General features: G+C 55.4%; 108 protein-coding genes and 1 other RNA gene (2 of these 109 running past the window's edge). 79 read left to right on the top strand and 30 right to left on the bottom strand.

Annotated features, from left to right (window positions below):
- Positions 1 to 940, bottom strand: partial view of a small ribosomal subunit biogenesis GTPase RsgA gene (gene rsgA / locus ELY38_RS17400; RefSeq protein ID WP_127063431.1) — the 5' portion only. Its footprint begins 80 nt before the window's first position; only the first 940 of its 1020 coding nucleotides appear in the window; it begins with the start codon at positions 938 to 940; its stop codon lies off the left edge, out of view.
- A gap of 87 nt (positions 941 to 1027) precedes the next feature.
- On the opposite strand from rsgA, the gene orn reads away from it, so the two are divergent.
- Complete coding sequence (gene orn / locus ELY38_RS17405; protein WP_127063432.1) at positions 1028 to 1609, top strand: oligoribonuclease; 582 nt, start codon at positions 1028 to 1030, stop codon at positions 1607 to 1609.
- 26 nt (positions 1610 to 1635) lie between these two features.
- On the opposite strand, the gene queG is transcribed toward orn, so the two are convergent.
- A complete protein-coding gene (gene queG / locus ELY38_RS17410) occupies positions 1636 to 2751 on the bottom strand; it encodes a tRNA epoxyqueuosine(34) reductase QueG (protein ID WP_422822348.1) in 1116 nt (371 codons plus the stop codon).
- 88 nt (positions 2752 to 2839) lie between these two features.
- Here queG and ELY38_RS17415 point away from each other — a divergent pair, with 88 nt between their 5' ends.
- The 11 genes from ELY38_RS17415 to ELY38_RS17465 all read left to right on the top strand — a co-directional run bounded on the left by ELY38_RS17415 (position 2840) and on the right by ELY38_RS17465 (position 16019).
- The gene (locus ELY38_RS17415) at positions 2840 to 4333 is read left to right on the top strand and encodes an NAD(P)H-hydrate dehydratase (RefSeq protein WP_127063433.1); all 1494 of its coding nucleotides are present in this window, start codon (positions 2840 to 2842) and stop codon (positions 4331 to 4333) included.
- Between the two features lie 11 nt (positions 4334 to 4344).
- Positions 4345 to 4845 carry a tRNA (adenosine(37)-N6)-threonylcarbamoyltransferase complex ATPase subunit type 1 TsaE gene (gene tsaE / locus ELY38_RS17420; RefSeq protein ID WP_127063434.1) on the top strand — a complete coding sequence of 167 codons (501 nt, stop codon included), beginning with the start codon at positions 4345 to 4347 and terminating at the stop codon, positions 4843 to 4845.
- Between the two features lie 16 nt (positions 4846 to 4861).
- Positions 4862 to 6313, top strand: a complete 1452-nt coding sequence (locus ELY38_RS17425) for an N-acetylmuramoyl-L-alanine amidase (protein WP_246009187.1) — start codon at positions 4862 to 4864, stop codon at positions 6311 to 6313.
- Between the two features lie 8 nt (positions 6314 to 6321).
- Positions 6322 to 8274, top strand: a complete 1953-nt coding sequence (gene mutL, locus ELY38_RS17430) for a DNA mismatch repair endonuclease MutL (RefSeq protein ID WP_127063436.1) — start codon at positions 6322 to 6324, stop codon at positions 8272 to 8274.
- 67 nt (positions 8275 to 8341) lie between these two features.
- Complete coding sequence (gene miaA / locus ELY38_RS17435) at positions 8342 to 9280, top strand: tRNA (adenosine(37)-N6)-dimethylallyltransferase MiaA (RefSeq protein WP_127063437.1); 939 nt, start codon at positions 8342 to 8344, stop codon at positions 9278 to 9280.
- Between the two features lie 137 nt (positions 9281 to 9417).
- Complete coding sequence (gene hfq / locus ELY38_RS17440) at positions 9418 to 9666, top strand: RNA chaperone Hfq (protein ID WP_126949454.1); 249 nt, start codon at positions 9418 to 9420, stop codon at positions 9664 to 9666.
- A 37-nt stretch (positions 9667 to 9703) separates the two neighbouring features.
- Positions 9704 to 11014 carry a ribosome rescue GTPase HflX gene (gene hflX / locus ELY38_RS17445; protein ID WP_127063438.1) on the top strand — a complete coding sequence of 437 codons (1311 nt, stop codon included), beginning with the start codon at positions 9704 to 9706 and terminating at the stop codon, positions 11012 to 11014.
- Between the two features lie 139 nt (positions 11015 to 11153).
- Positions 11154 to 12422 (top strand): FtsH protease activity modulator HflK, encoded by a 1269-nt coding sequence (gene hflK, locus ELY38_RS17450; protein WP_127063439.1) that lies wholly within the window; start codon positions 11154 to 11156, stop codon positions 12420 to 12422.
- Positions 12423 to 13343 carry a protease modulator HflC gene (hflC, locus tag ELY38_RS17455; RefSeq protein ID WP_127063440.1) on the top strand — a complete coding sequence of 307 codons (921 nt, stop codon included), beginning with the start codon at positions 12423 to 12425 and terminating at the stop codon, positions 13341 to 13343.
- Between the two features lie 184 nt (positions 13344 to 13527).
- On the top strand, positions 13528 to 14721 hold the full coding sequence (locus tag ELY38_RS17460) for an ATP phosphoribosyltransferase regulatory subunit (RefSeq protein WP_127063441.1): 1194 nt from the start codon (positions 13528 to 13530) through the stop codon (positions 14719 to 14721).
- On the top strand, positions 14721 to 16019 hold the full coding sequence (locus tag ELY38_RS17465; RefSeq protein WP_127063442.1) for an adenylosuccinate synthase: 1299 nt from the start codon (positions 14721 to 14723) through the stop codon (positions 16017 to 16019). The genes ELY38_RS17460 and ELY38_RS17465 overlap by 1 nt, the downstream gene beginning before the upstream one ends.
- A 100-nt stretch (positions 16020 to 16119) precedes the next feature.
- Here ELY38_RS17465 and cobO read toward each other — a convergent pair whose 3' ends face one another.
- The gene (gene cobO / locus ELY38_RS17470; protein ID WP_127063443.1) at positions 16120 to 16719 is read right to left on the bottom strand and encodes a cob(I)yrinic acid a,c-diamide adenosyltransferase; all 600 of its coding nucleotides are present in this window, start codon (positions 16717 to 16719) and stop codon (positions 16120 to 16122) included.
- A gap of 206 nt (positions 16720 to 16925) precedes the next feature.
- Between cobO and ELY38_RS17475 the strand changes: the two genes are divergently transcribed.
- The 4 genes from ELY38_RS17475 (at position 16926) to ELY38_RS17490 (ending at position 21942) form a co-directional block, all read left to right on the top strand.
- Positions 16926 to 17411 (top strand): YajQ family cyclic di-GMP-binding protein, encoded by a 486-nt coding sequence (locus ELY38_RS17475; RefSeq protein ID WP_127063444.1) that lies wholly within the window; start codon positions 16926 to 16928, stop codon positions 17409 to 17411.
- A gap of 85 nt (positions 17412 to 17496) precedes the next feature.
- Entirely contained in the window at positions 17497 to 20127 is a 2631-nt protein-coding gene (gene pepN, locus ELY38_RS17480; RefSeq protein WP_127063445.1) for an aminopeptidase N, read from the top strand.
- Between the two features lie 37 nt (positions 20128 to 20164).
- Positions 20165 to 21124 carry a lipid kinase YegS gene (yegS, locus tag ELY38_RS17485; protein WP_127063446.1) on the top strand — a complete coding sequence of 320 codons (960 nt, stop codon included), beginning with the start codon at positions 20165 to 20167 and terminating at the stop codon, positions 21122 to 21124.
- Between the two features lie 44 nt (positions 21125 to 21168).
- Positions 21169 to 21942 (top strand): hypothetical protein, encoded by a 774-nt coding sequence (locus tag ELY38_RS17490; protein ID WP_127063447.1) that lies wholly within the window; start codon positions 21169 to 21171, stop codon positions 21940 to 21942.
- A 61-nt stretch (positions 21943 to 22003) separates the two neighbouring features.
- On the opposite strand, the gene ELY38_RS17495 is transcribed toward ELY38_RS17490, so the two are convergent.
- Positions 22004 to 22207, bottom strand: coding sequence for a cold-shock protein (locus ELY38_RS17495; protein WP_007114660.1), 204 nt, complete (start codon positions 22205 to 22207; stop codon positions 22004 to 22006).
- A gap of 136 nt (positions 22208 to 22343) precedes the next feature.
- On the opposite strand from ELY38_RS17495, the gene ELY38_RS17500 reads away from it, so the two are divergent.
- Entirely contained in the window at positions 22344 to 23000 is a 657-nt protein-coding gene (locus ELY38_RS17500) for a LysE family translocator (protein ID WP_127063448.1), read from the top strand.
- Between the two features lie 32 nt (positions 23001 to 23032).
- On the opposite strand, the gene ELY38_RS17505 is transcribed toward ELY38_RS17500, so the two are convergent.
- Positions 23033 to 24982 carry a transglycosylase SLT domain-containing protein gene (locus ELY38_RS17505; RefSeq protein ID WP_127063449.1) on the bottom strand — a complete coding sequence of 650 codons (1950 nt, stop codon included), beginning with the start codon at positions 24980 to 24982 and terminating at the stop codon, positions 23033 to 23035.
- Positions 24983 to 25082: 100 nt separating this feature from the next.
- On the opposite strand from ELY38_RS17505, the gene ELY38_RS17510 reads away from it, so the two are divergent.
- From ELY38_RS17510 to sixA, 4 genes are all read left to right on the top strand, one after another.
- A complete protein-coding gene (locus ELY38_RS17510; protein WP_127063450.1) occupies positions 25083 to 25430 on the top strand; it encodes a YkvA family protein in 348 nt (115 codons plus the stop codon).
- A 98-nt stretch (positions 25431 to 25528) separates the two neighbouring features.
- Positions 25529 to 27433, top strand: coding sequence for a molecular chaperone HtpG (htpG, locus tag ELY38_RS17515; RefSeq protein ID WP_127063451.1), 1905 nt, complete (start codon positions 25529 to 25531; stop codon positions 27431 to 27433).
- Between the two features lie 101 nt (positions 27434 to 27534).
- Complete coding sequence (locus tag ELY38_RS17520; RefSeq protein WP_127063452.1) at positions 27535 to 28602, top strand: NAD(P)H-dependent glycerol-3-phosphate dehydrogenase; 1068 nt, start codon at positions 27535 to 27537, stop codon at positions 28600 to 28602.
- Positions 28595 to 29074, top strand: a complete 480-nt coding sequence (gene sixA, locus ELY38_RS17525) for a phosphohistidine phosphatase SixA (protein WP_127063453.1) — start codon at positions 28595 to 28597, stop codon at positions 29072 to 29074. Before ELY38_RS17520 ends, sixA begins: the two co-directional genes overlap by 8 nt.
- Before the next feature lie 71 nt (positions 29075 to 29145).
- On the opposite strand, the gene gatB is transcribed toward sixA, so the two are convergent.
- The 3 genes from gatB to gatC all read right to left on the bottom strand — a co-directional run bounded on the left by gatB (position 29146) and on the right by gatC (position 32428).
- Positions 29146 to 30600, bottom strand: coding sequence for an Asp-tRNA(Asn)/Glu-tRNA(Gln) amidotransferase subunit GatB (gatB, locus tag ELY38_RS17530; protein ID WP_127063454.1), 1455 nt, complete (start codon positions 30598 to 30600; stop codon positions 29146 to 29148).
- Positions 30600 to 32060 (bottom strand): Asp-tRNA(Asn)/Glu-tRNA(Gln) amidotransferase subunit GatA, encoded by a 1461-nt coding sequence (gene gatA, locus ELY38_RS17535; protein WP_127063455.1) that lies wholly within the window; start codon positions 32058 to 32060, stop codon positions 30600 to 30602. Before gatA ends, gatB begins: the two co-directional genes overlap by 1 nt.
- Positions 32061 to 32140: 80 nt before the next feature.
- Positions 32141 to 32428 carry an Asp-tRNA(Asn)/Glu-tRNA(Gln) amidotransferase subunit GatC gene (gene gatC, locus ELY38_RS17540; RefSeq protein WP_127063456.1) on the bottom strand — a complete coding sequence of 96 codons (288 nt, stop codon included), beginning with the start codon at positions 32426 to 32428 and terminating at the stop codon, positions 32141 to 32143.
- 232 nt (positions 32429 to 32660) lie between these two features.
- On the opposite strand from gatC, the gene ELY38_RS17545 reads away from it, so the two are divergent.
- Genes ELY38_RS17545 through tldD form a run of 7 tightly spaced genes read left to right on the top strand, consistent with a single transcriptional unit; the run spans position 32661 to position 42593 of the window.
- Positions 32661 to 33698 carry a rod shape-determining protein gene (locus ELY38_RS17545; RefSeq protein WP_018915723.1) on the top strand — a complete coding sequence of 346 codons (1038 nt, stop codon included), beginning with the start codon at positions 32661 to 32663 and terminating at the stop codon, positions 33696 to 33698.
- 24 nt (positions 33699 to 33722) lie between these two features.
- Entirely contained in the window at positions 33723 to 34664 is a 942-nt protein-coding gene (gene mreC / locus ELY38_RS17550; protein ID WP_127063457.1) for a rod shape-determining protein MreC, read from the top strand.
- Positions 34664 to 35152, top strand: a complete 489-nt coding sequence (gene mreD, locus ELY38_RS17555) for a rod shape-determining protein MreD (protein ID WP_127063458.1) — start codon at positions 34664 to 34666, stop codon at positions 35150 to 35152. The genes mreC and mreD overlap by 1 nt, the downstream gene beginning before the upstream one ends.
- Positions 35153 to 35154: 2 nt before the next feature.
- Complete coding sequence (locus ELY38_RS17560) at positions 35155 to 35760, top strand: Maf family protein (RefSeq protein ID WP_127063542.1); 606 nt, start codon at positions 35155 to 35157, stop codon at positions 35758 to 35760.
- 59 nt (positions 35761 to 35819) lie between these two features.
- Positions 35820 to 37283, top strand: coding sequence for a ribonuclease G (gene rng / locus ELY38_RS17565; protein WP_127063459.1), 1464 nt, complete (start codon positions 35820 to 35822; stop codon positions 37281 to 37283).
- A gap of 4 nt (positions 37284 to 37287) precedes the next feature.
- Positions 37288 to 41145 carry a YhdP family phospholipid transporter gene (locus tag ELY38_RS17570; RefSeq protein ID WP_127063460.1) on the top strand — a complete coding sequence of 1286 codons (3858 nt, stop codon included), beginning with the start codon at positions 37288 to 37290 and terminating at the stop codon, positions 41143 to 41145.
- Positions 41142 to 42593: a metalloprotease TldD gene (gene tldD / locus ELY38_RS17575; RefSeq protein WP_127063461.1), complete on the top strand. Its 1452-nt coding sequence runs from the start codon at positions 41142 to 41144 to the stop codon at positions 42591 to 42593. Before ELY38_RS17570 ends, tldD begins: the two co-directional genes overlap by 4 nt.
- 4 nt (positions 42594 to 42597) lie before the next feature.
- Here tldD and yjgA read toward each other — a convergent pair whose 3' ends face one another.
- Complete coding sequence (gene yjgA, locus ELY38_RS17580; protein WP_127063462.1) at positions 42598 to 43119, bottom strand: ribosome biogenesis factor YjgA; 522 nt, start codon at positions 43117 to 43119, stop codon at positions 42598 to 42600.
- Between the two features lie 132 nt (positions 43120 to 43251).
- On the opposite strand from yjgA, the gene pmbA reads away from it, so the two are divergent.
- Complete coding sequence (gene pmbA / locus ELY38_RS17585) at positions 43252 to 44592, top strand: metalloprotease PmbA (protein ID WP_127063463.1); 1341 nt, start codon at positions 43252 to 43254, stop codon at positions 44590 to 44592.
- 2 nt (positions 44593 to 44594) lie between these two features.
- On the opposite strand, the gene ELY38_RS17590 is transcribed toward pmbA, so the two are convergent.
- The 10 genes from ELY38_RS17590 to ELY38_RS17635 all read right to left on the bottom strand — a co-directional run bounded on the left by ELY38_RS17590 (position 44595) and on the right by ELY38_RS17635 (position 51697).
- The gene (locus ELY38_RS17590; RefSeq protein ID WP_127063464.1) at positions 44595 to 44864 is read right to left on the bottom strand and encodes an HPr family phosphocarrier protein; all 270 of its coding nucleotides are present in this window, start codon (positions 44862 to 44864) and stop codon (positions 44595 to 44597) included.
- A gap of 32 nt (positions 44865 to 44896) precedes the next feature.
- Positions 44897 to 45817, bottom strand: a complete 921-nt coding sequence (gene rapZ / locus ELY38_RS17595; RefSeq protein ID WP_127063465.1) for an RNase adapter RapZ — start codon at positions 45815 to 45817, stop codon at positions 44897 to 44899.
- 53 nt (positions 45818 to 45870) lie between these two features.
- Complete coding sequence (locus ELY38_RS17600; RefSeq protein WP_127063466.1) at positions 45871 to 46341, bottom strand: PTS sugar transporter subunit IIA; 471 nt, start codon at positions 46339 to 46341, stop codon at positions 45871 to 45873.
- Positions 46342 to 46345: 4 nt separating this feature from the next.
- A complete protein-coding gene (gene hpf, locus ELY38_RS17605) occupies positions 46346 to 46654 on the bottom strand; it encodes a ribosome hibernation-promoting factor, HPF/YfiA family (RefSeq protein WP_127063467.1) in 309 nt (102 codons plus the stop codon).
- Between the two features lie 124 nt (positions 46655 to 46778).
- Entirely contained in the window at positions 46779 to 48194 is a 1416-nt protein-coding gene (locus ELY38_RS17610; protein ID WP_127063468.1) for an RNA polymerase factor sigma-54, read from the bottom strand.
- A gap of 105 nt (positions 48195 to 48299) precedes the next feature.
- Positions 48300 to 49049, bottom strand: a complete 750-nt coding sequence (lptB, locus tag ELY38_RS17615) for an LPS export ABC transporter ATP-binding protein (RefSeq protein ID WP_222845168.1) — start codon at positions 49047 to 49049, stop codon at positions 48300 to 48302.
- Positions 49050 to 49058: 9 nt separating this feature from the next.
- Positions 49059 to 49550 (bottom strand): lipopolysaccharide transport periplasmic protein LptA, encoded by a 492-nt coding sequence (lptA, locus tag ELY38_RS17620; protein WP_127063469.1) that lies wholly within the window; start codon positions 49548 to 49550, stop codon positions 49059 to 49061.
- Positions 49551 to 49558: 8 nt separating this feature from the next.
- On the bottom strand, positions 49559 to 50131 hold the full coding sequence (gene lptC / locus ELY38_RS17625) for an LPS export ABC transporter periplasmic protein LptC (RefSeq protein ID WP_127063470.1): 573 nt from the start codon (positions 50129 to 50131) through the stop codon (positions 49559 to 49561).
- On the bottom strand, positions 50131 to 50673 hold the full coding sequence (locus ELY38_RS17630) for a KdsC family phosphatase (RefSeq protein ID WP_127063471.1): 543 nt from the start codon (positions 50671 to 50673) through the stop codon (positions 50131 to 50133). The genes lptC and ELY38_RS17630 overlap by 1 nt, the downstream gene beginning before the upstream one ends.
- 37 nt (positions 50674 to 50710) lie before the next feature.
- Positions 50711 to 51697 (bottom strand): KpsF/GutQ family sugar-phosphate isomerase, encoded by a 987-nt coding sequence (locus tag ELY38_RS17635; protein WP_127063472.1) that lies wholly within the window; start codon positions 51695 to 51697, stop codon positions 50711 to 50713.
- Between the two features lie 246 nt (positions 51698 to 51943).
- On the opposite strand from ELY38_RS17635, the gene ELY38_RS17640 reads away from it, so the two are divergent.
- The 9 genes from ELY38_RS17640 to hisD all read left to right on the top strand — a co-directional run bounded on the left by ELY38_RS17640 (position 51944) and on the right by hisD (position 58715).
- Positions 51944 to 52765 carry an ABC transporter ATP-binding protein gene (locus ELY38_RS17640; protein WP_127063473.1) on the top strand — a complete coding sequence of 274 codons (822 nt, stop codon included), beginning with the start codon at positions 51944 to 51946 and terminating at the stop codon, positions 52763 to 52765.
- Entirely contained in the window at positions 52765 to 53565 is an 801-nt protein-coding gene (gene mlaE / locus ELY38_RS17645; RefSeq protein ID WP_127063474.1) for a lipid asymmetry maintenance ABC transporter permease subunit MlaE, read from the top strand. Before ELY38_RS17640 ends, mlaE begins: the two co-directional genes overlap by 1 nt.
- 16 nt (positions 53566 to 53581) lie before the next feature.
- A complete protein-coding gene (mlaD, locus tag ELY38_RS17650) occupies positions 53582 to 54046 on the top strand; it encodes an outer membrane lipid asymmetry maintenance protein MlaD (RefSeq protein ID WP_127063475.1) in 465 nt (154 codons plus the stop codon).
- A gap of 23 nt (positions 54047 to 54069) precedes the next feature.
- Positions 54070 to 54726, top strand: a complete 657-nt coding sequence (locus ELY38_RS17655; RefSeq protein WP_127063544.1) for an MlaC/ttg2D family ABC transporter substrate-binding protein — start codon at positions 54070 to 54072, stop codon at positions 54724 to 54726.
- Positions 54723 to 55055, top strand: a complete 333-nt coding sequence (locus ELY38_RS17660) for an STAS domain-containing protein (protein ID WP_127063476.1) — start codon at positions 54723 to 54725, stop codon at positions 55053 to 55055. The genes ELY38_RS17655 and ELY38_RS17660 overlap by 4 nt, the downstream gene beginning before the upstream one ends.
- A gap of 108 nt (positions 55056 to 55163) precedes the next feature.
- Positions 55164 to 55415, top strand: coding sequence for a BolA family protein (locus ELY38_RS17665; protein ID WP_127063477.1), 252 nt, complete (start codon positions 55164 to 55166; stop codon positions 55413 to 55415).
- A gap of 10 nt (positions 55416 to 55425) precedes the next feature.
- Complete coding sequence (gene murA / locus ELY38_RS17670; RefSeq protein WP_127063478.1) at positions 55426 to 56688, top strand: UDP-N-acetylglucosamine 1-carboxyvinyltransferase; 1263 nt, start codon at positions 55426 to 55428, stop codon at positions 56686 to 56688.
- A 28-nt stretch (positions 56689 to 56716) separates the two neighbouring features.
- A complete protein-coding gene (gene hisG, locus ELY38_RS17675; protein ID WP_127063479.1) occupies positions 56717 to 57370 on the top strand; it encodes an ATP phosphoribosyltransferase in 654 nt (217 codons plus the stop codon).
- 13 nt (positions 57371 to 57383) lie between these two features.
- On the top strand, positions 57384 to 58715 hold the full coding sequence (gene hisD, locus ELY38_RS17680) for a histidinol dehydrogenase (RefSeq protein WP_185859014.1): 1332 nt from the start codon (positions 57384 to 57386) through the stop codon (positions 58713 to 58715).
- A gap of 16 nt (positions 58716 to 58731) precedes the next feature.
- Here hisD and ELY38_RS17685 read toward each other — a convergent pair whose 3' ends face one another.
- Complete coding sequence (locus tag ELY38_RS17685) at positions 58732 to 59976, bottom strand: Do family serine endopeptidase (protein WP_127063480.1); 1245 nt, start codon at positions 59974 to 59976, stop codon at positions 58732 to 58734.
- 136 nt (positions 59977 to 60112) lie between these two features.
- On the opposite strand from ELY38_RS17685, the gene ELY38_RS17690 reads away from it, so the two are divergent.
- On the top strand, positions 60113 to 60874 hold the full coding sequence (locus ELY38_RS17690; RefSeq protein ID WP_127063481.1) for a Nif3-like dinuclear metal center hexameric protein: 762 nt from the start codon (positions 60113 to 60115) through the stop codon (positions 60872 to 60874).
- Between the two features lie 65 nt (positions 60875 to 60939).
- On the opposite strand, the gene ELY38_RS17695 is transcribed toward ELY38_RS17690, so the two are convergent.
- Entirely contained in the window at positions 60940 to 61401 is a 462-nt protein-coding gene (locus tag ELY38_RS17695; protein WP_127063482.1) for a ZapG family protein, read from the bottom strand.
- A 201-nt stretch (positions 61402 to 61602) separates the two neighbouring features.
- Between ELY38_RS17695 and zapE the strand changes: the two genes are divergently transcribed.
- From zapE to ELY38_RS17735, 8 genes are all read left to right on the top strand, one after another.
- Complete coding sequence (gene zapE, locus ELY38_RS17700) at positions 61603 to 62784, top strand: cell division protein ZapE (RefSeq protein WP_127063483.1); 1182 nt, start codon at positions 61603 to 61605, stop codon at positions 62782 to 62784.
- Positions 62785 to 62969: 185 nt separating this feature from the next.
- Positions 62970 to 63398: a 50S ribosomal protein L13 gene (gene rplM, locus ELY38_RS17705; RefSeq protein WP_127063484.1), complete on the top strand. Its 429-nt coding sequence runs from the start codon at positions 62970 to 62972 to the stop codon at positions 63396 to 63398.
- Between the two features lie 13 nt (positions 63399 to 63411).
- Positions 63412 to 63801 carry a 30S ribosomal protein S9 gene (gene rpsI / locus ELY38_RS17710; protein WP_106373124.1) on the top strand — a complete coding sequence of 130 codons (390 nt, stop codon included), beginning with the start codon at positions 63412 to 63414 and terminating at the stop codon, positions 63799 to 63801.
- A gap of 204 nt (positions 63802 to 64005) precedes the next feature.
- Positions 64006 to 64605, top strand: coding sequence for a ubiquinol-cytochrome c reductase iron-sulfur subunit (petA, locus tag ELY38_RS17715; protein ID WP_127063485.1), 600 nt, complete (start codon positions 64006 to 64008; stop codon positions 64603 to 64605).
- Complete coding sequence (locus ELY38_RS17720) at positions 64605 to 65852, top strand: cytochrome b (protein ID WP_127063486.1); 1248 nt, start codon at positions 64605 to 64607, stop codon at positions 65850 to 65852. The genes petA and ELY38_RS17720 overlap by 1 nt, the downstream gene beginning before the upstream one ends.
- A complete protein-coding gene (locus ELY38_RS17725) occupies positions 65852 to 66607 on the top strand; it encodes a cytochrome c1 (protein ID WP_127063487.1) in 756 nt (251 codons plus the stop codon). Before ELY38_RS17720 ends, ELY38_RS17725 begins: the two co-directional genes overlap by 1 nt.
- Positions 66608 to 66734: 127 nt before the next feature.
- Positions 66735 to 67361 (top strand): stringent starvation protein SspA, encoded by a 627-nt coding sequence (gene sspA / locus ELY38_RS17730; protein WP_126949505.1) that lies wholly within the window; start codon positions 66735 to 66737, stop codon positions 67359 to 67361.
- 61 nt (positions 67362 to 67422) lie between these two features.
- Positions 67423 to 67902, top strand: a complete 480-nt coding sequence (locus ELY38_RS17735) for a ClpXP protease specificity-enhancing factor (RefSeq protein ID WP_127063488.1) — start codon at positions 67423 to 67425, stop codon at positions 67900 to 67902.
- A gap of 80 nt (positions 67903 to 67982) precedes the next feature.
- Here ELY38_RS17735 and ELY38_RS17740 read toward each other — a convergent pair whose 3' ends face one another.
- The 4 genes from ELY38_RS17740 to ELY38_RS17755 are packed head-to-tail and all read right to left on the bottom strand — an operon-like array spanning position 67983 to position 71093.
- Positions 67983 to 68555 (bottom strand): BON domain-containing protein, encoded by a 573-nt coding sequence (locus ELY38_RS17740; RefSeq protein WP_127063489.1) that lies wholly within the window; start codon positions 68553 to 68555, stop codon positions 67983 to 67985.
- 53 nt (positions 68556 to 68608) lie between these two features.
- A complete protein-coding gene (locus ELY38_RS17745) occupies positions 68609 to 69202 on the bottom strand; it encodes a phosphoheptose isomerase (protein WP_127063490.1) in 594 nt (197 codons plus the stop codon).
- A gap of 24 nt (positions 69203 to 69226) precedes the next feature.
- Positions 69227 to 69598 carry a YraN family protein gene (locus ELY38_RS17750; RefSeq protein ID WP_127063491.1) on the bottom strand — a complete coding sequence of 124 codons (372 nt, stop codon included), beginning with the start codon at positions 69596 to 69598 and terminating at the stop codon, positions 69227 to 69229.
- Entirely contained in the window at positions 69588 to 71093 is a 1506-nt protein-coding gene (locus tag ELY38_RS17755) for a penicillin-binding protein activator (protein ID WP_127063492.1), read from the bottom strand. The genes ELY38_RS17750 and ELY38_RS17755 overlap by 11 nt, the downstream gene beginning before the upstream one ends.
- A gap of 110 nt (positions 71094 to 71203) precedes the next feature.
- On the opposite strand from ELY38_RS17755, the gene rsmI reads away from it, so the two are divergent.
- From rsmI to lpxC, 17 genes are all read left to right on the top strand, one after another.
- On the top strand, positions 71204 to 72061 hold the full coding sequence (gene rsmI, locus ELY38_RS17760) for a 16S rRNA (cytidine(1402)-2'-O)-methyltransferase (RefSeq protein ID WP_127063493.1): 858 nt from the start codon (positions 71204 to 71206) through the stop codon (positions 72059 to 72061).
- A gap of 32 nt (positions 72062 to 72093) precedes the next feature.
- Positions 72094 to 72467, top strand: an RNA gene (gene rnpB / locus ELY38_RS17765) — RNase P RNA component class A.
- 54 nt (positions 72468 to 72521) lie between these two features.
- Entirely contained in the window at positions 72522 to 73478 is a 957-nt protein-coding gene (gene rsmH, locus ELY38_RS17770; RefSeq protein WP_127063494.1) for a 16S rRNA (cytosine(1402)-N(4))-methyltransferase RsmH, read from the top strand.
- 2 nt (positions 73479 to 73480) lie between these two features.
- Entirely contained in the window at positions 73481 to 73816 is a 336-nt protein-coding gene (gene ftsL / locus ELY38_RS17775; protein WP_126949513.1) for a cell division protein FtsL, read from the top strand.
- Positions 73813 to 75525: a peptidoglycan D,D-transpeptidase FtsI family protein gene (locus tag ELY38_RS17780; RefSeq protein ID WP_127063495.1), complete on the top strand. Its 1713-nt coding sequence runs from the start codon at positions 73813 to 73815 to the stop codon at positions 75523 to 75525. Before ftsL ends, ELY38_RS17780 begins: the two co-directional genes overlap by 4 nt.
- 18 nt (positions 75526 to 75543) lie before the next feature.
- Entirely contained in the window at positions 75544 to 77037 is a 1494-nt protein-coding gene (locus ELY38_RS17785; RefSeq protein WP_127063496.1) for a UDP-N-acetylmuramoyl-L-alanyl-D-glutamate--2,6-diaminopimelate ligase, read from the top strand.
- Positions 77034 to 78392 (top strand): UDP-N-acetylmuramoyl-tripeptide--D-alanyl-D-alanine ligase, encoded by a 1359-nt coding sequence (locus ELY38_RS17790; RefSeq protein WP_127063497.1) that lies wholly within the window; start codon positions 77034 to 77036, stop codon positions 78390 to 78392. The genes ELY38_RS17785 and ELY38_RS17790 overlap by 4 nt, the downstream gene beginning before the upstream one ends.
- 9 nt (positions 78393 to 78401) lie before the next feature.
- On the top strand, positions 78402 to 79484 hold the full coding sequence (gene mraY / locus ELY38_RS17795) for a phospho-N-acetylmuramoyl-pentapeptide-transferase (protein WP_127063498.1): 1083 nt from the start codon (positions 78402 to 78404) through the stop codon (positions 79482 to 79484).
- A gap of 57 nt (positions 79485 to 79541) precedes the next feature.
- Positions 79542 to 80921 (top strand): UDP-N-acetylmuramoyl-L-alanine--D-glutamate ligase, encoded by a 1380-nt coding sequence (murD, locus tag ELY38_RS17800; protein ID WP_127063499.1) that lies wholly within the window; start codon positions 79542 to 79544, stop codon positions 80919 to 80921.
- A complete protein-coding gene (gene ftsW / locus ELY38_RS17805; protein WP_127063500.1) occupies positions 80918 to 82099 on the top strand; it encodes a putative lipid II flippase FtsW in 1182 nt (393 codons plus the stop codon). The genes murD and ftsW overlap by 4 nt, the downstream gene beginning before the upstream one ends.
- Before the next feature lie 25 nt (positions 82100 to 82124).
- Entirely contained in the window at positions 82125 to 83216 is a 1092-nt protein-coding gene (murG, locus tag ELY38_RS17810) for an undecaprenyldiphospho-muramoylpentapeptide beta-N-acetylglucosaminyltransferase (protein ID WP_127063546.1), read from the top strand.
- 53 nt (positions 83217 to 83269) lie between these two features.
- The gene (gene murC / locus ELY38_RS17815; RefSeq protein ID WP_127063547.1) at positions 83270 to 84682 is read left to right on the top strand and encodes a UDP-N-acetylmuramate--L-alanine ligase; all 1413 of its coding nucleotides are present in this window, start codon (positions 83270 to 83272) and stop codon (positions 84680 to 84682) included.
- Entirely contained in the window at positions 84679 to 85617 is a 939-nt protein-coding gene (locus ELY38_RS17820) for a D-alanine--D-alanine ligase (protein WP_127063501.1), read from the top strand. Before murC ends, ELY38_RS17820 begins: the two co-directional genes overlap by 4 nt.
- A 9-nt stretch (positions 85618 to 85626) precedes the next feature.
- Positions 85627 to 86340: a cell division protein FtsQ/DivIB gene (locus ELY38_RS17825; protein WP_127063502.1), complete on the top strand. Its 714-nt coding sequence runs from the start codon at positions 85627 to 85629 to the stop codon at positions 86338 to 86340.
- A gap of 304 nt (positions 86341 to 86644) precedes the next feature.
- Positions 86645 to 87934, top strand: a complete 1290-nt coding sequence (gene ftsA, locus ELY38_RS17830) for a cell division protein FtsA (RefSeq protein WP_127063503.1) — start codon at positions 86645 to 86647, stop codon at positions 87932 to 87934.
- Positions 87935 to 87968: 34 nt separating this feature from the next.
- Positions 87969 to 89150, top strand: coding sequence for a cell division protein FtsZ (ftsZ, locus tag ELY38_RS17835; protein ID WP_127063504.1), 1182 nt, complete (start codon positions 87969 to 87971; stop codon positions 89148 to 89150).
- 135 nt (positions 89151 to 89285) lie between these two features.
- Positions 89286 to 90197: a UDP-3-O-acyl-N-acetylglucosamine deacetylase gene (lpxC, locus tag ELY38_RS17840; protein ID WP_127063505.1), complete on the top strand. Its 912-nt coding sequence runs from the start codon at positions 89286 to 89288 to the stop codon at positions 90195 to 90197.
- 176 nt (positions 90198 to 90373) lie between these two features.
- Here the strand turns inward: lpxC and ELY38_RS17845 are convergent, their stop codons facing one another.
- Complete coding sequence (locus ELY38_RS17845; RefSeq protein ID WP_127063506.1) at positions 90374 to 90832, bottom strand: DUF721 domain-containing protein; 459 nt, start codon at positions 90830 to 90832, stop codon at positions 90374 to 90376.
- A gap of 544 nt (positions 90833 to 91376) precedes the next feature.
- Here ELY38_RS17845 and secA point away from each other — a divergent pair.
- From secA to ELY38_RS17865, 3 genes are all read left to right on the top strand, one after another.
- Positions 91377 to 94121, top strand: coding sequence for a preprotein translocase subunit SecA (secA, locus tag ELY38_RS17855; protein ID WP_127063508.1), 2745 nt, complete (start codon positions 91377 to 91379; stop codon positions 94119 to 94121).
- Positions 94122 to 94155: 34 nt separating this feature from the next.
- Positions 94156 to 95385, top strand: a complete 1230-nt coding sequence (gene argJ / locus ELY38_RS17860; protein WP_127063509.1) for a bifunctional glutamate N-acetyltransferase/amino-acid acetyltransferase ArgJ — start codon at positions 94156 to 94158, stop codon at positions 95383 to 95385.
- A gap of 99 nt (positions 95386 to 95484) precedes the next feature.
- Positions 95485 to 96441: a Nudix family hydrolase gene (locus ELY38_RS17865; RefSeq protein WP_246009182.1), complete on the top strand. Its 957-nt coding sequence runs from the start codon at positions 95485 to 95487 to the stop codon at positions 96439 to 96441.
- Between the two features lie 94 nt (positions 96442 to 96535).
- Here ELY38_RS17865 and ELY38_RS17870 read toward each other — a convergent pair whose 3' ends face one another.
- Both ELY38_RS17870 and ELY38_RS17875 read right to left on the bottom strand, forming a co-directional pair.
- Positions 96536 to 97450, bottom strand: coding sequence for a carbon-nitrogen hydrolase (locus ELY38_RS17870; protein ID WP_185859015.1), 915 nt, complete (start codon positions 97448 to 97450; stop codon positions 96536 to 96538).
- 9 nt (positions 97451 to 97459) lie between these two features.
- Positions 97460 to 98530 (bottom strand): agmatine deiminase family protein, encoded by a 1071-nt coding sequence (locus ELY38_RS17875; RefSeq protein ID WP_127063510.1) that lies wholly within the window; start codon positions 98528 to 98530, stop codon positions 97460 to 97462.
- A 197-nt stretch (positions 98531 to 98727) separates the two neighbouring features.
- On the opposite strand from ELY38_RS17875, the gene ELY38_RS17880 reads away from it, so the two are divergent.
- On the top strand, positions 98728 to 99969 hold the full coding sequence (locus ELY38_RS17880) for a lipoprotein-releasing ABC transporter permease subunit (protein WP_127063511.1): 1242 nt from the start codon (positions 98728 to 98730) through the stop codon (positions 99967 to 99969).
- A 91-nt stretch (positions 99970 to 100060) separates the two neighbouring features.
- A complete protein-coding gene (locus tag ELY38_RS17885) occupies positions 100061 to 100780 on the top strand; it encodes an ABC transporter ATP-binding protein (RefSeq protein WP_246009183.1) in 720 nt (239 codons plus the stop codon).
- Here ELY38_RS17885 and ELY38_RS17890 read toward each other — a convergent pair.
- On the bottom strand, positions 100777 to 101328 hold the full coding sequence (locus ELY38_RS17890) for a DUF2062 domain-containing protein (RefSeq protein WP_127063512.1): 552 nt from the start codon (positions 101326 to 101328) through the stop codon (positions 100777 to 100779). The two genes, ELY38_RS17885 and ELY38_RS17890, sit on opposite strands and share 4 nt — an antisense overlap.
- Positions 101329 to 101426: 98 nt before the next feature.
- Here ELY38_RS17890 and ELY38_RS17895 point away from each other — a divergent pair, with 98 nt between their 5' ends.
- The 7 genes from ELY38_RS17895 to murB all read left to right on the top strand — a co-directional run bounded on the left by ELY38_RS17895 (position 101427) and on the right by murB (position 109093).
- Positions 101427 to 103694, top strand: a complete 2268-nt coding sequence (locus tag ELY38_RS17895) for a DNA internalization-related competence protein ComEC/Rec2 (protein ID WP_127063513.1) — start codon at positions 101427 to 101429, stop codon at positions 103692 to 103694.
- 56 nt (positions 103695 to 103750) lie between these two features.
- A complete protein-coding gene (msbA, locus tag ELY38_RS17900; RefSeq protein ID WP_127063514.1) occupies positions 103751 to 105487 on the top strand; it encodes a lipid A export permease/ATP-binding protein MsbA in 1737 nt (578 codons plus the stop codon).
- Complete coding sequence (gene lpxK / locus ELY38_RS17905) at positions 105484 to 106479, top strand: tetraacyldisaccharide 4'-kinase (protein ID WP_127063515.1); 996 nt, start codon at positions 105484 to 105486, stop codon at positions 106477 to 106479. The genes msbA and lpxK overlap by 4 nt, the downstream gene beginning before the upstream one ends.
- Before the next feature lie 13 nt (positions 106480 to 106492).
- Positions 106493 to 106702 carry a Trm112 family protein gene (locus ELY38_RS17910; RefSeq protein WP_127063516.1) on the top strand — a complete coding sequence of 70 codons (210 nt, stop codon included), beginning with the start codon at positions 106493 to 106495 and terminating at the stop codon, positions 106700 to 106702.
- Positions 106702 to 107472, top strand: a complete 771-nt coding sequence (gene kdsB / locus ELY38_RS17915; protein WP_127063517.1) for a 3-deoxy-manno-octulosonate cytidylyltransferase — start codon at positions 106702 to 106704, stop codon at positions 107470 to 107472. Before ELY38_RS17910 ends, kdsB begins: the two co-directional genes overlap by 1 nt.
- A gap of 126 nt (positions 107473 to 107598) precedes the next feature.
- Positions 107599 to 108072, top strand: coding sequence for a low molecular weight protein-tyrosine-phosphatase (locus ELY38_RS17920; RefSeq protein WP_127063518.1), 474 nt, complete (start codon positions 107599 to 107601; stop codon positions 108070 to 108072).
- The gene (gene murB, locus ELY38_RS17925; protein ID WP_246009184.1) at positions 108065 to 109093 is read left to right on the top strand and encodes a UDP-N-acetylmuramate dehydrogenase; all 1029 of its coding nucleotides are present in this window, start codon (positions 108065 to 108067) and stop codon (positions 109091 to 109093) included. The genes ELY38_RS17920 and murB overlap by 8 nt, the downstream gene beginning before the upstream one ends.
- 68 nt (positions 109094 to 109161) lie before the next feature.
- Here murB and rne read toward each other — a convergent pair whose 3' ends face one another.
- Positions 109162 to 112473, bottom strand: a complete 3312-nt coding sequence (rne, locus tag ELY38_RS17930; RefSeq protein WP_127063520.1) for a ribonuclease E — start codon at positions 112471 to 112473, stop codon at positions 109162 to 109164.
- A 674-nt stretch (positions 112474 to 113147) separates the two neighbouring features.
- Between rne and ELY38_RS17935 the strand changes: the two genes are divergently transcribed.
- The 3 genes from ELY38_RS17935 to sppA form a co-directional block, all read left to right on the top strand.
- A complete protein-coding gene (locus ELY38_RS17935) occupies positions 113148 to 114089 on the top strand; it encodes an RluA family pseudouridine synthase (protein ID WP_127063521.1) in 942 nt (313 codons plus the stop codon).
- A 29-nt stretch (positions 114090 to 114118) separates the two neighbouring features.
- Complete coding sequence (locus ELY38_RS17940; RefSeq protein WP_127063522.1) at positions 114119 to 114769, top strand: HAD family hydrolase; 651 nt, start codon at positions 114119 to 114121, stop codon at positions 114767 to 114769.
- Positions 114770 to 114831: 62 nt separating this feature from the next.
- Positions 114832 to 115069: the 5' end (the start) of a signal peptide peptidase SppA gene (sppA, locus tag ELY38_RS17945; RefSeq protein WP_127063523.1), read on the top strand. It continues 875 nt past the right edge of the window; 238 of the gene's 1113 nt are visible here — the first part of the coding sequence; the start codon lies at positions 114832 to 114834; the stop codon falls past the right edge of the window.

A 115069-nucleotide genomic window follows, 5' to 3' on the forward strand; every position in this document is an offset into this window, starting at 1 on the left:
GTAAAGCACAGCCCGGCTCTTCACGATGGCGACAGTCGCGAAAGCGGCAGTAGCCAATGAACGGTCGAAACTCGATAAAGCCATCGGTCACTTCCTGCTCGGTCAAGTGGACCAGGCCAAACTCGCGGATGCCGGGGGAGTCGATCAGCTCGCCATCGGTGACTTCGTCACGGTTCATGGTGTAGAGCCGGGCGGTAGTGGTGGTATGGGTGCCCTTGCGCGAATCTTCGGAAAGCGCGCCGATACGTAGTGACTCATCGGGCAGTAGCAGGTCAATCAGGGAGGATTTGCCTACGCCACTTTGGCCCACAAAAACCGAGGTGCGGCCCTCAAGCTGCTGGCGCAAGGGGGTAAGCCCTTCTTCATTGGCTGTGGTGGTACGCACCACAGGGTAGCCCAGCGCACGGTAGCGCTCAAGTAGCTTGCCAAGCTCCCCGCCATCTTCTGGCAGCAGGTCGATTTTATTGAGCACCAATACTGGCGCAATACCGGTGGCCTCGGCAGCGACCAGATAACGGTCAATCAGATTGGGGTGCGGCGCCGGCTCAACGGCAAATACAATCAAAATCTGGTCTATATTGGCGGCTACCGGCTTGAGTTGACCGCGCGCATCGGGGCGCTTGAGTACGCTGTCACGCTCTTCGCGGGCCACTACAACGCCCGAGCCCTCCTGGCCTGCCCGCCAGATCACCCGGTCGCCGGTGACCATACCCTCTAGATTGGCGCGCAGGTGACAGCGCACCGGGCTGCCCTCGGTATTGCGCACTTCGAGCGTACGCCCGAAATGGGCCATCACCCGGCCTGGTTGTTCGGCGCCGTATTCGCCAGCGGCAAGTTTTTCAGCGTCACGTACGTCACGCTTTTCAGCGCGGCTTGCACGCTCTGCCTGGACCTTGTCGACTCGCCATTGCTGTTGGCGACTTAATTTACGTTTGCTCATGACCACCCGATGCTCGGTACAATGGGGGTAGTGTACCTGTTAACTGACGCCGGGTAACTCGACCCGCTGGCTATCCTGGAGAAAAACATGAGCAATAGTAACGAACCACGCAGCGATCTGCTGGTATGGATTGATCTGGAAATGACCGGTCTGGATCCTGAAAAAGAGCGCATTATCGAAGTGGCAACGCTCGTTACCGATGCGGATTTAAACGTGGTGGCCGAAGGCCCGGTAATCGCCGTCAAGCAGCCCGATAGCCTGTTGGCGCAGATGGACGAATGGAATCAGAAAACGCATAGCGAGTCCGGGTTGGTTGCACGGGTGAAGGCAAGTCAGGCGGATACTGCCAGTGCCGAGCAGCAGACGCTGGATTTCCTGCGTCAGTACGTGGTGCCCGGCTCGTCGCCCATGTGCGGTAACAGCATCCACCAGGATCGCCGCTTTCTGGAGCGTGAAATGCCTGCGCTGTGGAGGTTTTTTCACTACCGCAACCTTGATGTTTCAAGCGTTAAAGAGCTTGCCAAGCGCTGGAATCCAGGTGCTTTGGCGGGATTTAGCAAGCGTAACGTGCATCTGGCGATGGACGATATCAAAGAATCGATTGCCGAACTTGCCCACTACCGCAACACCTTTTTGCGCGTGGCAGGTGGGCAGGATGAGGAGGAGTAAAATTAAGTGTCGCTTGCCTTTGAGCGTCAATGCACAGCAGTGGCAATCCGCGCGCGGCGCTTGAGAAGCTGCTCATCAAGCGCCCAGGCGACGTGCTCGCGTACCAGAGCGCTTGGGTAGGCGCGGCGCGCCCACAGCGCGGCCTCAACCGCCTCGCTCCAGGGCGCGTTGCCCAGGCCAATGGCAAGGTTTCTAAGCCAGCGCTCGTAACCGATACGCCGGATAGGGCTGCCGGCCGTCTTGTCCAGAAACTCCTCTTCGCCCCAGGCAAACAGGCTGATTAGCGTGGCGCGGTCCAGGTCGTGACGAGGAGCAAAATCCTGCTCGCGGCTGATGCGGGTAAAGCGCGTAAACGGACACACCAGCTGGCAGTCATCGCAGCCGTAAACCCGGTTGCCCATGGCACGGCGAAACTCCACCGGAATGACGCCGTGTAGCTCGATGGTTAGATAAGAAATACACCGACGCGAGTCAACTACCTTGTCATCCACAATGGCGCCTGTCGGGCACGCACTCCGGCACGCGCTACAGCTGCCGCAGTGCTCCTGTTCAAAAGGTGGGTCAACGGGCAGGGGCAGGTCGGTATAAAGCTCACCCAGAAAGAACAGCGAACCCGCCTTGGGGTTGAGAAGCATGGCATTCTTGCCAAACCAGCCAAGTCCCGATTTTTGCGCCAGAGCGCGTTCCATTACCGGGGCTGAATCAACAAAGGCGCGGTAGCCAAAGGTGCCCACTTCTTGCTCGATCTTTTTGGCAAGCTGGGCAAGCCGCTTGCGCATCAGCTTGTGATAGTCGCGGCCTAGCGCATAGCGTGAAACATAGGCGTGGTTCGGCTGACCCAGTACCTTGGTAGTTTCTACCTCTGGCGGGAGGTAATCCATCCGCACGCTGATCACCCGCTGCGTGTCGGGCTCAAGGTCGGCCGGGCGGGTGCGCTTGGTGCCATGTTTGGCCATAAAGCCCATTTCACCGTGGTACTCTTTATCCAGCCAAGTATCGAGATGCTGTTCATGGGCACCCAGCTGCGTATCGGTAATACCCACCTGCTGAAAGCCCAGCTCGCGGCCCCAGGTCTTCACCAGGTCGGCCAGGCGGTTCAGCTCTTCATGGGTCATGGCTTGGCTTGAAAGTGCAGAAATCATGGAGCTGGGCATCATCAGTCTACGGTAAAACGGTTGGCACGCTATGCTAACGCATTGGCCGCCATCACAACATGCGAAAGGAGAGATCGTGTTCACTTTAAGTGCTTCCACGCTACGCCCGCTATTCAAAGCCGAGCAGGTTCGTGAACTTGACCGCCGAACCATTGCCGGGGGAATTGAAGGGTTTGCCCTCATGCAGCGGGCCGCCTCCAGCGCCTGGCACAGCTTTCGGGCGCGCTGGCCACAGGCGCGTAGCGTTACGGTGGTGTGTGGTGGCGGTAACAACGGTGGCGATGGGCATGTGCTGGCTGCACTGGCCATCCAGTCGGGGCTTAAGGTGCAGCGTATTTCGCTTAAACCTCTCGCGACTCTCAACGGGGATGCTGCCCGAGCGGCCGAGCTTGCCACTTCCGCCGGAGTAGGTTGCGAAGAATGGCATGCTGAGTGTGTGTTTACCGGCGATGTGATTGTCGATGCCATGCTGGGAACGGGGCTACGTGATGAAGTATCCGGACCAGCACGCCAGGCAATTAGCGCGATCAACGCCGCCAAGCGCCCCGTGCTGGCGATCGATATTCCCTCAGGGCTGGCGGCCGATACCGGCGCGGTGCTGGGTGAGGCGGTGCAGGCTGATGGGACAGTAACGTTTATCGGCGACAAAATTGGCCTGCATACGGGCGATGCACCTGACTATACCGGGGAGATCGATTTTCGACCGTTGGGTGTTAAGGCACAGGCCTTTTTTGATATCCCTCCCTTCGCCTGGCGCCTTGATGAAGCATGGCTGAATGAGGCTTTTGCGCCACGTTCGCGCACCAGTCATAAGGGCGATATGGGCCACGTGCTGGTATTGGGCGGGGCGCCGGGCTTTGGCGGCGCAGCACTTCTGGCTTCTCAGGCCGCCGCCCGGTTGGGTGCGGGAAAAGTGAGTCTGGCAACGGCCCCGGAGCATATCACGGCAAGCCTGGTGCGTTGCCCTGAGGTCATGGCCCATGGCGTGCGCGGCGGGGCGGACCTTGATGAGCTGCCCCAAAAAGCGGATGTGATAGTGGTTGGCCCCGGCACGGGGCAGGCGGCCTGGGGGCAGGCAGTACTCCAGCATGCTCTGGCATCTACCGCGCCGCTTGTTGTGGATGCCGATGCGCTTAACTTGCTTGCCAGCCATTGGCCTAATGAGCGGCGCGATAACTGGATATTGACCCCACACCCCGGTGAGGCTGCTCGCTTGCTAGGCTGCTCAACCGCTGAGGTGCAAAAAGATCGTCCAGCCGCTGCCCGCGCCTTGCAGCAAGCCTTGGGTGGTATAGTGATTTTAAAGGGTTCGGGCAGTTTGATTGCCGGGCCCGGCGGGCTTGCAGTATGCCCTTATGGAAACCCCGGCATGGCCAGCGGCGGTATGGGCGACGTGCTGAGCGGCATGCTGGGCGCCCTGGTTGCCCAGCGCAGCGAGATCGAGCAGAGTGCTCGGCTTGGGACGCTGGTGCACGCGCTTGCCGCTGATCGAGCTGCAAAGGGTGCAGGAGAACGTGGCTTGCTGGCAAGCGATCTGGCATCCTATGCGCGAGAATTGATCAACCCGTAAAGGCAGCCCGCATGCAGGTGCAATTGGATAATGAAGAAGCTCAGGTCGCTTTTGGTGAAGCGCTGGGGCGCGCATTGCAGGGGCGTGGGCGCATTTATCTGGAAGGTGATTTAGGCGCCGGTAAAACGACCTTAACGCGCGGTATTTTGAGGGCCTATGGATATGAGGGGGCAGTGAAAAGCCCGACTTATACGTTGGTAGAGCCCTATGAGCTGGATAATCAGCGCCTCTATCATCTGGATTTATATCGCTTGGCCGACCCTGAAGAGCTCGAGTTTATCGGAGGGCGCGACGTGCTGTCAGATGATGCCGTGTGCATTATTGAGTGGCCAAGCCGGGGCGAAGGGTGGCTGCCTGCTCCTGATCTGCGCCTCTCGCTTGTGGTCGCCGAGATAGGACGTCAGTTGACGTTAAGCCCGCACAGCGAGCGTGGCGAATGCATCCTTAATGAGCTGTCATCCGCGATGCCTTTTATGCAGTCACAAGACGGTACCCTTCATGGCAACAAGTAGCAAAATGATCGCCTTGATGCGTTTATTAGCGCCAGGGCTAATTGCGCTGATGACAGGCGTCTCGTCTGCTCATGCCGCGACCGTTGAAAGCATGCGCCTGTGGGCGGCGCCCGATCACGCACGGTTGGTATTTGATCTTTCCGGAGCTACCCACGCCAATGTTTTTCCTCTTTCGAACCCTGATCGGCTGGTGATCGACCTGGAAGAGAGTCATCTGGATACCGATGCCTCAACGTTGCCGTTAGAAGGTAGCGCCATTGAAGCTGTGCGTACCGGCGTACGCGACGGTGGTGGGCTACGCGTGGTGCTTGAGCTAAACCGTGTGGTTGAACCACGGCATTTTGTGCTACCCCCCAACGATCAGTATGGTCATCGCCTGGTGGTCGACCTTGAGTACCCGGGCGAAAGCGCGGTTGAAAACCCCATCGACCCCATTGAAGCGATGATTCGCGACCAAGAGATGCTGGCCCAGCGCAGTAATGCTCAAGCCCAGGCACAAGTGCCGGGCGGTGAAGCATCGTCTGCGCCCTCAAGTCCTGCGCCTGTTGAAGTGCAGCCCGCTCAGCCTCATCCCCAGCGCGATATCATTATTGCCATCGATGCAGGGCACGGCGGTGAGGACCCGGGCGCCATTGGGCCCGGCGGCACGCGCGAGAAGGATGTGGTGCTGGATATCGCCCGCAAGCTGGCCGCGGATGTCAACGGCACGCCGGGCTTCAAGGCCGTATTGATTCGAGATGGTGATTACTATATCGGGCTGCGGCAGCGTACCCAGCTGGCCCGTGAGCAAAAAGCCGACTTTTTTGTCTCTGTACATGCCGATGCCTTCAGTAGCCCGCGTCCTGAGGGAAGCTCGGTGTACGCGCTTTCCCAGCGGGGTGCGACGTCTGAAACTGCTCAATGGCTTGCTGACAGCGAAAACCGCGCCGATCTGATCGGCGGGGTTGATGGCAACCTGTCACTGCGCGATAAGGATCAAGTGCTGCGTGGCGTTCTGCTTGATTTGACCATGACCGCCACGTTGAACGACTCGCTATCAATTGGCGGGCAGGTGCTTGAGCAGTTAGGGCGTATCAACCGGCTGCACAAGTCTCGCGTGGAGCAGGCGGGTTTCATGGTGCTCAAGTCGCCGGATATTCCTTCTCTGCTGGTGGAGGTCGGCTTTATCTCCAATCCGTCAGAGGAGCGGCGGTTGCGCGACCCTGTCCATCAACAAGGGCTTGCCAATGCCATCTTTAGCGGGCTGCGTGCGCACTTTGAGCGTAACCCGCCTCCGGCTAGTCTGCTTGCGTGGCAGCGCGATCATCAGCGCCGGCCAACCGGTAACGAATATCGCATTCAGTCAGGCGACACGCTCTCCTCGATTGCAGTGCGTCATGGGGTGCCGGTAGGCCAGCTTCGCCAGGCGAATGACTTGAGTGGCGATGTTATTCGCGTTGGCCAGGTCTTACGTATTCCCAATTCTTGAGGTGTCAGGTGTCCGAGTCGAGTTCTTTGCCACCGCGTATTCATGTTCTTGATCCTCGGCTGGCGAACCAGATAGCCGCAGGGGAGGTGGTCGAGCGCCCATCGTCGGTCACTAAGGAGCTAATTGAGAACGCCATTGATGCGGGTAGTCAGCGCATTGACGTGGAAATCGAGCAGGGCGGCGCCCGGCTGATCAGGGTCCGTGATGACGGTATCGGTATTGGTGAACAGGATTTGCCGCTGGCGCTGGCGCGTCACGCTACCAGCAAGATCGGCAGCCTGGAAGATCTGGAAGGCGTCAGCTCGTTGGGGTTCCGCGGTGAAGCGCTGGCCTCCATCAGCTCGGTGTCGCGGCTTGAGCTGGTTTCCAACGCTGAAGAAGACCCGCGTGGCGGCTGGCGCGTGGTGGCCGAAGGGCGAGGCATGGAGGCAAGAGTAACGCCTGCCCCGCACCCGCGCGGTACCAGTGTCGCGGTTCGCGATCTGTTTTTTAATACCCCTGCAAGGCGCAAGTTCCTACGCACTGAAAAAACCGAATTTGCCCATGTAGAGGAGGCATTCCGGCGTCAGGCGCTGTCACGCTATGATATTACCTGGGTGCTTCGCCATAATCAGAAGGTGGTGCATCAACTGCCTTCCGGTCTCTCGGCGTCTGCTCAGGAGCGGCGCATTGCTTCGCTGCTGGGTAAAAACTTTATCGAGCATGCGCGCTATATCGAGCGTGAAGCGGGCGGGCTACGCCTGAGTGGCTGGGTGGGTCTGCCCACCCATTCACGCTCACAGGCGGATCAACAGTATTTTTTTGTCAATGGCCGCGTGGTGCGTGACCGGCTGGTAGCTCATGCAGTTCGTCAGGCTTACCGGGATGTGTTGTATAACGGCCGCCACCCGGTGTTTGTGCTCTATCTGACGCTTGACCCCGATGTGGTTGATGTCAATGTGCACCCCACCAAGCACGAAGTGCGCTTTCGTGATGGTCGCATGGTTCATGATTTTCTCTACTCGAGCCTGCATCATTGCCTGGCATCATCCAGGCCTTCTGAGGACGATGAAGCAACAGCTAGCGCCTCAGAGCAACCGGTGGCCAGCCCGGCTTTAACCGAGATGAAGGGTGGCTCGTCGTTACAGGCCAGCCAATCTGAATCAGCGCAATGGCAGCAGCAGGGAATAGCACTTGCCCCACCACAAACGTCCGCTCGCCATCCTGGAGCTGAGAAAGTGCGCCGCTTTATGCAAGGCTACCAGGCACTGCATCCTGATCACGAAGAGATGTTATTGACGCCCCAGGCACCGGGCGCATGGGCAAATGAAACACGGCCCGTCAATGAAGTGCGTGAAGCGCCGCTTGTCATGCCGGAAAGCGACCCTGCCAGCGCACCTCCATTAGGGTTTGCGCTGGGTCAGCTGCATGGGATCTATATTCTGGCGCAAAACGCTCAGGGGCTAGTGCTCGTTGATATGCACGCTGCCCACGAGCGGATTGTGTATGAACGCATGAAAAACCAACTGGCGGATGCCGAAGGTATTGATACGCAGCCGCTGCTGGTGCCTGTCTCATTGGCGGCTAGCCGTGCAGAAGTTGCCACGGCGGAGAGTGAGCAGGAGGCCATCTCCAAGCTAGGAATTGAGTTGGATGTGGCCGGACCGGAAACCTTGTTGGTGCGTCAGCTGCCAGCGCTGCTTGCCCACGCCGACCCCGAAGCGTTGGTGCGTGAAATGCTAGAAGAGCTTGCCCGCTTTGGGCGCACTCATCAGGTAGAGGCGCGTATTCATGCGCTGCTTTCGACCATGGCCTGCCATGGCAGCGTGCGTGCCAACCGTCGTCTGACCGTTGCTGAGATGAATGCGCTGTTGCGTGACATGGAGCGTACAGAGCGTAGTGACCAATGTAATCATGGGCGGCCGACCTGGACTCAAATGAGCCTGAAAGCGCTGGATAAATTGTTCTTGCGCGGCCAGTAGTTTCTAGTTTCTTACCCTTTTTTTCTTATAACGTTTTATTGGAACGTTCGGCGGAGTTTGCCTATCTATGGCTGATACGCGTCCTTGGGCGATTTTTTTAATGGGGCCAACCGCGGCCGGAAAAACAGATACGGCGATAGCGCTTCATGAGCAGCTAGGCCATGAACTGATCAGTGTGGACTCGGCCATGGTCTATCGCGGAATGAATATTGGTAGTGCCAAACCCAGCGCCGAAGAGCTTGCCCGCGCGCCTCACCGGTTAATCGATCTGCGCGACCCCTCCGAGCCCTATTCGGCTGCCGAATTTCGTGCAGATGCGCTGGCCGAGATGCGACAAATTAGCGCGGCAGGAAAAGTGCCTCTGTTGGTGGGCGGCACTATGTTGTATTACAAATGCCTAGTGGAAGGTGTGGCTAACATGCCCGCTGCTACCCCGGCTATTCGCGAACAGCTGGCTTTAAAGCGCGAGGCGGAGGGCCTTGAAGCCCTGCACAGAGCACTGGCGGAGGTCGATCCTGTCTCGGCGCGGCGCATTCACCCCAATGACCCGCAGCGCTTGATGCGAGCGCTTGAGGTCTATTACGCCAGTGGAAAATCCATGAGTACGCTATGGGACGAGCAGCAACCTGAAACCTTTCCCTGGCGGGTGTTGTCGATAGCTCTGTCACCTGCCGATCGGGGCGTTTTACACGCCCGAATTGAAAAACGTTTTACCGCCATGCTGTCAGAAGGCTTGATAGATGAAGTGGCCGCCCTCAAAAAACGTGATGATCTTCATCTGGGGCTTCCATCAATGAAAAGCGTCGGCTATCGGCAGGTATGGGAATACCTTGATGGCAAGTACGATTATCCTACGCTGAAAGAGCGTGGTGTAATTGCCACTCGCCAGCTCGCCAAGCGTCAGCTAACGTGGTTAAGAAGCTGGTCTAATCTTAACTGGATTGATTCACAGCAGACGGACGTGGTGGATAAGACGCTGAAATTCGTGCGTGAAAGCGGTGCTTAGCGTAAGATAGTGATTTCGTAAGTGTGTGTTTTCGAGTGGCCGGGCGACCAGGCCTTTCGGGCAAACAGATTGCGGCGTAGCACCAGTAGGGCACGCCATAAATAACCAACCCCAACGACAGTTTTAGGGAGAGCAACATGTCCAAAGGGCAGTCCCTTCAAGACCCGTACTTGAATATTTTGCGCAAAGAGCGCATTCCGGTCTCAATCTTTTTGGTCAACGGCATTAAGCTGCAAGGCCAGATTGAATCCTTTGACCAGTTTGTCATCCTGCTGCGTAACACCGTTAGTCAGATGGTTTATAAACATGCTATTTCCACGGTGGTGCCGTCACGCAATGTGCGTTTACCGGCACAAGATCCAGCCGCACCTGATGCGGATATGTAACACCGCTGGATGAGCAACAGAATCCTCGAGGTATTGATTGTTTTTTGAGCGCCCAGATGCCGGTGAAACGGCAGTACTTGTTCACGTAGATTTCCACGACGAACAGGCACGTGAAGACCCGGGTGAGTTTTTAGAACTCGTGCGCTCTGCTGGTGCAGAGCCCGCGACGCTACTCACTGCCAGTCGACAGCGCCCTGATTCCCGAACCTTTGTGGGTTCAGGGAAACTGGAAGAGTTGCGAGCCATGCTCGCAGCTCATCAGGCCGAGCTGGTGATCTTCAATCATAGTTTAAGCCCTTCCCAGCAGCGCAACCTTGAGAAAGAGCTCAAGTGTCGTGTTCTCGACCGTACCGGTTTGATTCTCGATATTTTTGCGCAACGGGCACGGACCCATGAAGGTAAGCTGCAGGTTGAGCTTGCCCAGTTAGAATATATGTCCACGCGCCTTGTACGCGGGTGGACGCACCTTGAGCGTCAGAAAGGCGGGATTGGCCTGCGCGGCCCCGGTGAAACCCAGCTGGAAACCGACCGCCGCCTGTTGAGGGCGCGTATCAAGTCCATCAATAAGCGGCTAGATAAAGTGCGTAGTCAGCGCGAGCAGAATCGCCGCGCCCGCGCCCGTGCTGAAATTCACAGCGTATCGCTGGTGGGCTATACCAACGCGGGGAAATCAACGCTGTTTAATGCGTTAACCAATGCAGAAGTGTACGCTGCCGATCAGCTGTTTGCCACGCTGGATCCCACCTTGAGGCGGCTTGAGATAGAAGATGTGGGCCCGGTGGTGATGGCAGATACGGTGGGCTTTATTCGTCATTTGCCTCACAAGCTTGTCGAGGCGTTTCAGGCCACCCTCCAAGAGGCTGCCGAAGCCACGCTGCTTGTGCATGTTATTGATGCTGCCGACCCGGATCGTGAGCTAAATGTTGATCAGGTTGAGTATGTGCTAAAAGAAATTGGCGCGGACAGCGTGCCGGTGCTCAAGGTCATGAACAAGATTGACAAGCTTGATAGCGCGCCGCGTATCGAGCGTGATAGTCACGGCGTGCCAGAAGTCGTTTGGCTGTCAGCCCAGCAGGGGCAAGGGCTGGATCTGCTTCATGAGGCGCTGACTGAACGGCTGGCCGGTGACGTTATTGGCTTTTCGCTAACGCTGACGCCTGAGCAGGGTAAGCTGCGCGCCGGCCTTCATGCGCTTAATGCCGTGCGTGAAGAAGCTTTCGATGAGCATGGGCATTCGGTGCTGGATGTTCGGCTTCCAAGGCGCGACTTTAACCAGCTGATGGCCCAGCTTGGCGAGCGCGCCAACACCTATTTGCCTGCAGCGCTACGTGAAGCGGATGAGTGGTAAGTTGATTAATTGCCCGGTCGTGTAGCGTCCGATTCTGTAAAATGGTAATAACACGTTGATATAGAAATAATTTCAAAAAAGCGCATGGGTCTAGCCCCGGCAGGCCCAGCGCAGGTGAGCACCTTAGTGGAGAAGAAGTATGGCCTGGAATGAGCCTGGTGGTGGCAACCAGCACGACCCATGGAGTGGTGGTGGCCGACGCGGTGGCAACGACGGTGGAAACCGTGGTGGCAATGATGGTGGCGACCGAGGGGGGAACAACGGCGGTAATAATCAAGGACCTCCTGACCTTGATGAGGCGCTTAAAAAATTTCAAGACAAGCTCAATGGCATGTTGGGCAGTGGCGGCAAGAAAGGCAATGGTGGCAAGAAGGGTGGCGGCAGTGGTAAACCCCGTAACTCATTCGCTCTGCCAGGCCTTTTGGTGGTCGTGGCGCTGGCCATTTGGGCCGCGTCAGGTTTCTATCTTGTCGATCAGTCAGAACGTGGCGTCGTACTTCGATTTGGCGAGTATCAAGGCATCGTCAATCCAGGCCTGCAGTGGAACCCACCGCTGATTGATGACGTGCGCATGGTCAACGTGACGCGCGTGCGCTCGGTATCTCAGACCCAATCGATGCTGACTCGCGACGAAAATATTGTTGAAGTGGAAATTTCTGCGCAGTATCAGGTCGCTAATCCTCGTGATTTTGTACTCAACGTGCGTGATCCGGCGCTTTCAATTGAAAATGCGCTCGACTCCGCCCTGCGCCACGTTGTAGGCGGTACGGATATGATCGATATCCTGACCTCTGGTCGTGAAATTCTAGGTAGCTCGGTCGCCAGCCGTTTACAGACGTATCTTGACGCCTATGGTGCGGGTATTAATCTGCAGACCATTAACATCGAGTCTACCTCAGCACCGGCACCGGTAATTGATGCCTTTGATGATGTTATTCGTGCCCGTGAAGACCGTCAGCGCACGATCAACGAAGGTATGGCCTATGCCAATGCGATCATTCCCGCTGCGCAAGGTCAGGCTCAGCGTGTGGTTGAGCAGGGGCAAGGCTACCGTGAATCTGTCGTGGCTGAAGCACAAGGTCAGGCGAACCGCTTCAATGCCTTGTTGACCGAATACCGTAATGCGCCGGAAGTCATGCGTGAGCGTATGTACCTGGATGCCATCGAAGAAGTGTTTGGCAATACGCCCAAGGTGCTTCTGGATGTAAGCGAAAATGCGCCGCTGATGTACCTGCCGCTTGATCAGATGCGCGGTGGTAACGAGCGCAGTGGTTCTGCAGGTGGCAACAGCAGCAGTAGTGCCGGTGGGGAAGAGCTTGACCCGCGCGTTATCGAGAACCTGCGTAGTGGGCAAAGCAGCAGCACTTTATCCTCAGGCAACAGCTCTATCCGCAGGGAGGGCCGGTAAATGGTTAACAATCGATCCCTGCTAATTGTAGGTACCCTGGCCGCTGTCGCTTGGCTTGCCAGCAACACGCTATACGTTGTCGATGAAACTGAGCGTGCGGTCAAATTGCGTTTTGGTGAGGTGGTTGAAGAGAATATTCAGCCGGGCCTGCATGTCAAGGTGCCGATCGCGCAAACGGTACGTAAGTTTGATACGCGCCTTTTGACGCTGGACACTGACACCAGCCGCTATCTGACGCTTGAGCAGAAGGCCGTGATCGTTGACTCCTACGTAAAATGGCAGGTGGTTAATCCCACGCGCTACTACGAAGCAACGGCGGGCGATGAAATGATGGCGATTCGCCTCATTCAGCCACGAGTCGACGAGAGTCTGCGTAACGAGTTTGGCCGCTTGAATCTTCAGGAAATCATCGCCGAGCGCCGGGACGACCTGATGATTGGTCCCACGGAAGAGCTTGATAACCTGATGCGCGATGAATTGGGTGTCGCTATACGCGATATTCGCATTAAGCGTATTGACTTGCCTGAAGACGTGTCGGCGGCGGTATTTGAGCGGATGCGTTCAGAGCGTGAGCGTGAAGCCCGTGAATGGCGTGCCCAAGGTCAGGAAGAGGCCGAGCGTATTCGCGCCAATGCGGACCGTCGCCGTCAGGTGCTTATCGCCCAAGCCAATGAGCGCGCCGAAACGCTGCGTGGTGAAGGTGACGCTGAAGCAGCCGGAATCTTCTCTGAAGCGTATGGCCAGGACCAGGAATTCTTCGCCTTCTGGCGTAGCCTGAACGCCTACCGTAACAGCTTCTCCGGTGATGGAAATATGCTCGTGCTGGAGCCTGATAGCGATTTCTTCCGCTATTTGCGTAGCGCTTCTCCCAGTAACGGAGAAGGTGGCGGCCAGAGCGGCACTGGCAACTCCGAAGAGTAATACCGCGTAGGGATGAACTTGTCAGCATTGCGTAACGCTTGGCGGGGTTCATCCCTTCGATAAACGTGGTAGACTTAATTGAACCGGGCGTTCGCCCGGTTTTTTTGTGGCCCTTATTTAAGGTTGATGCGCGATTGGCGTAGTAACCGAGTTCGGGCCTTCATCGTCTTGCAGGATTGTTCACATGACCATCGCTGACCGCTGGCTGCTGCCCGACGGCATGGATGAGGTGCTACCGCCTCAGGCAAGCCGCATGGAAGAGCTGCGCCGTGCGCTGCTCGATCTTTACCATTGCTGGGGCTACGACCAGGTAATGCCACCTCCGGTGGAGTTTCTGGACTCCTTGCTGACTGGCACTGGCACCGACCTTGACCTACAAACCTTTAAGTTAACCGATCAATTGACCGGCCGCATGATGGGTGCCTCGGCAGATGTGACCCCTCAGGTAGCGCGTATGGACGCCCATTCGCTCAAGCGCCAAGGCCCGGTGCGTCTGTGTTACTGCACCAATGTGCTGCGTGCCAAGGCGGACCAGCACCAGGGGGGGCGCAGCCCGGTTCAAGTAGGCGTTGAGCTATTTGGTCATGCGGGGCTGGAAGCCGATAGTGAAATCATTCACCTGGCACTGGCCAGTTTAAAGGCAGCGGGTGCTGAAGAAATACATTTGGCACTTGGCCACATCGGCATTTACCGTAGCTTGGTAGAAGCAGCCGAGCTTAATGACGAACAAGAAAGTGCCTTGTTTGAAGCGCTGGCACTGAAGTCACCCGGCCAGTTAGCGCAGCAGGTAAACGCCAGTGTCAGCGACCCGGTGTTGGCTGATATGTTCATGGCACTGGGCGAGCTGCACGGCAATGCGAGCATACTAGGGCAGGCGCGCGAGCGTTTTGCTGGCGCGCCAGTCTCGGTAACAGCAGCGCTTGATCAACTGGATGCACTTTACCAAGGTGTATTGGCACGCTTTGATGTGTCGCTTTATTTCGATCTTGCTGAGCTGCGCGGCTATCAATACCACACAGGTATGATGTTTGCGGCTTATGTGCCGGGTTACGGCCATGCGCTGGTCAAAGGCGGCCGCTATGATGATACAGGGCGTGCATTTGGTCGTGCTCGGCCTGCTACCGGCTTTTCGATGGATTTAAAGCAGCTGGCATCATTAGCGCTGGCATCAAAAGCCCGCGGCGCCATCTGGGCGCCTGCGCAAGAAGATGAATCTCTCAACGCTGCCATTGTTGCACTGCGAGAGCAGGGAGAACGCGTGATTCAAGCGCTGCCTGGGCAGCGTACTGGGCCGGCGGAGCACGACTGTGACCGCCGTCTTGAGTTTATCGATGGCTGTTGGCAGACAACGGCCCTGACACAAGAGACGAGTGCATAATGGGTAAGAATGTCGTAGTCCTGGGTACCCAATGGGGTGATGAAGGTAAAGGCAAGATCGTCGACCTGCTCACCGAGTCAGCCGCGGCGGTAGTGCGTTTCCAAGGGGGGCACAATGCGGGCCATACCTTGGTGATTGATGGTGAAAAGACCGTTCTTCATCTCATTCCCTCGGGCGTTCTGCGTCCAGGCAAAACCTGTGTAATTGGCAACGGGGTGGTACTGTCGCCCGAGGCGCTGATTAAAGAGATTCGCGAACTTGAAGACAAGGGCGTACCGGTGCGCGAGCGCCTGCGCCTGTCGCCAGCCTGCCCGCTGATTCTGCCGTACCACGTCCGTCTTGATCAGGCGCGTGAAAAGGCCCGTGGTGTTGCTAAGATTGGTACCACCGGGCGCGGTATCGGACCAGCCTACGAAGATAAAGTAGCTCGTCGTGGCCTGCGCCTGGGCGATATGCTCCACCGTGAGCGCTTTGCTTCTAAACTGGGCGAAGTACTGGACTACCACAACTTCGTATTGGTCAACTACCACGGCGAACCGGCGGTAGACTTCCAGGAAGTGCTGGATAGTGCGATGCAGATGGCCGACGAGCTACGCCCCATGGTGTGCGACACGGTCAGCATGGTGCACGATCTACGCAAGGCCAATGAGAATATCCTGTTCGAGGGCGCCCAAGGCTCGCTGCTAGATATCGACCACGGTACCTACCCTTACGTCACCAGCTCCAATACCACGGCAGGCGGTACGGCCACAGGGTCAGGCGTAGGTCCGCTTTACCTGGACTACGTGCTGGGTATCACCAAGGCATATACCACCCGCGTGGGTTCCGGTCCGTTCCCCACCGAGCTATTTGACGACCATGGCCGCCACCTGGCCGAGCGGGGCCACGAGTTTGGTGCGACCACCGGTCGTCCGCGTCGCTGTGGCTGGTTTGACGCTGTCGCGCTGCGTCATGCTGTGCAGATCAACTCGGTATCTGGCATCTGCCTGACCAAGCTTGATGTGCTCGATGGCTTAGAAAATATTCGTGTCTGCGTAGGCTATCGCAGTAAAGATGGCGAAGTACTGGATAACCCGGTGGATTCTGAAGGCTACGAGGCCGTTGAGCCGGTTTATCATGACCTGCCGGGCTGGAATGAGTCGACTCTGGGTGCCAAGAAGGTAGAAGACCTGCCGGCAAACGCACGCTCTTATATTAGTTTCCTGGAAGAGCAGGTAGGCACTAGTATTGACATTATTTCGACAGGTCCTGACCGCGTTGAAACCATCGTACTGCGTAACCCGTTTGACAGCGAGTAATCGTTTCGTAATGTAAGGCTGGGATGTAAACCGTCTCGGCAATATAAAAGGGGCGCCCAAGCGCCCCTTTTGCGTACTTAAGTGTTGAAAGATTTGGCGTTTAAAAATCGATACCCCGTCGTGCCTGTAAGCCGTTGTTGAATGCGTGGCGCACTTCCTGCATTTCCGTCACAGTGTCGGCCATGGCGACAAGTTCGCGGTGCGCATTGCGTCCGGTAATGATGACCGTCTGTTCGCTCGGGCGGTTCTCAAGGGCTGCCTTGACGGTGGCAATATCCAGGTAACCAAATTTAAGCATGTAGGTAAGTTCATCCAGTACGACAAGGTACGTGTCGGGGTCGGCCAGCATGCACTCGGCGTCTTTCCATACGGCCTGGCAGGCCTGGGTGTCGGCGTCACGATTTTGCGTTTCCCAAGTAAAACCAGTAGCCATAATGACCACTTCAAGGTTCGGGTCGTCTTCCAGGCGATTTCGCTCACCGCACTCCCAGAGGCCCTTGATAAACTGCACCACGCCCACTTTATAGCCGTAGCCCAGTGATCGGGTAACGGTGCCCCAGGCGGCTGTCGTTTTGCCCTTGCCATTGCCAGTATTGATCAGCAGCAACCCGCGCTGTTCGGTCGCGCTGGCTACCTTTTCGTCTACGCGGGCTTTCAGTTTTTCCATTGATGCCTTGTGGCGCGTGTTGCGATCAGTCATGGTCACTCCTGTACCACATCATTCGATTGAAATTCGCATAGCGTACGGTATATGGCATTCAATGCGTACAGCGGCGAATAAAATTTGTACGTCTGCTGGTTGTCGCTAATACGTAAGGAAATTTTTACGATAATCGGCAACAGGATTGGCCGGTAGGGGGCTTGCTGCTCTAAAATGATGAGTCATGTCTTGCTAGGATAAATGTCATGCCCTCATTTGATATCGTGTCGGAATTCGATCAGCACGAAGCCACGAACGCTGTCGATCAGGCCAATCGTGAAGTGCAGTCGCGCTTTGATTTTAAAGGCGTTGATGCAAGCTTTGCCCTTGAAGGTGAAAAAGTGCAGCTGGAAGCTGAGGTCGATTTCCAGCTTAAGCAGATGCTGGATGTACTGCGCAATCGGCTCATTGCCCGGGGAATCGATGCACGCTGCATGGATATCAAAGACCCTGAGCTTTCTGGTGTGAAGGCACGCCAGGATGTCATTTTAAAGCAGGGCCTGGATCAGGCAGAAGCCAAGGATGTGGTTAAGCGCATTAAAGCCAGTAAGCTTAAGGTGCAGGCCCAGATTCAAGGTGAAAAAGTCCGGGTGACCGGTAAAAAACGCGACGATTTACAAAGCGTAATGGCGTTGCTGCGCGGCGAAGAAGGGCCTGAATTACCTTTGCAATTCGATAACTTCCGAGACTAAACCCTAACGCAACAAGGGCAGTACAACGCTACTGCCCTGATATCGCCGATCATCAAGAAATCGTTTATCAATGGAGCTACGCACTATGTCTGATCCGCAGCCGGTTTATTTAAGCGACTACCAGCCGCCCGCCTATCGTGTTATCCATACCGAGCTGACGTTTGATCTTGACCCTGCAGCTACCCATGTAAAAGCGCGATTATTGTTTGAACGCAATGACCAAGCAGATGATAAAGCGCCGTTGGTGCTTGATGGCGAGCAGCTGACACTGATTTCTCTGGCCATTGATGGAACCGCCCTGACGGAAGCTGACTATCAGCTCGACGATCACGGTTTGAAAATCCACACCGTACCGGCAAGCTTCAGTTTGGAAAGCGAAGTGAAGATTGCTCCCAGTACCAATACGGCGCTGGAAGGCCTTTACCAGTCAAGCGGCATGTATTGTACTCAATGCGAGGCTGAGGGGTTTCGGCGCATTACTTTCTACCCTGACCGACCAGATGTCATGGCTACTTTTACCGTAACGGTCATTGGGGATGTACAGAAAGAACCCATCTTGTTGGCTAATGGCAACCCGGTTGCTAGAGGGGAGATGGAGGGCGGCCGGCACTTCGTCAAGTGGGAAGATCCATTCCCCAAGCCCTGTTATCTGTTCGCCTTGGTCGCGGGAAATCTTCATAAAGTAGAAGATCACTTCACGACCATGAGCGGGCGCGATGTCACGCTTCAGATTTGGGTCGAAGAGGAGAACCTAGATAAAACAGAACATGCCATGGCGTCACTCAAACGCTCCATGGAATGGGATGAACAGACGTACGGGCGTGAGTACGATCTGGACCTCTTCATGATTGTGGCCGTTAACGACTTCAACATGGGTGCCATGGAGAACAAGGGGCTGAATATTTTCAACTCCGCTGCCGTGTTGACGCACCCCCAGACTGCCACCGACGCCACTTTCCAGAATGTCGAAGGCATTGTAGCTCATGAATATTTTCATAACTGGTCGGGCAATCGTGTTACCTGCCGTGACTGGTTTCAGTTATCCCTGAAAGAAGGCTTCACGGTTTTTCGTGACCAATGTTTCTCGGCAGATACCAACTCAGCGCCCGTCAAGCGGATCCAGGATGTCTCCTTTTTCCGCACGGCGCAGTTTGCCGAAGATGCAGGCCCTACGGCGCACCCCGTCCGTCCGGACCATTTCATAGAGATTACCAACTTCTATACCCTGACGATTTATGAAAAGGGAGCCGAAGTGGTGCGTATGCTGTGTAATCTGGTCGGGTGGGAAAATTTCCGGCGCGGCTCAGATGCCTACTTCGAGCGCTTTGATGGCCAGGCGGTTACGATCGAAGACTTTGTAGAGTGCATGGCTCAAGCATCTGGGGAAGACCTTAGTCAGTTTATGCGCTGGTACTCTCAAGCCGGTACGCCCGAAATTGATGCCTATGGCGAGTATGACTATGTCCATAGCGAGTATCGTCTCACGCTACGTCAGCGCACACCGGCAACACCTGGGCAGCCGGAAAAGCTGCCAATGCACATTCCAATACGCATGGGGCTGGTAGGGACCAAATCGGGCCAGGATTTAACACTGACCCTGGCAGGTGAAAAGCTGGGTAAAGACGCCGTCATTCACCTGCGCGACGAAGAGCAGACCTTTGTGTTCACTGATGTGGCCGAAGCTCCGGTACCTTCGCTACTGCGCGATTTCTCTGCGCCGGTAAAGCTGAACTTTCCTTATTCCCGCGAGGAATTGGCGTTTTTGCTGACTCACGATAGCGATGGATTCAACCGTTGGGATGCCGGGCAGCGCTTGGCAATGCTGGCATTGGATGACCTGATTGCCGCGCATCGTAATGGTGTTGAAAAAGTCATGGATAGCCGCGTCACGGAAGCATTTAGAACCCTTCTGACAGGTTCGACCGTCGATAAGGCCGTTTTATCAGAGATGCTGACCCTGCCTTCTGAAGCTTACATTGCCGAGCAGCAGCCCATTGTCGATGTGGACGCTATTCACGCGGCGCGTGAATTTGTGCGCCAATCGCTGGCTCTGGTGCTTCGTGACGAGTTCATGGCGATCTTTGAAGCAAACCGTACCGATGAGCCTTATGCGCCAACGCCTGAACAGATAGCCCAGCGCAGTCTTAAAAATACAGCGCTAAGCTATCTGATGTCGATTGAGGATGAAAAAGCCGTCGCGCTTTGCGAAGAGCAGGTGGCCGTCGATCATAACATGACCGATGTGCGCCATGCGCTGACGCTGCTGGTGCATAGCGATCGTGACGACCTGTCTGCCCCGGCATTGAAAGCGTTTGGCGAGAAGTGGGCGCATGACCCGCTGGTAATGGATCAGTGGTTCACCATTCAGGTAACGCGCCCCCAGCCTGACGTGCTTGAGCGGGTACAATTCTTGATGCAACATCCGGCGTTTTCAATCAAGAACCCCAATAAAGTGCGTGCTTTGATTGGGGCTTTTGCCCAGAATCGAGTCAACTTTCATCGCCTGGACGGAAAGGGCTATGCGCTGTTAGCTGATGTGGTTATCGAGCTTAACCGTCTGAACCCGGAAATTGCCGCACGCTTGGTCACTCCGCTAACCCGTTGGCAGCGGTTTGATGAAAACCGGCAGTCGTTGATGCGCGCTCAGTTGAAGCGTATCAAAGAAGAGCCGCTATCTTCTAATGTATATGAGGTAGTCGAAAAAGCGCTGGCATGAGCAACACCAGCCATTCAACCATGAAAGGGATAACTTGGTGACAGACTCACAGCAGCGGTTTTTACTTATTATAAATGGTAAATCTGCCGGCAATCCGGAATTGCGCGAAGCCGTTGAGGAGCAGCGAAAGGCAGGGATGCTGATTACCGTGCGCTCAACATGGGAAGGTGGCGATGCCGCTCTCTTTGCCGAGGAGGCGGCTGATGCGGGTATTACGCATGTGATTGCCTGCGGTGGGGATGGTACGGTCAACGAAGTGGTAAACGGGCTGATGCGCGTTGCCTATGACAGGCGCCCAGCGCTGGGCATTGTTCCACTGGGTAGCGCCAATGACTTTGCGACCTCGACAGGGCTACCGCTAGAGCCAGGCCCTGCGCTGGCTGAGGCAATGACATTAACGTCTTACCCGATTGATGTGGTGCGTGTCACGGCCGAGGGCAATGATAAAAGCTCGACCCAGTACTACGTCAACATGACTACCGGCGGGTTTGGTGCTGAAATTACATCTTCGACCCCCAAAACGCTTAAACGCATGCTCGGAGGAGGTGCATACTCCGTCATGGGCGCGCTGAAAGCCTGGAGGCATCGCAGTTATCGCGGCACATTGCACTGGGGAGGTCAGGAGCAAAACGCTTCCTTGCTTTTGTTGGCGCTAGGCAATGGGCGACAATCCGGGGGCGGCCAGGTGCTTGCGCCCCGGGCAAAGCTCGATGATGGCCGTTTGGATGTACTGCTGGTCAAGGATTTCAGTTCAGTGAAAGAGTTGCCCACGCTGATTAACGAGTTGCAGAGCTTCCCAGCTGATGGTGAGTATGTGCGCTATTTTACGACAAACAAATTTACCGTCACGACCCAGCGCGACGATCCTGCCTGGCCATTAACACTGGATGGCGAAGCGTGTCAGTATGACCGTTTTTGTGCCGAAGTAGTGCCATTGGCTCTACGTGTATTATTACCAGAAGGCTGTGCGCTGCTATCGACCAACGATCGTCATTAGTTATGCGAAGTCTTTGAAGAGAGTTGTTTAAGGAGAAGGAGCTAATGATTAGTCGTTTATGGATGCCTGCTATTGCCACACTGGCACTGTTACTTAGTGCCTGTGGGGATTCTCAGGAAGAGGCTAGCCTGGCGCCTGATGAGCCCTCATCGGTAGCCGAAGATGAGGTGGTTCAAGAACAAGAGGCGCCGGCAGCTGCTGAAAATGCAGCACAAATGCCAAGTCCTGAAGAAGTGGAAGATGACGTTGAGGCGCGCCAGGCGGCTGAAGAGCTTGAGCGTGCTGAAGCCCTGCGTGGTGACATGGAAAGCGAAGTATCCGCTCCCGAAGCGTCAGTAGGTGAAGAAGTTGAAGCCGATGAATCAACCCTGGCTGCCGACCCGGATGACGTTTTGGAAGAGGGCGGCGCCATGCCGGGTGAAGCGACTCGCTCTGATGTAGACCAGATGATCGAGGAAACGGAGCAGCGCTTTCAGGAGGCGCAGCGACGCCTAGAAGAACAGTTCCAAGAGGTCGAGCAGCAGGGCGCCACCCAGGAGTCTTTTGACGAGGAAACGTTCTCCACGGAGTGGGAGGTGCAGAGCAGCCTGCCTGATAACTCACGCCTTGACGATAATCTGGAAGCTACGGATGTTGATGCGCTGCTTGAGGATACCGAGCGCCGTTTTGAAGAAGCACAACAGCGTCTGGAAGAGCAATTTAAAGAGATTGAGCGAGAGCATAACGATAGTCACAGCCGTGGGGCTATTCTAAATGAAGGCGCAGACGTAGAAACCAGTGAATCAACTGAAGCCGATGAAACGGCGCCTAATCAATAGAAATGGATAAGCGTGCAATAAAAAGGCCCGCCAGAGCGGGCCTTGCTACATTCGGCAATGCTTAGGCAGGGCGAATGTTGGAAGCCTGAAGGCCCTTTTTACCCTGAGTCACTTCAAAGCTGACTTTTTGACCATCCTGCAGGGTCTTGAAACCTTCAGCTTGAATTTCGGAGAAGTGGGCAAACAGATCGTCTCCGCCGTCATCGGGAGAGATGAAGCCGAAGCCTTTCGTGTCGTTGAACCACTTAACAGTACCAGTTGCCATTATGCGTTTCCTTAACTTGCTTATAATGTTCAAGCAAACAACCGTTGTGCTTGCCCGCTAAAACACTTTAGATGTAAAAAAAAGGATCGTCCAGTGATGATCTAAAGTTTCTTTGACCCCGTTTGAGTGCGCTTTTATGACGCTAATAAGTTTAGTGGACTCGCAGTTTGTGGCCTTTCTGATTGCGATTACGCTTTTATCAATTACGCCTGGCGTGGATACACTGCTGGTCATTCGCAACACCGCGCGGGGAGGTATTAGCGATGGTGTCATCACCAGTATTGCCATCTGCTGTGGCCTGTTTGTGCATGCCACCATCTCGGCGTTGGGCATTTCACTGATTCTGCTTCAGTCTGCCTGGGCCTTTCATCTCCTGAAGCTTGCTGGGGCGGGGTACCTGGTATGGTTGGGTATAACGAGCTTGCTTGCCGCGCGGCGTGGTCAGCCGCTGCCCGTTAAAAGCATGACGGGTGTGGCGAACGCTGTTCCGCTTTGGCAGCCGGTTAAAGAGGGATTGCTTTCCAATGTACTCAACCCCAAGACTATTGTGTTCTACATGGCGTTTTTGCCACAATTCATCGCCCCCGATGACCCGGCACTTTTGAAGTCGCTCTGGCTTGCGGGCGTGCATTTCGTGATCGCTAATATCTGGCAAATTGGGGTGGTACTAATGATTGGCAGTGCTGGCAAGTGGCTTGCCAGCCTGCGCTTTGCGCAAGTCTTGAATGCGGCTACGGGTGCGGTTCTGGTGGCGTTGGGTCTTCGCCTGGCCATGGAACAGCGCCCGGTATAGCCGGGCGCTGGCAAGGAGTAGAGAGACGTGTGTTAACGGCGGGCTAAGAGAGCACGGTCATAGCGTACTTGCTGCTCGTTTTCACTGAGTAGCGAGACGCCCTCGCTGCTGCCGCCGTTGGCAAGGCTTTCAAAAATGACCCGGTAGCTAAGCACCGCCTGCACATAATCCCGCGTTTCTCGGAAGGGAATACTCTCCACAAACAGGTCGAACGACTCCATTCCGCTGCCTAACCACTGATCAACGCGCCCCGGCCCTGCGTTATAGGCAGCCGCTGCGGCTAAACGATTCCCCTGATAGCGATTCAACTTGTCACGCAGATAGGTGCTGCCCAGGCGGATATTAAGCTCAGGTTCCAGAATGCCGTACGGGCCAGGGTCGGCAATACCCAACTGGCGGCTGACCAGACTTGCAGTCCCAGGCATTAGTTGCATCAAGCCACGCGCCCCTGCAGGTGAAAGAGCTACTGGGTTGTAGGCGCTTTCGCGGCGCGTAATTGCCATCAAGAGGTAAGGATCTACACCGGTCTGACGGCCCCAGTGCATAAAGCTGTCCCGGTACGCCTGCGGGAACCGCCAGTCAAGGGCATCCCACATACCGCCTGCAATGGTGGTTTGTACCAGGCGTGCGTGCCACTGTTGGTGATCGGCATAATCAGCCAGCGCCCGGGCCTGCTGAGGTGAGCTATTCTGTACGGCATACAGCCATTCGCTATTGGCAAGTCCGTCTTCACCAATACGTAGCAAGGCTTCCGTGCGCTGGACGACGGGAAGCTGAGCCGTGTACTCACGGGATGCTTCATCAAAATGGTTGCGCTCAAGATTCAGCTGGTAGGGCTGGCCTATTTTTTCAGCGGCCGCAAACCCATAGAAACTGCGGTCGGTTGCGGCCTGACGGTAGCGGGCCGTGGCGGCTTCCTGGTTGCCCAGCTGTTCATTGGCGCGGGCCAACCAGTACTGCCAGCGGCTGTTGCCCTGCTGATCGGCGGGCATTTCTGCAATCCAGTGTATTACATCCTGCCAGCGGCGTTCGGCCAGCGCACGGCGCACGCGAAGTTCCAGTACACGCTCGCTTTCAAGCGAAGGAAGAACGTGGTCCACCCAGCCTAGCGCACCCGGCACATCGCGTACCAGCGCATAAAACGCCAGCTCTTCTTCGATTTGCTGCTGGTCACTGGGTCGCAGGTTCAAGCGCGGGTTCATGGTTTGCCAGGCTGCCAGGGCTGCGGGTGTGTCTTCCCGTGTAAAGCGCTGCATGGCCGCTTTATAGAAGCTTGCGGTTGCCGCACACTCAGGCCCGAGGCAAGCAGGGGCTGATACAATCGCCTGGGTGTGGCTATCAACGTTTTCAGCCGTTTCAATGGCGGTTTGCCACTGATCGCTGAGCTGCTCGCTCAGATACGTTGATAAACGGCTTTCACCAGCCTGCCAGGCGAGCATCTTGCGCTCCCAAATGGCCGTTTCATCAATAGTTCCGTTAGCGCGCAGGCGGTTAAAAAGCGGGTCGCAGGCATCTGGTTGGGAGCTGCCCTGAAGCCATAACTCAAGTCCGGCTTCCGCGGCCACCTGAGGCTGTGAATCCATTAGGGCGGCATAGTAGTAGCATTGTCGAGAGGTGCCAGCAGGTTCGCCATCCGCTACCAAGAGCAAATCACTGTAGCGGCCTGCATTGCCGTATTTGGCAATGGCTTGGCCACGTAGCCACTCAGAAAGCGGCGAGTCGCTATGCTGGCTGACAAAATGTTGTACCTGCCCAGGCGATAAGTTGGGCAACTGATTGCGTAGCCGATGATATTCAACGTAACCACTTAAGATATGGCCTTCAATGGCGCGCTCGTCTATGCGATTCCACTGTTGTTGACGAGCCGCTTCTAGCGCGTCGCGCATGGCGGTATCGGAAACGGCCCACGATGTTGTAGGCAAGCCCACCAGAAGAGCTGCACATAGAGCACGAAAAGGGGATCGAAATGGCGATGCCTGCATAACACTCTCTCTTGATTGCTAGCGGGTTAACAGCCGCTATAGTGAACTAAATGGTCAAATGATGTTCAGACAATCGTGACACTTGGAGGATTCAATTACGATGGCTCGATTATCCGCTTTGTGGTTATTTCGTCGACTTAAATCTCGCGTGTGGGCGATTAAACGTATTGGCCGTGCGTTGACGCTGTTTGTGCCCATGACACGCGATGTTATCAGCGGCCGTTTTCGTCCCGTGCCCTGGTCCGCCTTTGGCATGATGGCACTGGCACTCGCTTATCTTGTCATGCCGTTTGATTTAATCCCGGATTTTCTCCTGCTTATAGGCCTTGTTGATGACGTCATTATTGTTGGCTGGCTTTTAAATCGTATTGACCAGCGCTTGGCGGATTACCACGCCTGGAAGCAAGGCAATATCGATATTGCTTCTTCTGCGCATTCAGCTTCTTGAAATCTCTTCGCTTATCCCCATATTCAGTTCACACATTTTTCGCTCCTGCTCATAAAACAGGAGCATTAAGCACAACGTGATTGATGAGGGCTAGGCGTATGACGACTGCGACCCACGAAGAAACTTTAGGCTTTCAAACAGAAGTTAAACAACTTCTTAATCTGATGATTCACTCCCTGTATTCGAACCGGGAGATTTTCTTACGCGAGCTTATCTCCAACGCTGCTGACGCCTGTGACAAATTACGCTATGCAGCGCTGGATAACGATGCCCTGTACGAAGGCGATAGCGAGCTGCGCGTTGAAATTGAACACGACAAAGAAGCCAATACCATTACGTTGCGCGACAACGGTATTGGCATGAACCGTGAAGACGTCATCGCGAACCTAGGTACTATTGCACGCTCGGGCACTGCGGAGTTTCTCAAGCAAATGTCGGGCGAGCAGCAGAAGGATGCCAAGCTGATCGGTCAGTTTGGTGTGGGCTTCTACTCAGGATTCATTGTCGCTGATGAAGTTGCCGTGCGTACCCGTAAAGCCGGCACACAAGCATCCGAGGGCGTGGAGTGGCGTTCCAAGGGTGAGGGCGAGTTTACCGTTGCTGATATTGAGCGTGAGATTCACGGCACCGAAATTATCCTTTACTTGAAAGAAGACGCCAAGGAATTTGCCGACGATTACCGTCTGCAAAGCCTGGTGCGCAAGTACTCCGATCATATTGAAGTACCCGTACGCATGCCCAAGACGGAAACTGCCAAGGATGATGAAGGTAACGACATCGAAGGCAGTGAAGTGACCACTTGGGAGACCGTTAACGAAGCCACTGCGCTCTGGGCACGTCCTAAAAGCGAGGTTTCAGACGACGAGTACAAGGCGTTCTACAAGCACGTTGCCCACGACTTCAGCGACCCGCTGGCCTGGAGCCATAACAAGGTAGAAGGCAAGCTTGAATACACCAGCCTGCTTTATGTGCCGGGTCGTGCGCCGTTTGACATGTATGAACGCGACGGTGCTCGTGGCGTTAAGCTTTATGTCCAGCGTGTGTTCATTATGGACGACGCTGAGCAGTTCCTGCCGCTTTACCTGCGTTTTATCAAGGGCGTGTTGGATACCCGTGATCTGTCACTCAACGTTTCTCGCGAGCTTTTACAGCAGGACCCGCAGGTCGACAAGATCAAAGGCGCGCTGACCAAGCGTGCGCTGGACATGCTGAAGAAGCTTTCCAAAGACAGCGAACAGTACCAGACGTTCTGGAACACCTTCGGTAGCGTGTTGAAAGAAGGGCCTGGGGAAGACTTCGCCAACCGCGAAAAAGTGGCTGGGCTGCTGCGCTTTGCGTCTACCCATACCGATACGGCCACGCAAGACCAGTCGCTTGCCGATTACGTCGAGCGCATGAAGGAAGGCCAGAAGAAAATCTACTACGTGGTCGCCGACAGCTTTAACGCGGCCAAGAATAGCCCGCACCTGGAGATCTTCCGCAAGAAAGGCATCGAAGTGCTGCTGCTGTCTGACCGTATTGATGAATGGCTGATGAGCCACCTCACCGAGTTTGACGGCAAGTCGTTTGCGGACGTGGCAAAAGGCGAGCTGGACCTTGGCGACGTGGAAGATGAAGCCGAGAAAAAGGCCCAGGAAGAGACCGCTAAGGCCAAGGAAGATTTAGTCAAGCGCGTAAAAGAAGCACTCAATGACGGTGTGCAGGAGGTCAAGGTTACCCATCGCTTAACCGACTCCCCGGCCTGTGTCGTGTTACCTGAACACGAAATGGGTTACCAGATGCGCCGCATCATGGAAGCCGCCGGGCAGAAGATGCCTGAGGTAAAGCCGATCCTTGAGCTTAACCCGGAGCACCCGCTGGTTGCGCGTTTGGAAGGCGCCGAAGGTGAGCTGTTTACCCATCTTGCGCATATTCTGCTTGATCAGGCGATTATCGCTGAAGGGGGCCACCTGGATGACCCAGCCGCCTATGTGAAGCGTCTGAATAGTGTACTGACGGCGTAAGCGCAGCCGCTTGACATATAACGGCCCGTTTGGATTCCCAGACGGGCCGTTTGTTTTGATAAAGTAGCCAGACTTTCTTGCAAGACTCTTAGGACATCCCTATGGCTGAGCAGCAAATCAAGGTCGCGGTGCTGGGCGGCGGCAGTTTTGGCACTGCCCTGGCAAGCATCGCCGCGGATAACGGCGCTGACGTGCGTCAATGGATGCGTGATGAGGCGCTGGTCGCACAGATCAATCAGGAGCACCGTAACGGCCGCTACCTGCCGCACTATGCCATCAACTCCGCTGTCCAGGCCTCAACTGATCTACAGGAAGTGTTGGATGACGCGGAGCTAGTGCTGATCGCGATACCTTCTAAGGCTTTTCGAAGCGTGGTGCAGGCGGCCAAGCCCTGGCTTAAGCCCAGCCAGATTCTGGTAAGCACCACCAAGGGAATCGAACAGGACAGCTTTTTTTTGATGAGTCAGGTGCTGGAGCAGGAAACCGGATTTACCCATATTGGGGTGATTGCAGGTCCTAACCTGGCCTCTGAAATAGCGGATAAACAGCTAACGGCAACCGTCATTGCCAGCGCCGATGCGCTCACCCGCACGCGTATCCAGCAGGCGTTGGGCTGCCGCTATTTTCGTGTTTACGCCAGCAACGACCGCCACGGGGTAGAGCTTGGCGGCGCGCTAAAAAATATTTACGCCATTGCGGCAGGCATGGCCGCTGCCTTAGGCATGGGAGAAAATACTCGCAGCATGCTGATGACCCGGGCGCTGGCGGAAATGAGCCGCTTTGCTGTGGCCCAAGGCGCCAACCCTATGACATTTTTGGGGCTGGCGGGCGTAGGCGATTTGATCGTCACCTGCTCGTCCAACCTTTCGCGCAATTACCGTGTGGGGCATGCTATGGGTGAAGGGCGTAGCCTGGATGAGGCCGTTTCCGCGTTGGGGCAAGTGGCGGAAGGGGTTAATACGGTCAAGCTTGTGTGTGCCAAGGCTCAAGAAATGGGCGTTTATATGCCCCTGGCCGAAGGGCTTTATCATGTGCTGTTTGACGGCGTACCGGCTCAGGACATGGCGCGCACACTGATGATGGGTGAGCAGAGCAGCGATGTAGAATTCATTCTGCCCCGTGAATCAGTGCAACAAGCGCACCTGGAAAATAGAGGCTGGCATGAATAACCTCCTGATCATGCGTCACGGTGAGGCCGTACCTGGGTTCCCGGATAACCAGCGGCTGTTGACCACTCGCGGTGAGCGCGAAGTGGCTGCCATGGCGCGCTGGCTAGCTGCACGTATGGAAAAAGGCGAGGCTCGGCCCATCCTTTATGCAAGCCCCTATGCCCGCGCTCAACAAACCGCTGAGCTGGTCGCCAAGACGCTGGGTTGCTCGCTTGAAACGCTTGAGTTTATTACCCCTGAGGACGACCCGGCAGCAGTCGCCGAGTGGCTGTTAACCCAGCCGGAAGGCGCGCCCATCATGCTGGTTAGCCATATGCCGTTAGTGGGTAACCTGACAGGGTTGTTGGTAGAGGGCAGGCCGGAGCAGGGAATAGGATTTGCCACCGCCGCCATTGCCGAGCTGGAGGCGGATATATGGGCCGCCGGCTGTGCCCGGTTAAAGCGCTTTACCCAGCCCAGTCAACTGGTCTAATTTCATACAGGCGATTCATGGAAACGGCGGCTCAAAGGCCGCCGCTTTTTATACCAGCCAACAACTTGCGCTTAGAGCAACGCGTCGAGCTTGGCTTTCAGTACGCCGTTAACCTGTTGCGGGTTAGCGGTTCCCCGTGAGGCTTTCATGACCTGGCCCACAAAGTAGCCAATCATCTTGCCGCGCTTGTCCGGCTCTGCATCGCGGTACTGTGCCACCTGGGCCGGGCTTTCGGCGATGGCCTGATCAATCATCGCTTCAATGGCACCGGTATCAGTTACCTGCTTGAGGCCTTTAGTTTCAATGATCTCGTCGGCATTTTCGCCCTGGCCGTTCCACAGCGCCTGGAAGACCTGCTTTGCCGCCTTGCCGTTGATAGTGTCATCCAGCACCCGGCTTAACAGCTCACCCAGCTGACGCGCCGAGATGGGGCTGTTGGTGATGCTCAGATTCTCGCGGTTAAGAGCGCCGGAAAGCTCGCCCTGTACCCAGTTGGCGGCCTGTTTAGCATCGCCACATACGTGATGCACTTCCTCGAAGAACTCGGCCATTTCGCGGCTTGCTGACAGTACGCTGGCATCGTAAGCGGAAAGGCCCAGCTCGCTCTGGAAGCGCTCACGTTTATCAGCAGGAAGTTCAGGCAGCTGGCTGCGCAGGTGGTCAAGATACGCCTCATCAAGAACCACGGGCAGCAGGTCCGGGCAGGGGAAGTAACGATAGTCGTTGGCTTCTTCCTTTGTGCGCATGCTCCGGGTTTCATCGCGCTCCGGGTCAAACAGGCGCGTCTCCTGAACCACCGTACCGCCATCTTCAATCAGCTCGATTTGACGCTCAACTTCAAAGGCAATGGCGCGCTCGACAAAACGGAACGAGTTAACGTTCTTGATTTCAGCTCGAGTGCCAAACGCTTCCTGCCCTTTGGGGCGCACTGAGACGTTGACGTCGCAGCGCATGGAGCCTTCGGCCATATTGCCATCTGAAATACCCAGATAGGTAACGATCGAGTGGATCGCCTTGAGGTACGCGGCCGCTTCCTTGGCATTACGCATATCCGGCTCGGAAACGATTTCAAGAAGCGGCGTGCCTGCGCGGTTCAGGTCGATGCCGGTCATGCCCATGAAATCTTCGTGCAGCGACTTGCCAGCGTCTTCTTCCAGGTGAGCGTGGTGGATACGAATGCGCTTGCTGGTGCCATCTTCAAGCGTAATTTCCACCTCGCCTGGGCCGACGATGGGATGATACATCTGGCTGGTTTGATAGCCCTTGGGCAGGTCCGCGTAGAAGTAGTTCTTACGGTCAAATACCGATACTTCTGCAATATCGGAATGAACCGCCAAGCCAAACTGCACGGCCATGGCCACGGCCTGCTCGTTGAGTACGGGCAATGTGCCAGGAAGGCCTAAATCAACGGCACACGCCTGGGTGTTGGGCTCTGCACCAAACGCGGTGGAGGCGCCGGAAAAAATCTTGGAGCGGGTCGCGAGCTGAACGTGGACTTCAAGCCCAATTACGGTTTCCCATTGCATTAGGCGTTCTCCTCGGCGATGGCGGGAAGTTGAAGATGCCAGTCCGTTGCTTGCTGATACTGATGCGCCACATTAAGAAGCTGCGCTTCGGCAAAGTGAGTGCCCAGAATCTGCAGCCCGATCGGGCGGCCGCCTGCTAAGCCAGCCGGTACGCTGATGCCGGGGATGCCCGCCAGGTTGACGGCGATGGTATAGATATCTTGCAGATACATGGATACGGGGTCTTTTTTTGCGCCCAGGTCAAAAGCGGGCGTAGGCGCCGCCGGGCCCATCAGTACGTCAACCTCTTCAAAAGCGTCGAGGAAGTCCTGGCGAATCAGGCGGCGTACTTTTTGCGCCTTGGTGTAGTAGGCATCAAAAAAGCCTTCCGAAAGCGTATGCGTGCCAATCAGAATACGCCGTTTGACCTCCTCACCGAAACCTTCTGCACGGCTGCGCTTATAAAGATCCATCAGATCGACCGGGTCCTGACAGCGATGACCAAAGCGCACGCCGTCGAACCGTGACAGATTGGAGGATGCCTCGGCCGGCGCAATGACGTAGTAGGCCGGAATCGCGTAGTGAGTGTGTGGCAGGCTCACTTCGCGCACGGTCGCGCCCATGGACTCATACACTTTCACCGCATCGCGTACGGATTTTTCCACTTCAGGCGCTAGCCCGTCGCCAAAATACTCTTTTGGCAGGCCAATTTTCAAACCCGAGAGGGGCGCGTTCAGGCTTTCCGTGTAATCTGGCACGCCACGGGCAACGCTAGTGGAGTCGCGCACATCGTGTCCGGCAATCACGTTCATGAGATGCGCGCAGTCTTCGGCGCTGCGCGCCATGGGGCCTGCCTGGTCAAGGCTTGAGGCGTAGGCAATCATACCGTAACGCGAAACGCGCCCGTAGGTAGGCTTCAAACCGGTAATACCGCAAAACGCGGCCGGCTGACGGATCGAGCCGCCCGTGTCGGTACCCATGGCAGCAGGGGCCAGGCCAGCGGCCACTGCCGCAGCACTGCCGCCGGAGCTGCCGCCTGGTACCGCTTTCAGGTCCCAAGGATTTTTAACCGCGCCGTAATGGCTGTTTTCATTGGAGGAGCCCATGGCGAACTCATCCATATTGGTCTTACCCAGGCTGATGGTGCCCGCTGCACTCAGCTTTTCCACTACCGTAGCATTGTAAGGGGCGATGAAGTTATCCAGCATTTTGGAGCCGCAGCTGGTTTTTACATCGCGGGTACAAAAAATATCTTTCAGGGCGAGCGGGATGCCGGTAAGTAAGCCGGTATCTCCGGCCGCGCGCGCTTTATCGGCCGCTTCTGCCTGATTAAGTGCCTGCTCGCCGGTCACGGTAATAAAACTATTGAGCGTGCCGTCGGCTTTCTCAATTTTTCGCAAATAGTGCGAGGTCAGCTCGCGGCTGGAAAACTCGCCACTTTTTAGGGAGGCCGCAAGTTGCGTTAAGGTTTTATCATGCATAACCCAAATGCTCCGATTGGGAACGAAAGAAAAATATGAAAACAGCGGCTTGGAAACCCTGGGAATGTTTGTTGAACCTGTTATTCAACAACGCGGGGAACCAGATACAAGCCGTTTTCCACAGCCGGAGCACAGCGCTGAAACGTATCGCGCTGGTTGGTTTCCGTTACTTCGTCTGCACGCAGACGCTGGGTGGCGTCCAAAGGATGGGCGAGCGGTGAAACGCCTTCTGTATCAATGCTTTGGAGCTGATCGACCATGTCCAGAATGCGGCTTAGATCGTCTACAAAGCCTCTGGCTTGGTCATCGCTGACGGCGAGTCGGGCCAGGTGCGCTGCCCGGCGCACATGAGATTCTTCAAGCGCCATGATCGAAATTTCCTCGCTAAAACGTGATGGAACATATCCCGCATTGTGCGGTATACAGTCAGTCATCGAAAAAAACGTCTTATGTATCAGACGTGGAAAATAGCCGCAAAAGGTACCACATTTTGGCCTCCACGGGCAGTATTCAGAGCGACTCGTGCTTGCTGCCAGGGGGTTGCGGTGATACCGTTTGCATCCGCACAGGGTTCCCGGTCTGCACTAGGTAACAACATCCATGTTCAAACGTTTGAGGGGGCTGTTTTCCAGCGATCTGTCGATCGATCTGGGTACGGCCAATACACTGATTTATGTACGCGGTCGTGGCATCGTGCTTGATGAACCGTCCGTAGTCGCCATCCGTCAATCCGGCAATATGCGTAGCGTGGCATCGGTAGGTGCTGACGCTAAGCGCATGCTGGGGCGCACGCCTGGCAATATTACTGCCATCCGACCGATGAAGGATGGCGTGATTGCCGACTTTACCGTCACCGAGCAGATGCTTCAGCACTTTATCCGTAAGGTGCATCAGAGTACGTTTTTGACGCCGAGTCCGCGCGTGCTGGTATGCGTACCTTGCATGTCCACCCAGGTAGAGCGTCGCGCTATTCGTGAATCTGCCGAAGGCGCTGGTGCCCGTGAAGTATTTCTGATTGAAGAGCCTATGGCAGCTGCCATTGGCGCAGGACTGCCGGTTGAAGAAGCGCAGGGTTCAATGGTGGTCGATATCGGTGGTGGTACCACTGAAATTGCCATTATTTCGCTCAACGGCGTAGTTTATTCAGAATCGATCCGCGTAGGCGGTGACCGTTTTGATGAGGCGATCACCGCGTACGTGCGACGCCACTACGGCAGTTTGATTGGCGAGGCGACCGCCGAGCGAATCAAGGAAGAGATCGGCTGCGCCTATCCAGGCGGCGAACTGCGCGAAATTGATGTGCGCGGGCGTAATCTGGCCGAGGGGATTCCACGTAGCTTTACGCTGAATTCGCACGAAATTCTGGAAGCTCTGCAGGAAACACTGGGTTCAATTGTTGCTGCCGTTAAAAGTGCACTTGAGCAGTCCCCCCCAGAGCTTGCTTCCGATATCGCGGAGCGCGGCTTGGTGCTGACAGGTGGCGGCGCACTATTACGCGACCTGGACAAGCTGATTGCCGAAGAGACGGGCTTGCCGGTTATTGTAGCTGAAGACCCGCTTACCTGCGTGGCACGAGGCGGTGGCAAAGCACTTGAAATGATTGATCAGCACACGTTTGAGCTGCTCTCAAGCGACTAATTTGTAGCGGTTTATCGCGGGGGATTGCCTATTAAACCGCTATTTTCACACGGGTCGCTGCCGGGCTACCGGTTGTTTTTCTGCGTGCTGGCGGCAAGTGCACTAATGTTTGTCGACCACCGGTTTACACGCATGGAAGACGTGCGCGCTCAAATGACAATGGTTGTTGCGCCTATTCAATGGGTCGTTAGCGTGCCTAGCGATCTGTTGAATTGGGGAGCACTCGCGCTGTCTGACCAACAGGCGCTGGTCGATGAAAACCGTCGACTGCGCGAACAAATTCTTACGCTGTCTCATCGTGGGCAGCGCATGGCGAACCTGACCGCTGAAAATGCCGAGCTGCGTGATTTGCTGAAAGCAGCTGAACGGCGCCAGATTCCTTACATTACCGCTGAACTGCTCTCTCTGGATAATGACCCGTTTAGCCATCAAATGGTGGTCGACCGTGGGCATCGTAACGGGGCGTATGTGGGGCAACCGGTAATTGATGCATCAGGCCTGGTGGGACAGGTAACCGCCGTGTCAGCGTACTCCAGTCGTGTACTGCTGCTCGCCGATGCAAGTCACGCCCTTCCCGTACAGGTTAACCGTAACGGCCTGCGCTTTATTGTGCAGGGCGCCGGACGTTATGGCAGCGTTAACGTGCTGCACGTGCCTGACACGGCAGATATCAGGGAAGGCGATCTGCTAACCACATCCGGTCTTGCCGGGCGCTTCCCTCCGGGCTATCCCGTGGCCCGGGTGACTGAGGTCTATCACGACCCCGGGCAGCCGTTTGCGCGGGTAACGGCCGAACCTACTGCCCAGCTCCAGCGTGCCCGTCATTTCCTGCTGCTATTTCCGCCGCCGCGTGAAGAAGTGGACGACTCTATCTGGGATGAGTCCATGGCCATTTCAGCAAAAGCGATGCACGCCGCCCAGCGGCTCGCCCCGGTAGAGCCACCTGACGCTGAGGAGGATCGCTGATGGCCCGTGTTCCCGTAATACCGCTGGTAGTGGTGTGGTTTAGCCTGGTTTTGGCGCTCTGCCTGCAAGTAATGCCTCTGGCTGAAGGGTGGCAGGTATTTCGTCCGGAATGGATCGGACTAATGCTGATTTACTGGTGCATGCGTGCGCCTGATCGCGTGGGCGTCTTTCATGCCTTTGTGCTCGGGGTATTGCTGGATTTGATAGAGGGTACATCGCTTGGGCAGCATGCACTGACTCTGTCGCTGTTAGCCTTTCTGTGTGCCTTGGTGTACCCGCGTTTTCGAGCCTACTCGCTTGTCCAACAATCGGTGCTGGTACTGGTACTGCTTGGCTTGGTACAGCTGGTCGAGCAGTGGCTGCGCACGTTAACTGGCGAGTTTTCGATACACCTCTCCTTTTTGATACCGTCATTAATCAGCGCTTTTTTATGGCCGTGGCTGGCGACCATGTTTAAAGCGCTGGAAAGACGCTTGCTTGGGTCTTGATGATGGAAAACGGCTCTTTACCCGTGCTTTGCCTGGCGTCAGCATCACCCCGGCGGCGAGATTTACTGGCTTCTATTGGTGTTACGGCCAGTATCCTGCCAAGCCATGTCGATGAAACACCGACGCCGGGCGAAGCGGCCAGCGCCTATGTAGAGCGTCTGGCGGTTGCTAAGGCAACCGCCGCCATGTCCAAAACGTCGTTACCCACACTGGGGTCTGATACCGCGGTAGTGGTAGATGGCGCTATATTAGGTAAGCCCGCTGATGCGCAAGAGGGGGCAGCCATGTTGAAACGTCTTTCCGGCAGGGCGCATCAAGTAATGACCGCAGTTGCCGTGACCGGGCCGCAAGGTGTGCTGTGCAGCATTGTGACAACTGATGTCATAATGCGTGAGATCTCCGCGCAGGAAATCGCTGACTATTGGCTGACTGGCGAGCCTGAGGATAAGGCGGGCGGGTACGCAATTCAGGGGCTGGCCGCCATTTTTGTAAAAGAGATCAAGGGAAGCCACTCCGCTGTGGTTGGCCTGCCGCTTTATGAAACGGCGCAGTTACTGCAACAACAGGGGGTGCCTATCTGGATGGGGCACTATTGCTCGCACACCTAGTCGACGTCTCACTGCCTGCATGAGCGGCGTGGAATACGTGAACCAAGAAGGAATTTTGCATGAGCGGTGAAGTCCTCATCAATTTGACGCCAATGGAAACCCGCGTTGCGCTCGTCGAAAATGGCGTTTTACAAGAGGCGCTTATTGAGCGTTCTCGGCGGCGTGGAATTGTAGGCAATATCTACAAAGGCAGAGTGGTTCGCGTGTTGCCTGGTATGCAGGCTGCCTTTGTTGATATTGGCCTTGAACGCGCTGCGTTCATACACGCCCACGAGGTCATGCCTTCGGGTACGCCAAGTGATGAGCAGCAAACCATTGGGCAGCTGCTTCACGAGGGGCAGTCGCTGGTGGTTCAGGTCACCAAGGATCCAATCGGTACTAAAGGGGCGCGTCTTACCACTCATCTTTCGATTCCTTCACGCTACCTGGTATATATGCCGGACTCACCGCATCATGGTGTGTCACAGCGTATTGAAGATGAGGGGGAGCGCGAGCGTCTGAAAACGCTGCTGGATAGCAGTATTGCCGAGCAAACTCTCGAGGTTAGCGGTGGGTTTATTGTGCGTACGGCAGCAGAGGGCGTTGGCGATGAGGAGCTTGCTGGCGATATGCACTTTTTGCTGCGCATATGGCGCAAGGTGGCTGAGCGGAAAATAACCGCCGCGCCGCCCAGTGTCATCTATGATGATCTGCCGCTTTTCATGCGCACCCTGCGAGATGTCATGCGTGACGATATCGAAAAAGTACGTATCGATTCTCGCGAAAACTTCATCAAGCTGGTCGAGTTTGCCGAAGAGTTCATGCCCTACGCGGTAGATAGAATCGAGTATTATCCTGGCGAGCGGCCCATCTTTGATCTTTACAGTGTTGAAGATGAAATCCAGAAGGCACTAGGGCGTAAAGTCCAACTTAAGTCAGGCGGGTACCTGGTGATTGATCCCACCGAAGCGATGACCACCATCGATGTTAATACCGGTGGCTATGTCGGACATCGCAATCTTGAAGAGACCATTTTCAAGACCAATCTGGAGGCGGCCACCGCCATCGCCCGTCAGCTACGGTTACGCAACCTTGGTGGTATCATCATTATCGATTTTATCGATATGATTGAAGTGGAGCATCAGCGCCAAGTGCTGCGTGTGCTTGAGAAAGCCTTGGAGCGTGATCACGCCAAAACCAAGTGTACCGGCGTTACCGAGCTTGGCCTGGTGCAGCTGACTCGCAAACGAACCCGTGAGAGCCTTGAACAAACGCTTTGCGAAGCGTGTTCCACCTGCGGCGGGCGCGGAACGCTGAAAACGCCTGAAACCGTCTGCTATGAGATTTTTCGCGAGATACTGCGTGAAGAGCGCGCCTATAGCCCGGAAACCTATATGGTACTTGCTTCTCAGCCGGTGGTTGACCGGCTTCTTGATGAAGAGTCGGCCGCCGTGGCTGACCTGGAAACGTTTATCAATAAAACCATTCGTTTTCAGGTAGAGCAGCACTACTCGCAAGAGCAGTACGATATTGTGTTGATGTAACCCCATGATCATCCGCTCGCTGACACGTTGGGGCTTTCTTCTGCTGGCCTGTATTCTGGGCTTCCTTGCCGTTGCTACTCTGCTTTTAAGACTTGTGTGTAGCCAGGTAGATGCGTTCACGCCGAGGATTGAGGCTTGGCTGGAAGAGCAGGTGGGCGTGCCGGTACAGATTGAAGTTCTTTCGCTATCTATGGCGCGTAGTGAGCTTATCCTCGAACTTGAAGGCCTTACGGCTGACATGCCGGACGGGCAGCGGCTATTTTCACTGGACCAGGCCGAGCTTCGTCTGGATGTACTGGCTTCCTTAGGTAACTTCCTGCCCATTTTCAGCGATGTCAGGTTACACCAAACCGAATTTCACCTATACCAGGGGCCAGAAGGCGAATGGCAGTGGCCGGATCCTGCTCGCTTGCCGCTTTATATGGCCCCTGAGCCTGAGGTCGACCTGGCAAGCATTGACGCCTGGACGGAATGGTTGCTGCGCCAGCGTATCTGGATCGATGATACCCGGCTCGTACTGCATGGCCAACAGGACAATGTAACACTCTATGCTAAAACGCTGCTGCTAACCGGGAATGAGCAGGGCGCTTATCTACAAGGGGCGGTGAATGTTCTTGAGGCGCGCCCTGAGCAGGAAGAGACAGTGTTGCCAGCGGCCCAGCTGTTGGCAGAAATGCAACCTGGGCGCCGCGGTTTCGAGGATTTTTCGGCCACCTTGAAACTCGAAATGCAGTTTGATCAGTTGCTCAAGCTGGCTGACATGTTTCGTCCGGAACACGTTCCTTTTCTGGAGCAAGCCGGCGGCAATGCCCGGCTATGGGGACGCTGGTATGGGGGCAAGCTTCAGGAGTCGCGGCTGGCCGTTGACGTTCCTCAATTAGTGCTGCGCCAAGACATCCAGTACGCGGTGCTGCGCAATATTGAAGCGCACGGGGAGTGGCAGCGCGATGGTGAAGGTGGCGAGGCTTGGCTGAGTGGCGATGCGCAAAGCGTCGAGTGGGCAGAGCCTGAAGGTACGGTTGAAGGACCCGCTTTGCCGCGTCACTGGTATCTTTCCCACCAGCCCGGGCGATGGGAGGTGCGTACCAGTGCGTTTGAACTGGCCTCACTCACGGCCTGGCGTGACTATATCTTTCTTCCTGAATCGGTTACTCGCGTATTGCAGACGCTGGCACCTCGTGGGCGGGTGCGAGGGCTACGTCTAGGCCAGCATGAAGGCCGTTGGGGAGTGGATGCTGCCTTAACCGATGTTGAGGTCTCGCCCTGGGAGCAGGCGCCGGGCGGCGGGCCACTGGATGCCTGGGTGCAAGCAAGGGATTTTCGCGGTCGAGTAACGTTCAGCAGTGCAGGCGATAGCACGCTCTATTTTCCTGATCTGTTCACGGCGCCCATGCAGCTCCAGCAGGCAGAAGGGGTCGTGGAGTGGGTCTACGATGGTCCCAGAACGATGATAAGTGGCCGCCAGCTCAATGTGGCTTGGGATGGTGCTCAGGTAAGTGGCGGCTTTGGGCTAATTGCAAGCGACTATACGGGCCATTTTGGGCTGGATATCGACTTTGTTAATGTGGATGCATTGGAGCGGCCCTTGGCGCAGTGGCTGCCTCTGAAGGCGTTTGATGAAGAGCTGCGTACCTGGTTACTTGATGACATTGGCGGCCAGGTCCCCAACGGCTCATTAAAGCTCAGCATGCCGCTTGGCGATGGTGTTACAGCTGATGACATATCGGCAACGCTGGCGCTGGCAATTACCCAGGGGCACCTGCCAATTGCACCAGGTTGGCCACGGCTTGAAGAGGTAGAGGGGCGCCTGAAATGGCAAAATAAGGTACTCGAGGCGCAGATTGATCATGCGCAAAGCCATGGGGTTACGGCTTCCCAGGGTGAATTGGTCATGCAGGATGAAACACTTAACGTGGCAGGCGACCTGCATAGCGATGGGGATTCGTTAATTGCATTTCTGCAGGCGATGCCGGATATCGATATGAGTCTTCTTGATAATCTGCAGGCGGAAGGTCAGGTGAAAGGCGCTCTCAACCTGTCACTACCTCTGGAGGCGCCTGAAGCGCTGCAGCTGGAAATCAATGCGACTCCAGATTTCACACGCATCGTTTATACGCCGCTGGATCTTGCCTTGCAAGCCGTCAAAGGACAGCTGACCTGGCAACAGTACGCTGACAGCATGGCGCTGATAGGCGAGGTCGACGGCCGGTTATTGGGGGGCGCGATCAACGCAAAAATGCATACCCAGCGCGAAGGAGTTGCTTTAAAGGGTCAGGCTCAGATCGCTTCCCTGTTGCCCCTGGCAGGCATATCGGCTGCCCAAGGTAGTCAGGTGCTTGATGGGGAGCTGCAGTGGCAGGGGCGATTGACACTTGAGCCCACGTCTTCCTTATCTCTGGAAAGCCGCTTGCTGGGTGTGAGGAGCCACTTGCCTGAACCGTTTGCCAAAGCGGTCGGACAGCCATGGCCCTGGACGCTTAACGCCAATTTTGAAAATGGCCAGGTGGAAAGCCGTCTGGCAGATATTGCCCACTTGCGCCTGCTTAATCGCCCACAGGCGTTGGCTGGCAGCCTACGGTTGGCAGGGGCTGAAGTAAGTTCGCCTGAATGGCCTTCACAGCCTGGGTTTAATATTGAAGCAGGCCTGCCGCGTATTGATCCAATGGCGTGGCAGCAGGCCCTAGGCCCTCTATTTACTGGCGAAGCAGGCGTGCAAGAAGGCGCGAAGGAGGGGCATGCGCCGCTGAATATTACGCTTAATACGGATTGCCTTGTCTATCAGCAAACGTGTGCTGGCGCGCTAGGGCTTGATGGTAGTGTGCACAACGGAGCAACGAGCGCTACCGTGCAGGGTGATCTGGTAACCGGGCGTTTCCAGTATCAGCCTGAATCCCGCTATCCGCTGGATATTGCCATAGAGCAGTTGGCATTGGATCAGTTATTGGCACTATCTAGTACTGATAATGGCGAAGAAGCCGCTTTACCTGATTCATGGCTACATGAAGTAAATACGCACCAGGCGGCGCCAGCGGCGATTCCCGATTGGCTTGCCAACGTGCCCGATGGGCGCCTAAGGCTTGCAGAAATAGGCATGGGCGCGCGTCGTCTTGGTCCGTTGTCGGCCTATTGGCAAACAGATGAGCAGCGTTTTTCGTTGTCGCCGGTTGGGCTTACCTTGGGTCAACTCTCCGCGCGTGGTGAACTCTATTGGGAAGGCGATGCCTCACATAGTCGTACCCGCGCGAATATCTCGGTTCAAGGTGGAGATGTGGGTACTGCGCTTGAGCGCTTGGACCAGCCGGTCGCATTACGCAGTCGCCAGACCGATGCGTCTGCCAAATTGAGCTGGGCAGGTGCGCCCTGGCAGTTTGATTTGAGCCAGGCTGAGGGTGAGATTGGTGTTGATGTCCGCGATGGGCGTTTTGTCACGCTGGAATCGGCGCCGGTACGTCTGGTAGGGTTACTAAATTTCGACAATATTCTACGCCGCCTGCGCCTGGATTTTTCCGATATGACAGGCCAGGGAACTGCCTATGACAGGGTCTATGGTTCGGCGGATGTCGCTAATGGCCAGCTTACCCTGCGTGGCCCATTGCAAATTGAAGCGCCTGCCGCCAATTTGACCTTAACGGGCAGCGTTGACCTGCTTCGTCAAGAGTTGGATCAGCGCCTTGGTGTCGTGCTGCCTGTCACGCAAAGCCTGCCCATTGCAGCCGTGGCGGTAGGCGCGCCTATCGTAGGCGGTGCACTGTTTATTGCCGATCAGCTATTTGGTGATGCGCTGGATCGTGCAACGACTATCCATTATCGCGTGCGAGGTCCTTGGACGTCGCCGCAGGTTACCTTAGAAGGCCCCCAATGACCGCACATAAAAGCGATATAGAATCCGCTGTTTCCATCCTGCTCACGCCGGGTGGCCTGGATCTTGATGGTCTGGATAAAGGCCTGGAGTACGCTATGGGCGTCGGCGTAGATTACGCCGACCTCTATTTCCAGCGGACGTGGCAGGAAGGCTGGGTACTGGAAGATGGCGAAGTAAAAGAGGCCAGCTACAACATTGATGGTGGTGTCGGCGTACGTGCCCTTGCCGGTGAAAAAACCGGCTTTGCCTACTCCAACCAGATTAGTGCCGATGCATTGATGGATACTGGAAGAACGGCTTCGGGGATCGTGCGTAGCGGTAAGCGTCTGCTGAGCCAAGCGGTTCAGCCCGTTGCTGCGGCGTCATTTTATGCCGGTATAGATCCTCTGGCAGGCCTGAGTGCTGAAGAGAAGGTCGCCATGCTGAAGGATGCCGACCGAGCGGCCCGCGCCGCCGACCCAAGCGTTACGCAAGTCAGTGCATCGCTTTCCGGCACCTATGAAGTGGTCCTGGTGCGCGCAAGCGATGGGACGCTGGCGGCAGATATTCGCCCGTTAGTGCGCTTTAACGTCAGCGTTATCGCCGTCAAAAACGGCCGTCGTGAGCGTGGCGGTGCCGGCGGTGGCGGGCGCTACTCCATGGCCAGGCTGCGCGATGAAGGGGTCGCCGAGCGTTACGCCAAGGAAGCCGTGCGTCAGGCCTTAGTGAATCTGGAGGCCGTTGATGCGCCTGCCGGGCAAATGCCGGTAGTGCTTGCCTCGGGCTGGCCGGGCATCCTGCTTCATGAAGCGGTTGGTCATGGACTTGAAGGTGACTTTAACCGTAAAGGCAGCTCCGCATTTGCCGGGCGTATGGGGCAGCGGGTGGCGGCTAAAGGGGTTACCGTGGTGGATGATGCCACGATTGCCGATGGACGCGGTTCGCTCAGTATCGATGATGAAGGCACACCTGGCCAGAATACGCCGTTGATTGAAGACGGCATTCTTACCGGCTATATGCAGGACAAGCTGAATGCGCGGCTAATGAATATGGCGCCCACCGGTAATGCGCGCCGTGAATCCTTTGCTCACCTGCCCATGCCGCGTATGACCAACACGGTAATGCTGGCAGGACAGGATGAGCCGGAAGATATTATTAAAAGCGTCAAGCGCGGCATTTACGCGGTAAGCTTTGGCGGCGGTCAGGTAGATATCACCTCGGGCAAGTTCGTGTTCTCCGCCAGCGAAGCGTATCTAATCGAAGATGGACGTATTACAGCGCCTGTAAAAGGCGCCACGCTGATTGGTAACGGCCCCGAGGCAATGGGGCGCGTTTCCATGATTGGTCATGATATGGCACTCGATACCGGCGTGGGCGTATGTGGTAAAGAGGGCCAGGGTGTACCGGTAGGTGTGGGTCAGCCCACGCTGAAACTGGATGAGCTGACCGTGGGCGGTACGCAGTCCTAAGGTATTAGAGTGCCAGCGTTTCGCGCAAATGTTTGAACAGCTTGCGCGAGCTGGTGGGCGGCTTGCCCTGGTCGCGCTCGCGCTGGGCATTGCGTATTAGCTGGCGCAGTGCTTGGCGGTCGGCATCGGGGTATTCCGCCATAAACAGGTCAACGGCAGGATCGCCTTCTTCCACGAGCCGGTCCCGCCATTTTTCAAGCCGATGAAAGGCGTGATCGCGCTGCTCTTTTTCCTGCTCGATGGCGTCAAAAACGCCTTGTATGGCGGCCAGGTCCTCCTTGCGGATCAGCTTGCCGACATACTGCATATGACGGCGGCGCCCTTCATGGGAGCGGATGCGAGACGTTTCTTCAATGGCACGCAGCATATCGTCGGAGAGAGGAAAGCGGGCGCGCTCGGCAGGCCGCATGGCGATTAATGTTTCGCCAAGAGCCTGAAGTGCATGCATTTCGCGTTTGAGCTGCGATTTACTGGGCCGCTCTTCAGGTTCCTGAGTATCAAAGGGCTCGGGGCGTTGCTTCGGCATAATAGGACTCACTGACTAAATTGGGCTCACTAACTAAGTAGGGCTCGCTGACAAGATTCGTTGGCAGCATTATATCAGGCTGCGACCATAACATTGATTCGCCGAGGTGATTCAGGCGAAAAAGGAGGCCATATGGCACAGGCATTTGATGCATCCTCGCAGCAGGCTCTATTGACGGCGCGTGCAGAAGAGGCGCTGTCCCTGGCCAAACGGCTGGGTGCAGATGCCGCCGAGGTGGGCGCGAGCATCGATCAGGGCATAGGTATAAGCGTGCGCTTGGGTGAGGTGGAAACGGTAGAGCTTTCCCGCGATCAGGGGATAGCGGTTACCCTTTATGTGGGAAAACGCAAGGGCAGCGCGTCCTCCAGCGATGCAAGCTCCGCCTCTATTCAGGCGGCTGTTGAGAAAGCCCTGGCGATTGCTCGCTACACCGGTGAAGACCCGGCGGCAGGCCTGGCCGATGCTGACCAGATGGCAACCGAATTGCCTGATCTCAAGGTGCATTACCCTTGGACGCTGACCACCGACCAGGCCATTGAGATAGCGCTTGCCTGTGAGCAGGCGGGGCGCGATGTTGAAGGCATTAGCCAGTCGGAAGGCGCGTCGCTTTCAAGCGGTGAAGGTGTGCGGGTATATGCCAATAGTCATGGTTTTTTGGGCACTCAGAAGGGCAGCAGCCATTCGCTCTCCTGCATGTTAATTGCCCAAGACGCAAACGGCATGCAGCGCGACTACGACTACACCTCCTCGCGCAATCCTCAGGCGCTGCGTGACCCAGCAGACGTAGGGCGTGAAGCCGCTGCCCGCACGCTGAGAAGATTAGGCGCAAAGCGGCCGCCTACGGGAACGTTTCCCATTCTGTTTGACCCATCGCTGTCTGCTGGACTGGTCGGCCATCTGCTAAGCGCGCTGGCCGGTGGTGCTTTGTACCGCCAGTCCTCTTTCCTGTGTGATCGCTTGGGAACGCCCCTCTTTCCCGAGTGGTTCAGCCTGGAAGAGCGCCCCATGGAGGTAGGTGCCATGGCAAGTACGCCGTTTGATGGCGAGGGCGTTCAAACCCGTAATAACCGCTTTATTGATCGGGGAAGTATCGCAAGCTACATGCTCTCTTCCTACAGCGCCCGTCGCCTGGGTATGCAGACGACGGGTAATGCGGGTGGCGCGCGAAATGTGCGCCTTGACGCTCCACTGAAAACGCGCGAAGCGCTGCTCAAGGAAATGGGCCGGGGTATCTGGGTAACGGAGCTGATGGGGCAAGGGGTCAACGGGGTAACCGGCGATTACTCTCGCGGAGCAGCCGGTTTCTGGGTCGAAAATGGCGAGATTCAGTACCCTATCGAGGAATTTACCATTGCCGGAAACCTGGAGCGCATGTTTTCAGGGCTAGTGGGTATCGGCAGTGATATAGATACACGGGGAAGCATTCATACGGGCAGTTGGCTGATTGATGCAATGACGGTAGCGGGCAGTTAACGCTACTGATCTTCGTCAAAACGGGCATCGAACAGCGCTTGTATCGCTTCAAGCGCCTGTTCGGCGTCCTCGCCTTCGGCATGAATACGCAGTTGGGTGCCGCAGGGGGCTGCCAGCATCAGAAGCGACATGATATTGGCGGCATCGGCCATCTGCTGTTGCTTGTATACGTGAATCCTGGCAGCGTACTGCTGACCGCACTTGACCAGTTTGGTCGCGGCACGGGCATGTAGACCGCGTTGATTGCTAAGCGTTAAGGTTCTTTCTGGCACCCTGGTTCCCTTTCTCCGAGTGGTGTCATCAACTATTTGTGTTCGTCTAGCAGGCTGATATCAAGCGGCTCTGGCTGCGGTTCACTTAACGTGTATTGTAGCCCCAGCTCACGATGGCGCAGCTGAACTTCGCCTATCTGAGGAGCCAACTTCTGAGCCAGCTGTTCGGCTATATACACGGAGCGGTGCTGACCACCCGTACAGCCAATCGCGACCGTCATATAGCTACGCTGACTGTTTCGATAAGCAGGCAGCCAGCGTTCAAGCAATGCCTGAATGTCGTTGATCATGTCTTTGACGATAGGATAGCCGCGCAGAAAGGCGATTATCGTGGCATCTCGGCCCGTATACTGACGTAACGTGGGGTCCCAGTAAGGGTTGGGCAGGCAACGCACATCAAATACCAGATCGGCATCCATAGGTACGCCCCGCTTGTAACCAAATGACTCGAAGGTAAGCGTGAGCTGATCTTTACGCTGGTGGGCAACCTGGTCGGTAATGCGGCGGCGCAGGTCATGTACCGAGAGGCGTGAAGTGTCTATCAGCAGATCGGCTAGATCACGTATCTCGTTAAGCGTTTCTTCCTCTTTGCTGATCGCTTCTTCAAGCGTCATATTGCTATCGCGCGTTAAAGGATGGCGGCGGCGCGTGGCAGAGTAGCGCTCAAGCAGAATGCGCGCATCGGTGGTCAGATAGATAACCTGAAACTCGATGGGGCGCTGACGCAGCTCTTCCAAAAGCGTGGGCAGCCGTTCAAGCGCTGCGGGAAGGTTGCGCGCATCGATACTCACTGCCAGATGCGTGCGACCACCTTCTTCGCGAAGCTCATCTACCAGTGACCCCAGCAGCATGGCAGGAAGGTTGTCGATAGCGTAGTAGCCAACATCTTCCAATGCTTGCAGCGCAATAGACTTGCCAGACCCTGAACGGCCGCTAATGATCACCAGTTGCATAGTGGGTCTCTTTGCATGAAGGTAAAGCGAGAAAATACGTAAGCTGCAAAGAATTAAGACGCAGCCTGTTCACGGATCTTGTTGGAAAGCAGGTCAAGCAGTTCACGCTGACTGCTGGTTTTTCGAAGCGCTTGACGCGTGCCTGCATCATTCATAATGGTGGCTACCTGGCCAAGTAATGACAGGTGCGTATCATCCGCCTCTTCAGGAACGAGCAGCACAAAGACCAGATCCACCGGATCGCCATCAATGGCGTCAAAATCGACGGGTTCTGACAGCTTGAGAAAGCCCGCAATAGGTGTTGCACAATGTGGGCTTCGCGCATGGGGAATGGCAACGCCGTTGCCAATTCCTGTACTGCCAAGACGTTCCCGGCCAATCAAGCGGCTGAAAACTTCCTGGCTATCCAGGCTAGGTGTGTTTTGAGCGATAAAGGTGCTGAAAAATTCCAGCACCCGTTTTTTGCTGCCCCCAGGCACGTCGTAAAGCACGCGCTCCGGGGGGAGGATGGTTTCCAACGTCATTGAATTAACGCACGCCTGCGCCTTGGGCGCGGGCTTGTGCTTTTTCCTTATGCTTAACGAGTTGACGATCGATTTTGTCTGCTAATGCGTCAATGGCGGCATACATGTCGTTATCAAGCGCATCGGCATATAAGTCGGCTCCTGCCGCATGAAGGTTGCACGCCGCCTGCTGGCGCTCCTTCTCAATGGATAAGGTTACTTGTACCGTAGTGATGTTGTCGTAATGACGTTCGACGCGTTCAAGCTTTTCATTAACATAGTCACGCAAGGCGTCAGTCAGTTCTACATGATGACCAGTGATGTTTACTTGCATTGACGTGCTCCTTATCCATCGGACTGTATTTCGATTGTAACCCTTTTTACGGTATTGCAAAGCCCTTGAGACGAGTTTTGCCTTTTCAGTCTGAAAAGTGATTGTAAAAGACTGCGTTAAACAACTATCTCAAGCGGCGACGTTCACTCGAAGACGGAATGCCCAGCGACTCGCGATATTTGGCAACAGTACGCCGAGCCACCGTAATGCCGCCTTCCTCCAGTAGCGTCACTAAGCGGCTGTCAGACAGTGGCTTGCCGGGTGGCTCGTCCTGAATCAGCTTTTTAAGTCGGGCACGAATAGCCGTACTTGAGTGGCTGTCGCCACCGTCCTGACCGCTAATCTGACTGGAGAAAAAGTATTTAAGTTCGAAAACGCCGCGCGGCGTATGAATATATTTTTGCGTCGTCACCCGCGAAATGGTGGATTCATGCATTTCCACGGCTTCGGCAATGTCAGCAAGAATCAGTGGCTTCATAGCTTCTTCACCCTGCTCTAGGAAACCGATCTGACGGGTGATAATCTCGCGGCCCACGCGTAGCAGCGTATCGTTACGACTGGAAAGACTCTTGATCAGCCAGCGCGCTTCCTGCAGGTGCTCTTTGAGAAACTGGTTATCCTGACTCTTGTCCGCCCGCTTGATCAGGCTTGCATAGTCGGGCTGGATGCGCAGACGGGGCAGAGCCTCGGGGTTAAGCTCAAGATGCCAGCCTTCGTTATCGTGACGCACCACCAGGTCCGGTGTAATGTAGCTATCGTCGGTAATTCCATAAGCACTGCCGGGGCGCGGGTCAAGGTTGCGGATCAGACTTACCACATCCTCCAGTTGCTCGTCATCAAGCCCCAGACGCCGCTTTAGTAGCCGCATGTCGTTCTTGCCCAGCGCTTCTAGAAACTGACGAACCAGACGGCGTGCGGGTACCAGTAGGGGCGTGTCGTCGGGTAGGGTAGCCAACTGAAGCATCAGGCATTCGCGCAGATCACGGGCGAAAACGCCGGTAGGTTCAAACTGCTGCAGGCGCAGCAAAATGGTTTCCATCTCACGCAGGTTGAGTCCTTCAAGACCCTGAGCGCGCAACCCGTCACGAATATCGTTGAGCGGCTGCATTAAATAGCCGTTGGCATCCAGCGCATCAATCAGGCTTTCGGCTACCAGCTGTTCGCGGGCATTGAAATCGGTCATGGCCAGCTGCCAGAGCAAGTGCCCGTGCAGGCTTTGTCCGGCAGCCTGACGTTCAAAGTCCGGGCCATCGCTGCCTCCGGCTGAGCTTGCCATGTCTTGGTAAGTATCAGACCAGTCGCTATCCACCGAGAGTTCGTTTGGAATGCTTTCTGACCACTCCGCTTCCTGGGGCTCAACGGTGGCTTGTTCGCCGAATTCGTCTTCCTGTTCCAGCATTGGGTTGGCATCCAATGCCTGCTGAATTTCCTGGCGCAGATCCAATGTGGATAGCTGTAACAGGGCAATTGCCTGCTGCAGCTGAGGTGTCATGGTCAGCTGCGTACCGATACGCAATTGGAGAGAAGCTTTCATGACCATCTGAGAACCACTCGTTAATCGGAAAGCTTCACACTAGTGCGAGTCATGCCCATGTGCAAGTGCAATAAGCATGCCAGTGGTAATAATTTTGCTGCAGGTCACTGTTTAGAGACGAAAATCAGCGCCCAAATAGACCTCTCTTACTTTTTGATTATTGAGGATGGTTTCGGGACTGCCGCCAGCAATGATATGGCCGTCGCCCACGATGTAGGCAATATCGCAGATATCCAGCGTTTCCCGCACGTTATGGTCGGTAATCAGTACGCCAATATGACGTTTTTTAAGGGCGCGAATAATGCTTTTGATTTCACCCACCGAAATAGGGTCTACCCCGGCAAACGGCTCATCAAGCAAGATAAAGGCAGGCTCTGTGGCCAACGAGCGGGCAATTTCTACCCGGCGTCGCTCGCCTCCTGAAAGGCTCATGCCCAGGTTGTCGCGGATATGGGTGATATGGAAATCTTCCAGAAGGCTTTCCAGGCGCTGCTCGCGTCCAGCGCTATCCAGCTCCTTGCGAGTCTCCAAGATGGCCATGATGTTATCCGCGACCGACAGCTTGCGAAAAATGGACGCTTCCTGGGGAAGATAGCCAATGCCCGCCATAGCACGTTCATGCATGGGGGCGCGGGTGAGGTCCAGCTCATCAATACTCACCGTGCCAGCGTCTGATTTAACAAGGCCCACAATCATGTAAAACGATGTGGTTTTACCTGCACCGTTTGGGCCCAGCAGACCTACCACGCTCCCTTGAGCAATTTCCAGGCTGATATCCTGAACCACCCGGCGACGCTTGTAGCTTTTAGCTAAGTGGTTGGCGTAAAGCGTTTTTATCGGCGCTGATTCCGCAGTAGCCATCGGCTGCTCCTATTGCGCTGGCTGAAGTGTCATACGAATACGCTGCGGCTCACTGCCACTAACATCCGAACGTGCCTGCACGACCTCGCGGTCGATAAAGTACTCAAGACGGCCGCCGTTAAACTGGTCACCACCCTGGGTAAGCTCAGCCTGATCGATAAGCTCAACACGGCGTTCTGCTACATGATAAATCACTCGGCGCCCCCAGCCTTCCATGGGCGTTTCTTCATTTTCTAGCTGATTACGTAGGTAAGCGCGTTCCCCTGTTGCTGTTATCAGGGAGAGTTCGCCGGCTTCATTACGCTGGATTTCAACGCGCTCGCCGCGCAGTTGCATATTGCCCTGGCGAATATCGACATTGCCGGAGTAAACCGCTGTGCCGGCGCGCTGATCAAGGTCTAGCCGGTCGGCCTCAACTTCAACCGGTGCCTGGCTGTTCTGGGCCGCTGCCGATAGCGGCACCGCGAGAGCGAAAAGCGCGGTACGAACAAAAGCTTTCATAGCGACTCCTAAGGGATCTGTGTTGCGGGCGGATGGTGACCGCGTACATTATCAGTTAACCGGACCTGGCTGTCGTCAAGCCAGACATCCATACGTGTTGCACTCATCTGCTGGGGCGGCTGCTGAAGCAGAGCGGGCGCTTCGCTCCAGGCGTGACGCGTCAAGCCATCATAGTGCAACTCTTCAGTATCCAGCTGCCAGCCTTCGGCCGGGGCAAGCAGTCTTGCCTCACCTGAAAGGGTAAGTGCCTGAGTATCTGTATTCAGCGTGCCCTGATTGGCGTTGGCAAGCCACTCGCGATTCTCGTTGTCATACAGGGTGGCTTCAGGTTGGGTTGCTTCGGCCACCGCGCGTTGAGGTATATATATCAACAGAGGCGAGGCCAACGACTGTTCAACCCGGCCGGATTCGCCGAATAGGGTGATTTTCGCATTTTCCAGCACGTGACCGGGTTCTTCAGCCTGAGCGGCCGGGTCGATTGGCCGCTCATTCGGGCTGCGTGGGTCAAGCCAGACCAGCAGCGCCCCCAGGGTGATGATCAGCCCTGCCAGCCAGACGCGTTTTCTGATCTGTTTAAACATTACGGGCGACCGTGCAAGTATGTGTCAAGTACCGAACTCCAATGACCCTGAGCTTCCAGGAGCGTGTCGCATATTTCGCGTACCGCACCATGCCCGCCCAGACGGTCGGTAATCCAGTCCGCGTGGCCATGCATGTAGTCTGGCGCGTTGGGCACCGTTATACCGACGCCTGATCGCTTGATTGGCGCAAGGTCGGGTAGGTCATCACCGCAGTAGGCGACCTGGCTTAAATCCAGGTCCAGGCGCTGGGCGAGCGCTTTCAGCGTGGTGAGTTTATCCTCGCAACCCTGATGGACATGGACGATTCCTAGCGCTTTAGCACGCTGAAGCACCATGGGAGAGTCGCGGCCGGTAATCAACGCCACATGAATGCCGACCCGTTTGAGCAATTTCAGGCCATGGCCATCCTGGGTGTGGAACGCCTTGATCTCGACGCCATCGGTCTGAAAATAAAGCCGCCCATCGGTGAGAACGCCGTCAACATCAAGCGCTAACAAGCGTACGTGGCGAATACGGTCGAGCAAGGCAGTGGGGAGGGCCATCAAAGACTCCTTGTCAGTCAATATTGGGTTAGATTAGCTAAATAACGCCGCTGGCGAGTAAATCATGCATATGCAGCGCACCAATGGGACGCTGATCTTCATCGACTACCGCCAGCGCGGTAATGCGGCTATCTTCCATGATGCGGACGGCTTCGGCGGCCAGAATATCAGGCCCGATGCGCTTGCCTGGACGCGTCATTACCTCATCCACCGTTACTTCTCGTAGGTCATGGAACTGATCCAGTGTACGGCGTAAATCACCATCGGTGTAAACCCCGGCCAGACGCCCTTCACTATCTATCACGCAGGTAAAACCGAGCCCTTGGCGGGTAATTTCAAGTAGCGCATCACGCAGCGGGCTGCCTAGCGCTACCTGGGGCAGGCGTGAGCCATCGTGCATTAAATCCCTGACACGCAGTAGCAGGCGCTTACCCAGGCTGCCGCCGGGGTGGGATAAAGCAAAATCATCGGCTGTAAAGCCGCGGGCTTCGAGCAGGGCAACGGCAAGGGCATCCCCCAAAGCGAGTGCCGCCGTGGTAGAGCTGGTGGGGGCCAGATCAAGCGGGCATGCTTCGCGCTCAACGCCGCTATCCAGGTGCGCATCGGCATGTTTGGCAAGCGTTGATCCAGGCTTGCCTGTCATGCTGATCAGTGGTGTACCCAGGCGTTTTAACAAGGGCAGTAGCGCTGTCACTTCAGCGGTTTCACCCGAGTTGGAAAGCGCCAGCACCACGTCGGTACGTGTAACCATACCAAGATCGCCGTGGCTCGCTTCACCCGGGTGAACAAAAAAGGCAGGGGTGCCGGTGCTGGCAAGTGTGGCAGCCAGCTTTCCTGCAATATGCCCTGATTTGCCCATCCCGGTTACCACCACGCGACCTTGGCAGGCCAGCATTAGCTCACAGGCACGGTCAAAGTTCTCATCAAGCTTGCCTTGAAGGCCGCCAATGGCCGCTTGTTCAATTTGCAGCGTGCGTAAAGCGCTTTCACGCAGTCGGCTAAGAGTGGAAGAGGGCTGGTGCATGAAAATCTCATTTTGGTAAAAACATGATGCGATTAACGAACAAGAATACCATTTTGTGGGCATCTATAAGCATAGCGCTTTAAAGGGTTTTTATGCCGCATTGGAACGCCTGCTCGTCTGTTAGTGCCGTTGGGATTAAGATACGATGTTCGATAATTATTCGAAAACACTGTTTTTAAACTGTAGAATAGGCTTAAAGAATCACAGGCCCGCTCGAATCAAGCGACAATGGGAGTCGAACAACCCATGACAGATGTCCCCTTTATTGAGATTGAAGATGTGCACTTCTCACGTGGGAGTCACGAGATCTTTCGCGGCATTAACATGATTATCCCCCAGGGTAAGGTGACGGCGATCATGGGGCCTAGCGGTACCGGCAAAACAACGCTTTTGAAGTTAATCGGCGGGCAGTTAACGCCCGATCAAGGGAGGATTCTGGTAGATGGGCAGGACGTTCATCGGCTGTCGCGAAAGGCGTTATTTACGTTACGCAAGCGTATGGGCATGCTGTTTCAAAGCGGAGCACTATTTTCTGACTTGGATGTGTTTGAAAATGTGGCGTTTCCGCTGCGAGTACATACCGATTTACCCGACGCAATGATCCGGGATCTGGTGCTGCTCAAACTTGAGGCGGTCGGCTTGCGCGGCGCGCGCCATTTGTCACCTGCCGAGCTTTCTGGCGGGATGGCTAGGCGGGTGGCGCTTGCCAGGGCCATTGCGCTAGACCCAGAGTTGATCCTCTACGATGAGCCCTTTGTCGGACAAGACCCCATTTCCATGGGCGTGCTGGTGCAACTGATCAAGCGGCTTAATGAAGCGCTGGCGCTAACCTCCGTGGTGGTTTCTCACGATATCAAGGAGACCTTGAGCATTGCCGACTATCTTTATTTGCTTGCCGATGGCCAAGTGGTGGCCGAGGGAACGCCACACACTTTGAACGCCAATCAGGACCCACGTGTGAGCCAGTTTGTGCACGGTGAGCCCGATGGCCCTGTGCCGTTCCACTATCCCGCTGAGACGCTTTATAGCGATATTCTTGGCCAAGTTACCGCGACAAGGGCAGGGTAATGCAGTCAAGATTTGAACAAGGCGTTAACCGTATCGTCCGATTGGGGCGTAAAGGGTGTGACGTAATGGAAGCGCTGGGCCGTGCCGGGTTGTTTCTTGGCCAGTCAGCAGTGGGCGTACCTTCCCGGGAGGGATGGTATCTATGGCTTCGCCAAATGCATTTTGTCGGTGTCTTATCACTTGCCATTGTAGTTGTGTCGGGCCTGTTTATTGGCATGGTGCTGGCGCTTCAGGGCTACACCATCTTGGTCGACTTTGGTGCTGAGCAGGCATTGGGGCAAATGGTGGCGCTCTCGCTGCTGCGTGAGCTGGCGCCGGTGGTGGCTGCTTTGCTGTTTGCCGGACGAGCAGGATCGGCGCTGACGGCTGAAATTGGCCTGATGAAAGCGACCGAACAATTGACCAGTATGGAAATGATCGGCGTTGACCCTCTGCGCCGGGTTATCGCGCCAAGGCTTTGGGCCGGGTTCGTGGCCCTGCCGATTCTAACCGTGGGCTTTGGCGTGGTCGGTATCTGGGGTGGCTACCTGGTTGGCGTGCAGTGGTTGGGCGTTTTTGAAGGATCCTATTGGAGTAATATGCAGGCCAGTGTTTCCTTTGTCAGCGATGTCGGTAACGGCATGATCAAGAGCTTGGTCTTTGCGATCGTCGTGACCTGGATTGCGGTTTTCCAAGGCTATGATCTGGTGCCTACATCGGAAGGCATTTCGCGTGCTACCACGCGCACTGTAGTGTATTCGTCGCTTGCGGTACTGGGGCTTGATTTTGTACTGACCGCTGTGATGTTCGGCGGTCTTTGATGGGTGGAGTGATTTCATGAAGCGCAGTAAAACCATGGAGTTTGGCGTAGGTCTGTTCATGCTGGCGGGTATTATAGGGCTGGTGTTTCTGGGTCTACGTGTGAGCGGCCTAAGCCTTGCCGCTCCTTCTGAAACGTTTCGCCTGGATGCCAACTTTGCCAATATCGGCGGTCTTAAACCCCGTGCCCGTGTGACCATGGCAGGTGTCACGGTTGGCCGTGTGGAGTCGATTGATCTGGACACCGAATGGTATGACGCCAAAGTTACTCTACGCTTGGATAGTGGCCTGGAAGGCCAACTCTCCCGAGATACCACTGCGGCAATATTAACTGCCGGTTTATTGGGGGAGCAGTATATTGGTTTAAGCGTGGGTGGCGACCCGGATATGCTGGCGGATGGCGATACCATTCGAGATACCCAGTCAGCGCTGGTGCTTGAAGAACTTATCCAGCAATTTGTATCCAATATGGCAAGTAACTAAGTGTTCTTTACGAGGTGAATATGATGCGTAAAACTACCGTTCCTCTACTTCGCTGGCTGGTCGCCCTGATGGTGCTGGCGCTGGTCTTACCGCTGCAGGCACAGGCACAATCCCAGACGCCTGAAGCGATGATTCGAGAAAATGTTGATGCCCTGATGGGTGAAATCGAGGGTAAAAAGGACTACTACGCCAACAACATAGGCGAACTTAAAGCCTTGGTTGACGATAGCCTTGAAGATGTGGCGGACTTCCGTTATATCGGCGCAAGCGTGATGGGAAACTACTTTCGTAACGCTTCCCCTGAGCAGCGCAGCCGGTTTGCCGATGTCTTTCGTCAGACCCTGATTGATACCTATGCGCGTGGCCTGGTGACGTTTGACTATAAGGATTTGCGCGTGCTGGATACGCAGCGCAGCCAGCGTTATGAAGACCAGGCCAGTGTGGATATGGAAGTTGTCGCCACCAATGGCCAGGTTTACCCGGTAAGCTATAGCCTGCGTCTTTCAAACAACCAGTGGCGGGTTGTTAACGTGATTGTTAACGGCATCAACCTGGGGCTTACCTTCCGCAATCAGTTTGACCAGGCCATGCGCGAAAACAACCGCGACTATGACGCCGTGATTCGCGGCTGGGCACCTGAAATCGGTGTCGAAGAGCTGGAGCAGGGGGGCAATGCGTGACACGCCTGTTGCCACACTCCCTGATCGATCTTGAGGCCGAGCAGAACACATTGCGTGTCGTCGGTGATGTGGGAATGACAGCAGCGGCTGAACTGGCCGCTGCTGGCAAGAAGTGGCTTGAAGCCACGGACGAAAAGAGCGTTGTATTTGATTTCAGCGGCGTTCAAAAGGCCAGCAGTGCCATTATCAGCGTGCTGTTTGAGTGGTTGCGTACCTGTAAGGCACAGAAAATTGCCGTAAGCACAATCATGCTTTCCGCGCCGCTTGAGCGTTTAGCGTCCCTTTCTGAACTTGATGCACTGATTCACTCGCTAGCCCTACCTCTCTAGGGTTGGCACCCTTGGCATCGCCAAGCGTGTCGCTTTTCTTTATTATGTTGCCTCATTGCTTTTATTTGCCAAACTGTTCACCACAACTTCGAAGGAGTTTCCTGTCTCATGCAACCCAATGAGGTAAAAGCACTGCTTGAATCCCGTATCGGTGGATGTGAGTTCCATATTCAGGGCGAGGGCTGTAATTTTCAGGTGATTGCGGTTGGTGAAGCCTTTGAAGGTCTCTCTCCGGTTAAGCGTCAGCAATTGGTCTACTCCGCGTTGAGTGATGAAATTGCCTCGGGCGCGCTGCACGCCATTAGCATTAAAACCTTTACCCCGGCGCAGTGGTCTTCTGCGCCGGAAAACGCCCAGTAATGGCGGCTCCATGGATAAGTTAATCATTACCGGCAACGGGTCGGTCGACGGTGAAGTGTGGGTGAGCGGTGCCAAGAATGCCGCACTGCCTATTTTGTGTGCCAGCCTTTTGGCCGATGGCCCGGTCGTTATCGGCAACCTGCCACACTTGCAGGACATCACCACCACGCTTGAGCTATTGGGCCGTATGGGTGTGGAGCCGGTGATGGGCGAAAAACTCAGCATTCAGTTGGATGGCTCACAGGTAACCCGCTGTCACGCGCCTTATGAGCTGGTCAAGAAAATGCGCGCTTCTATTCTGGTTCTGGGGCCGCTGCTTGCTCACTTTGGTGAGGCCGATGTGTCGCTGCCGGGTGGGTGTGCCATTGGTTCCCGGCCGGTTGATCTGCATATTCGTGGTCTGGAAGCCATGGGCGCTGAGATTCGGGTTGAAAGCGGCTATATTCGTGCCCGTGTGGATGGTCGCCTGAAGGGGGCGACGATCTTCTTCGATACAGTGACGGTAACGGGTACCGAGAACCTGCTGATGGCGGCGACTCTGGCCGACGGTAAAACCATTCTTGAGAACGCGGCGCGTGAACCTGAAATCGTTGATCTGGCCGAGTGCTTGATCAAGATGGGCGCCAATATTCGCGGTCATGGTACTGACACCATCGTGGTTGAAGGCGTTGAGAAGCTTCATGGCTGCCATCACGATGTCATGCCGGATCGTATCGAGACCGGGACGTTTCTGGTGGCGGCGGCAATGACTGGCGGCCGGGTGAAGGTCAAGCGTACGCGGGCTGATATTCTGGAAGCAGTGCTTGCCAAGCTTGAAGAGGCTGGCGCCGAAATTACCACCGGCGATGACTGGATTGCTCTGGACATGAACGGTAAAAGGCCCAAAGCCGTTAATATTCGAACCGCGCCTTATCCGGCTTTCCCGACCGACATGCAGGCCCAGTTTGTTGCCATGAACGCGGTAGCGGTCGGTCATTCTCGGGTGGTGGAAACCATCTTTGAAAACCGCTTCATGCATGTGCAGGAACTCAATCGCATGGGGGCGGACATTGCGCTGGAAGGTAACACCGCTTTAATCAACGGTGTGGAAAAGCTTTCCGGTGCGCCGGTAATGGCCACTGACCTTCGTGCCTCGGCATCGCTAGTCATTGCGGCGATGATGGCGGAGGGCGAAACGCTGGTTGACCGTATCTACCATATTGACCGCGGCTACGAGTGTATTGAAGAGAAACTGCAGTTGCTGGGTGCGCGTATTCGCCGAATTCCCGGCTAAGCCATGCTATTAACCATTGGCCACTACAATGAGTAAGCAACTAATTTTAGCCCTTTCCAAAGGGCGTATTCTGGACGAAACGCTACCTCTGCTCGCTGACGCCGGTATTACGCCAGCGGAAGATCTGGGTAAAAGCCGCAAGCTGTTGTTTGATACCAATTTGGCGGACGTAAAGCTGGTGGTCATTCGGGCAACCGACGTGCCCACCTACGTACAGTTGGGCGCAGCGGATCTGGGCATCGCTGGTAAAGATGTGCTCTTGGAGCATGGCGCCGAGGGACTCTATGAGCCCCTCGACCTGGATATTGCCCGCTGCAAGCTGATGACGGCTGGGGTAACGGGTGAGCAGCCTGCCCATGCTCGCCGACGTGTGGCGACCAAGTTTGTCAATATCGCCAGACGCTACTATGCCGAGCAGGGGATTCAGGCCGAGGTAATCAAGCTTTATGGGGCCATGGAGCTTGCGCCTTTGATGAATCTGGCCGATGAAATTGTCGATATTGTTGATACTGGCAACACGCTGCGTGCCAATGGCATGGAGCCGCGTGAGTTAATTGCGCATATCAGCACACGTCTGGTGGTCAATAAAGCGGCCATGACCATGAAGCATGAACGTATCAAGCCACTTCTGGCACGTTTGGAAAGCGCGGTCAAAAAACGCCAGGCACTGCTTACTAAATGACGCGGGAGTTTTTATGAGCACTATGTCTTCATCCACGGGCTCTTCGTCCATAGTTTCCCGTCTTTCGACGCGCGATGACGCCTTCGAGCAGCGCCTAAATGCGCTTCTGGACTGGGAAGGTGTATCGGATAGCGCCGTTCAGGCGCGTGTTGATGAGATTCTGGCTGACGTCAAACAACGTGGTGATGCCGCCGTTATCGAAGCGACCAATCGCTTTGATCGCCTGTCGGTTGAGAATATGCAGGCGCTGCGCTTGATACCTGATCAGTTGGAGCAGGCCTTCAACAACTTGCCAGCCGAGCAGCGTGAGGCATTAGCCCGCGCGGCTGAGCGAATCAGGGTTTATCATGAGCGCCAAAAACCGAGCTCCTGGCAGTACGAGGAGGCTGATGGCACGGTTCTGGGCCAGCAGGTAACGGCGCTTGACCGGGCAGGTATTTACGTGCCTGGCGGCAAGGCCGCTTATCCCTCATCGGTGTTGATGAATGCGATTCCTGCCCGCGTGGCGGGCGTGCGTGAAATTGTCATGGTAGTGCCTACTCCTGATGGTGTGGTCAACGAGTTGGTGCTGGCCGCGGCGCATCTGGCAGGAGTCGATCACGTCTTTACCATTGGCGGCGCTCAGGCGATTGCCGCTATGGCCTACGGTACGGAAACGGTGCCGCGAGTGGACAAGATCGTCGGCCCGGGCAATATCTATGTCGCAACCGCCAAACGGGCTGTGTTTGGCCAGGTAGGTATCGACATGATTGCAGGACCTTCAGAAATTCTGGTGGTTTCTGACGGACAGACCGATCCTGACTGGCTGGCAATGGATCTATTTTCTCAAGCGGAGCATGACGAGGATGCTCAGGCTATTCTGGTAAGCTGGGATAGTGCGCACCTGGATGCGGTGGCCGAGGCGATTGAGCGTTTGCTACCCACGCTTGAGCGTGAAGGTATTGTGCGGGAATCGCTTAGCCGGCGTGGCGCGCTGGTGCTTTGTCAGGATAAGGCAGAGGCAGTTACCCTGATTAACCGTATTGCACCCGAGCACCTTGAGCTTTCTGTTGATGCGCCTGACACGTGGTTGAATGACGTTCGTCATGCTGGCGCGATCTTTATGGGGCGCTACACCGCAGAGGTGTTGGGGGATTACTGCGCAGGCCCCAATCATGTTCTGCCAACCTCGGGTACGGCGCGATTCTCATCACCGCTTGGCGTTTATGATTTTCAAAAGCGCTCCTCGATTATTAACTGCTCACGCGAAGGTGCCTCTGCGTTAGGTAAAGTCGCGTCGGTATTGGCCCGGGGAGAATCGCTGACCGCCCATGCGCGGTCAGCTGAGTATCGTATCCAAGAATGACCCCTTCAGGTGAACGTTACGAACCGCTCGGACGTTCGCCTGCTGGTGCATTGTTGATAATCGGACGTTCGCCTACATCCAACGTAATATCCATTCGCTCACCGCTACGCACGATGGTAAGCGGCAGAGAAGTGCCGGGCGGTATTGAGGCAATATTGGTCATCGTGGCCCGGGCATCCAGAACCGCCTGGCCGTTGATGGAGAGTAGAATATCGCCCGGTTCCAGGCCAGCCCTATCAGCCGGGCCACCACTTACCACGCCCGCAACAATCACTCCCTGTGGGGTGCGCAGCCCAAACGAGGCCGCAAGCTCCCGCGACAATGCCTGGGCTTCTATACCCAGCCAGCCTCGAATTACCCGTCCCTGCGTCACCAGCTCATCCAATATACTGTGCGCAAGGTTGGCCGGAATGGCAAAGCCAATACCCTGAGAGCCACCAGACCGGGAGAAGATGGCAGTGTTGATGCCTACCAATGCGCCATCAGGATTAACCAGCGCGCCACCTGAATTACCTGGGTTGATAGCCGCGTCGGTCTGAATAAAGTCTTCATAGGCGTTCAAGCCCAAGTGGCTGCGCCCGGTAGCGCTGATAATACCCATGGTAACGGTTTGACCTACACCAAACGGATTGCCGATCGCCAACGCCACATCACCCACAGCCACGTCGGCAGAATCGGTCATTTCAATCACCGGCAAGTCATCAAGACTGATGCGCAGTACGGCTAGATCACTTTCCGGGTCAGTACCTACTACTTCAGCCAGGGTTTCACGGCCATCGCGTAGTGCCACCTGGATTTCATCTGCACCATTAATGACGTGATGATTGGTTAGCACATAGCCATCATGGCTAACGATGACGCCCGAGCCCAGGCTCGATAGCATGCGCTGATGGGTCGTAGCGTCGTCGCCATTGAAAAACTGCTGGAAAAAGGGGTCAGACATTAACGGGTGCTGGTCGCGCTCGACAATGCGCGATGAGTAGATGTTGACTACGGCAGGTGCTGCCTGATTGACTGCATTGGAATAGCTGGCTGGCCCCTGATTGCGCGAGAGCGGCGCGGCCTGGCGGATCTCGGGTGCGGGGCGGTTGCTTACTGGGTCGCTAATATTTACCAGTGGTGAAACAGGCGCTTGTAACGGCGCGGGCGGCTCGCTTTTAAACGGATTGGGCAATGTATCGGGGAATGCAAATAATAGCAGGGCAGCCAGGAGTACCCCGGTCAAAATAGGCCATAAATAAGGCAGCACATAGCGGTGCATGCAAAAAGTCCTCAACGGGTCGGTCTTGTCAAACGATAGGTTCGCGATAACACGAAGCGCGTTTTAGTATGGCATCATGGTAACACTTTCTGGTGTTCATCCTCACGATAGTCAGCGAATCATTAAAGGAGCCTTTGTGACTCATCGCGACCAAATAGTAGCTGCTTGTGATCATCAGCTGCGGGCGTCAACTTTTAAGGATTTCACCATTAACGGTTTGCAGGTCGCCGGGTGCGAGCAGGTAAAGCGGGTGATGAGTGGTGTTACTGCCTGCCAGGCGCTACTGGATGAGGCTGTCGCCTGGCAAGCTGATATGGTGTTGGTTCATCACGGTTATTTTTGGAAAAATGAGCCGGTCGCCATTACCGGCATGAAGCATCGGCGCATCAAAACGTTGATGGATCACGATATTAATCTGGTGGCTTACCATCTGCCCCTGGATGCCCACAGTGAAATGGGTAATAACGCAGAGCTTGCCAGACGTCTGGGTTGGAAAGTGGAAGGTTGCCTGGATGGTGAGCTGGGTGCGGGGCTGCTCTGGTCGGGGCGTCTCCCGCAGCCGCAGCGCATTCACGCTCTGGCGATGCAAATAGCCGGTACGTTACAGCGTACGCCGATGGTTATTGAAGCCGATAATGATAGCGATATTGAACGCATCGCGTGGTGTACGGGGGGCGCGCAGGACATGATTACCGCCGCTTTTGAGGCGGGCGCGCAGGCGTTTGTATCCGGCGAAATCTCCGAGCGCACCACCCATCTGGCGCGCGAGCTGGGGATACACTATATTGCCGCTGGGCACCATGCCACCGAGCGCTATGGCGTGCAGGCCCTAGGCGAGTGGCTGGCCGATGAGTACGCTATCGAACATCGCTTTGTCGACATTGATAACCCCGCCTGACCTGAGGACGGCGGGGGATAAGGAGCCGCTGATGTACGCCTAAACGGTACGTTTGTATTGCTCGTTTAGTAGCGAGGCGGCTGTGGAGCGGTACCGCTCTCTTTCAAGCCAAAGTTCTCTGAAAGTGTACCGTTCTTGCCATCAGCATAGTCCCGGGGAGTAGCCAGGCTGCTCTCCGAATCGAGCGTTGTTGCCTTGGCGGTTTCCGGCTGCGCAGACAGCTGACGCTCCTTAAGTGCGGCAGGGGTGTTGCTGCCCAGATGCCACTGCTGCGCATCTTCCGCAATTTTCTGCTCAAGCTGGTCGGCTTCAACGCGAATGCTGTTCAGGTGCTCAAAAACGCCGGTTAGATGGCTTCCCATGCCTTTTTTGAGTTCAGCAATTTGATGTTCCCGTTCCAGCACTGTTTGGCGTAAGGAAGCGTTGTGTCGCTCCCCCTTGCTGAGCAGGCGATAGCATCCCAAACCGATGATGAAGCCGATGATGATGCCAATAATGGCAAAGGTATAAGGCGAGCTTGCTTCCACAGTTTTCTCCCTGACACTTGGTGGGCCCCGTCACCCGTGAGTGAGCGGCTTGCGAACGAATCAAACCTCATTATAGGCGTTGATTAGTTGGTTAGGTCAATCCAACCATGCGCTTAGACGTTGTGCAGCGTATAATCCCTGCTTTTTGAAGGCGGCTGGTCGGATTTATAATGCCGTCGTAACACGCATGGGAGCGAGTAAATGCCAGCTACTTCTGCAGACCAAAAGGTGAGTCAGTCATCTCGGCCAACGCCCATGGAGCGCTATCGTGCTGACCTGATGCGCGAAGATTTTCATCATGATGCGGCGCAGGAGTTGGCGGTCGGGCATTTGCAGCGCCTTTATGATGATTTAATGAACGCGCCCACCACCGTTCCTAAGGCCGTGCTCGCCCACGGCGGGTTGAAAGCCAAAATGAAAGGTCTTTTTGGTAAATCCTCGCCTTCAAGCGAGCCAGCGTTGCCCCAAGTCCAGGGTCTTTATTTCTGGGGTGGGGTAGGGCGCGGTAAAACCTATCTGGTAGACAATTTTTTTGAGTCGCTGCCATTTTCTGAAAAGATGCGCACCCATTTTCACCGGTTTATGCAGCGGGTTCATAACGAGCTGACTCACTATAAAGGTGAAAAAAATCCGCTGACCCTGATTGCGGGCAAGTTTGCTTCTGAAGCGCGGGTTATCTGTTTTGATGAGTTTTTCGTCAAAGATATTACCGATGCCATGATTCTGGCCAATTTGCTTGAGGCGCTGTTTGAGCGGGGTGTCGTGCTGGTGGCGACGTCAAATATCGTACCCGATGACCTGTATAAGGATGGCTTGCAGCGCGCGCGTTTCCTCCCGGCCATTGATCTAGTCAAGCGTCACTGCGATATTGTCAACGTCGATTCTGGCGTCGATTATCGGTTGCGGGCGCTTGAGCGAGCGGAAATTTTTCATTCTCCTCTGGATAAAGCGGCCGAACAGGAGCTTGCACGTAGCTTCCGCGAAATCGCCGGGCAGGAGGGTGAAGCCAACGCGCCGCTGGAAATTAATCATCGGGTACTGAAAACGCGCAGGCTGCATGAAAACGTCGCCTGGTTCGAGTTTCTGGAACTCTGCGATGGGCCGCGTAGCCAGAATGATTATATTGAGCTGGCGCGGGGCTTCAATACCGTGCTGGTATCGAATGTCAGTCGGATGGAAGCCAGACATGATGATCAGGCGCGCCGCTTTATCAATATGGTCGATGAGTTTTACGATCGCGGGGTGAAGCTTCTGATGTCAGCCGAGGTGCCGGTAGAAGAGCTTTACAGCGAAGGCAAGCTTGCCTTTGAGTTCCAGCGCACGCTGTCGCGCCTTCAGGAAATGCAGTCAAGAGAATATCTGGCGCTTCCCCATAAGCCTTGAGTAGACTTATCGGTCTGAGGTAAGAAAAAGCCATCATTAGGGCTTAACTTGTTCTGTGGCTTACTGTAGAATGCCGCCTCGCTACATGTTGCTGGGCCAAGCCCGGCAACCAAAAAAAATAGGGACGGTGCTTCACCGCTTGGCGGTGTTAGTCGCCCAACACACTTAATCTGGTGATTTCATCCATGAAGACGTTCAGTGCTAAGCCGCAGTCCGTCCAGCGCGACTGGTATGTTGTCGACGCTACGGACAAAACGCTCGGTCGTCTGGCAACCGAGATTGCTCGCCGCCTGCGTGGCAAGCATAAGCCCGAATTTACTCCTCACGTTGATACTGGCGACTACATCGTTGTCATCAATGCTGAGAAAGTCCAAGTGACTGGCAACAAGGCGAAGGCTAAAACCTACTACCGCCACACCGGTTACCCGGGCGGCCTGCGCTCTATGACATTCGACAAAATGCTTGATCATGCGCCTGAGCGTATCATTGAGTTTGCCGTTAAAGGCATGCTGCCGAAGGGTCCGCTGGGTCGCGCCATGTATACCAAGTTAAAAGTGTACGCCGGTGCCGAGCATCCGCATGCTGCTCAACAGCCGCTTGAACTGAACATCTGAGGAAATCTTCGCCATGACACAGCAGTATTACGGTACCGGGCGCCGCAAGACTTCCACCGCTCGCGTGTTTATGAAGCCGGGCTCTGGCAAAATTACCGTCAACGACAAAGACCTCGACCTGTATTTTGGTCGTGTAACTGGTCGTATGGTGGTTCGTCAGCCGCTTGAACTGACTGAAACGCTAAGCCAGTTCGACATTTTTGTTACTGTCGCTGGTGGCGGCGGTTCTTCTCAGGCTGGCGCTATTCGTCACGGTATTACCCGCGCCCTGATGAACTACAACGAAGACCTGCGTCCAACGCTGCGTGCCGCTGGCTACGTAACGCGTGACGCGCGTCAAGTTGAGCGTAAGAAAGTCGGCCTGCGCAAAGCACGTCGTCGTCCGCAGTTCTCCAAGCGTTAATTTTCAACGCTGTGCGGCAAAACGCCCAGGCCATCGGCCTGGGCGTTTTTTTATTGTACTATTCAAAGTGCTATTCAAAGTATTTTAAATAGTGCGATGAAAAACGCTATTCAGAGCACTTTCCAGGCGGCTGCCTTGATGCAGCTCATCGGCATGGCTGAGTGTTATCTTGATGCGGCGTTTGGTGGATGAGAGAGATCTTGCATGGCAGATCACGGCATTAATAAAGCCCGACGCCGCTTCCTTGTAGGGGCTACAGCCGTTGTGGGTGCGGTAGGCGTGGTGGGGGCCGCCGTGCCTTTTGTAGCGGCATGGAAGCCGAGCGCCCGAGCGCGCGCGGCAGGCGCCCCTGTTCGGGCCGATATCTCCAAGCTGCGCCCTGGCCAGCGTATGACCGTCGAGTGGCGGGGCAGGCCGGTGTGGATTATCCGTCGTACGCCGGAAATGATAGCGCGTACTCAGGCGCTTTCGCCGGGTGTTTTGGCAGATCCCGATTCCCGCCAGCCGCAGCAGCCAGCTTACGCTGACGGCGAGCTTCGCTCGCTCAAGCCTGAGATCGGTGTGTTGGTAGGCTTGTGCACCCATTTTGGCTGTTCGCCCCTGTACAGGCCTGAGCCTGATGCGGCAGAGTCGAGTAGCGATGGCTGGCCTGGCGGATTTTACTGTCCATGCCATGGTTCGCGCTTTGACCTGGCCGGACGTGTGTATGTCAATATGCCGGCGCCCACCAACCTTGAAGTGCCGCCTTACCGTTTCCTGGATGATGTGATTATCGAGATAGGTGAAGACGGGGAGTTCAGTTGATGGCTACGCCGAGGCGGGGAGAAGGACAGAGCTGGCTGAACGCACGCTTTCCGGCAAGCAGGCTGTGGCGTGAACATCTGGCCAATTACTACGTGCCTAAAAATCTTAATGTCTGGTACGTGTTTGGCTCACTTGCTCTGTTGGTGTTGGTCAATCAGATAGTGACCGGCATTTGGCTGACCATGAGCTATAACCCCACGGCTGATGGAGCGTTCGCATCGATTGAATATATTATGCGCGACGTTGAGTGGGGGTGGCTGATTCGGCATCTACATACTACGGGGGCGTCTGCTCTATTCATCGTCATGTATCTGCATATGTTCAGAGGGCTCTTGTACGGCTCTTATAAAGCTCCGCGTGAGCTTGTGTGGATATTGGGCATGACCCTGTACCTGATATTAATGGCAGAAGCCTTTATGGGCTATTTGTTGCCCTGGGGGCAAATGTCCTATTGGGGTGCGCAGGTTATTACGTCACTATTTTCAGCTATTCCATGGGTTGGTCCGGATATTGCCCAGTGGGTGCGCGGTGATTATCTGGTATCAGGCGTTACCTTAAACCGTTTTTTTGCGCTGCATGTCATAGCGCTGCCGTTGGTTATTTTGGTGCTTGTCGTGCTGCATATTGTGGCATTACACGAAGTAGGCTCCAATAATCCTGAGGGAGTCGAGATTCGTCAGCATAAAGATGATACGGGCAAGCCGCTGGATGGCATTCCCTTTCATCCGTATTACACCGTTAAAGATCTGCTCGGCGTGGCAATCTTTCTTTTCGTCTTTTGTGGCGTGGTATTTTATTTTCCTGACGGGGGCGGTCTTTTTATCGAGCAGCCGAACTTCGAGCCCGCCGATCCGCTTAGTACGCCTGATCATATAGCACCAGTTTGGTACTTTACGCCCTTCTACGCCATTTTGCGGGCGGCCAACTTCTCTTTATTAGGGCTCGATGCGCGATTTCTTGGCGTGATTTTAATGGCTGGCGCGATTGCCATGCTGTTTGTTCTGCCGTGGCTCGACCGCAGCCCGGTGCGTTCCATGCGCTACAAGGGCTGGATGTCAAAAGTAATGCTCAGACTTTTTGCGATAAGTTTTGTAGGGTTGGGCGTTCTGGGTGTGCTGCCTTCAACGCCGGGGCGGACGTACATGGCGCAAGGGTTGACAGTCATCTATTTTGCCTATTTTCTGCTTATGCCTTTTTATACCCGGTGGGAAGCGGCCCGGCCTGTTCCCAAAAGGGTGGACCGCTGATGAGCAGATGGTGGTTGGCGCTTGGTTTGCTGGTAATGTCCTGGGTAGCGCATGGCGAGAGCGGCATATCGCGTTCGATATCTCCAGATATAAATGATCAGACATCGCTTCAGCGCGGCATGAGGTTATATGTCAATTACTGCCTGGGGTGTCATACGCTTACTTATCAGCGATTTTCGCGTGCGGCCGATGACCTGAATATTCCTCAGGTGCTAATGGAAGAAAGCCTTATTTTCTCGCCGGAGCTTGCCTTTGACGACCCCATGCATAATGCCCTGGAAATCGAAGAAGCCCAGCGATGGTGGGGGAGCGCGCCGCCTGATTTGACGCTGACAGCTAAGCTGCGCGGCGTTGATTGGGTTTATGCTTACCTGCTGGGGTTTTATGAAGACCCTGGTCGGCCGTTAGGGGTCAACAATACAGTTTATGAGTCGGTGGCCATGCCCAACGTGCTGGAGCCGCTCCAGGGGGTGCAGGCACTGGGCTGTCCTGAAGGTGCTTCAAGAGTGTTGAGCACGCCCGAAAAGTGTCGCGAGCTTGTCCTTGTTCGGCCCGGCACGCTTAAGCCCGCCGAATTTGAGCGGGCGGTCTACGATATCACCAATTTTTTAGCCTATGTTAGCGAACCTTCCCGATTGAAAGCGCAGGGTGTTGCGCCCAAAGTTATGATTTTTTTATTTGTTTTTGGGGTGCTTGCGTACTTGCTTAAGCGCGAATATTGGAAGGATATTCGCAAGCCAGGTGTTAATGAATGATGAAAGCTGCAGCGCAGATATTATACCTGCTGCTTTCATGCCAAGCGGTAACCCATACAGGCTGCCTTACCATAAGGGAGCTATGGCGTGTTATTATCCATAATTGTTTTGATGCGAGGATGCTTTCATGGGTGTTGTGGCCAAGCGGTCGTCAATGATTTTTTACTCAGGTAGTGATGATCATTTCAGTCATCGTGTGCGCATTGTTCTGGCTGAGAAGGGGGTCGCTGTTGATATCGTTGATGTAAACGAAGAGCAGCCACCTGAGGATTTGGCAGACCTCAACCCGTATAACAGCGTACCTACGCTGTTGGATCGTGATCTGGTGCTTTATGAGTCCAAGGTCATGATGGAGTATCTGGATGAGCGGTTCCCGCATCCGCCGTTGTTGCCTGTTTACCCGGTAGCCCGGGCGCAAAGCCGCCTGTGGATGCACCGTATTGAGCGTGAATGGTGCCCCATGGTGGATCTGATTCGTAGCGGTGGGAAAAAAGAGGCCGACAAGGCACGTAAGGAATTGCGTGAAAGCCTTATCGGTATTTCGCCGATCTTTGAAGATATGCCTTTCTTCATGAGCGAAGAGTTCACCTTGGTGGACTGCTGCCTGGCCCCGATCTTATGGCGTCTGCCAGATCTTAATATCGAGCTGCCTGAAAAGCAGGTCAAGCCGCTTTTAAGCTACATGTCACGGGTGTTTGAGCGCGAAGCGTTCAAGGCGTCCTTGAATGAGCGTGAAAAAGAAATGCGTGTGTAATTTATCTGGCCCCTTGGCTTTGTAAAAGTGGGGGCCTAACTTGTCAGGAGGAGGGAGTCTTATGAAATCGAGTCGCCCCTATCTCGCCCGAGCACTCTATGAGTGGTTGCTGGATAACGAATTAACGCCCTACCTGGTAGTGGATGCAACGCTGCCTGGGGTGGAAGTGCCACGCCAGTTTGTGCAAAACGGTCAGATCGTACTAAACGTAGCACCCACAGCTGTACGTGACCTGTTCATGGAGAATCAGGCCATTGGTTTTAACGCGCGGTTTGGTGGCCAGCCCATGCAGGTTATGGTGCCCACGCCTGCGTTAATTGCTATCTATGCCCGCGAAAATGGGGTGGGTATGGTGTTTGGTCATGAGCCTGAATTAGGCGAAGAAGCCGGTGATGACGAAGTGGTGCTTGAAGAAGTGTCCGACACTCCCTCAAAACCCGAGCTTTCCATTACTGAGCCGGTGTCTGAAGATGGGCTTAAGCAGGCACCTGAAGCGTCTTCCAAAGCCAAGAAAAAGCCCACGCTGCGCGTCGTCAAATAGCTACGCATAAACGGTTATTGCAGTTAAAAAAACCTCGCCTGGAATCCAGGCGAGGTTTTTTAATGCATCAAGCACAGCGGCTAGTCGATATATTCAAATACCTTCACGATGCGCTGAATACCGCCCACGGAGGAAACCGCGTTAACGATGCGGTCGGCTTCTTCATGGGTCACCATGCCCATCAGGTACACGCTGGCGTTCTCAGTGGTTACCTTGAGCTTGGATGAGTCGATGCGGTCATTGGTAGCTAATGTGCTCACCACGTTGGTGGTTAACCACGTGTCGGTCAGGCGCTGACTGGCCGGCAGGCGGGCGGCAATGGTTAATTCATTGTGCACCTGGTTGACGCCGCGCAAATTACGGGCGACATCGCCTGCCTTGGTGCGCAGTTCCTCGCTGGGTACCTGACCTACTAGTAGCAGCGAGCCGTTGTAGCTGTGGGCGCGAATGCGGGCATCACCAAGGCGTGCATCGGCGCGATCCAAGGCGCGTTCAGCTTCGCGCTCAATTGTTGCATCGACGGCTTCCACATCATTGCTGCGCTGTCCATAGTTGGCCGGATTGGACGCCGTATTCGTGGCGCAGCCGCTGATCAAGACAGCGGTAAAAAGCGTTGCCGCCATTAGCTGGCGAGAAGAAAAACGCAGGGTCATGATGAATGACTCCTTATTCTGTGAAAATAATAGAGAAAGAGCTAGGCGTCATGTTAAGCGGCGCCGCCGAACAACTGTTCATCAATAAGATCGCACAGGCAATGAATAACCAGTAAGTGGACTTCCTGAATCCTTGCCGTAGACGTTGCGGGCACGCGAATTTCACAATCATCCTGGCCTAGCAAAGAGGCCATGTTGCCACCATCGCGCCCGGTTAGGGCGACCACCGTCATTTCGCGGTCATGAGCGGCCTGAATCGCCTGGACAACATTGGCCGAGTTACCGCTTGTCGAGATCGCAAGTAGTATATCCCCGGGCTGGCCCAAAGCGCGGATTTGCTTGGAAAATACTTCATTATAGCTATAGTCGTTAGCAATTGATGTTAGCGTTGAGGTGTCGGTGGTGAGGGCCAGCGCCGGCAGGCTTGGGCGTTCACGCTCGAACCGATTAAGCAGTTCTGAAGAGAAGTGCTGGCTGTCGCCTGCGCTGCCGCCATTGCCGCAGGCAAGAATTTTGCCTTCACTGACCAGACACTGAACCATCATTTGGCTGGCAACCTCGATAAACGGGGGTAGCACTTCGCTAGCATAGGTTTTGGTATCAATGCTGGCGTTGAAGTGGTCAAGAATACGCGATTGAAAGTCCATCAGGGCTTCCTAGTTAAAATAGAATCAATAGGCGTCAAAAGCCGCTTTCTCCCATTGGAAATCAAGATCAGGCGGCGTGCCTGTAATGGCAAGAATATCAAAGCGACAGGGAGATGTAAGGCCGTGTTTGCCGATATATAGCGCTGCCGCTCGTACCAGGCGCTGCCGTTTGGTTGGCGTAACGGTTTCCAGCGGATGGCCATAACGGGTAGTAACTCGGTGTTTGACTTCAACAAATACCAGCGTTTCCCCGTCACGCATAACAAGGTCCAGCTCACCACCTTTTACATGGTGATTCTGGGTGACGAGTGACAAGCCTTTCTGCTGCAGCCATTGAGCGGCAAGCTGCTCAATGACTGCACCGCGCTTGCGCGCTGTTTGGGCGTTATTCACCACTGGCTGTTTGGCCGGGGGTCAAAATGGGCACCGGCGTACCGTTTTGGAATTTTGCCCAAGGCAGTTCCCGGTAAATGCGTCCATCGCCCGTCAGGTAGAGCGTACCGGTGCTGCCTTTCATGCCGTTAAGCGAGGCGATATTCGACAGGTGCGTAGCAATCTCATAGGCATCGACGCCCATTGCCATCAAGCGGAACATTGAGGCATCAGACTCTTCGCGCAGACGCTGATAGGTCGGGTAGAACGGCAGCACCTCTTCGCCACCTACCGCCGCATCAGGAATTTGCCAGGGGATATCTGCAAACACAACATCGTTAAGGTCCTGGTCCCGGCGCGTTTGAAGACGACCTTCATACAGGTGAGAAGTGGCGTAGATAGGCAGGTCGGGCGCGTAGTAGTAGTCCATGGTAGGCGGCACCTGACGCGCATAATCGGGAAGCGCCAACAGGAAAAGCGCATCGATATTGCCCAGTTGGGCTCGTTCGCCGCTGACACTCAAGGCCGTCTGTACCGCATTGGAAACCGAGCTTTCCGGGTTGTAGCGTACGGCATTGGTTACTTCGCCCCCTTGACGGTTAAATTCGTTCCAGAAGGCTTCTCCTACACGGCGTCCCCAGTCGTTGTCAGGTACCATCATCGACATATGACGCTGGCCGTCCTGGTAGGCGCGGCGAGCTGCCTGACGGGCTTCATCCTCAGCAGACAAGCCGTACTGGAACAGGCGTGCTGCACGATTCTGTTCGCCGCTGCCATAGTTAAGCGCCAGGGTAGGAAGTGGTACGCTATCGCGCTGTTCAAGCTGACTCACCTGATCTTTTTCTAGTGGTCCAATGATCAGTTGAGCATTCATCTGCTCGGCGCGTTGATAAAGCTCATCCATTGAGTATTGGGAAGCGTCCAGGAAGCTAAGTTCAATGTTACCACCGCTAATTTCATGGTGACGACGCATGGCCGTGGCTAACGTATTCGCCACGCTGCTAAGTGGGCCGGATTCCGGTAGGGCGACCACAATACGGCGTATTGCCTGGCCTTCAAGCTCTGAAAGTGTCAAGCCCTGAGTGTCGGTTTCATCCAAGGTATTGCGTGCCCAGCGCTGGCGCTCAGCCAAGGTTTCTTGCTGGTCATCCTGCATGGGCAGTTCGTCATTTAGCACTTGGGTCGCGCGCAGCACGGCGCGAGGGTCATCCATGGCTCGCGCAAGTTCCGAGAAAAGCAGTGCCCAGCGAACGCGGTCTGTTTCCGTCAGCCTGGCTTCATCGATAGCACTGGCCGCCTTGAAAGCATTTTCCCGCTGGCCTTGTTGCGCCAGTATGTTAGCGGCTTCCAGGCGAGTTTTGGCGGCTTGTTCCGGGGCCTGCTGTTCCGCTTGGCTAAGCAGGCGGCCCGCATCCCGATCGTCCGCGCGGTCAACCACGCTGGGTGACTGCATCGCACAGCCGGTCACGAGAAGTGCTATGAGGCCAGTGGCGAATACGCCACGCAGAGAGTGTTTCATGTATCCTTCCTTAGTTTTCATTCGCGCTGTCGCCGCTTGTCAGCATTAAGTTGGCATAGCACAAGCATAGCGCACCGTCAGAGCAAGCCATTAACAAATCGGGAGTCACGATGACACACCACAATCCGGGCACATTGTACGTGGTTGCCACCCCAATTGGGAATTTGGACGATCTAACGCCGCGTGCAGCCCGGGTATTGGCAGAAGTAACACGCATTGCGGCAGAAGATACGCGCCATAGCGCCCGCCTTTTAGCGCATCTGGGGGTTAATACGCCGATGCTATCGCTTCATGAGCATAATGAAGCACGCCGTGTGGATACCTTGGATGGCTATCTCACCGCAGGAGAAAATATCGCCCTTATCAGCGATGCCGGTACGCCACTGATTAGCGACCCCGGATTTGTACTGGTACGTGAGCTGCGCGCTCGGGGGCGGCATATAGTACCTATTCCAGGGCCTTGTGCCCTGATTGCAGCGCTTTCGGGTGCAGGGTTGCCCACGGACCGGTTTGTGTTTGGCGGTTTCTTGCCAGCCAAACCGGGGGCAAGACGTCAGGCGCTAGAAGATTGGAGTGCTCGAGAAGAGACACTGGTATTTTATGAATCTCCGCATCGCATCATGCATACGCTTGAAGCCCTGAAAGAAACCTTGCCAGCGCGTGCAGTCGTATTGGCCCGAGAACTTACCAAAACCTTTGAAACATTTTTGCAGGGCACGCCTGAAGAGCTTCTCTCCCAACTGACGGAAGATCCCAATCAGGCCCGAGGCGAGTTTGTTGTAATGGTGGCAGGCGCACTGCCGGTTGCTCAGAGTGAGCATCAGGATATCAGTGCCGATGAGCTTATGAAAACGCTGCTGGATGAAGGCGTCGGCGTCAAGCAGGGCGCGGCGATAGTGGCCCGAATGCTGGGTGGGCGCAAGCAGGAGTGGTACGCAAGATTGCAAGCAATTAAAGCCGAGCATTGAGGCAAAGCAAGGGCGCTGGTATGCTTGCCGCCGGAGTTGGCCAGACAGTCGCCGCCAGTCCATCTTTTTGATGGGCAGGGGGAGGAAAGTCCGGGCTCCATAGGGCAGAGTGCCAGGTAACGCCTGGGCGGTGTAAGCCGACGGAAAGTGCAGCAGAGAGTAGACCGCCTAAGCCCTTTGAAATAAACATCAAAGGGCCGGTAAGGGTGAAAGGGTGCGGTAAGAGCGCACCGCGCGCCTGGCAACAGTGCGTGGCATGGTAAACCCCACTCGGAGCAAGACCAAATAGGGACCCAATGGCGTGGCCCGCGCTGGGTCCGGGTAGGTTGCTTGAGCGCTTTGGTGACAAAGCGCCTAGAGGAATGACTGTCCACGACAGAACCCGGCTTATCGGCCGACTCCCCATTTCCATAAAGGGGCCCGCAGTAGCGTGCCCCTCTAATTTTTGTGTGAGAGTAACATGCCTTCTCCTGACGCTGACCAGGTCGTTTCCCCGTTTCGCCATACCAGCGTATTACTGGAAGGAGCTGTCGATACCCTTGTACATGACTCTGACGGTATTTATCTGGATGGCACCTTTGGCCGAGGCGGTCATTCGCGACTAATTTTGTCGCGTTTGGGCGAGCAGGGGCGGCTAATGGCCATGGATCGCGACCCTCAGGCGATTGCGGCCGCGGCAGAAATTACCGATTCACGCTTTCAGATTACCCAGCGTGAGTTTGCCCATCTGGCAGACTATGCTCGTGAGCAGGGCGTGTATGGTAAGTTGTCCGGCGTATTGCTGGATGTAGGTGTTTCCTCGCCGCAGCTGGACGACCCGGAGCGCGGGTTCAGTTTTATGCGCAATGGACCGCTGGATATGCGCATGGACCCAACGCAGGGCGAAAGCGCGGCTGAGTTTCTAGCCAGAGCAAAAGAAGCAGATATTGCTCATGTCTTTAAAACCTACGGTGAAGAACGTTATGCCAAACGGCTGGCTCGTGCCGTCGTTGAGCGGCGTGTTGAGGCGCCCTTTACCCACACGGTTGATTTGGCCGAAGTGCTGAAAACGGCACATCCCGCCTGGGAAAAAGGCCGTCATCCGGCAACCAAGGCATTTCAAGGCCTGCGAATTTACCTCAATGGCGAACTTGATCAATTAGATGCTGCCTTAGACGCAGCGCTTGAAGCGTTGGCGCCCGGTGGTCATCTGGTGATTATCAGTTTCCATTCGCTGGAAGATCGGCGTGTAAAACGCTTTATACGTCATCATGTCCGCGGCGACACTCACCTGCCGCGTGGTGTGCCTATTCGTGATGATCAGCTAAATCGTCGCCTTGAAGCCCTAGGCAAAGGTGTACGCCCAAGTGATGAAGAGGTGGCTGGCAACCCACGTGCGCGGAGCGCCGTCATGCGAGCTGCCCGTAAACGAGTATAACCATGAGCATGGATCGGATTGAGCGTTGGGCTTCAACGTTACGCACCGAGTGGCCCTTTAAATTACGTTTGCGGGCATGGCCGATTGCGATTGGCTTGCTATTTATTGCCTGCATTATAAGCGGGCTGGCAACGGTCGCTGTCACCCATATGACCCGCGTACAGTATGCCCAGCTTCAACAGCTTGAGCAGGAAAAAAATCAGCTGCAAACCGAATGGGGGCAGCTGTTGCTGGAAGAGGGCGCATGGTCGACGCCTGCCCGCATCGAGCAGATTGCCACGGAACGCCTGGATATGCGTATTCCCGATGTTCATGACGTTGAGGTGATTCGGCCATGAGAAGCGAGCGTCGGGGAGGAATGTCCCGTCAGTCCCCTATCGCCCCACCTTTGGGGCGAGGCCGTTTTTTCTTCATCTTGATTTTGATTGGTTTGGCATCGCTAACGTTGATTGGGCGTATTACGCTGCTGCAGGTCATCGATCGCCCCTTTTTGCAAAGCCAGGGCGATGCGCGAACATTGCGCCATGAAGCGATTCCCGCGCACCGTGGCATGATCACTGATCGAAACGGTGAGCCTCTTGCCATCTCAACGCCTGTGGTAACACTATGGGCAAACCCTCAAGAACTGCCTGCCGATGGCATTCAGCGTTTTATGCTGGCCCAGGCGCTAGGTATGACGCTTGATGATTTCGAATCCCGGCTCGAGCGTTACAGCGGCCGTGAGTTCATGTATCTACGCCGTCAAATGACGCCTGAGGCTGCCCAGCGTATTCTCGATTTACGCACGCCCGGCGTATACCCGCAACGTGAGTACAAGCGCTACTATCCTGCCGGGGAAGTGGCCGCACAGCTATTGGGCGTAACGAACGTTGATGATGTGGGACAAGAAGGCCTTGAGCTATCCTATCAGCCGTATTTGGCTGGTCGCCCTGGCCAGCGGCGCGTAATCAAAGATCGGCGCGGGCGCCTGGTCCGTGAGCTGGGTGTGATACGCGATGCTCAGCCTGGTGGCGATTTGGTGCTGTCGATCGACCAGCGCATTCAGTACATGGCTTACCGAGAGCTGCGCGCGGCGGTGGCAGAAAATGAAGCTGATGGAGGCGTGCTGGTAATGATGGATGCACGCACCGGTGAAGTGCTTGCAATGGCCAATCTACCCTCCTATAACCCCAACAACCGAGCCGGGCTTGACCCGCGAGGGCTACGCAATCAGGCATTGGTTGATGTATTTGAGCCGGGCTCGGTGATGAAGCCGCTCGCTATGGCAGCCATTTTGGAAAGCGGCATCGTGGATCGTGATGCGGTGGTGGATACTGCGCCTGGGTGGATGCGGATTGATCAGTTTACCATTCGTGATATTCGCAATTATGGTGAGCTTGACCTGCCGGGCATTTTGGAGAAATCCTCCAATATCGGCATGTCGCGATTGGCGCTGCAGCTAAGTGATACAGCGATTTGGGAAAAATATAACCAGCTGGGCTTTGGTCAATCGCCTGGCACAGGCTTCCCAGGTGAGTCTACAGGTAGTCTGCCTGCTCCGGTACGCTGGTCGCGCAGCGAGCGCGCTGCTCTCTCGTATGGCTATGGGTTATCGGTATCCGCGATTCAGTTGGCCAGTGCCTATACGGCGCTTGCGAACAATGGCGAGAGGCTGCCGTCCTCGCTTCTGCGCTTACCTGAGCCACCGCCTGGTATCCCTGCCATCTCACCCAGCGTTGCCGATGATTTGCTGGATATTCTGGAAACCTCGGTCGGGTCAACATCAGGCGGCAGGCGTGCTCGCGTGGAAGGCTACCGGGTGGGTGGGAAAACCGGCACGGTGCGAAAGTCTGGCCAGGGCGGCTATGCCACGGATGCCTATCGAAGCGTCTTTGCCGGCATTGCACCTATATCCGATCCGCGCATTGTGACCGTAGTGATGATCGATCATCCCAAGGCGGGCCAATTCTACGGGGGGGCCGTTGCCGCCCCTGTCTTTTCAAGCGTCACGGGCAATGCTTTGCGCTTGCTGGATGTGCCGCCAGATCATGAGGTCGACGACGAATAGCATGACTAAGGAGATGGCATGACGTTGACGCCCAACCAGTTGTGGGATGCGCTGGGTAAAGTATGGCCGAATGCGCCCTTTACTGCGCTGCCTGAGTTGCCCGAGTCGCTGCGCCTGATGACCGATTCGCGCTTGGTGAGCGCTGGCGATGTGTTTGTTGCCGTGCCGGGTAGCCAGTGCGATGGCGGTGATTTTATTGATGCAGCGCTGGAACAGGGCGCATCGATGGTGCTGGCGCATGCCCGGCAAAGCGAGACCGTCTGGGAGGGGAGGGTAGTGTATTTGCCCCACCTGGCCATACGTCTGGGTGAGCTGGGCAAGCAGCTTTTTAACGTACCCGATGATCTTGAGGTTATTGGGGTAACGGGTACCAACGGAAAAAGTTCGGTAACCCACTATATTGCAGCGCTTAGCGAAATGCTGGGCACGCCAGCGGGTATTGTGGGCACCCTCGGTGTTGGTCGTCCTGGTCATCTTGTGGATACCGGTTTGACCACGCCGGGTCCGCTTGCCCTTCAGGCAGCCCTTGGGGAGCTCGCCCAGCAGGGCATCCGCCGAGTGGCCCTTGAGGCGTCCTCCCATGCTCTGGATCAGCACCGCCTGGATGCTGTCAATATCACCGTGGGAGTCTTTACCAACCTCACGCGTGATCATCTGGATTATCACGGCAGCATGGCCGCCTACGCTGCCGCAAAAGCCAAGCTTTTCCGGCGCAGCGAGCTTGAGCTTGCGGTGGTCAATGCTGATGACCCCTTGGCGCGATTAATGCTGGCAGGCTGTGATGCCCGCGTACGTGTGTTGGCCACCGGCCAGGATGAAGCCGTTACCTTTCGCGTGCTGGATGTTCAGTCAAGCGAGGCGGGCCAGCAGGCGTTGATTGCCACGCCCGAGGGCGAGCGCGCACTGGCGCTGGGCCTGGTAGGGCGCTTTAACTTGGACAACGTGCTGTTGGCCATGGCGGTTCTTTATGGGTTGGGGCAGCCGATTGACCCCCTGTTTGAGGCAGCCTCCAAACTTGACCCCGTGCCGGGCCGCATGGCGCTGTACCATGCGAAGGCCGCGCCTAGTGTGGTGATTGATTATGCGCATACCCCTGATGCACTCAGCAATGCGCTGGAAGCGCTGCGTGCCCATGTGGGAGAAGCGGGAAGACTCTGGTGCGTGTTCGGTTGTGGAGGTGATCGCGATACGGGTAAGCGCCCTGAAATGGCTAAAGTAGCCGAACAATGGGCGGATGTTGTGGTCGTCACCGATGATAATCCGCGCAGTGAACCCGCTGAGCAGATTCGCCAACAGATAATGTCAGGGCTTTCGTCAGCCATAGCGCCACTTGATATCGGCGACCGCCGCCTTGCTATTGACCATGTGATCCAGCAGGCGAGCGAAGGCGATGTGGTACTCATAGCGGGCAAGGGGCATGAGGCCTATCAAGAGATCAATGGTGTTCGCCACGCCTATAACGATGAAGATGAAATTCTCAAGGCCCTGGCCGTACGGGGTAGCGCACCATGATCTGGACACTTGCTGACGCCGCCCAGGCGCTGGGCATGGCTGAGTCGTCGGGACGTTCAGCGCTTACCTTAACCTCAATTGTTACCGATACTCGACATATTGTGCCTGGCTGCCTGTTCGTGGCGCTCAAAGGTCCGCGGTTTAACGGTCATGATTTTGTCGAACAGGCGCGCGAAAAGGGAGCAGTCGCGGCGCTAGTCGAAACGCCTGTTGAAAGCACGCTGCCTCAGCTGCAATGCCCGGATACCCGGCTTGGATTAGGGCTTCTGGCGGGTGCATGGCGTAAGCGGCATCAGTTGCCACTGGTCGCTGTCACCGGTAATAGCGGTAAAACCACCGTCAAGGAAATGACAGCGGCCCTTTTGGCGCCGTTAGGTAACGTGCTGGCTACCCAGGGCAACCTTAATAATGATATTGGCGTGCCGTTAACACTTTTGCGCTTAACACCTGAGCATCAGGCGGGGGTTATTGAGGTCGGTGCTAACCACTTGGGCGAAATTGCCTGGTCTGGTCGCTTAACGGTGCCTGATGTAGCGATTATTACCAACGTTACGGGCGCACATGTAGGTGAATTTGGCGGCATGGGCCATATTGCCCAGGCTAAGAGCGAGCTGCTCAATGGCTTGAGCAATCAGGGTATCGCAGTACTCAATCGCGATGACCAGTACTATTCGCTTTGGGCCGCCTGCGCCGCGCCGCGCCGTGTGATTAGCTTTGGGTTTGAGAGCTCGGCAGATGTCCATGCGTCGGCACTTTCCTGCGACCCTCAGGGGCGGTATGCTTTCACGCTTGTTGAAAATGGCCGGGCCCTAGGTCATGTGCAGCTTGCCATGCTGGGTAAGCATAACGTAAGTAATGCCTTAGCAGCGGCGGCGGCGGCACTTGCTGTGGGTGTTAGCCCTGACGACGTGATTAGCGGATTGCAAACCCTACCTGCCCTGAGCGGCCGGTTAAGTGTTGTGCCTGGTATCAACGGCGCAACATTGCTGGATGATACGTATAATGCCAACCCCGGGGCAGTCAAGGCAGCACTTGAAACGTTGATGCGCTTCCCTGCGCCGCGCTGGTGCGCGTTGGGCGCGATGGGGGAGCTTGGAGACGAATCTGACCCACTGCATGCTGAGGTGGGGCGCTATGCCGCCGAGCTTGGCATTGACAGGTTGCTGACATTTGGGGATGCAGCGCAGCCTGCCTGTGACGCTTCTGGTTGCGGGCAGCATTTTGACAACCACGAGACGCTAACGCGTCATATCATTAATTCTTTGCCGCCCGGCACCACGCTATTGGTGAAAGGGTCGCGCAGCGCGGGCATGGAGCAAGTCATTGCTGCACTGCGCTCGGATGAAATAAGGTAAACGCCGTTCATGTTACTTTACTTGGCGAATTTTCTAGCTCAGTACCAAACGGGCTTTCAAGTTTTCAACTATCTCACCCTGCGCGTCATTCTAGCAGCGCTTACCTCTCTGATGCTTTGTCTATGGCTGGGACCGTGGGTGATTCGTCGCCTGGTTGAGGGGCAGATAGGTCAGGCCGTGCGTGATGATGGCCCGCAATCGCACCTTTCAAAAGCAGGTACCCCCACCATGGGGGGAGCCATGATTCTGTTGGCGATTGCTATCAGTACCTTTATATGGGGTGATTTATCCAACCACTACGTCTGGATAGTGCTGGCCGTGACCCTTGGATTTGGCGCCATTGGCTGGATTGATGACTATCGTAAAGTCGTTGAGAAAAACCCACGCGGCTTGCCCGCTCGCTGGAAGTATTTCTGGCAATCGGTCGTGGGGCTTGGTGCCGCGTTTGTGCTTTATTTCACTGCCGCAACACCTGCTGAAACCAGTCTGTTAGTGCCGCTGTTCAAAGACATCGCACTGCCGCTGGGTGTGTTTTATATCGTACTTACCTACTTTGTGATTGTGGGTAGCTCTAACGCCGTTAACTTGACCGATGGGCTGGATGGCCTGGCCATTATGCCCACCGTGCTCGTGGCTATGGGGCTTTCGGTGTTTGCGTACGCAAGTGGTAATGCCGTATTTGCCAACTACCTGCATATCCCCTTCATTAATGGCACCGGAGAGCTGGCGATTTTCTGCGCCACCATTGCAGGCGCCGGGCTTGGTTTTCTCTGGTTTAACACTTATCCCGCTCAGGTGTTCATGGGCGATGTAGGGGCGCTTGCTTTAGGGGCTGCGCTTGGTGTTGTCGCGGTAATTGTGCGCCAGGAAATTGTCCTGTTCATTATGGGCGGTATTTTTGTACTGGAAACCGTATCGGTTATTTTGCAGGTGGGCTCTTATAAGCTTACCGGGCGGCGTATCTTTCGTATGGCGCCGCTGCATCACCATTTTGAATTAAAAGGCTGGCCTGAGCCGCGTGTCATTGTGCGCTTCTGGATCATTACCGTTGTGCTGGTGTTGCTGGGCCTCGCGACACTTAAGGTTCGTTAATCGGTGCAGTAACGGTGGCCGTTGCAGCCTTGGGCGTATAGCGTAAAGGAGCCAGACATGGTGCGAGTACCAAGTGGAATGACAGTGGTTGTCGGTCTGGGGCTTTCCGGACGGGCAATATGCCGTCATCTGGCACGCACTGGAAAGCCTTTTGTCGTGGCAGACACTCGCCGTGAGCCGCCGGGCCTGGAAGCGCTTTGCGCAGATTATCCCGGTGTTAAGGTGTATTGTGGCCCGTTGACGGAGCTGGATTTTACCGATGCTTGCGAAGTGGTGTTAAGCCCGGGAGTGGACCCAGACTCGCCAGGGCTTGAAGGCCTGGCAGAAAGGATTAACCCGCAGACCCATGAGCCCATGCTGGTCGGCGAGACTGCTCTGTTTACACGTATCAATCGTGCGCCTGTTGCTGCTATTACTGGCTCGAATGCCAAGTCCACGGTTACTACGTTACTGGGTGAAATGGCGAAGGCTTCCGGGCTGCGTGTTGCGGTAGGCGGCAACTTGGGGACCCCAGCGTTGGATTTGCTGGCCGATGAGCCTGAAGCCGAGCTGTATATTCTGGAGCTTTCGAGTTTTCAGTTGGAAACCACTCCTGCACTGGGTGCTAAAGCAGCAGCGTTTTTAAATCTCAGCGAAGATCATCTGGACCGACATGGCGATATGCAGGCCTATCGAATGGTCAAACAGCGTATTTTTACCAGGGCTCAGTATGCCATTGTTAATCAGGATGATCCGCTTACCTGGCCTGCTTATAAAGGGCCTGAAGTTATCCCCTTTTCTTCAAACCCGCCAACTGAGGATGGCTGGGGACTTATGTGGCAAGGAGCGGAGCTTATGCTGATGCAGGGACGAACTGCCTGGGTATCAGCCAGTGAGCTATCGATTGCGGGGCAGCATAATTATATGAATGCGCTGGCGGCCCTGGCCATGGGGCAGGCGCTGGGATTTGACGCCTTAGCCATGGTGAAAGCGCTTAAAGCTTTCACAGGCCTGGCTCACCGCAGCGAAACCGTCGCGCATATCAACGGGGTTACCTGGATAAATGACTCAAAAGGGACCAATGTTGGCGCAACCTTGGCAGCGATCAATGGCCTGGGTGCAACGCTCAAAGGCCGTCTGGTCTGGCTGGGGGGCGGGGTGGGTAAGGGGGCTGATTTTTCACCTCTTGCCATGCCACTAGCCAACTGCGCGCGCGAGGCGCTGGTATTTGGGGAGGATCGCGAGCGGATATCTCAAGCCATTACACCGCACGTGACGGTACGACAGGTAAACGATCTGACCCAGGCGATGGAAGCCGCATTTGCTATAGCAGAGCCCGGTGACTGTGTATTGTTGTCACCTGCTTGTGCGAGCTTTGATCAGTTTTCCGGCTATCAGGCTCGCGGAGAAGCATTTCGCCGTTGGGTAGAAAACAAGGCAGCGGAGATACCCCAATGAGTCGTTTGCAACGTATGCATCAGGCCGTCACCACGCGGAATTTTCCCTGTGATATCTGGCTAATTGTCGCGGCTGTTTCGCTTGCAGGAATAGGCTGGGTGATGGTCAGTTCGGCTTCCATTGGTCTATTGGATAACAGCTTCTACTACTTTCGCCAGCATGGCATTTTCCTGTTACTCGCCGTCTTGGCCTGTGTGTTCATGATGAGCATGCCTTTAGAGGTGTGGCGGCAAAATGCGGCGCTGATTCTTCTCGTGAGTATTGTACTTCTTGTTGTGGTTCTACTGTTTGGTCAGGAAATCAACGGTAGTAAGCGCTGGATAGCGCTGCCCGGACCTTTGCCTAATCTGCAGGTATCCGAGCTTGGCAAGATAGGGCTTATTTTTTACATGGCGATGTTTATGTCGCGCTTTGCTTACGATTTGCGTCTTCGTGCCTTTACCTTGTGGCGGCCTATTGCGGTTCTGGCACTGCCTGCCGGGTTGTTGTTTCTGGCGCCGGACTTTGGCGGCATGGTGGTATATACCACCTGTGTGATCGGCATGCTGATGATGAGCGGTGCATCGCTTGTATTGCTTATCGGTAGCGGCGGGGTATTAGCCTTTGGTGCTGTCATGATGGTGGCATTGGAACCCTACCGCCTGGCGCGCTGGACCAGCTTCCTGGACCCGTGGGCAGACCAATTTGCGACCGGCTATCAGCTTACCCAGGCGCTGATTGCATTTGGCCGTGGCCACGTGACCGGCACCGGCCTGGGTAACAGCGTGCAGAAGCTGCATTATCTGCCTGAGGCGCATACCGATTTCATCTTCGCCGTGATTGCTGAAGAGCTGGGCATGCTCGGGGCTATTGTCGTTATATTGCTGTTTACGCTATTTATTGGTCGGGCAATGTGGATTGGGCGAAAGGCTGAAGTTGCCGGTCATCTTTTTGGAGCTTATGTCAGTTATGGCGTAGGCTTTGTTATTGCTTCCCAGGCATTTATTAACATGGCGGTGAGCTCAGGGCTACTGCCTACCAAAGGCCTTACCTTGCCGCTGATCAGCTATGGCGGTTCAAGCCTGCTAGTCATCGGCATGATGATTGGCCTGCTATTGCGCGTAGACGCAGAAACAAGACATCGACCGCGTCGTGCGCCTACTCCTTACAAGTCGCGTCGCGAACCGCGTTTATCGTAATTTTTTCAAGGAGTCGTTTGTGACGATGAACGTACCTCAACGCGTTTTAATCATGGCGGGGGGAACAGGTGGGCATGTGATTCCTGCGCTTTCCTTGGCGCAGGCGCTAAAGACGCAAAGTGTTGCCGTTGAGTGGCTGGGCAGCCCCAGAGGTATTGAAAACCGCCTAGTGCCTGATGCCGGTATCAAGCTACATACCATTGCAGTTAGTGGGCTACGTGGGAACGGCATGGCAGGCTGGCTTAAAGCGCCGGTGAACTTGACCCGAGCTGTTTTACAGGCGCGACGTATCATTAATACCTTTAAACCCCAACTAGTGGTGGGTCTGGGAGGCTTCGCAAGCGGCCCAGGCGGCCTTGCTGCGTGGCTTTCGCGTATTCCACTGGTTGTGCACGAACAAAATGCAGTGGCTGGGTTAACCAACCGGGTCCTGTCGCGGCTGGCCACACAAAGCTATGCCGCCTTTGCTGGGGCCTTTGACGAGCGTGCCGAAGTGATTGGTAATCCGGTACGTAAAGAGATCGCCGCCATCGGCCAGGTGCCGCGAAGTGTTGAAGCGCTCATGGGCCGGCCTTTACGTCTCTTGGTGGTGGGTGGCTCATTGGGTGCGGTGGCATTAAATGAACGGCTGCCCCAGGCCGTTGCTGCCTTGCCACTAGAAAAACGCCCTGAAATACGCCATCAGGCGGGTAAGTCACGTGAGGTAAAGACGCTTGAAGGGTACGCTCAGCACGGGGTTTCTGCTGAGGTCACCCCGTTTATTGATGATATGGCAGCCGCTTACGAGTGGGCTGACCTTGTAGTATGCCGGGCGGGTGCGTTAACGGTGGCAGAGCTTGCCGCAGCGGCAAAGCCTTCACTGCTGGTGCCCTTTCCCTATGCCGTTGACGATCATCAGCGGATTAACGCCGATGTGCTAGTTAAGGCAGGGGCGGCGCTGTGTGTTGTTCAGTCGGCATTGACGCCTGAGCGTTTAACCCACTATCTCAATGATTTACTCGAGCCCGCAACGCTTGCGCTGATGGCATCCCGGGCGCGTCAAGCTGCCCACTTGGACGCCACTGAACGATTAGCCGAAGGATGCTTGGCGATACTCAATAAAGGAGAAGCAGTGTGATCGACTCGGTAACCCAATTATTGCCCCAGCGTACCAGCCCGAGTGGCCCGGGTATGCGGCGTATCCAGCGTATACATTTCGTCGGGATCGGTGGCGCGGGTATGTGCGGTATTGCCGAAGTGTTGGCAAACCAAGGTTACAGCGTCAGCGGAAGCGACATGAAGGCTTCGTCCGTCGTTGAGCGGTTGCGCCAGTGCGGTATCCGTGTGGATATCGGCCACGCCGAAGCGCACGTGGAGGGAGCCGATGTCGTCGTTGTTTCAAGTGCTGTGGATAATACTAATCCCGAGATTCGCTGGGCTCATGAACACCGCGTGCCGGTGGTGCGACGCGCTGAAATGCTCGCGGAACTAATGCGCTTTCGTCATGGTATCGCGGTTGCCGGTACGCATGGCAAAACCACGACCACTAGTCTGACGGCAACGCTTCTGGCCGAAGGCGGGCTGGATCCTACCTTTGTGATTGGTGGGCGCCTGACCAGCGCCGGGGCCAATGCGCGCTTGGGGGAGGGCGACTATCTGGTGGCCGAGGCCGATGAATCAGATGCCTCGTTTCTTCATCTACAGCCCATGATGTCAATTGTCACCAATATCGATGCCGATCACATGGCGACCTATGGCGGTGATTTTGAGCGCCTTAAAAGTACTTTCATCGAGTTCTTGCACAACTTGCCGTTTTACGGTCTAGCCGTTTTGTGTATTGATGACCCCCATGTGCGCGGGTTGTGCGAACAGATTAAGCGTCAGTTCGTTACCTATGGTTTCGATGCCGATGCGGATTACCGCATTGTGGACTTTACTCAGCAGGGCGGTGAAGTGTCATTTACGGCGCTACGCCCTGGGCGTGCCGCACCGCTTAACGTGCGCCTGGCCATGCCGGGGCGCCATAATGCGCTCAATGCCATGGCCGCTATTGTCGTGGCAACCGATGCAGGCGTCAGCGATGAGGCAATCCTGCGTGGGTTATCCGGGTTTGCCGGAGTCGGTAGGCGCTTTCAGGTGCATGGCCATTTCCCAGCGCCCAAGGCGTCTGGAAAGGTGATGTTGGTGGATGATTATGGCCACCATCCGCGGGAAGTGGAGATGGTGATCAAGGCGGTACGCGCAGGCTGGCCTGAGCGCCGTCTGGTCATGCTTTACCAGCCCCATCGTTATAGCCGAACCCGTGATCTTTACGAAGATTTTGTCCGCGTGTTGTCGCAGGTGGATACGCTGGTGTTATTGGATGTATATAGCGCAGGCGAAGCGTTGATTCCCGGTGCGGATGGAAGAGCCCTTGCTGGCTCGATTCGTCAGCGCGGGGAAGTGGACCCGCTATTTATCGAGCATAAGAAGGAGTTGCCCGCACTGTTGGCTAACGTATTACGGCCAGATGATATTCTGATTACCCAGGGTGCTGGTGATGTGGGCGGCATTTCGCTTTCCCTGGCACAGGCTGAACTAGCATTAAGTGAGGTAGAGCTGTGAGCGCCAATTACGCCCCAACCGATAGCTCGCGAGTAGTTGTGGTTTATGGCGGCTCTTCCGCTGAGCGGGAGGTGTCGCTTAAAAGCGGCAATGCGGTTTTAAAGGCTTTGAAGCGTCAGAATGTCGATGTGCAAGGCTATGATCTACGCGATAAGGGGCTGGTTGGGCTTGAGGCTCTGGCGCCGTCGGTTGTCTTTATCGCTCTGCACGGTCGTGGCGGTGAAGACGGCACGCTCCAAGGTGCGCTTGAGCTTTTGAACATTCCTTATACCGGCAGCGGCGTTCTGGCCTCAGCACTAGGAATGGATAAGCAGCGCACCAAGCAGGTGTGGCAGGCAGCAGGGTTGCCCACGCCGGAAAGCATCATGCTGACGGCAGGCGCCGATTGGGACGCGGTAGTGACCGCGCTGGGTCTGCCCATGATCGTTAAACCGGTGCATGAAGGCTCGACTTTGGGCATCAGTATTGTTAAAACCCGGGAAGCACTGGAGGCGGCTTTCCATGAAGCTGCACAATTTGATGCCCGAGTGATGGCTGAGCGCTTTGTGGTAGGCGATGAGTATACTGTTGCTCTTTTAGGCGAACGGGTATTACCCGCTATTCGGGTGGAAGTCCCCGGCGGTTTTTATGATTTTGAGGCCAAGTACGTCTCCAATACAACCCAATATCACCTGCCATGCGGCCTGACCGCTGATGATGAAGCGCAGCTCGCCACGCTATGCCAGCAAGCATTTGCGGCCATTGGCTGTGAGGGGTGGGGGCGTGTTGACGTCATGCGTGATGCTAGTGGTCAGTTCTGGCTGCTGGAAGTCAACACGGTGCCAGGAATGACCGATCATAGCCTTGTGCCTCAGGCTGCCGCTTACGCAGGGATCGAGTTTGATGAGCTGGTTGTGCAAATTCTCCAGACTGCCGGCAAGCAGGGTGTGTCATGAAGAGGCCTCATGAAAAGGCGTAATGCTTGGTTTGGCATCATACTCCTGGCGCTTTTATTGGGCGCAGGAAGTCGCGCGCTTTGGCTATGGCTGGATCGCCCTATTGAGCGAGTGTCGATTCGCGGAGAATGGGCGTACGTCAGTGCCGACTACTTGCGCAGCCAGCTCGCACCATTGGTGCAGGATGCCACCTGGTTGTCTGCTGATCTAGGCGAGCTGCGTGACCGGGCCATGCAGATAGGCTGGTTACATGAAGTGCGTATTTCCCGAGAGTGGCCCAACGCCTTGGTATTTGAGCTCGTTGAGCAAGAACCGGTGGCCCGCTGGAACGACGAGTATCTGCTTAACCCTGAAGGCGATCCGTTTACCTTTGCTCCTCTTGAAGTGCCCAAAGGGCTGCCGGACCTGGCGGGGCCAAACGGCAGTAGTGAAGAAGTGCTGGCCTATTATTATCGCTTGACGCCGCATTTTAATAATTTGGCGCTGAGTCTTTCGCAGCTTCGTCTAGAGCCACGCGGTGCATGGCGCTTGCAGCTTGATAATGGAACCTGGGTTATGCTTGGTAGGCGCGACCACGAAGTTCGTTTAGCACGCCTTTCGGCTTCCTGGCTGCGTGAACTTGCCGGCTTCAGTGAGCATATTCGATATATAGATTTACGTTACCCCAACGGCGTGTCAGTGGCTTGGCATGGCGAGAGCGAATTTGAAACACCAGAAGAGTAAGTTTCAGCTTACTTCATAAGTTTTAGTTCGGGTAAGCTGCCGCCACCGCTGAAAAACCCATTAATAGGGTTTAAATTACGTTCCAAGCCCATTATTGTGGGCTTGGACTAGTCGTATTATGGTTATTGTTTCTATACTATGGGCAATTGAAGATTTTTCTTGGGTTTAAGCCTAAAGGCCAGCGTTTAATGATAGGTAGTTAACGCTTGTTGGCTGTTAAGTTGTACCCAAGTATGGGCGAATTTACGTTTAAATACCCTCTGTTTTTTATTATTTAAGAAGATACAAGGAGAATTCCCGACTCATGGCAGGCTCACCCAATGCATCAAATATGGTGGTCGGGCTGGACATTGGAACGTCCAAGGTCGTCGCAATTGTCGGGCAACCCACTGATGATGGTGGCATTGAAATTGCTGGCATTGGCTCCCATCCCTCGCGTGGCATGAAACGCGGCGTGGTTATCAATATTGAGTCAACGGTTCAATCTATTCAACGCGCCGTTGAAGAAGCCGAGCTTATGGCTGGCTGCGATATTCATTCCGTATATGTAGGGGTTGCCGGTAGCCATATTAGCTCAATGAACTCTGATGGTGTGGTCGCCATTAAAGAACGCGAAGTTACTCCTTCCGATATTGATCGCGTTATTGATTCCGCCAGAGCCCGGGCCATTTCTGAAGGTCAACGCGTGCTACATGTATTACCCCAGGAGTTCTCGATTGATGCCCAGGGGGGCATTCGTGAGCCGTTGGGTATGTCGGGCGTGCGTCTGGAAGCGCAGGTTCACTTGGTAACCGCTGCGCTTAACGCCGTCCAGAATATCGAAAAATGTGTCCGTCGCTGCGGACTGGATGTCGATGCGATCATTCTGGAGCAGTTGGCTTCCAGCATGGCGGTTTTGACTGAAGATGAGCGCGAGCTGGGTGTGTGCATGGTGGATATCGGCGGTGGTACCACCGATATGGCCATTTTTACTGAAGGGGCAATTCGTCATACGGCGGTTATTCCGATCGCTGGCGATCAGGTAACCAATGACATCGCCATGGCGCTGCGCACGCCTACTCAGCATGCTGAAGAGATAAAAGTTAAATATGCTTGCGCGTTAACTCAATTGGCCGCAAGTGATGAGATGATCAAGGTTCCTAGTGTGGGCGACCGCCCGGCGCGTGATTTATCGCGTCAAGCGCTTGCTGAGGTGGTCGAGCCGCGCTACGAAGAGCTCTTTACATTGATAAGAGACGAATTACGCCGTAGTGGTTATGAAGACATGGTAGCCGCTGGAGTGGTGCTTACCGGCGGCACTTCACGTATGGAGGGTGTCGGCGAACTGGCAGAGGAGATTTTCCACATGCCCGTTCGTATTGCCTGTCCGCAAAACGTTAGAGGTTTGGCGGACGTAGTGCGTAACCCCATCTATGCGACAGGTGTCGGCTTATTGCATTATGCGTTGCAAGAAGTGCGTCATGGGCAAGGTCTAGAAAGCCACGGGGGAGTCGTTGCTGCTCATAAAGGCCGCAACGAACTTGCCCGGCGTGATATCAAGGAAGGCCATACGGCGCTGGCAAGAATCAAAGGCTGGTTCAAAGGAAATTTCTGACAGGGCCGCAAATGCGGTTCAGGAGACGGGGCTTATGTTCGAATTGATAGATAACGCACCCTCGAGTAGTGCGGTCATAAAAGTAGTCGGTGTTGGCGGCGGTGGCGGCAATGCCGTCAACCACATGGTCGAGAGCAACATTGAAGGCGTTGAATTCATTTGCGCCAACACCGATGCCCAGGCGCTTAAACGCGTATCTGCGAAAACTGTGTTACAGCTTGGTGGTGAAATTACCAAAGGGCTGGGGGCGGGTGCCAACCCTGAAGTAGGACGTCAGGCCGCCATGGAAGACCGTGATCGGATTGCCGAGCTGCTTGAAGGCGCCGACATGGTCTTTATTACCGCAGGCATGGGCGGTGGTACCGGGACGGGCGGCGCGCCCGTGGTTGCTCAGGTAGCCAAAGAGCTGGGTATTTTAACGGTTGCTGTAGTCACGCGGCCTTTCCCGTTCGAAGGTCCCAAGCGCATGCGCGCTGCAGAAGAGGGCATGAAAGAGCTCTCCCAGCACGTTGACTCGCTGATTACCATTCCCAACGAAAAACTGCTTTCCGTACTGGGTAAAAATGCCACGCTGTTAACCGCGTTCAGCGCTGCCAACGATGTGCTGCTTGGCGCCGTGCAAGGTATTGCCGAGCTGATAACTAGCCCCGGTATTATCAACGTAGACTTTGCAGACGTTCGCACTGTCATGTCTGAGATGGGCATGGCAATGATGGGGACTGGTGGCGCTACTGGTGAAAACCGCGCCCGCGAAGCGGCCGAGAAAGCTATTCGCAGTCCACTACTGGAAGATATCGACTTGCACGGAGCCCGCGGCATCCTGGTCAACATTACTGCAGGCCCGGATCTGTCGATTGGTGAATTCAACGATGTTGGGGCTACAGTTCAAGAGTTTGCTTCTCAGGAAGCGACTATCGTGGTGGGAACTTCCATTGATATGGAAATGTCCGATGAGCTGCGTGTTACTGTTGTTGCCGCTGGTTTAGATGGCAGCACTAGTAAAGCCAAAGTGGCTGCTCGTGAACCAGCACGCCGTTCTGCTGCTGAATCTTCAGATTATCGCAAGCTACAGCAGCCTACGGTAATGCGTCAGCAGGCAACTGCCCGTGCCGAAGCTCCTGAGCATGCGCCTAAACCGCGTCCAGAGAAAAGTCGTGGGGCTGATGCCGATGACTATCTGGACATCCCAGCATTCTTGCGCCGTCAGGCGGATTGATTGCTCGAACGGCTTCACGCTATCAGCAAACGAGTGTTTTATTGGTTAAAACGCTCGTTTGCTGTTAAAGTGAACACTGTTTGATAACTTTCCTTCCCTCACGGTACTTCCGTTATTAGAGTTCGACCACTGCCCATGATCAGACAACGCACCCTACAAAACGTCATCCGCGCCACTGGAGTGGGTCTGCACTCTGGAAAGAAAGTCCATTTGGCTTTGCGTCCGGCGCCGGCAAACACCGGGATTGTGTTTGTTAGAACCGATCTGGATCCTGTGGTTCATGTTCCTGCTCGTGCCGAGCTGGTAGAAGATACTAAACTTTGCACGGCTCTCTCTTTCGAAGGTGTCAAGGTAGCAACCGTTGAGCACTTGATGTCTGCCTTTGCGGGCTTGGGTATCGATAATGCTTATGTTGACCTTAGTGCGCCTGAAGTGCCGATTATGGACGGCAGTGCCAGTCCGTTTGTATTTCTAATTCAGTCGGCGGGCATTCTTGAACAAGATTCACCGAAAAAGTTTATTCGCATCAAGCGGCGTGTCTCCGTCAGCGATGGCGATAAAGAAGCTGTTTTCTTGCCTCATCAAGGTTTTAAGGTCTCATTTACCATCGATTTTGATCACCCGGTATTTGAACAGCAGAAGCAGACGGCGCTTATCGATTTCTCTACTACCTCTTTCGTCAAGGAAGTCTCTCGGGCGCGAACCTTCGGGTTCATGAAAGATCTGGAGTTTTTGCGCTCCAATAATCTGGCCCTGGGGGGAAGCCTTGATAACGCGGTAGTAATTGATGATTATCGTATCGTCAACGAAGGTGGCCTGCGCTATGAAGATGAATTCGTCAAACATAAGGTGCTGGACGCCATCGGTGATCTGTATCAGTTAGGTCACAGCCTTATTGGCGAGTTCCATGGCGTCAAATCAGGCCATGCGCTAAATAACCAGCTATGTCGTGAATTGATGGCTCAGCCGGATGCATTTGAGGTCGTGACGTTTGAAGGCGAAAAGGCGGTTGCACCTATTTCGTATGCAGCGCCTGCCATGGCTTAATCGGTACTCATATAGATGTATATACCTATGTGACATATAAAAAGCACCGCCCAGGCGGTGCTTTTCGCATTTTATGTGGATTCATTTTGGAAAAGGCGATTAAAAACTTTTAGGTATTAGACTTGCTGTATGCACTGGCTAATTAAAGGCTGGGATAGGTAATTAAGCGGAGAAGCTTATTGAGTAGGAGCATGCGAGGCTAAGCGCTCCAAAGCTTTTCGAAGCGCTGGGTTATGGGTGTCGCTTGCACAGTCGGCCAGAGTTTTGCCCGCAGTGACTGACAGGTTTCGTGTATTGCGTAGCGGGGCTTCCACCGGACGAATAGGACGAACCTTGAAGGTAAAGCCATTTACCGCTTCAAAGCCTGGCAGCTGGTGCACTAGGGTTAGCAGTCTGCTCTGCTCAAAGCGAAGCCATGTCAACCAGCTCGCCTGACTGCTAATCAGCGTCAAGCGGCCGTCTTTAAAGCCGCCAACGAAAATATGGCGACGCATTTCTTCAGGCAAATGAGCCCTTAAGTGGCACTGGGCCTGGTCAATCAAGCGGGATTGGCGCATTAGCTGGCCAATATCGCCAGACTTGTTGAGCAGTCGGGAGATGGGCTGTGCGTGAGAACGCTTAACCTTTATACTCATACGCTTGATTCCTAAGATAACCCTTTTAATTTATTAATCAGTAACCATATAAGCATGACGCTGCGTTACTGAATGCAGAGCCTAACACGCTCAGGAGCCAACCCACAGTATGTCACCAACGCTTAATGCTTTTTCAGCCATGCCGCGACGCCAACGTCGTCATGGTCTAGCGCGTTGGTGGCTCGCCGGGCTGCTGGTTAGCTGCTTGCTTCCCAGTAGTTTAGTGTCTTCCGACATTTTTCGGGGTACTGAGCGTAGTATTAGCGCATGTTTGTGGGTGCCTGCCAGCTTGCGTGCCCAATCACGTTGGACCGCCAAAAGGCGTCGCGTATTCATGTGTTGCAGGCGGCGTGTTAAACGCGTGGCCGTGCTGCGCCATTTTCTACCGGATTATCTGCTTTTTAAGCGCCAGGTCGCAGCGCAAGATGTATTGACCCAACGTGGCCCGCCAAACGTTCTCACAGTTTACTAATACACCCTTCTATTTGCCTTATACGGAACAGGGCGAAACCCATTGGGTCGCTCTTGATGATGTGGAAATTTCATGATTAATAATTTATTACGCAAAGTTGTTGGCTCCAAGAACGACCGTGAAGTAAAACGCATGCAGAAAAACGTGCATAGCATCAATATTCTAGAGGCTGAGTTTGAAGGGCTGACAGATGGTGAGCTTCAAGGTAAAACGGCTGAGCTGCGCCAGCGTTTGAATGATGGTGAAACGCTGGATAATCTTTTGCCCGTTGCTTTTGCCATTGTGCGTGAGGCTAGCAAGCGAGTGATGGGCATGCGCCATTTTGATGTGCAAATGGTCGGGGGTATGACGCTGCACCGTGGCCGCATTGCCGAGATGAAAACGGGTGAAGGTAAAACCCTGGTAGCAACACTTGCAGTTTATCTGAATGCGTTACCCGGAAAAGGCGTTCACGTGGTTACGGTAAATGACTACCTCGCCCGGCGTGATGCCGAGTGGATGCGTCCGCTGTATGAATTTCTGGGCCTTTCCGTCGGAGTTATCTTTGCTGGTCAGACGGGTGAAGAAAAGCGCCACGCCTATAAGTGCGATATTACCTACGGCACCAATAACGAATTCGGGTTTGACTACCTGCGCGACAACATGGCGTTCTCGCTAGAAGATAAAGTGCAGCGTGGCCTGCATTACGCCATCGTCGATGAGGTGGACTCCATCTTGATTGATGAGGCGCGTACGCCCCTAATCATTTCAGGCGCAGTGGATGAAAATACCAACCTTTATAACGTCGTTAACAAGCTCGCCCAGAAGCTTGAAAAGGGTGAAGTATCGGAAGACGACGATGTGCCCGCCTCCGGCGATTTCGTGCTGGATGAAAAGCAAAAGCAGGTTGAACTGACCGAGCAGGGACACAACAGGGTTGAGGAGTTGATGCAGGCAGAGGGTCTTCTTAAAGAAGGCGAATCGCTTTATGCCGCTCAAAATCTCAATCTGTTGCAGCACATGCATTCTGCGCTGCGTGCCCGCCACCTGTATCAAATTGACGTCGATTACATCGTGTCGGAAGGCCAGGTGGTTATTGTTGATGAACATACCGGTCGGACAATGCCAGGGCGCCGTTGGTCAGAAGGTCTTCATCAGGCAGTTGAGGCCAAAGAAGGCGTGACCGTTCAGCGGGAAAGTCAGACGCTGGCATCGACCACCTTCCAGAACTACTTCCGGCTGTATGAAAAGCTCTCCGGCATGACTGGTACCGCTGACACCGAAGCCTTTGAATTCCGCCAGATCTATGGGCTTGATGTTATCGTCATTCCGACCAATCGTGAGCTTGCGCGTAAAGACCTTAATGATCTGGTTTATCTGAGCGCAGAAGAAAAATACGAAGCGATCATCAAGGATGTCAGAACAGAGACTGAAGCTGGCCGCCCGGTGCTGGTAGGTACGGCTTCTATCGAAACATCTGAATATCTGGCACGCCTGATGCGCGATGCGGGCTTGGCGTTTAACGTGCTCAATGCCAAGCAACACCAAAGCGAAGCGGAAATTATTGCTCAGGCGGGCCGTCCAGGTGCCATCACCATTGCTACCAATATGGCAGGGCGGGGTACCGATATCATGCTGGGCGGTAACTGGGAGGCGGAAGCAGCCAAGCTCTCTAATCCTACCCAGGCGCAAATTGATGCCCTGAAAGCCGAGTGGGAGAAACGTCACGATGATGTTCTGAAGGCTGGCGGCTTGCACGTGATTGGCTCTGAGCGTCACGAGTCGCGGCGTATCGATAACCAGCTGCGCGGCCGTGCCGGGCGCCAGGGCGATCCGGGGTCCACCCGTTTCTTCCTGTCACTGGAAGATAGCCTGATGCGCCTGTTTGGTTCAGATCGCGTCAAGCGGTTGATGCAGGCGCTGGGGCTTGAACGTGGTGAAGCCATTGAGCACAAGATGGTATCCAACGCGGTTGAGCGTGCGCAGAAAAAAGTCGAAGGACGCAACTTCGATATCCGCAAGCAGCTGCTTGAGTATGATGATGTTGCCAACGATCAGCGCCGGGTGATTTATGAGCAGCGCAACGAGGTACTGGCATCTGACGATATTTCCGAGGCGATTGTCGGTATCCGTGAAGAAGTGATGGAAGACACCATCAGCGATTTCGTGCCGCCCCAAAGCCTGGCTGAGCAGTGGGATCTGCCCGGGCTTGAAGCGCATCTTAAGACAGAATTCAATCTCGATGCGCCAGTTGTTCAGTGGGCGGCGGAAGATGAGCGACTCAGCGAAGAGAAGCTGCGTGAACGTTTGCAGACGATGCACCGCGAGGCCTATGCAGCCAAGGTGGATGCTGCGGGTGCTGCGTTGATTCGCCGCTTTGAAAAGCAGGTCATGCTACAAGTGCTTGATACTCGTTGGAAAGAGCATCTTCAATCAATGGACCATCTGCGCCGAGGTATTCACCTGCGCGGCTATGCCCAAAAGAATCCCAAACAGGAATATAAGCGCGAATCCTTTGAGCTGTTCCAACACCTGCTGACCAACATCAAGGCTGACGTAACGCGTATTCTTAGTCATGTGCAGGTACGCCAGCCTGAAGAAGTCGATGCGCTGGAGCAAAAGCGTCGTGAAGAGCTTGCTCGGGAAAAAGCCGCTGCGGCTAGTCGTCATGACGATGTGTCAGCCGGTGAAAACGTATCAGATGCTGAAGGGGCTGTTGCAGGCGATGCTGAGAACGTGCGTCCCGTGCGCCGCGAAGGTCCTAAGGTCGGACGCAATGATCCGTGCTTGTGTGGCTCTGGCAAAAAGTACAAGCAGTGTTGCGGTAAATTAAGCTAATCAGGCATGTAGCCTTTAGGTAGAGGAGACGATCATGGCGGTGGGAAATAGTCCCTTTCCGACGATGCCCCCCTTGGCGGGGGTGCGTCTAGGAAGTGCAATGGCGGGTATTAAAAAGCCGGGTCGTCGTGACATGGTGGTGATTGAACTACCTGCATCGGCAACTGTATCCGGCGTATTTACGCTTAATGCGTTTTGCGCCGCGCCGGTGTCAGTTGCCAAGGCGCATATTGAGCGTTGCCGTGCAGAGCGCAAGGCGCCCTGTTATTGGCTGATCAATACTGGCAATGCCAATGCAGGAACCGGCGAGCGTGGACTTGCAGATGCCTACGCGAGCTGTAGGGCGCTGGCCGAACAGGCCGGTGTTGCCGAGCATCAGGTATTGCCTTTCTCGACTGGAGTCATTGGTGAGCCGCTGCCCATGGAGCGTCTGCTGGCAGGCCTGGCTCCGGCGCTTGATTCCAAAGGGGAGCAGAGCGAGGCCTGGCAGCATGCGGGTGAAGGCATTCTTACGACAGATACCCGTGCCAAAGGTGCAACGGTTACCGTACAGTTGAGCGGCGGGTCAGTGACCATCAACGGGATTACCAAAGGCTCCGGCATGATCAAGCCGAACATGGCCACCATGTTGGGCTTTGTAGTTACCGATGCGACAATTGAGCAGTCGCTGCTGGATCAATTGCTGCGCGAAACGGTGAATGGCTCTTTCAACTGTATAACCGTGGATAGCGATACTTCGACCAACGATGCGTGCATGCTGGCGGCCACGGGGTCAGGTGCGGCAGTTGAAAGTAAAGCGGATATAGCGGCTTTTCGTGAGGCGCTGCAGCAGGTCATGACAACGCTTGCCCAAGCGATCATTCGTGATGGTGAAGGCGCGACCAAGTTTGTCACGCTGCAGGTTGAAGCTGCCCAAACCCGTCAGGAAGCGTTGGATGTCGCATTTACCGTGGCGCACTCGCCGCTGGTTAAGACGGCGCTTTACGCCTCGGATGCCAATTGGGGGCGTATTCTAGCCGCCGTTGGCCGGGCCCCCGTGGATGATTTTGACGTCAGCCGCGTGGTCATTGATCTGGGTGATGTGCGCCTGGTTGAGGATGGCGGGCGTGCTAGCAGCTACACTGAAGCGTTAGGCAGTGCGGTCATGGCACAGGAAGAAATCACCATTCGAATCGGCTTGGGCCGGGGGCAAGAAAGTGCCACCGTATGGACCTCTGATCTCTCTCATGACTACGTAAGCATTAACGCAGACTATCGAAGCTAGCTGATAAGCCTGCAGTTTATCAGTGGCGATCAAAAGGCTCACGCAGCGAGTTGGCACCGGCAGTGATCCACCGGTGCGTACACAGTGGATAAAGACGTAATGAATGTAATGGTAAAACGGCGGGTTCATGTCGCGGCAGCTGCCATGATAAGCGCCGATCAGAAAAAAGTACTGATCGCACGTCGCCCCTCGAATGTTGATCAGGGCGGTCTGTGGGAATTTCCCGGCGGTAAGCTGGCGCCTTATGAAACAGGCCTGGAAGGCTTGAAGCGCGAGCTGCACGAAGAGCTCGGCGTTGAGATTATTCGCGCGCAGCCTCTGATCCGTGTGCATCACGAATATCCGGACAAGCATATTCTGCTGGATGTCTGGCAGGTGCATGAGTTTGCGGGCGAGCCTTTTGGCCGCGAAGGTCAGGCTGTGCGTTGGGTGCCCATGGAGGAGTTGGTTAATTATCCTTTCCCGGCCGCCAATCTACCTATCCTGCGGGCGGTAATGCTGCCTACCGAGTACCTGATTACCATGGAGGAGGCCGATGAAGCGCGGTTTGATGCGTTTCTGGAGCGGGCTTTACAGGAAGATAATATTCGCCTGGTACAGCTGCGAGCCAAGGAGCTGGATGAAGCAGGTTACGTGGCGCGTGCTGAGCGTGCGTTGAAGCTGTGCCGCCAGTATGGAGCCAGCCTGCTACTTAACGGTGAGCCCAAGCTACTTGAGCAGGTAGATGCCGATGGCATTCACCTGACCAGCGAGCGGCTGATGGAGCTTGACCGGCGCCCGATCGCCGAAAGCAAATGGCTGTCTGCCTCTACCCACAACCAGGCGCAGCTCTCTCAGGCAGCCGTCTTGGGCTGCGATTTTGTAACACTTTCGCCGCTACGCACCACACCTTCACACCCGGAAGTGGCGCCAATGGGTTGGCATGATTTTCAGCAGTTGGTCGAGCGTGCAGGCATGCCGGTATTTGCCCTTGGCGGCATGACGCGCTTTGATGCAAACCACGCCCGTGCCGTGGGCGCTCAGGGAATTGCCTCGATTCGCGATTTCTGGAAGTAAGCGCTGCGCTAAAAAACGCCTGCAGGATACGCTCAAAATGAGCGTCCTGCAGGCGTTTTCGTTAATCGCAACCTACGGGTACCGGTTTGGGCGTTTAGTCACGAAAACGCCGGGTAAGGTCGCCGTAGGCATCCACGCGGCGGTCGCGTAAATAGGGCCAGATTCGCCGGGTGTTTTCGCTGCGTGCCATATCGATGGTCACCACCAACTGCTCGGCTTCCTCGCCGCCATGGGCGAGTAATTCGCCCTGAGGCCCGCAGATAAAGCTTCCTCCCCAGAATTGAATGCCATCGCCAACGCCTGAATGATCCGCTTCAAAGCCTATCCGGTTGGCAACAATGACAGGCAGGCCATTGGCAACGCCGTGCGAGCGCTGAATCAATGTCCAGGCTTCTTTCTGGCGGGCTTTTTCGGCCTCATCATCATTAGGATCCCAGCCAATGGCCGTGGGATAAAGCAGCAGGTCCGCGCCTGCCAGCGCCATCAAGCGGGCGGCTTCAGGGTACCACTGATCCCAGCAGACCAGCACGCCCAGCCGACCAAGCGATGTATCAATTGGAGTAAAGCCTTCGTGGCGAGCCGCATCGTGATCGCCTGGGGTAAAGTAGAATTTCTCATAAAAAGCCGGGTCGTCCGGGATATGCATCTTACGATACTGGCCCACACGGCCTTTATCTCGATCATACACCACGGCGGTGTTGTGATAGAGTCCGGGCGCACGGCGTTCAAATAGCGAGCCTACCAGCACGATATCCAGCTCGCGGGCCAAGGCTTCCAGATGCTTGCCGGTAGGTCCATCCAGAGGCTCGGCCAAATCAAACAGCGCCGGGTCTTCAAACTGGCAAAAGTAGTGGGTGGCATGCAGTTCTTGAAGCATGACCAGCTGCGCACCACGCTTAACCGCATCCCGAATGCCCGCTTCACTGGCGGCAAGGCTTTGGGTCTTATCGGGCCAGGCTTGCTGCTGCACAACTCCAACCGTTAGGTTATTGACCAACGTGGTAGTCATCGTTGCTCCTTACTGATTAGGGGAGGCCGCCTTAAGCGTACCTTTGGGCAGTTGCATGGTGAGGCAGTGCAGGCTGCCATGCTGGCGAATAACGCTTGAACACTCAATGGGAATCAGCGTGTGGTCCGGAAAGGCCTTTGCCAAAGCATTAAGCGCCGCCATGTCCGCCGGGTCGCCGTAAGTGGGTACTAGCACCGCCTGATTGATAATCAGAAAATTGGCGTAGGTGGCTGGCAGCCGATGGCCATCTTCAGGATCAAGGCACGCCTTGGGCCATGGCAGGGCAATCAGCCGGTAGGCTTCGCCGTTGCGCTGACGAAAAGCTTTGAGTTCCTGCTCCATTGCCGACAGTGCTGAGTAATGCGGGTCTGTCGGGTCGTCGCAGCGGATATAGGCAATGGTCGATGGATCACAAAAGCGCGCCAGGGTATCAATGTGACTATCGGTATCATCACCTTCCAAATGACCGTTGGCTAACCATAAGACACGATCAACCCCAAAATCCTCAGCGAGTAGCGCCTCGACGTCCTGGCGCGTAAGGTGCGGATTGCGGTTAGGGTTGAGCAGGCAAGCCTCGGTGGTCAGCAGGGTGCCTTCGCCATCAGTTTCGATAGCACCGCCTTCCAGCACCATATCGCGGGAGGCGATGGGGCATGCCCAGACGCCGGCATCGGCTAACATCTGGGTAAGCTGGTTATCGCGCTCGGCAGGAAATTTGCCACCCCAGCCGGTAAAGGTGTAGTCCAGCAGTTGCAGCTGGCCTTCGTCGTCAACTACCGTGATAGGACCGTGATCGCGCGCCCAAGTGTCGTCAGTGGGTACAACCACAAGCTTGAGCTGCTGCGCTGGTACACCATAAGCTTGAAACGTTGCCTTGACTCTGGCACAGGTTGTCTCATCTGGCACGCTGATCACTACCTGCTGGTAGTTGACGGTTGCCAGTACGATGCGCTCTAGAACGGCCTCAATGCGGGGCAGAAGTGATTCCCAGTCGCCGTCAGGGCGTGGCCAGGTCAGTTGCAGGCCATCCTGAGGATGCCACTCCGGAAGCAGACGATACGTTGTGTCAGCCAACGTCAAACCTCTCTTGGTAATGAAAAGAAGCCAGCATGCGCTTGGTGAACAAGGCGCGCAAATGGGCGCAATGTAGGGGGTCGCCGGACAACTTGCAAGCTTTAAGGAAGTCAGCCCGTATCGCGCTGCGCTAACGGCCGTTTTGCATGCAGTATTGCTAAAAAAACCGTACCATGAGCGGCTTATTACTAAGGAATGACGCCATGCTTGATCGTTTGCCTTTTTTGGTGGGGCTGCGCTACGTGCGCGCCAAACGCCGAAATCATTTTATCTCATTTATCTCATTAACATCGATGCTCGGATTGATGCTAGGGGTAGCGGTACTTATCCTGGTGTTATCCGTGATGAACGGTTTCGATCACGAGCTGCGTACCCGTATCTTGGGAATGGTGCCGCACACCAAGATTGAATCCACAGAAGGGCTGGTTGAGTGGGAAGCGCTGGCAGGCCGCCTGACTCAGCGCGAGCGGGTGATTGGTGCAGCGCCTTACGTCGAGCAGCAGGGCATGTTCTCGGCAGGCGGACGCAATCAGGGTGCCATGGTCAACGGCATCGACCCGGACTGGGAAGACCAAGTGTCTATTATTGGCCAGCATATGCGCCAAGGTAGCCTAAATGACCTGGTGCCGGGTGAGTGGAATGTTGTGCTGGGCTCCATGCTGGCCCGCCAGCTGGGGGTTGGAGTAGGCGACTACGTTACTCTACTGGTACCTGAGGCGTCGATTACGCCTGCCGGTGTCTTTCCGCGTCTGAAGCGCTTTACCGTCAGCGGTATTTTTAGCGTTGGTGCTGACCTTGATGCCAACCTTGCCTACGCCAATATTTCAGATATGCAAACACTGGCGCGCCTGGGTGATGCGGTAGGCGGGCTTCGCCTTGAGCTTGATGACCTGTTTATTGCAGGTAGCGAGACCCAGGATATCGTCAACGAGCTGGGGCCTGGTTACCGCGGTACGGACTGGACGTTCTCCCATGGTAATCTTTTCCAGGCCATCCAGATGGAAAAACGCATGATTGCCCTGCTTTTGACGGTGATCATTGCCGTAGCGGCATTTAATATTGTCTCTACGCTGGTCATGGTGGTTACCGACAAGCGGGCGGATATTGCCATTTTACGTACCATTGGCGCGACACCGCGCTCCATCATGGGCATCTTTATCGTGCAGGGGCTTGCCATTGGCCTGATTGGCATAGCGATTGGCGTGGCTGTAGGTATTTTACTGGCGCTGACGGTGTCTGATTTGATCAGTTGGTTTGAAGCCACCTTTGGTATCCAGTTCCTGGATGCTGGCGTCTACTTTATCAGCGATTTGCCGTCCCAACTGCAGTGGGATGACGTGCGGGATATTGTGTTGGCGGCTTTCGGTCTGACCTTCCTGTCGACGCTATACCCCGCCTGGCGCGCCGCTCGCGTTCAACCGGCGGATGTTCTGCGCTATGAATAAGGATGCCTCTATGTCTACAAATACGTCGTCTACAAGCACATCATCTACAAGTACGTCATCCCCCAATATGTCGCCTGAATATGCTGCGCCAATGAATACATCTCCTGGTGCAGCGCCGGAGCCGGCCATCATGTTGGATTGTCAGGGTCTGACGCGGATCTATAGCGAAGGGCCGCAAGATCTAACTGTGCTTGATAAGCTTGAGCTTTCTGTTCGCGCAGGCGAACGGGTAGCGATTGTAGGCAGCTCAGGCTCAGGTAAAACCACGCTGCTCAATTTGTTGGGTGGGTTAGACCGGCCAAGCGCTGGCCGGGTGGTGATCGCGGGTGAGACGCTTTCCACGCTTAATGAGGCGGCGCTGGGTAAATTTCGCAACCGCTATATCGGCTTTGTTTATCAGTTTCATCACCTGCTGGCAGAATTCACGGCGGTCGAGAACGCCGCACTTCCGCTAATCATTCGCGGTCAGTCGAAGAAAACCGCTGAGAAGCGTGCCATGCAGATACTGGAGCGGGTAGGGATGAAGGCGCGGGCAGACCATAAACCTGGCGAACTTTCCGGTGGCGAACGTCAACGGGTTGCCATTGCCCGGGCGCTGGTGACGGATCCAAGTCTGGTATTGATGGATGAACCGACAGGCAACCTGGATCAAACCACGGCCGCAACCATTCTAGCTTTAATGGATGAACTAGCTAAAGAAAGTGCCTGTGCCTTCGTTATCGTTACTCATGATGTGGGGCTTGCAGCGCACCAGGATAGAGTGCTGAAACTCGATGCCGGTAAGCTCATCGAGCAACCCCGCACGCCTTAATCGTCAAATTCAGATTCGATACGTGCCCGACGCCGCTGCCTATTCAGGCGGCGGCGTTTCCAGTTATAAGACACGTGCCAGCGCCATATAAGACGGATGCCGATATTGGCCACTACCGCGAGCACAAGGGCGGTAACGAGGGAGCCTACCATTAGTGGAGGCAAGATATCGTGCATCTGCTCAGCTATCCAGCGCGTTGAAATGCGTGAAGGTGCCTCGCGTACCGGTGCGCCAAGAAGAAACGTGCCCAGCCGGTAGTTGGCGTAAAAAATAAGCGGCATGGTAAGTGGGTTGGTGATCCAGACAAGGCCCACCGACAGCGCCAGATTGCACCTACTTAGCCGAGCACCCACCGCCGCCACTACCATTTGAAAGGGGATAGGCAGCATGGCGCAAAACAAGCCGACGCTAAAGGCATTGGCAACGCTTCGACGAGTTAAAAGCCACAACCCGGGGTCGGCTATCAGCGGCGCCATAAAGCGCAAGGACCGCTGCCGCCTTAACGTATCGGGTTTAGGCATGTAGCGCTGCAGGAAACGGCGCGGCATGTCAGGTACTCTTGACTATGTAGTGCACCCTATTATCCATATAGCGTAGCGCTTCGGCTATGCCGAGTACGCTAAGTTCTTATGCCAAGGAGAATCGTATGCCGCTAGGCGTTGCGATACCGGCGGCGCTGGCAACGCTGGCAGGCGCTGTTGCTGCCGGGTTAAGCGGTAGTACGGGGGCGCTAAACCCACTGATCGGTGTGGGTCTGCTAAGTATGCTGCTGGTCATGATATGGCGGCCAAGGGCTTTGCCCTGGCTGGTTTTGGGTGGCTGGGTATTTATAGGTATTCATCAGGAGTGGGCCAGCCGCCTGCCGCCAGGTCTTGACGGTGCAGATGTGATGGTTGAGGCCTCGCTTCTCAGCGTAGCTCCTATGGGTGGTTCACAGCGGCTTCTTCTGGACATTGACAGCTGTGAGGCGCCTGAGGGGTATCCCGGTTGTCATCTGCTCAGGAAAGTACGTGTTACCGCTTACGATACTGCTCACTATCAGCCTGGCGAAAAGTGGCAGATGACGGTGCGTTTGCGTCCTCCTAGCGGTTTTGCCAACTCCCATAGCTTCGACTTTGAACAATGGCTATGGCGGGAGGGTATTCACGCAACGGGTTATGTACGCCAGGAACCCGCGCCGAAAAGGATTGCGGCCGCTGGCTTCTCGGTGCGCCGGTTAGCGCTTGAAATGTTGAATAGCGTGCCACTTGAGGCGCGTACTCAACGCTGGTTGGCGGCTCTTACCCTAGGCGAGGGAGATAGATTAACCCAAGATGACTGGACGCTGCTCAATGCCACGGGCACCACGCATTTGGTAGTTATTTCCGGACTTCACGTGGGGCTGGTCGCCGGTTTTGGGTTGCTGCTGGCAAGAACCATCGCGCGGCTTGTGACGCCGTTGAACTGGCGAATGCGAGTATGGCCATGGTGGGTAGCTGCCGCCACGACCGTTGGGTATGCGTTGCTGGCCGGTTTAGCACCGCCGGCCATGCGGGCCATGGTAATGACACTGGTGGGACTTTGGGTATTGAGTGGCCGGCACGCACCAGGCGCTTGGCAAGCTTGGTGGCTGGCGCTTGCGCTGGTCATATTGGTCGACCCGCTCTCACTATGGCGCCCCGGTCTCTGGCTTTCGTTTCTTGCCGTCGCCTGGCTGATGGTTATATGGCAGGGGCGAGCGCGCCCGCAAGGCATTAAAGGTTGGTGTTTGGCACTGCTACGCTCGCAGCTATTGCTGGCGCCATTAATGGCCGCTGCTGTATTGATCGCGTTTGGGCGTATCGCGCCCGCAGCACCCGTTATCAATCTGGTGGCTGTCCCTTGGGTAAGCTCAGTAATGGTGCCGCTGGCACTTGTAGGCTGGCTTTTCGCGCCGTTGCCATTAATAGGGACGGGAGTATGGTGGCTATTTGAGCAGGCGTTAGCCGTTCTTCACACGTTGCTTACTCTGGCAGTGGCGTTGTGGCCGCTGTGGGAACCTGATCATGCATTAATCTACCCGTTAAGTGGTGCGCTACTGCTGTTGGCACTTTGCTGGGGGCTGCCGAGTATTTTTGTCTGGTTAAGAGCTGGTGCCGTGATGCCAGTGGCGCTACTTCCTTTATGGTCAACGGCGGACGCTATCCCTGATGGCACGCTGCGAGTGACAGTGCACGATGTAGGTCAGGGGCAGTTGGTTGAGCTACGTAGTTCCCATTACCGTTTGTTGTACGATACTGGGCCGCGCTTTCAGACGGGGTTCATGCCGCTTCAAGCGCTATGGGCCCCTGACCAGCATTTCGAACAGGTGATCGTCAGTCATGCTGATAGCGATCATGCAGGTGGTGTGAGTGCGTTAGTGGATGACCATCGCGTTGAGCATTGGTATGCCCCGTTGGGGGAAACGTTACCCATACCCACCGACACCTGCCAGCGTGGACAAACGTGGCAGCGTGATGGCGTGACTTACCGATTTTTATGGCCACCGGCTGGCCCGACACAATATTCAGCCAATGATCGTTCCTGCGTGCTGGAGGTAAGTGTAGGAGAGCAACGTCTTCTGATTACTGGTGATGTTAGCCGTGATATCGAAAGGCGGTTTTTACGCGACATTAATTTACCCGTGAGCGTGCTAGTTGCCGGGCACCACGGTAGCCTCACCAGTTCCGGCGTTCAGTTTGTGCAGCATACGTCGCCGCAACATGTAATATTCAGCGCTGGACGCAACAACCCCTTTCATCATCCGGTAGATACCGTAGTTCGTCGTTTTAACCGGCAGGAGAGCTGCCTATGGAATACGGGGCATGATGGAGCGCTGCGTTTCTGGCTTAAGGAGGATCAGCCAGTACTTGTCAAACCGACTCGGCGGCTATCGGTTCATACGAAGCGGTGTTGAAGCGCTGCGCCATAAGGTAGAATTCAGCGCATTGCACACTATTGCCGGGAGCGCGTGTGACTGATTCAGGTTGGATTCTCTATAAAAGACTGCTGGGCTACGTAAAACCGCATTGGCGGGCATTTGCCATGGCGGTCGCAGGGTTCGTGGTGTATGCCGCTTCAAGCACGGCACTGGCGGAAATGATGAAACGCCTGATCGACGGCATTCAGAACCCCGATGCCGCTTTCCGTCTATTTTTACCGTTGTTTGTTGTGCTCATGTTTGCCGCGCGTGGGCTTGGCACCTTTTTAAGCACTTACTATATGGCCTATGTGGGCCGCTATGTGATCCATACATTACGCTGTGATGTGTTTGGTCATTTGCTGCGTCTTCCGGGCCGTTTTTTTGATCATCACTCAAGTGGTCATCTGGTATCACGGGTGACTTACCACGTAGAACAGGTTGCGGGTGCGGCTACCAACGCGGTGACGGTTATTCTGCGTGAAGGCCTGTTTGTGGTGGGGCTAATTGGCTATCTGCTCTGGACGAACTGGATGCTGACTCTGCTGTTTTTAGGCATAACGCCAATTATTGCCGCGGTCGTGAGTTATGTCAGCAAGCGGTTTCGGCGTATTTCAAAGCGTATTCAAAGCTCAATGGGGGATGTCACCCATGTGGCGTCTGAAGCTCTCGCGGGGTATCGCGTGGTACGCACCCATGGCGCTGAGGCCTATGAAACCAAGCGTTTTACGCGTGTCAGCGAAGAAAATCGCAAGCAGAGTATGAAAGAAGCGATGACTCGGGCGATAAGCTCTCCGGTCATCCTCATGCTGGTGGCCATATCCATGGCGCTACTGGTATGGCTCGCCATGGCGCCTTCACTGATGGCCAATATGACGCCGGGCGAATTTGTCGCGTTTATTACCGCGGCCGCCTTGATGATTAAGCCGGTACGTCAGCTCACCGAGATCAACAGTGAAATTCAAAAGGGTATTGCAGCGGCGGCCGAGCTGTTTGGGCTAATGGATCTGGCGCCCGAACAGGATACGGGGCAGCACGCACCTGAGCGCTTGAGCGGTGAGCTTCGTATTGATAATGTCAGTTTTCGTTATGCAGACGACCAGCCGGAAGTGCTGCACAACATCGATCTCAAGGTCTCACCTGGGGAACTGGTGGCCATTGTGGGCCGTTCAGGAAGCGGTAAATCAACCTTGGTAAGCCTGTTGCCGCGTTTTTATCGGCCAAGCGAAGGGCGCATTTTAATTGATGGCATAAATATTGATGAGTATGCGCTAGGGCCATTGCGCCAGCAGATTGGCCTGGTTTCTCAGCAAGTGACATTATTTAACGCAACGATTGCCGACAACATTGCGTATGGGGCTGCTAACCCGGACCGTCAGGCCGTAGAGGCGGCTGCCAAGGCTGCCTATGCCAGTGAGTTTATCGAAAAAATGCCCCAAGGCTATGTAACCGTGGTGGGCGAAAACGGGGTAATGCTGTCGGGTGGTCAGCGCCAGCGTTTGGCCATCGCCCGGGCAATCTTCAAAGATAGCCCACTATTGATTCTGGATGAAGCGACGTCTGCGCTGGATACAGAATCCGAGCGCTACATTCAAAAGGCGCTGGAGTATGTCTGCAAAGGGCGTACCACACTGGTAATTGCCCACCGGCTGTCAACGATTGAACGGGCGGATCGAATCCTGGTTATGGATCAGGGGCGAATCGTCGAACAGGGTACTCATCAGACGCTTTTGGCAGCGGGCGGCGCCTATGCGGCACTGCATCAGCTACAGTTTCAGGACACGCCATGACGCTGGCTCAGCGCTGGTTGAAAGGGGCCTATCACGATAGCTCCTGGCTTATGCCACTACGCCCTTTAGGCGCACTTTATCAGCGTATGATGGCACGGCGCGAAGCAGCCTATCAAAGCGGTAAGAAAACCACGTGGCGCGCGCCCGTCCCCGTCATTGTGGTGGGTAATATTACCCTGGGGGGAACGGGGAAGTCGCCGCTGGTTGCCTGGCTGGGCCGTTGGCTTGTCACGCAGGGCTGGTCGCCGGGGGTTGTCACCCGTGGCTATGGGGGCAAGGCTGAGCATTATCCGCTTCATGTAACGGCGAGCACCGAGCCTTCGCAAAGCGGTGATGAGCCGGTCATGCTGGCCCAGCAAACCGGCTTGCCGGTGGTGGCGGACCCTAAGCGCTCACGCGGTGCGCAGGCGCTGATAGATGCTGGCTGCAATATCATTTTAAGCGATGACGGGCTGCAGCATCTGGCGCTGGAGCGAGATATCGAGCTTGTAGTCATTGATGGGGCACGAGGCCTGGGTAATCAGCGGTGTCTACCTGCCGGGCCGCTGCGTGAATCGTCGCGTCGTCTGGAAAGTGTCGATGCGGTCATTGTTAACGGTGAGCCGCGCCAGTCGCTGCCGGTTAGCTCCACGCCCATGCAGCTGATGCCGGTATGCTGGCGGCGTTTAAGTAATAGTGAACGCCTCCCTCTGACGCCGCTGCCGTTTAGCCTGCCCGCCTTCGGTGTGGCTGGTATCGGGCACCCCGAACGATTTTTTACCACACTACGCGCGTTAGGTGTTGAGGGTGAAATGCGCCCGCTGGCAGATCATCAGCATTTCAATGCCGATATCTTTGCTGCGGCTCAACAGCGGCCTGTCGTGATGACGGCAAAAGACGCCGTAAAATGTATGGAAGTTGCACCACCCAACAGTTGGGTATTGGAAGTGGAAGCCGTGCTTCCGCTAGAATTTGAACACTGGCTGACAGCCAAACTGTCGGCTTTATCCTGAAGGGGATGTACGCATGGATAAGGAATTGCTGGCAATGCTGGTCTGCCCATTGTGTAACGGCAAGCTCAAATATGATCGCGAGGCGCAGGAGCTGCGTTGCCATTATGACGGCCTGGCCTATCCCATTCAGGAAGGTATTCCCGTTATGCTGCCTGAAGAGGCCCGGGTAATGGACGCTGATGAAAAACTGTCGTCATCGCCGGGACGCACGGGAGACGCATAATGACGTTTCCTGTTTTTACCGCCGTTGTGCCAGCGCGCTATGGGTCTACGCGACTGCCTGGCAAGCCGCTGCTTGAGATAGCCGGTGAGCCCATGGTGGCCCACGTATGGCGGCGTGCCTGCCAAAGCCAGGCGAGTCGCATTGTAGTTGCCACTGACGACACGCGCATTCGTGATGCGATGCTTCCCTATGGAGCAGAAGTTGTCATGACCCGGGCTGAGCATCCCTCTGGCACTGATAGGCTTGCTGAAGTTGCTCAACTGCTTGGGCTACCCGATGACGAGCTGGTGGTTAATGTTCAGGGTGATGAGCCGTTAATTCCTCCTGCGTTAATCGATCAGGTGGCATTGCGCCTTGCAGAAGATAAAGAGGCGTCTATCGCCACCCTGGCAGAACCTATCAGCGATGTAGACTCGCTGTTCAATCCCAATGTGGTCAAGGTGGTGCGTTCATTAGAGGGCAGGGCACTGTATTTTTCCCGGGCGCCTATTCCTTGGGATCGTGAGCAGTTCAAGCAAATGCCTACACTGCTTGAAACCGATGCATGGCTTCGCCATATCGGCATTTATGCGTATCGCGCGAGCTTTCTGGCGGCTTACTGTGACTGGCCAGCGTCAACGCTTGAGCAGTTAGAGCAACTTGAACAGTTGCGCGCCTTGCAGCACGGTCATTTGATTCAAGTGGCGCTGGCATGCGAGGTCAATCCAGCGGGTGTTGATACCCAGGAAGACCTCGACCGAGTGCGCGCCTTGTTAACGCCCTCCGGTTAACGGCACTTTCCAGCTAGCTGATGCTCGCCGTTTTTCTTAAGAACCGGTTTTTAACAGCTGGTTTTTAATAACTGGTTTTAACAATCAGGTTTAACGTGCTCATTATTACGTACAAGGAAACGCTTTGTGACGCGGGTACTTTTCGTCTGTTTGGGTAACATTTGTCGTTCGCCCATTGCAGAAGGCGCTTTTCGCCAGGCATTGGAAGACGCCGGAATGGGTGATCAGGTGACTATCGATTCCTGCGGTATCGGAAATTGGCATGTAGGCAAGGCGCCAGACCCGCGCGCTCAGGCCGCAGTCGTGCGTCGGGGTATCGATCTAAGTCAGCTACGTGCCCGGCAGCTAACAACAAAGGATTTCTTGGACGCTGACTACGTACTGGGCATGGACCGCGATAATCTTCAAGCCATGCGCGCGTTGAGACCAGCGGGCAGCCAGGCGCATGTGGGGCTTTTCCTGGATTTCGCGGGAACGCCGGAGGCGGAAGTGCCGGACCCTTATTATGGTGGCGAGCAGGGTTTTGAAACCGTGCTGGATATGATCGAAGCGGCTTCTTTGGGGTTAATTGAGCATTTAAAGGTGAATGGTGTTGATTAATCATAAAACGATACCGGTCATTAAGTCGGATGCCGACCTCACGTTGTCCAACACGCTGCGCCTGCCCTGTATTGCCGAGCATTATGCCGAACCTCGCACGCTTAATGCACTACGCCATACGCTTGCCGAAGCCGAGCGTCAGCAGTGGCCGGTGACGTTGCTGGGAGGCGGAAGTAACGTTTTATTGCCGCTTGAACTACCAGGGCTTGCCATACGCCCGATATTGAATCAGTGGTGGCTTGCGTATGAAGGCGATGAGGTGTTGGCCCATGTAGGTGCCGGGGTTAACTGGCATGCGTTGGTGCTTGGCGTGGCTGCCCGCGGTTTCTGGGGGATCGAGAACCTGGCGCTCATTCCTGGTGACTGCGGTGCCGCGCCGGTGCAGAATATCGGTGCCTATGGCGTCGAGCTCTCCGATAACCTGCATGCGGTGCAGGTAATGGATTTGGCAACGGGTCACATACGTTGGCTTAGCGGCGCTGAATGCGCGTTTGGCTATCGCGACAGTATTTTCAAGCGTGAGCTAAATGAACGTGTGGTTATTACCCGGCTGGTTCTCCGGCTTTCAAGATGGCCAGCGCCCAAGCTGCACTATGGCGATCTGGCATCACGGCTGAATGACGCACCAACGCCCATGGAAGTGGCCAACGCCGTTTCAGCTATTCGGCAGGAAAAACTGCCAGACCCTCGTCAGTTGGCTAATGCCGGCAGCTTTTTTAAAAATCCTGTTATACCTGCAAGCCAAGCTCAAAAGCTATTGAGCTATTACCCGGAAATGCCGCATTTTCCTCAAGAGAAAGGTCTGACCAAGTTGGCGGCAGGCTGGCTAATTGATCAGTGTGGTTTGAAAGGCGTGCGTGAGGGTGCCTTTGGTGTGCATGAGCGCCAAGCGCTGGTTTTGGTGCACCACGGAGGCGGTGATCGTCAGGGGCTGCTGGACTTTGCCTGCCGTATTGTTGAGCAGGTTAGCGCACGGTTTGACGTGCTACTTGAGCCCGAGCCGCGCGTGATTCAGCCATAGCGGCTGATAGCTTTATATTACCTCATAAAAAAACCCCGCCTAAGCGGGGTTTTCGTACCTGTGGGCAACTACTCTTTACCCGCTTCCTGCTGCTGCTTGCGTAGCTCGCGTGGGTCATTATGTGCCCGACGACGGCGACGGCGAGCCACAGGCGTCTCTTGTGCCGCAGGTTCGTTGGTTTTCACCATAGATTCATTGGTTTCCACCACAGATTCATTGGTTGCGGTTACCGTAGCCTCTGCCTTGGCTGTCTCGGGCAGCTTCTCTTCACTCGCTGGTTGGGCGACTGATTCCTCTGCTGTGGGCTGCGGCTCGGACGGCTCTTCAACCACCTGTGACGCAGTTGCTTCGCCCGTCAGGGGGGGGGCTTCTGCCGCTTGAGCGTCTTCGCTCGACGCAGATACAGGAGCGGTAGTGCTTTCAGCCAGTTCTGTCGGTGAAGGCGCAAGCGTTTTATCTGTTTCACTGCCTGCATCCGCTACCTGCTGAGGCATGACATCCGCATCTCCTGTCTCGATTTGAGCGCTGGCCTGCGGTTTTTCATCCGCTGGTTGCTCAGTCGGGGCAGTATCCACCGCTTCTGGTGCGTTCTCAATCGAGCGCGGCGGCAGGGCTTCCTGGTCGGAGGTTGTGTCAGCAGTCGCTGGCTGAACTTGCGTATCAGCCTGCGCTATGCTTGGCTGAGTGGCTTTTTGCGTTTCGCCTGTATCTGCAGCGGGTTCCTGGGCAGCTGCTATGGGTGTCGCGGCTTCATCCTGTACCTTTTGCGTATGGTTGCTTTCAGCTAGCGACGGCTGAGTCCGGGCCTCTGAGTCCGTCACGTCCGGCGTATCCTGCTTGGTTTCCGTTGCTTGGGTTTCAGTAGCCTGGATTTCAGCCGAATGAGCTTCGGGAACTTGAGCTTCCTCTACCGGCGTTTCAGTAGCCTTGCCTTTTGCAGGCTGATTATCGGCGGACGGCTCGTCTGCACGCTTGGCTCCTGATGGCTCAGCATCGACCAGCGACGTCTCAGGCATTGTTTGCTGCGCTGGTGTCTCGACGCTCGCCGACTCCTCAGGTGTCTGCGCTTGGAGCTTTAGCTGCTCAGCTTCGGCCTGCGGGTTCACGGCCTGCTTACGTGAACGGTTGCGCGGATTGTTGCGCGTCCGTTTCGGCTTGCCATCGTCTTTGGCAACGGGCTGCTCGGCATCGTTGGGCGAAGCTTCTTTGGACGGTTTGGCATCTACCGGTTTGCTATCTTGAGCGCTGCGCTGAGTGTCGCGGCTGGTATCACGCCGAGACTCTTTTTGGGGCGCTTTGCTTGGCGCGTCACGATTTGCTTCTTTGGCTACCGGAGCATCCTTCTGGCGGTTGCCTTTGGATGTATTATCCGCCGCTTTAGCGTCTTCCTGCTGCGGATGGCGACGCCGATTGCGGGTGCGGCTCGGGCCGTTACGCTTATCATTGGTGTCATCGCTTGCGCTTTGCGGCTGGCTGCTGAGCTGCTCGGTCTTAGCGTTCTCGCTGCGTTCGCTACGCGCCGGGCGCTGCCTCTCGCTATTGGGCTGGGTAACACGTTGGCTGGCTCGCTCAGCGGATTTGCGAGGCGGGGTGGCTGCCTCTGGCGTGTTAGGTGTTGTCTTTGCAGTGCTTGTATCATCGCCGCCCAACAATTTGGCAAATCCACGGATAAAACGGCCAATAACGCTGGGCTGTTCATCTGGGCTTTCGGCAGTAGCAGACGCTTCTGCGGCTTTGGGCGCAGGCTCTTCGGTTTGCAGCGATGCCGGAGCGGGTGCATTGTGCGCAATGCTTTTAACCGCGGCTTCGGCACGCTGCGTAGGCGGTGCAAAGCTTGGGTCGGGTTCCTTGCCTACCTCAGTATGGGTAGACAGCTCAAAGCTGGACAACGTCTGGCTGTCATCTTCATCCAGGTGGTCGTCGCGCAGACGCTGTACATCGTAATGCGGCGTATCCATCTCCGGATTAGGCAGCAGCACCACGCGCACGCCCTGGCGTGACTCAATATCCGCCAGTACGCTGCGCTTTTCATTGAGCAGGTACGTGGCCACCGGCACCGGCAGAATGGCGCGGATCTGGGCGCTACGCTCTTTCATTGCCTCTTCTTCGATAAGGCGCATGATCGAGAGCGAAAGGGAGCGTACATCGCGGATGGTGCCCTGGCCATTACAGCGCGGGCAGACCACGCCGCTGGTTTCACCCAACGAAGGACGCAGACGTTGACGAGACATTTCCATCAGGCCAAAACGCGAAATACGGCCAATCTGTACGCGAGCACGGTCAAGCTTCAAGGCATCGCGCATGCGATTTTCAACTTCACGCTGATTGCGTGCCGGGCCCATATCGATAAAGTCGATCACCACCAGGCCGCCAATATCGCGCAGGCGTAGCTGGCGAGCAATTTCATCGGCCGCTTCAGAGTTGGTTTGTAGGGCGGTTTCTTCGATATCACTGCCGCGAGTCGCCCGAGCGGAGTTGATATCAATCGAGACCAGCGCTTCGGTATGATCGATAACAATCGAGCCGCCGGAGGGAAGTTTTACTTCGCGCTGATAGGCCGTTTCGATCTGTGATTCGATTTGGAAGCGCGAGAAAAGCGGCACTTCGTCAGCATAAAGTTTGATTTTCTGCTGGTAGGAGGGCATGACTTGGCGAATAAAGCCCAGCGCTTCAGCATGAATCTCGGGGCTATCGATAAGTACTTCGCCGATATCCTGGCGCAGGTAGTCGCGCATGGCCCGGATAATGACGTTGGATTCGCGGTAAATCAGGAACGGCGCGGGACGCTTGGCTGCTTCGGTGGTAATCGATTCCCATACCTGAACCAGATAGTCCAGATCCCATTGAAGCTCTTCGGGATTACGGCCAATGCCTGCCGTGCGCACGATCAGACCCATCTTGTCGGGCACGGTCAGTTGACCCATGGCGTCTTTCAACTGGCTGCGCTCTTCGCCCTCAATGCGTCGGGAAATGCCGCCTGCCCGAGGGTTGTTGGGCATTAAAACCAAGAACCGGCCCGCAAGGCTGATAAAGGTAGTAAGGGCCGCACCCTTGTTGCCACGCTCCTCTTTATCTACCTGAACGATGACTTCCTGACCCTCTTTAAGCACTTCTTTAATGCTCGGCCGGCCGGAAACGTCCTTGATGAAGTATTCGCGGGCAATTTCCTTAAGGGGAAGAAAGCCGTGACGCTCTGCGCCAAAGTCGACAAATGCCGCTTCAAGGGAGGGTTCTACCCGGGTAATTTTACCGCGGTAGATATTGGCTTTTTTCTGTTCGCGGGCCCCGGACTCGATATCCAGATCGTACAGGCGTTGTCCATCAACCAGCGCGACCCGAAGCTCTTCGGGTTGGGTCGCATTGATAAGCATCCGTTTCATGTTGTCTCACATAGCATTGCGTACCGGCAAACCGCCTAAGGGATAACGTAGACGAATCGCGGGTGCTGCGTGCTTGTGCTCGGCGCATGGTTATGCTGACGCGGCAAGCCGGGAAGGCGTTATTACCGACCCGGCTGACAGGTTGAGTACGTGGCGGAGGCAGGACGTGTTTCGGTGGCTGTCACGTCCATCCGGCCCTGCTGACACCGCCTACACCTAGCATTCTTCGATTCGTCCACGCTGGCCGCCGGCACAGCGTTGAACTTGTCGCCAAGCGCAAGCCAATTCCTTGTGACAACAAGGAAGGGCTGCGCTGGGCGTAGCGTTTTATTCAGCAATTGCTTGCCGTGATCGGCGAAGCATTAGCAAATCTGTCGTCGTCATGCCGCGACAGAATGACTGCATTTTTAATACGTTTGGATGCGGCCAATGCGTACACTGACGCCGCTTCTCATGCTCAGGCCTGCGTGTTGGTCGGGCAGGCGCTTTAGCTAAACGCGGCATTAACGCTTGTGAAAACAGTAATACGTAACAAGCTGTCCGCGCTTAGCGAGTGAACGTTCCGGAATATAACAGTAAAGACAACCACCAGCAATTGACGCAATGCCCTTGGCTCTACGCTAGAATGCGGTTTTTAGTCTGGCATCATAGAGACAAAGCAGGAGTACGCGTTAATGGCCGAAGGGCGTGAAGTGCAGTGGGTGGATATCGCCCCGGAACAGGCAGGTCAGAGAATTGACAATTTTTTGATGACGCGTCTGAAAGGTGCTCCCAGAGCCCTGATATATCGCATCGTGCGAAAAGGTGAGGTTCGCGTTAATAAAAAGCGCGTCAAGGTGGACTATCGGCTACAGGCGGGTGATTTGGTGCGCGTGCCGCCACTGCGCCTGGCGCCCCGTGAGGCGGTGAAAGAGGTTAGCGATAACCTGCGTGATGTTCTGGTGGGCAGCGTAATCATGGAAGGCCCGGACTGGATGGTGCTCAACAAGCCTTCTGGCCTTGCCGTACACGGTGGCAGCGGGGTGAAGATCGGCTTGATTGAAGCCTTGCGTCAAGTACGTGACGATCTCAGCTTTCTAGAGCTTGTTCACCGTCTTGACCGTGACACCTCCGGCTGCCTGCTGCTGGCCAAGTCCCGTGAAGCACTGCTTACACTCAACGAGTCACTGAAAAAGCATGGTATGGACAAGCGCTATCTGGCGTTGGTCAGTGGCCGTTGGCCTGCACGTAAAACCTATGAAAGTGCGCGGCTTGACCGTTTTGAGGCGGGTAACGGTGAGCGTCGAGTGCGGGTTGATCCCAACGGTAAGGTATCGCGTACCCATTTTGCCGTGGTGGAAACCTTCGAGAAGGCCACGTTAATTGAAGCAGAGCCTGTGACCGGGCGTACTCACCAGATACGCGTGCATGCCGCCCATGCAGGTCATGCGTTGCTTGGCGATGACAAGTATTCCACTCGGGAAAGTACTCACCTGACCCAGCAGTTGGGCGTTAGTCGCCTGTTTTTGCATGCGCGCGCGCTAACCTTTCCAGAGCCTACCAATGGCCGCCCGGTCACCGTCAAGGCGCCGCTGCCGGACGTGCTGGAAGATGTGCTCAAGCGCGCGCGGCGATAACGTAGGCGTATTCGGAGTAAGGAGTGACCATGCGCTATGAGCTGATTATTTTTGACTGGGATGGCACGCTGATGAATTCAGTGCCGAAAATTGTTGCCTGCATGCAGGCTGCGGCTTTAGAAGCCGAATGGGGCGAACTTGAGGTGGCGGCGATTGAGGATATTATTGGTCTTGGTCTGCCTGAGGCCATTGCCAAACTCTGCCCAGGGATCGGTCCGGCGCAGGCCGAGCGCTTGCGTCAGCGCTACTCGCATCATTTTGTGTCTGGAAATACGACGCCTATGCCGTTTTTTGAAGGTATTGAGGCTCAGGTGGCACGCCTGCGAGAACGTCCGCGGCAACGCTTGGCGGTCGCCACAGGAAAGAGTCGCCGCGGGCTTGATCGGGTGTTTGCCGAAACCGGCAGTGGTGCCTGGTTTCATGCCAGCCGCACGGCCGATGAGACACGCTCCAAACCGCATCCGCAGATGCTTAGTGAAATTCTCCATGAGTTGAGTGTGCCTGTAGAGCGGGCGGTAATGGTAGGTGACACTGAATACGATCTGGAAATGGCAAGAGCCATTGGCATGGACCGTGTAGCGGTTACCTACGGTGTGCATACACCGTTGCGGCTGGCGGCAAGCCAGCCCAAATGGGTGGCTCACAATGTTGAGCAGCTCTTTGACTGGCTTAATGGATAAGTGACAAGAAGGCGTGCAAGTAGTCTTGTCTACGCCTTTCTGAACTCTAAAAAGGATGAACTATGAGTGATGATCCACGCCGCGATGGCATAGGTGGGCATGAGCGTCCTGCGGATAACCATTCAAAGGCAGATCGCTGGACACAAGGGCCCGATATGTCGACTTATCAAAGCGCGCCTGAGATGCCAGGAAAGGCTGGGGACAGTGCCGAGACACTTCGCGAGCGACAGCGCCTGGCCCAGATAGAGATGATGGACCGCTGGGTGGGCGGCGTGCTCACAGAGCAGCGCCGGTCACGTC

It is taken from the genome of Vreelandella nanhaiensis (genome assembly GCF_003990185.1).
Taxonomy (GTDB): domain Bacteria; phylum Pseudomonadota; class Gammaproteobacteria; order Pseudomonadales; family Halomonadaceae; genus Vreelandella; species Vreelandella nanhaiensis.

Bases quoted from the DNA above. Each gene is read 5' to 3' on its own strand.
- queG (WP_422822348.1), bottom strand. From the start codon at position 2,751: ATGATTTCTGCACTTTCAAGCCAAGCCATGACCCATGAAGAGCTGAAC.
- ELY38_RS17500 (WP_127063448.1), top strand. From the start codon at position 22,344: ATGACGCTAATAAGTTTAGTGGACTCGCAGTTTGTGGCCTTTCTGATT.
- mreD (WP_127063458.1), top strand. From the start codon at position 34,664: ATGGCCCGTGTTCCCGTAATACCGCTGGTAGTGGTGTGGTTTAGCCTG.
- ELY38_RS17630 (WP_127063471.1), bottom strand. From the start codon at position 50,673: ATGGCCCTCCCCACTGCCTTGCTCGACCGTATTCGCCACGTACGCTTG.
- kdsB (WP_127063517.1), top strand. From the start codon at position 106,702: ATGACGTTTCCTGTTTTTACCGCCGTTGTGCCAGCGCGCTATGGGTCT.
- lptC (WP_127063470.1), bottom strand. From the start codon at position 50,131: ATGTTTAAACAGATCAGAAAACGCGTCTGGCTGGCAGGGCTGATCATC.
- murG (WP_127063546.1), top strand. From the start codon at position 82,125: ATGAACGTACCTCAACGCGTTTTAATCATGGCGGGGGGAACAGGTGGG.
- cobO (WP_127063443.1), bottom strand. From the start codon at position 16,719: ATGACTGATCGCAACACGCGCCACAAGGCATCAATGGAAAAACTGAAA.
- ELY38_RS17755 (WP_127063492.1), bottom strand. From the start codon at position 71,093: ATGAAACACTCTCTGCGTGGCGTATTCGCCACTGGCCTCATAGCACTT.
- rng (WP_127063459.1), top strand. From the start codon at position 35,820: ATGAGCGGTGAAGTCCTCATCAATTTGACGCCAATGGAAACCCGCGTT.
- ELY38_RS17655 (WP_127063544.1), top strand. From the start codon at position 54,070: ATGCGTAAAACTACCGTTCCTCTACTTCGCTGGCTGGTCGCCCTGATG.
- rplM (WP_127063484.1), top strand. From the start codon at position 62,970: ATGAAGACGTTCAGTGCTAAGCCGCAGTCCGTCCAGCGCGACTGGTAT.
- ELY38_RS17505 (WP_127063449.1), bottom strand. From the start codon at position 24,982: ATGCAGGCATCGCCATTTCGATCCCCTTTTCGTGCTCTATGTGCAGCT.
- ELY38_RS17825 (WP_127063502.1), top strand. From the start codon at position 85,627: ATGAAAAGGCGTAATGCTTGGTTTGGCATCATACTCCTGGCGCTTTTA.
- ELY38_RS17735 (WP_127063488.1), top strand. From the start codon at position 67,423: ATGAAATCGAGTCGCCCCTATCTCGCCCGAGCACTCTATGAGTGGTTG.
- ELY38_RS17785 (WP_127063496.1), top strand. From the start codon at position 75,544: ATGACGTTGACGCCCAACCAGTTGTGGGATGCGCTGGGTAAAGTATGG.
- ELY38_RS17600 (WP_127063466.1), bottom strand. From the start codon at position 46,341: ATGACGTTGGAAACCATCCTCCCCCCGGAGCGCGTGCTTTACGACGTG.
- hisG (WP_127063479.1), top strand. From the start codon at position 56,717: ATGAGTAAGCAACTAATTTTAGCCCTTTCCAAAGGGCGTATTCTGGAC.
- murD (WP_127063499.1), top strand. From the start codon at position 79,542: ATGGTGCGAGTACCAAGTGGAATGACAGTGGTTGTCGGTCTGGGGCTT.
- lptA (WP_127063469.1), bottom strand. From the start codon at position 49,550: ATGAAAGCTTTTGTTCGTACCGCGCTTTTCGCTCTCGCGGTGCCGCTA.
- mlaE (WP_127063474.1), top strand. From the start codon at position 52,765: ATGCAGTCAAGATTTGAACAAGGCGTTAACCGTATCGTCCGATTGGGG.
- ELY38_RS17865 (WP_246009182.1), top strand. From the start codon at position 95,485: ATGAATGTAATGGTAAAACGGCGGGTTCATGTCGCGGCAGCTGCCATG.
- ELY38_RS17475 (WP_127063444.1), top strand. From the start codon at position 16,926: ATGCCCTCATTTGATATCGTGTCGGAATTCGATCAGCACGAAGCCACG.
- hisD (WP_185859014.1), top strand. From the start codon at position 57,384: ATGAGCACTATGTCTTCATCCACGGGCTCTTCGTCCATAGTTTCCCGT.
- ELY38_RS17425 (WP_246009187.1), top strand. From the start codon at position 4,862: ATGCGTTTATTAGCGCCAGGGCTAATTGCGCTGATGACAGGCGTCTCG.
- ELY38_RS17885 (WP_246009183.1), top strand. From the start codon at position 100,061: ATGAATACATCTCCTGGTGCAGCGCCGGAGCCGGCCATCATGTTGGAT.
- ELY38_RS17495 (WP_007114660.1), bottom strand. From the start codon at position 22,207: ATGGCAACTGGTACTGTTAAGTGGTTCAACGACACGAAAGGCTTCGGC.
- ELY38_RS17890 (WP_127063512.1), bottom strand. From the start codon at position 101,328: ATGCCGCGCCGTTTCCTGCAGCGCTACATGCCTAAACCCGATACGTTA.
- htpG (WP_127063451.1), top strand. From the start codon at position 25,529: ATGACGACTGCGACCCACGAAGAAACTTTAGGCTTTCAAACAGAAGTT.
- ELY38_RS17845 (WP_127063506.1), bottom strand. From the start codon at position 90,832: ATGAGTATAAAGGTTAAGCGTTCTCACGCACAGCCCATCTCCCGACTG.
- zapE (WP_127063483.1), top strand. From the start codon at position 61,603: ATGCCAGCTACTTCTGCAGACCAAAAGGTGAGTCAGTCATCTCGGCCA.
- rsmH (WP_127063494.1), top strand. From the start codon at position 72,522: ATGCCTTCTCCTGACGCTGACCAGGTCGTTTCCCCGTTTCGCCATACC.
- yjgA (WP_127063462.1), bottom strand. From the start codon at position 43,119: ATGCCGAAGCAACGCCCCGAGCCCTTTGATACTCAGGAACCTGAAGAG.
- mlaD (WP_127063475.1), top strand. From the start codon at position 53,582: ATGAAGCGCAGTAAAACCATGGAGTTTGGCGTAGGTCTGTTCATGCTG.
- ELY38_RS17910 (WP_127063516.1), top strand. From the start codon at position 106,493: ATGGATAAGGAATTGCTGGCAATGCTGGTCTGCCCATTGTGTAACGGC.
- ELY38_RS17935 (WP_127063521.1), top strand. From the start codon at position 113,148: ATGGCCGAAGGGCGTGAAGTGCAGTGGGTGGATATCGCCCCGGAACAG.
- sixA (WP_127063453.1), top strand. From the start codon at position 28,595: ATGAATAACCTCCTGATCATGCGTCACGGTGAGGCCGTACCTGGGTTC.
- ftsA (WP_127063503.1), top strand. From the start codon at position 86,645: ATGGCAGGCTCACCCAATGCATCAAATATGGTGGTCGGGCTGGACATT.
- gatA (WP_127063455.1), bottom strand. From the start codon at position 32,060: ATGCATGATAAAACCTTAACGCAACTTGCGGCCTCCCTAAAAAGTGGC.
- ELY38_RS17635 (WP_127063472.1), bottom strand. From the start codon at position 51,697: ATGCACCAGCCCTCTTCCACTCTTAGCCGACTGCGTGAAAGCGCTTTA.
- lptB (WP_222845168.1), bottom strand. From the start codon at position 49,049: ATGGCTACTGCGGAATCAGCGCCGATAAAAACGCTTTACGCCAACCAC.
- murC (WP_127063547.1), top strand. From the start codon at position 83,270: ATGCGGCGTATCCAGCGTATACATTTCGTCGGGATCGGTGGCGCGGGT.
- ftsW (WP_127063500.1), top strand. From the start codon at position 80,918: ATGAGTCGTTTGCAACGTATGCATCAGGCCGTCACCACGCGGAATTTT.
- mraY (WP_127063498.1), top strand. From the start codon at position 78,402: ATGTTACTTTACTTGGCGAATTTTCTAGCTCAGTACCAAACGGGCTTT.
- ELY38_RS17790 (WP_127063497.1), top strand. From the start codon at position 77,034: ATGATCTGGACACTTGCTGACGCCGCCCAGGCGCTGGGCATGGCTGAG.
- gatC (WP_127063456.1), bottom strand. From the start codon at position 32,428: ATGGCGCTTGAAGAATCTCATGTGCGCCGGGCAGCGCACCTGGCCCGA.
- ELY38_RS17610 (WP_127063468.1), bottom strand. From the start codon at position 48,194: ATGGTCATGAAAGCTTCTCTCCAATTGCGTATCGGTACGCAGCTGACC.
- rsmI (WP_127063493.1), top strand. From the start codon at position 71,204: ATGACACACCACAATCCGGGCACATTGTACGTGGTTGCCACCCCAATT.
- miaA (WP_127063437.1), top strand. From the start codon at position 8,342: ATGGCTGATACGCGTCCTTGGGCGATTTTTTTAATGGGGCCAACCGCG.
- ELY38_RS17570 (WP_127063460.1), top strand. From the start codon at position 37,288: ATGATCATCCGCTCGCTGACACGTTGGGGCTTTCTTCTGCTGGCCTGT.
- sspA (WP_126949505.1), top strand. From the start codon at position 66,735: ATGGGTGTTGTGGCCAAGCGGTCGTCAATGATTTTTTACTCAGGTAGT.
- pepN (WP_127063445.1), top strand. From the start codon at position 17,497: ATGTCTGATCCGCAGCCGGTTTATTTAAGCGACTACCAGCCGCCCGCC.
- murA (WP_127063478.1), top strand. From the start codon at position 55,426: ATGGATAAGTTAATCATTACCGGCAACGGGTCGGTCGACGGTGAAGTG.
- ELY38_RS17460 (WP_127063441.1), top strand. From the start codon at position 13,528: ATGACCATCGCTGACCGCTGGCTGCTGCCCGACGGCATGGATGAGGTG.
- ELY38_RS17510 (WP_127063450.1), top strand. From the start codon at position 25,083: ATGGCTCGATTATCCGCTTTGTGGTTATTTCGTCGACTTAAATCTCGC.
- ELY38_RS17895 (WP_127063513.1), top strand. From the start codon at position 101,427: ATGCCGCTAGGCGTTGCGATACCGGCGGCGCTGGCAACGCTGGCAGGC.
- ELY38_RS17725 (WP_127063487.1), top strand. From the start codon at position 65,852: ATGAGCAGATGGTGGTTGGCGCTTGGTTTGCTGGTAATGTCCTGGGTA.
- ftsZ (WP_127063504.1), top strand. From the start codon at position 87,969: ATGTTCGAATTGATAGATAACGCACCCTCGAGTAGTGCGGTCATAAAA.
- petA (WP_127063485.1), top strand. From the start codon at position 64,006: ATGGCAGATCACGGCATTAATAAAGCCCGACGCCGCTTCCTTGTAGGG.
- ELY38_RS17740 (WP_127063489.1), bottom strand. From the start codon at position 68,555: ATGACCCTGCGTTTTTCTTCTCGCCAGCTAATGGCGGCAACGCTTTTT.
- ELY38_RS17870 (WP_185859015.1), bottom strand. From the start codon at position 97,450: ATGACTACCACGTTGGTCAATAACCTAACGGTTGGAGTTGTGCAGCAG.
- ELY38_RS17640 (WP_127063473.1), top strand. From the start codon at position 51,944: ATGACAGATGTCCCCTTTATTGAGATTGAAGATGTGCACTTCTCACGT.
- rpsI (WP_106373124.1), top strand. From the start codon at position 63,412: ATGACACAGCAGTATTACGGTACCGGGCGCCGCAAGACTTCCACCGCT.
- lpxC (WP_127063505.1), top strand. From the start codon at position 89,286: ATGATCAGACAACGCACCCTACAAAACGTCATCCGCGCCACTGGAGTG.
- ELY38_RS17940 (WP_127063522.1), top strand. From the start codon at position 114,119: ATGCGCTATGAGCTGATTATTTTTGACTGGGATGGCACGCTGATGAAT.
- hfq (WP_126949454.1), top strand. From the start codon at position 9,418: ATGTCCAAAGGGCAGTCCCTTCAAGACCCGTACTTGAATATTTTGCGC.
- secA (WP_127063508.1), top strand. From the start codon at position 91,377: ATGATTAATAATTTATTACGCAAAGTTGTTGGCTCCAAGAACGACCGT.
- tldD (WP_127063461.1), top strand. From the start codon at position 41,142: ATGACCGCACATAAAAGCGATATAGAATCCGCTGTTTCCATCCTGCTC.
- rne (WP_127063520.1), bottom strand. From the start codon at position 112,473: ATGAAACGGATGCTTATCAATGCGACCCAACCCGAAGAGCTTCGGGTC.
- ELY38_RS17560 (WP_127063542.1), top strand. From the start codon at position 35,155: ATGGAAAACGGCTCTTTACCCGTGCTTTGCCTGGCGTCAGCATCACCC.
- argJ (WP_127063509.1), top strand. From the start codon at position 94,156: ATGGCGGTGGGAAATAGTCCCTTTCCGACGATGCCCCCCTTGGCGGGG.
- ELY38_RS17465 (WP_127063442.1), top strand. From the start codon at position 14,721: ATGGGTAAGAATGTCGTAGTCCTGGGTACCCAATGGGGTGATGAAGGT.
- rapZ (WP_127063465.1), bottom strand. From the start codon at position 45,817: ATGCAACTGGTGATCATTAGCGGCCGTTCAGGGTCTGGCAAGTCTATT.
- pmbA (WP_127063463.1), top strand. From the start codon at position 43,252: ATGGCACAGGCATTTGATGCATCCTCGCAGCAGGCTCTATTGACGGCG.
- ftsL (WP_126949513.1), top strand. From the start codon at position 73,481: ATGAGCATGGATCGGATTGAGCGTTGGGCTTCAACGTTACGCACCGAG.
- hflK (WP_127063439.1), top strand. From the start codon at position 11,154: ATGGCCTGGAATGAGCCTGGTGGTGGCAACCAGCACGACCCATGGAGT.
- ELY38_RS17745 (WP_127063490.1), bottom strand. From the start codon at position 69,202: ATGGACTTTCAATCGCGTATTCTTGACCACTTCAACGCCAGCATTGAT.
- hflC (WP_127063440.1), top strand. From the start codon at position 12,423: ATGGTTAACAATCGATCCCTGCTAATTGTAGGTACCCTGGCCGCTGTC.
- ELY38_RS17685 (WP_127063480.1), bottom strand. From the start codon at position 59,976: ATGCACCGCTATGTGCTGCCTTATTTATGGCCTATTTTGACCGGGGTA.
- ELY38_RS17780 (WP_127063495.1), top strand. From the start codon at position 73,813: ATGAGAAGCGAGCGTCGGGGAGGAATGTCCCGTCAGTCCCCTATCGCC.
- ELY38_RS17720 (WP_127063486.1), top strand. From the start codon at position 64,605: ATGGCTACGCCGAGGCGGGGAGAAGGACAGAGCTGGCTGAACGCACGC.
- hpf (WP_127063467.1), bottom strand. From the start codon at position 46,654: ATGCAAGTAAACATCACTGGTCATCATGTAGAACTGACTGACGCCTTG.
- ELY38_RS17520 (WP_127063452.1), top strand. From the start codon at position 27,535: ATGGCTGAGCAGCAAATCAAGGTCGCGGTGCTGGGCGGCGGCAGTTTT.
- ELY38_RS17665 (WP_127063477.1), top strand. From the start codon at position 55,164: ATGCAACCCAATGAGGTAAAAGCACTGCTTGAATCCCGTATCGGTGGA.
- ELY38_RS17545 (WP_018915723.1), top strand. From the start codon at position 32,661: ATGTTCAAACGTTTGAGGGGGCTGTTTTCCAGCGATCTGTCGATCGAT.
- orn (WP_127063432.1), top strand. From the start codon at position 1,028: ATGAGCAATAGTAACGAACCACGCAGCGATCTGCTGGTATGGATTGAT.
- lpxK (WP_127063515.1), top strand. From the start codon at position 105,484: ATGACGCTGGCTCAGCGCTGGTTGAAAGGGGCCTATCACGATAGCTCC.
- gatB (WP_127063454.1), bottom strand. From the start codon at position 30,600: ATGCAATGGGAAACCGTAATTGGGCTTGAAGTCCACGTTCAGCTCGCG.
- ELY38_RS17490 (WP_127063447.1), top strand. From the start codon at position 21,169: ATGATTAGTCGTTTATGGATGCCTGCTATTGCCACACTGGCACTGTTA.
- ELY38_RS17880 (WP_127063511.1), top strand. From the start codon at position 98,728: ATGCTTGATCGTTTGCCTTTTTTGGTGGGGCTGCGCTACGTGCGCGCC.
- tsaE (WP_127063434.1), top strand. From the start codon at position 4,345: ATGCAGGTGCAATTGGATAATGAAGAAGCTCAGGTCGCTTTTGGTGAA.